Genomic DNA, 115,343 nt, shown 5'->3' on the forward strand with positions numbered 1-115,343 from the left:
CATCGAACACTGGCTCGGCCACGAGTCGTGCCGGGTGATCACCTGCTCCGGCTACATGCGCGACGAGGTGCTGAGCCTGTTCGGGGTGCGCCCGGACCGGGTCGACGTGGTGGCCAACGGGGTGGACGCCCGCCGCTGGCAGGTGCCGACGGACGCGGTCACCGCCGCCCGGGCACGGTTCGCCAGCGACGGGCCGCTGGTGTCGTTCGTCGGCCGGCTGGTCTACGAGAAGGGCGTCCAGCACCTGATCGCCGCGCTGCCCCGGCTACGCCGCCAGCACCCGAACGTCCGGCTGGTGATCGCTGGCGACGGTCCGTACCGCGCCGAGCTGGAGGCCGACATCGACCGGCTCGGGCTACGCGACGCGGTCACGCTGCCCGGCTTCCTCGGCGGCACCGACCTGCCGGCATTGATGGCGGCGTCGGACTGCTTCGCGGTGCCCAGCGTCTACGAGCCGTTCGGCATGGTGGCGTTGGAGGCGGCGGCGGCCGGCGCGCCGGTGGCCGTGTCGGCCACCGGCGGACTCGCCGAGATCGTCGAACCCGGCGTGACCGGAATGACCTTCCGACCCAAGGATCCGGACGGACTGGCCGACGCGGTCGGTACCCTGCTGGCCGACACGACGCTGGCCCGGCGGGTGGCCCGGCAGGCCCGCCGGATGGTCCACGACCAGTACGGCTGGGCGGCGATCGCGCACCGCACCGCAGCGACCTACTCCGCCGCGATCGTCCAGTCCTCGGCGTTCGCCACCGAACGGGCGTCCGCCCGAATGGCGCACGGGAAGGCCACTATCGTCATCCCGGACGGGAACCTCCTCGCCGGCGCGGGGAGCAGATGACCGCTATCCGGGAGGCTGCCCTGACCGAGACGATCGGCGACATCGACCTGCACCTGTTCGCCGAAGGACGCCACGAACAACTGTGGCGGATGCTCGGTGCCCACCCGCTGCCCGGCGGTTGCCGGTTCGCGGTGTGGGCACCGAACGCCCGCCGGGTCCGGGTGATCGGCGACGGCCCCGGCTGGGGCCCGTACGAAGGCCAGGAGTTGGACCGGCTCGGATCCGGTGGTGTGTGGGCCGGCTTCGTGCCGGGCGTCGTCGCCGGGCAGCGGTACAAGTACCGTGTCCAGGGGGCCGACGGCTCCTGGGCGGACCGGGCCGACCCGATGGCGCAGGCCACCGAGGTGCCGCCCCGGACGGCCTCGGTGGTGTACCAGTCCGGGTATGTCTGGCAGGACGCGGACTGGTTGCGCAACCGGCGCGGTGACCAGCACGCCCGGCCGATGTCCGTCTACGAGGTGCACCTCGGCTCGTGGCGACCCGGGCTCAGCTACCGGGAGCTGGCCGACCAACTGGTCTCCTACGTGTCGGATCTGGGCTTCACCCACGTGGAGTTCATGCCGGTGATGGAGCATCCGTTCGGCGGCTCCTGGGGGTACCAGGTGACCGGCTACTACGCGCCGACCGCCCGGTTCGGCACTCCGGACGACTTCCGGCATCTGGTCGACCGACTACACGGCGCCAAGATCGGGGTGCTGCTGGACTGGGTCCCGGCGCACTTCCCCCGCGACGCCTGGGCCCTGGCCCGGTTCGACGGCACCGCGCTGTACGAACACCCGGATCCGCGCCGTGGCGAGCACCCCGACTGGGGCAGCCTGATCTTCGACTACGGCCGACGGGAGGTACGCAACTTCCTCGTCGCCAACGCCCTGTACTGGCTGGAGGAGTTCCACATCGACGGGCTACGGGTCGACGCGGTCGCCTCGATGCTCTACCTGGACTACTCGCGAGGGCCCGGTCAGTGGCTGCCCAACGACTCCGGCGGCAACGCCCACACCGAGGCGATCGAGTTGCTCAAGGAACTCAACGCGACCGCGTACCGGCTCAATCCGGGCGTCGTGATGATCGCTGAGGAGTCCACCTCCTGGCCGGGGGTCACCAAACCCACCGACTGGGGCGGGCTCGGCTTCGGGCTCAAGTGGAACATGGGCTGGATGCACGACACGCTGAGCTACCTGGCCCGCGACCCGGTGCACCGCAGCCACCACCACGACGAGATGACCTGGCCGACGGCGTACGCGCACACTGAGCAGTTCCTGCTGCCGATCAGCCACGACGAGGTGGTGCACGGCAAGGGCTCGCTGACCGCCAAGCTGCCCGGCGACCGGTGGCAGCGGCTGGCCGGACTGCGCGGGCTGCTGGCCTACATGTGGGCGTTCCCCGGCAAGCAGCTGCTGTTCATGGGCAGTGAACTCGCCGACGAGCAGGAATGGAGCGAACAGCGCGGGCTCGACTGGTCGCTGGCCGCCGACCCGGCGGTCGGCGGGGTACGCAACCTGCTCCGGGACCTGAACGCGGTCTACCGGCAGTGCCCGGCGTTGTGGGAGCTGGACGTGACACCGGACGGGTTCGGGTGGATCGACCACACCGACCGGGCGGCCAACGTCGTCTCGTTCCTCCGGCACGCCCGCGACGGTAGCGTCCTGGCCTGCGTGGTCAACTTTTCCGGGGCGCCCCGGCACGGATACCGGATCGGACTGCCGCAGCCCGGCCGCTGGCAGGAGACAATCAACACCGACGCCGAGTGGTACGGCGGGTCGAACGTCGGTAACCTCGGGGCCGTCACGGCGGACGGTGCGCCACTGCACGGTCAGCCGGCGTCCGCCGTCGTGCAGGTCGGGCCCTTCGCCGCGGTCTGGCTGCGCCCGGACCCGGTGAGGCGGACCGGCCACGCTGGTGGCCGACCGGAGCCCGACCACCCGTCCGACCCGCGCACCGACTGACCCGTCAGCCCACTTCGGCGGGGTCGCCTGCGGCCGCAGGCGACCCCGCCGATGTGGTTCAGCGCTGGTCGACCGGGACGAACTGACGCTCCTGCGGACCGACGTAGAGCTGCCGGGGCCGGCCGATCTTGTTGGTCGGGTCGGCGATCATCTCCCGCCACTGCGCGATCCAACCGGGCAGTCGGCCCAGGGCGAACAGCACGGTGAACATTTTCGGCGGGAAGCCCATCGCCTTGTAGATCAGCCCGGTGTAGAAGTCCACGTTCGGGTAGAGCTTGCGGGAGACGAAGAAGTCGTCGGCGAGCGCGATCTCCTCCAGCTGCATTGCGATGTCCAGCAACGGGTCGGGCTTGTCCAGCCGGCCCAACACGTCCTGCGCCGCCTGCTTGACGATGGCCGCCCGCGGGTCGTAGTTCTTGTAGACCCGATGGCCGAAGCCCATCAGCTTGACCCCGGCCTCCTTGTTCTTCACCCGCCGGACGAAGTTCTGGACGTCGCCGCCGGAAGCGTGAATCTCCTGCAGCATCTCCAGCACCGCCTGGTTGGCACCGCCGTGCAGCGGCCCGAACAACGCGTTGACCCCGGCCGAGACCGAGGCGAACAGGTTGGCGTTGCTGGAGCCGACCAGCCGCACCGTCGACGTGGAGCAGTTCTGCTCGTGATCGGCGTGCAGCACGAACAGCATGTCCAGCACCTGCGCGACGACCGGGTCGGCCTGGTACTCGGTGGCCGGCACACCGAACGTCATCCGCAGGAAGTTCTCCACGTAGCCGAGCGCGTTGTCCGGGTAGAGCAGCGGCTGGCCGATCGACTTCTTGTACGCGTACGAGGCGATGGTCGGCACCTTGGCCATCAGCCGCACGGTGGAGATTTCGACGTGGTCGGTGTCGAACGGATCCAGGCTGTCCTGGTAGAAGGTCGACAGCGCGCTCACTGCGGAGGAGAGCACCGCCATCGGGTGCGCGTCCCGGGGAAAGCCGTCGAAGAACCGGCGCATCTCCTCGTGCAGCAGCGTGTGCAGCCGAATCCGCTCACTGAAAGCAGCCAATTCGTCACTGGTCGGCAGTTCGCCGTAGATGAGCAGGTAGCTGACCTCAAGGAAGGACGCCTTGCCGGCCAGTTGGTCGATGGGGTAGCCCCGATAGCGCAGGATCCCGGCATCGCCGTCGATGTAGGTGATCGCCGACGCGCAGGAGGCGGTGTTGACGTAGCCCGGGTCGAACGTGACGTGACCGGTCTCCTTCAGCAGCGCCCCGACCTCGATCCCGGGCGGACCTTCGATAGCCGGCTGCACCGGCATCGACAGTTGGCCACCGGGATGGTCCAGCTTCACATCCGTCATATGGTCCCTCACTTCGCCGGCAGATCTTCGTCGAGTGCCTCATTTCTTACCGTAATCCTGCGGTGGTGCGCTGCCGCAGCGAGCAGGTGAGGGTGAGGGATGCGTCACCCGATCCGGTGGCCGGTCGCCAACCAAACACCCCAGAAACGGATGAAAGCACTAGTCAGTCGGTACGCCGCCGCAGCTCGGTACCGTCACCGACCACCTCGAAGATTTCCACCCGGTTGTCACCGGGGCGCCACAACGACTCGTCGGTGATCAGTGCGGCGAATCGCCGCCCCTCGGCGTCCGGGGCCATCGCTGGCACCACGGTGGCGATCCGCCCGTTCACCGCCACCGCGAGCGGAGCACCGGTCGTCACCCGGTCGGGCAGTTCGCCGTACGCCAGCGCGGGCAGGTTACCGCTTGCCGGGTCGACGTCGGTGTAGCTGTCGGCGTTGCTGATGGTGGCGCGATCACCGTCGTCAGTGACCGGCAGCTCGGCGACCGCGCGACCGACCAGCTCCGGCACCAGCGGCGCGGGTAACGGCGGACCGGCCTGGCCGGTGGTCAGGGCGGTGAACGTCGCCGGGCCCGGCACCGTCACCGGCTGACCCGGAACGTCCCGGAACTGCTTGTCCGCCCGTTCCCGGGGTGGGCAGCTGCCACATCGGCCGTCGACCTCGAACGGCAGGTCAATGCCCGCGTGCGCCGCGATGGTCGGCAGCAGGTCGACATGCTCCCAGTTACGGTCGTCGACCCGACCGGCCTGCTGGCCCGGCTCCTTGACGAAGGTCGGCACCCACAGCACCTCGGCCGGCGCGGCCCGCACCGCACCCATGCCCCGCCCCTGCTCCCCGAGGGTGAAGCTCACCCCGTGGTCGGCGGTGACGACGAGCAGCGCGTCGTCGTAGCGGCCGCTGGACCGCAGCGCCGCCAGGGTCTGTCCGATCAGTCCGTCGGTGTAGCCGAGCTGGGCCAGGTGCCGCTGGCGGGCCAGCTCCACCCAGCCGGCACCTTCGTTAGGAAAGTCCTCGGGAGCCTCGTAGCGGACACCGGACGGCAGGTAGCTCCACGGCGCGTGCGGCATCAGCAGGTGGAGAAAATGCAGCGTTGGCCCCTCGTCCGGGGTTGCCAGCCCGTCGATGAACGTGGTGAACCGGGCTGGCTGGTTGTCGTCGAGTGCGTCGAAGCGGAACCTGGGGTCGGTCGGGGCGTCGCCACCGGCGAGGCCGGCGTCACGACGGGTCGGCTCGCGGAAACCCGCCGCCGGGTCGTCGTGACTTTCCACCGGCGACAGGATCTGGCCGAGCAGGGCGGCCGTTTCCTGGAACAGCACCGGCAGGGCCGCCGTGGCGGACTCCGTCTCGCAGCGACTCGGCGTGCAGAGCTCGGTGATGCTCTCCTGCGCCCGGATCTGGTAGGTGCCGCCGAGCGCGCTGAACAGGTTGTCCGGGTGCTGGGAGTAGTGGGGTGCCACCTCGCGTTCGGGATACCGGCCGGACAGCATCGCCGGCAACGCGTACGGGGTCCAGCCGCTGACCGCGGTGGCGTTGCGGTACCAGGTCGAGCCGGCGGCCAGCTCGGCGAAGTTGGGGTAGCGTTCGGCGTCGATCTGCCCGTCCGGGCCGAGCAGCGACAACAGCGGCAGCTCGTCGAGGATCAGCACCACCACCGGTGGATGCTCGCCGTCGCCGGTAGCCGTGCCGGGCCCGGCGCTGGTCCGCTCGCTGCCGAGCACCACCGCCGAGGCCGGCGAGGTGAACACGAACAGCATCACGAAGACCGCCGGTCCGACGGCGGCCAGCCGCAACAGCTGCCCCAGCCCACCCCAGCGCCGGTAGGCCCACGTGGCAGCGGCACCGGCCAGCAGCGCGGCGGCCAGCAGCGACACACCTCGGATCGGCAGCAGATGCTTGCCGACCTGTACCGCCAGGGCGACCAGCAGCAGCCCGACCGTCACCAGGTGGGCGGTTCGGCGGGCCGGCGGACCGGCCAGTCCGATCAATGCGCCGGGCAGCCAGCAGACCAGGGGCGGTACGACCACGTAGAACGCCACCAGCAGCAGGATCTCGGCCGTCCCGGCACCGTGGAAGAGGAAGAAGTCCGGGCTGCGCCCGACGACGTCCAGCAACGGCTGCGCAACGACCAGGCCGCACAGTGCAACGATCTCCAGCAGCCGACGCAGCTCCGTCGCCCCGCCGGTACGCCGGGCCGGGTCGGCTGCGGGCGGACCCGGGGCGGCCGACAGCCGATGGGAATCGGCGGACGAAGGACCGTGATCGGCGGACGGCGGACCGGCCGGGGCCGGTACCGCCGCAGCGGTACCGGGTTCCGCGTCAGCCACGCGGGACCCCGGCATACAACGTCCGGGTGCCGGACGGGAGTTCCTCCCGCCGGGTGATCTCGTACCGTTCGGCGAGCAGCCGCTCGAACTCCGCCCGGTGGTAGTCGGGGAAGAGCCCGGCGGGCTTGTTGGCGAGCAGTTGCCGGGCCATCGGATCGTCCGGGTGGACGAACTCGATGATCATCTGGCCGGTGCCGCCGCCGGCCGGGAGCAGGCCGGTCAGCCAGTCCAGAACCCGTGGCAGCGGCACGTTGCGACCGATCGCCAAGTGGTGGATGACCGCCAGAGCCAGCACCGTGTCCGCCTGGGCCCGGGCGGTGAACGACGTACGCTCGTCACCGGCCCAGCCACCGCCGGGCGACGGGTCGGCGAGGTCCATCAGGATCGGCAGGATCCGCCGTTGCCCGTCAGCGCGCAGCCGCCGGTACAGGTGGTCGACGACCGCCGGGTCGCTCTCCACGGCCACCACCTGCTCGGCGTGGGCGGCGGCGATCCGGGAGTACGTGCCGTCGTTGGCACCAAGGTCGAACACTGTCCCCGGGCGGTGTGCGGCGAGTTCGGCGTCGACGAAGGCGGTCTTCGCCGTCCGGTCAGCATCGGAGTACGTACAGGTCTGCTGGTAGTCGACCCAGTGGCTGCCCGGCGGAGCCCAGTCCAGGCGGTCCACCAGCTTGGCGACGGCCCGAACCGTGGCCCGGACGAGTTCGGTGGAGAAGCCGGCGTCGCGGATCTCCGCCCGTACCGATCCGGTACTGGCCGAGGCATGCCGGGACTGCATCGCGTCGTGCAGGTGGATGTGCTTGAAGACACCGGCCCGCCACCGCCGGGCACCGCGGAACAGCCGCCGCATCTGACCCGATTCGATGCCGTCGATGCGCGCCCGCAGCAACGGCTGGAAGTCCAGGCCCAGATGCGCCTGCAGCATCAACGGATAGAGCATGGTCTGGCAGAACTGCCGGTAGCCGGCCCATGGTTCACCGGCAGCGGCCGGCTGGAACGAGCCCACGTCGATGAAGACCGGGTCGACCCCACGCCACTGCAGGTTGTACGCCGAGCCGTCGGTCATGGTGACCCCGTCGGCGAGCGCCGCCTCCAGCACCTCCAGGTGCAGGCGGGCGGCGTCGCGCAGTTGGGCGAAGGACCACTCGTAGGGGTAGGACACGAACGGCACCCGCTCGTGTCGCAGCACCGTCGTCCACCGGTCGGCGACCACAGCGGGCAGGTCCCCCGGCTCGACGGTCTCGGTGGCGACGACCTTACCGGCGGCCATCAGCGGCGCCAGGAAGGCGCTGTCCCGAACCGCCGTCCAGTCGCTCGCGGCCTGGGGTCCCAGGCCGCGGAGCACCGCGCCGTCGGCGTAGAAAATCTGGTTGTCCGGGTCCCGGAACGAGCCGGGCTCGTCACGGGGGGTCGAGGTGGTCGGTTGGGAGATCATCGGTGCCGGGCCGCTCAGTCCTTCTTGGTGGGCTGCTTACGGAACCGGCTGACCAGCCGGCGCCAGTAGAGCTTGGTCGCGACGACCATGCCAGCGGCGCCAGCCACCACCGCTTGGACGATCAGGCTGCCAGATCCGGCATCCAGGTAGGCCAGGTTCTCCACGCCGGCCACCTCCCAACTGTGTCGAGTTCGTGCGGTACGTCCGTCAACTGCGGCCCGGGAGGGCCGACGCCACCGAGGGTTGTCCGGCCCGCCATCTTACGGACAGCTGCCGTACACCACCCTACGCGGCTGGCCCTCTGGACACTGCCAGCCCCACCGGCACCGCCGTATCCCGACGATCGGAAACGGACCCGAGCTTGCACGGTTTTAGCAGCGTTTGTCACCTTTTCCGCCAGCGGTGCACCCGGTTCGTCCACAGCTGGTGGACGAGCCGGGTGCACCGACCGGTCAAATAACGGTTCGGCAACGGCACGAGGGCTCCCCCCGCTGCGCCGCACGGAGCCGGACCGCCACTCCACCCGACCTGCTAGCCGACCCGCCGACCAGCGTCGTCGGAGCCGGCCGAGCCGAGAATCGACGGGAGGTCCCCGGGGTACAGCACCGCCAGCCGCGCGGTGGCCCGGGTCAGCGCCACGTACAGATCGTTCCGGCCCCGTGGCGAGTCCGCGAGGATCGCGGCGGGGTCCACCACCACGACCGAGTCGAACTCCAACCCCTTGACCTGCGCGACCGTCAGCACCACCACCGGCGACTCGAGATCGGGCTGCTCGCCTGACGCGACCCGGTCGACCGCCGACCGTACCGGCGCCACCAACCCGTCGTACCGGTCAACCGGAACGATCACCCCGAGCCGGCCGTCGCCGACCGCGGACAGTTCCGCCCGGATCAGCTCGACCAGCCGGTCGACGAGCTGGTCGGCCCGGGGTACCCGCTCCCACCGAACCGGCACGCCCGACTCACGGACCGCCCGGGGTACCGAGGCGGCGGGATCGATGGCGCCGAGCACCTGACCAGCCACCGCCAGGATCTCGGCCGGAGTGCGGTAGCTCACCGTCAGCTCGGCCAGCCTCCAGCGGTCCGCCACATACGGCCGCAGCAGTTGCGCCCAGGAGGCCGCGCCGGCCAACGCCCCGGTCTGTGCCACATCCCCGACGATCGTCATCGACCGGTTCGGGCAGCGGCGCATCAGCAGGCGCCACGCCATCGCGGACAGTTCCTGGGCCTCGTCGACGACGATGTGACCGAAGGTCCAGGTACGGTCCGCCGCCGCCCGTTCGGCAGCCGTCCGATGGTCACCGGCCACCTGCCGGGTCGCCAGCGCCTCGGCGTCGAGCAGGTCGGTCGCGCCGAGAATCTCCGGCTCCGCCTCGTCCTCCACGTCGATGGACTCCGACCCGCGCAGCACGTCCAAGGCTCCCTCGGCGTACTCGAGCCGCTGGCGACGCTGAGCCTCGGCGAGTGCCTGCTGCGCGCTGTCGTCGACACCGAGCAACTCGGCCGCCTCGTCGAGCAACGGTACGTCCGCCGAGGACCAGCCACCGCCCGGGGCACGGCGCAGCGCATCGCGTTCGGCGGGATCGAGGTCAGGGGCGGCGGCCGTAAGCCGCTCGGGCGAGGCGAAGAGTTCGGTGAGCAGCCGCTGCGGCGTCAGCACCGGCCAGAACCGGTCCAGGACCGACCGCAGCGCCGCATCGGCGCGCAGCTCCCGTCGGATCTCCGCGAGGTCGGCCTCGGCCAGCACCTGTGGGTCACCGGGAGCGTCGTCCCCACCGAGCGGATCGTCCGCGTACGGATCAATGCCGATTTCGTCGGCGATCTGATCGGCCAACGCGTGCACGATCTCAGTGTCGAACAATGGGCGGGCCAGGTTGTGCAGCCGTCCCGACCGGCGGGTACGTTCGCGGGCCTCGGCGCAGATCTGCGCGGTGATCCGCAGCTGGTGGCCGTCCACCTCGACCAGCACCGGCTCGTCCGGCACCTCCTGCCGGTCCCGGATCGCGGCTGCCACCACCTCGGCCATCGCCACCCGGCCCTTGATCTCCGCGACCCGGTCCGGTTCGGTCCGGGTCGCGCGCACCCCGGGATACAGCTCACCGGGGGTGCGCAGCAGCACCCCGGTCTCAGCCAATGACGGCAGCACCTGAGCGATGTACCGCAGGAAGGTCGCGTTCGGCCCGACCACCAGCACGCCGCGGCTGGACAGCTCCCGGCGGTGGGTATAGAGAAGGTAGGCGGCACGGTGCAACGCGACGGCGGTCTTACCGGTGCCCGGGCCGCCCTGGACCACCAGCGCCCCGTCCACCGGTGCCCGGATGATCTCATCCTGTTCAGCCTGGATGGTCTGGACGATGTCCTTCATCCGTCCGGTACGACCGGCGGTGATCGCGGCGAACAGCGCCGCCTCACCGGTCAGCGTGCTCGTCCGATGGTCCCGGGCGAGTTCCAGATCGAGCAGCTCGTCGTCGATCGCGATGACGGTCCGCAGCCGGCTACGGATGTGCCGGCGACGGCGGACGCCGTCCGGCGCCGCAGCGGTCGCCAGGTAGAAGGGACGGGCGGCCGGGGCCCGCCAGTCGATCAGCAGCGGCTCGTAGTCGCCCTGTTCGTCGAAGAGTCCGATCCGGCCGATGTAGCGGTGTCCCTCGTCGGTCAGATCGAGCCGACCGAAGCACAGTCCGTTCTCCACCGCGCTGTACTGCGCTATCCGTTCGGTGTGTAGCGCCACCGTGGCCTCGCGCTCGGAGCGCGCCTGCGGCGTGCCACCGGTCTGCCGCAGCGCGGCCACGAGCCGCTGCTGCGCCATCCCCCGCAGGGCGTCCAGTTGTTCGTGCAGCATGGTGACGTACTGCTGCTCCGCGGCGAGGTCGGCGGCCCGGTCCAGGCCCTCGGGCCGGTCGGTGTCCGTGACGGTCTGGTCCACACCGTTGATGTTGTCACGCCCAGCTGCCTGCACCGCACTTGACAAGTGTGCCCCCTTGCTGTTGACTGTCAGAGTCAGACGCCGCAAAGGCGTCTTCTTTCTTGTGGTGATCCGTCGACGAAAACCTCGGTGACGAGAACATCTCCGTTGACGAAACGTCAACGATAGCCGCTGGTGGTCGCCACCGCCTTCCTCGCTTGCCCGGCCCCGCCTCGCCACCGGTCCGATCTCGGTGTCGCCGACCGACCAGCCAGGTCACCCCGCGTTTCGCCGGGTCGCCCACGGGTACGCAGCCGCCGGGCAGGACGCGGAGGAGGCGTGATGGGTGCTTCGGAACCCTGGGTCCACCAGGCTTCGGCAACCGCCGAAGCGGGTCGGGTCCGTACCGACGACGGTGAGTTCTCCAGCCGGCTCGCCTCCCCGTTGGCTCCGCACGGCGGCGGTCTCACCCCGGAGCAGTTGCTGGCCGCGGCGTTCGCGTCCTGCCTGCACCACGCGGCGGTCGAGGCGGCCTCCGAGATCACCGACGAGTCGCACACCGTCGAGGTGCACGCCGAAACCAGGCTACGACGCGACCCCGACGGCCGGTACCGCGCCGACGTGCGGGCCAGTGTCGCCTCCTGCGGGCTGACCGTCGAGCAGCTCTCCGCGTTGGCCCGTCGGGCCGACCTGCTCTGGCCGTTCTCCGGACAGGACAATGCACGGCACACCGTCGACGTCGTCGCCGCCAGAGCGGACGACGACCGCACCGCGACGGAGCACCGCCATCCGGTCGGTAGCGACGGTGCCCCGGTCCGGATGCCGCCGCGATGACCCGGTCTGGCCCGCTGTCACCCTGATCCGGCCCGACGCAGCCGCGGCATCCGGACGATGTTCGCCCCCGGATGCAAGCTCGGGGCGAACGCGCCGACGACCCCGTCGCGGCCGCGACGCAGCATCGAGACCAACTCGTCAACGTCGGCGGCGGCCGGACCGAACAAACTGCCCTGACCGGCGGCGCAGCCCAGCTCCCACAGCGTTCGTCGCTGCCCGGTGGTGGACACGCCGCTGGCGACCACGGTGTGTGCGAGGTCGCGCCCCAGGCCGACCAGCGACCGCAGCGCCGCCGGCGAGTTCTCCGGCACCGCGAGCAGCCGATGGTCGACCTTCACCAGGTGCACCGGAATGCGTAGCAGCGCGGACAGCGGCGCGTCGGAGGTGCCGAATCCGGCGAACGCGATCCGCACCCCGTCGTCGTGCAGCTGGTGCAGGGCGCTCAGCGCCATGTCCGGGCAGCTGATCCCGGTCGTCTCGGTGAGTTCGACGATCAACTGGTCGGCTGGCACGCGGTGCATGTCCAGCCGGTTTCGCACGTCGGCGGGGAATCCGGGATCCAGCAGGCTCCGCGCGGAAATGCCGATGGACACGGGAAGCACGAAGCCGGCGTCCCGCAGCAGCCGGGTGGCGGCGAGCGTCCGGTCAAACATCCCCCGGGTGAACTCGGCGAGCCAGCCGGAGCGCTCGACCAGCGCAAGCATCCCGGCCGCCGGCTGGTCACCGAGGTCGGTGTTGCCCCATCGCACCACCGCCTCGGCGGCGACCGCCGATCCGCTGCCGAGATCGACGATCGGGTCGAAGCCGACCGCGTAGTGGTGACTGGCTAGCGCCGCGGGAAGCTCACCGCGCAGGGCCAGCCGGTCCGGGTCAGCGGTGTCCCGGCTACGGTCGTACCTGGCCAGCCCGCGGCCGCTCTCCTTGGCCTGGTACATCGCCACGTCCGCCCGCCGCAGCAGCTCCTCGGTGCTGGCGTTGCCGTTCGCCGTGGCCAGTCCGGCACTGGCCCGCAGGCTAATCCGGATCCCGTCGAGGTCCATCGGGTCACGCAGCACCTGCAGGATCCGCGCCGCCTGGTGCTCGGCGCGGGCCGGTGCCGCGTGTCCGGTGAGCACAATGGCGAACTCGTCGCCACCCAGTCGGGCGACGAGGTCACCGGCGGCGGCCCGGTCCAGTCGCCGGGCGACCTCCACCAGAACCTGGTCACCGGCGGAGTGCCCGAGCGTGTCGTTGACCTCTTTGAAGTGATCGAGATCGATCAAAACCAGGGCGGTACGCGGCAGGCTGCGCCGGTCGGCCAACGCTGCGGTGAGGCGTTCCCGCAGGTATCGACGGTTTGCCAGCCCGGTCAGCGGATCGTGGGTGGCGTCGTGCTCGTGCCGGGATGCAAGGTCGATCACCTGCGCGTAGGCGATGGCGTTGCGGATCGCGGTGGTCAGCGCCGCACCGAAGGTACGCAACGTGTAACGCTCGCGGTCGGACAGACCCGCGCCGGCGAGGGCGAGCCGCAGCGCACCGGCGGCCTGCTCGGCGTCACCGGTGGCGCCGAGCGGTACCGTCACTAGGTCGCCGTCGACACCGGGCCCTGCCTGATCCACCGGACCGTCGTACCGTAGGCCGTGCTCATCGCCCTGCACCAGGCGTCGCTGCGGGCCGTGCTGGAACTCAATCTCGACGATTCGGGCCGAGAAGAGCCGCGCGGCTCCGGACGACGCGGTGCGCAGTACCGCATCGAGGTCCACGTTGTTGAGGGCGTCGGTGGTCTCGGCCAGCTGCCGCCAGGCCGACCGTTCCTCGGCCAAATGCAGGCGCCGTCGAAAGTTGGAGTGCAGCAGCAGGACCGCCAACGGGGTGGCCACCAGAAGGCGTGCGTCGACTGCCACCACGACCACCGTGGCCAGGGCGAGCAGCAACGTGGCGACCTTCACACCGGCCCGCATCCGAGCACCCCGGCGCACGACCCGCTGCCAGGACGTCCGATCCGCCAGCGCGACCACCGGCACCGGCAACGTCTCGTCGACCGCCGCGTAGGCCAGCGCCGCCACGCAGAGCGACACGACGGTGACGGTCCAGGACCGGGTCAGGTGGCTGGTGCCGCCCAGCACCGGCGCGAGACCGGCCCACGTCGCTGCCGCCGCCGCAGCCAGCGCGCCGATCGATTCCTTGGCCGTGGCAAACGCCACCTTGACCGGCGCCGACCGGGCGACGGAACGCCCGACGGCCACGCCTACGGCCGTGCACACGACGACCCAGTGCACCGGCAGCACCGCGACCGACACCAGCACCGCAGCACTGGTCGGCGAGATGCCCTGCGGGGTTCGGATCCGGATCGGTACGGTGCAGCCGCTCGCCACGGCGACGAGGCTGGTGAGCACCAGGGGGTAGTGGAGGGCGGGGAGGCTGAGCGGTGCGCCGATCCCGGACACCGCCCATGCCATCGCCACCAGGCCACAGCAGACAATGAGCCCGACGAGCGGCGTCAGTCGCCGATTCACCCCGTCGCCACGCACCGTCGTCGTCGCCTCACTTCTCGTCTGGACAGTTTCATCCACATGAGCCTCGCGTTAGCGTCTCATAACTCACCGTCCATCGAACAGGTCCGGGATCACAGCCAATCGTTGTCACGCATGTCGCCACCTCCTCAATCCCTGGGATACACCCGAAGGATAGGGAAGATAAGTTGCGCTTGGTATAGCTAAATGTCTTTTGCGCCAGTACGCGATTATTATTGCGTTAATTACTTTGCGCCCGTTTTTGGGAACAGTCGGTGAACATGCTCGCGACTAGTGCCACACAAGGGACAGATCGATCAACCGCCAGCCATCGAATCCGTCGGCCCCGCCCGTGAAATCACCTTCGATCACAGGAGTCAAGGGCTCGCCGGCCGTCGAGCAGAAACCGACAGGCCCGAGAAGAGTCACTCAATGTGCTTGCAAATGCACTCAGAGTACGTTGCATGCCCGTCATCGGGACGCCGCGGGACCCGAGTACCTCCGTCGTCCAGTCGACGGCCTCGACGAACAACGTGGAGTCGTCCACGTAGACCGCAGCGGAAAGGAAGTCCACCAGGTGACCGAGATCGGCGACCGTCGCGTCCCACTGCCTGGTGGTGTAGCCGGCCGTCGACGGTTCCCGGTGCCGCAGATCATCCAGCGCGACGTCGATAATCTCCGCACGCCGGCTTACCAGCGCGGCGTACTCCTCGCCGCCGAGCCGGCTGGTCGCCCCGACCGTCCGGACCAGGTCACCGTCGGTGTCGGCGAGCAGGTCCGCCGCGGCCCGAGCGTCCGGAGCCCACGCCACCCCCATTGCCCGGGCCCACCGGCCGTCGGGTCCGAAGCCCCGGCCGCCGACCAGGACCGGCACGTCGGCCCGCTGGCAGGCCTGAATGGTGCGATGCGCCTGCGGCAGACGCATCGGCAATGCGCAGGCCAGTGCCACCGCCACCGGGTCGTGCCGGTGCAAATAGGTCATCAGGTGCACGGCCGGCACACTTGCGCCCAGAAAGGTGACCTGCCAGCCACGCAGCCGCAGGACCTCGGCGACCAGTCGGGGAGGCAGCGCGTGCCACTCCCCGTCCAGGCAAGCCACGATCACCCTGCCACGGTGTGGCCGGGGTGCGGCCCGGGTAGTGACCGCAGCGACCATCAACTCACTGATGTGCGTCGCCGCGTGTTCCTGGGCCACCGACCACTCGTTGCGCTGCCACCATCGGCCGACCTGGACCTGGGCCGGCGCGATCAGATCCAGCAGTACCGACTCGGCCGGGACCCCGGCCTCCAGTAACTCGTCAGCCAACGCCAGCGCCGCGACCTCGTCTGCGGCCGCCAGGCAGGCCAGCAGGGCCGGGTACGCGCCACCTACCTCGACCGCTGACGGGGCGACCACTACCGTCGGTTCTCCGGCCCTGGGCCGGGCCCGGCGGGCAGACGCCGGTCCCGCTGCCGCTGGCCGGCCGGCTCAGCACGAATCGCGAGCACGGCGATGTCGTCGTGCTCGCGGCCGGCCAGCCAGTCCCCCGCCAACTGCTCCACCCGTTCGGCGAGTGCCGGCGCCGGCATCTGATGACACCCCTGCAGCGCCTGGGTGAGCCGGTCCAGACCGTACTGCTCGATGCCGTACCGCCCGCCACGGGCCTCGGTGACCCCGTCGCTGTAGAGCAGGCACGTCTCACCGGGCGCGAGGTCGACGGTCAACTGACCGATCCGCGGTTGCGGGACCACGCCGATCAGCATGCCGCTGAGCGGCACCGTCTGCACCGTCGCGTCGCCGCGCAGCAGCAACGGCGGAAGGTGACCACCACCGGCCAGGGTGAGCGTCAGACCACCCTCGCGGCCCGGACGGGCCGACCCGAGCACCATCGTCGCGAACCGGCCCTGCCCCTGGGCCTGAGTCGTCTCCAGGACCGACTCGTTGAGCAGCCGGAGCAGTCGTCTCGGATCGGTCTCGACACTACGCAGCGCCTGCAGCGCCTGGCGTACCTGACCGGTGAACACCGCCGCTTCAACGCCCTTACCGGAGACATCACCGAAAAAGAACAGTACCTCGCGGTCGGGCAGGTCGAATGCGCCGTAGAAGTCGCCGCCGATACGCAGCGACGACGGGGCCGGCCGGTACGCGGTGCCCCACTGCACACCCGGCACCGGTCGGGGCACCGCCGGCAACAGGCTAGCCTGCAGGGTCTCCGCGATTTCCGCCTGGTGGCGGTACAGCACCGCGGCGTCGAGCGCCGAGCCGGCGCGGGCGGCAAACCCCCGCAACAGGTGTAGATCGGCGTCGTCGTACCCGACCGGACCGGGTCGGGCGACCAGCAGCACACCAGTCGGATGCGTGCTGCCTGGCAGAGCGGCGACCCGTACGGCGAAGTCCCGGCCTGGCGGCGGGAACAGCCAACCCAGGTCGACGAGTTGCTCGGCAAGCCAGTCCAGGGACGTCGCCTCGACGCCACGCAACGCCTCGGTGAACGCCGGCGGCAACTCGTCCACCGCGATCGTGCCACCGTCGACCGGTGGCTTCCCACCGGCGCCCGGGTCGCTGGCCCGCCACCAGTGGGCGCGACCACGGCGGGGTGCGACCACCAGCACCGCGAACTGTCCCAACGTCGGCACCGCGAGCCGCACGGCGGCCCGAGCCGCCCGGTCCTCATGCAGTGGGTTGCCGAGTTGCTGGCTGGCGTTGGCCAGGAACATCCAACGGGCCCGCTCGGCGAGCAGGGCGTCGGCGCGCGCGGTGGGCTCGGTCGTATCGTCGACGTACCAGGCAATCCGGTCGTGCGTCAGGGGAACCCGGCGCAACCGCAGCCGATGCCCATGGTGGGTCAGCTCCGCGGCAGCGAAGCTGTTGAAGGTAACGAGGTCCAGCCCGGCGATGCCGCTGGCGGCGGCCACCTGCCCGAGAACCAGTTCCGGCAGCAGCCGTCGGGCGGTGGCGTCCAGCTGCCGGACCACCCCGGCACCGTCGCAGATCAGCAGCCCTTCGCGGAAGTTGTCAACGGTAGTCTGCCCGGCCGGTCCGTTGGGAGCTGCGGTGGGCGGTGTGGTCGGCTCCCCGTGCCGCGGTCGGGGATCAGCCGTGGCACCGAACGGGACAGCTCCGGAAGCCGCCGTCGCCGTCGGCTCGGGTGTGCAGACCCGCCCGTCGCCCGGTTCCCAGTCCGCAACTTCGGCGGTGCTCACCAGCCAGGCCTCACTCCCTTGTCCCAGTCGACGGGCCCGGACAGGCGCACCGGGACCGTTGCTCGTGCTCCACCCTACGCGGCTGGTCACGAACTGCCACCTGGGCGGTCGCGCAGTCGCAGGCAGTGGACCGCCCGCCGTCGGGGTTGGTGCGGGCGGCTACCCAGCCGCCCGCACCCGCCAGATCAGCAGTCGACCGCCAGCGGCAGCAGGTCGTGCTCCAGTCGCTGCGCCGGCTCCGGTTCGCCGTCAGTCGGCACCGCGAGCGACATCGCGTACTTCCACCGGTGGTAGATCCGCTCGTACCGGGACGCCATCAGGTCCGGCGAGAACGACAACCGTACGTGCTCAGCGCACACCTGCGGGTCCAGTTGCCCAACCCGCTCGATGGCCTCCGGCAGCTCGGCCGGGTCGGTGCAGACCATCCCCGTCTCGCCGTGGCGCACCACCTCCGGCACCGCACCGCGGTTCAGGGCGACGACCGGGGTGCCGCAGGCCATCGCCTCCAGCATCACCATCCCGAACGGTTCCTCCCAGCGGATCGGCATGAGCAGACACCGGGCCTCGGCGAGCAGTTGCCAGCACCGCTGCCGGTCGGGGTTGACCAGCAGCTCGACGTCGGGGCCGAGCATCGGCTGGACGACGTCCTCGAGATAGCGTCGCTCGGACGGCTCAGTCGCCTTGCCGGCAAGAACAAGCGGCACACCGGCTGTACGGCAGGCCTCGATCGCCAGGTCCGGGCCTTTGTCCGCCGCGAACCGCCCGAGCCACAACACCGGGCCGTCGGCCGGCACCGGTTTGGGCCGAACGTCGGCGGCCAGCCCGTTGTGCACGGTCGCCGCCCACGGCAGGCCGCTGCCCACTCGGCGCTGCGCGTACGAGATCGCCACCAACGCGACGGCCCGGTCGATACCGCGCAGATACTCGCCCAGCTCGCCGTCCGGCGAGTTGTGCACGGTGACCACCGTCGGTACCCGCCGACGGGCGGCGGCGAGCGGACCGACGGTGGTGTGGTCGTGCACCACGTCGAAGGTGTCGTCCTCGATGAGCCGGTCCACCCGGGCCAGGTGCACGAGTTCCGGCAGTGAGTGACCGAGCCGGTCGGCCTGCAACTCGCGGACGGTACTGACGAAGTTCGCGGCGGTCCCGGTCCGACTGCCGGCTCCGAACAGCGTCACCTCGTTGCCCCGGGCGACCAACGCGTCGACCAGAGCGGCGCAGACCTGTTCGACGCCGCCATAGCCGGGCGGAGGTAGCTCGTAGTAGGGCGGCACGATCATGGCAATCCGCAGCGGCTTGTGCTGCTCGGTGTGCGTGGACGGAACGTCGTTCACGGCGCACCCCCTGCGCTGAGCCGACACTACGGCCGGATGTGCACCGGGTACCCGGTAGGGAGGGACAAAAACTGATATGTCAGCGCGGAGCGGGCCTGCCGGCCGGAGTCCGCCAACGGGGAAAGTCCCCACCGACAAAATCGGACAACCGAGCACCTTTCTCCCCCGGTCCGTGGCCCGATGCCGGTGCCGACCCGGATGAGCCAAGGTCACTCGACCGGGATGGTCCGCTGCGACGATGGCGCGTTAGAACCGGACAGGTTGGGGAACGCCACCCGCGAAACACAGTCAGGGCCGGCGGGGCGCACAGGCAAGCTCCGCCGGCACAGCGACGGGAGTGGCGGATGCGCACAGCCGGGCAGGAAACCGTAGCGGGACAGCATCGCGCGCTCCGGCTGACCGCTCCGACGAACCTCGATTCGGCGCCACTGCTCGGGTCGAAGACCGCCCCGCCGGATCCACCGGCTGGTCTGCTGGATCGGCCACGACTGACCGCCCGGTTGGAGGTCGGTACGCGTGGCCCGTTGACGCTGCTGGTCGCACCGGCCGGGTGGGGCAAGACCGCGCTGCTGGCCGGCTGGTTCGTCGGTCGACGGGCCAGGGGCAGTGCGATCTGGCTGACCCTGGAGTCCACCGACCGCGGCGACCGGTTCTGGTCGTACCTACACGCGGCGCTCGCCGCCGAGACGGCCCGCCGGGACCCGGACCGGCCCGCACCGCCCGCTCCCGGCCGTGCCGATCCCGAACTCTTCCTGCCCCGGTTCGCGTCGGTGATCTCCGCTCAGCCGGAGCCGGTCCTACTGGTGCTGGACGACGCGCACACCGTCACGGATCCCGAGGTGGTCCGGGGAATCGAATTCCTGCTGCGGCACTGCCGTGGGCGACTGCGTCTGGTGGTGGCCGGCCGCACCGAACCTGCGCTCGCGCTGCACCGGTACCGGTTGACCGGTGAGCTGACCGAGATCCGGGCCGCCGAGCTTGCGCTGACCTTGACCGAGAGTGCCCGTCTAGTCGACGCGCAGGGTCTCGGCCCGGCCACCGAGCAGATCCGCGAACTGCACCACCGGGCCGAGGGGTGGCCGGCCGGGGTCCGGTTGGCCAGTCTGGTGTTGCAGGCCGGCGAAGGCCCCACGACGGTACGGGAGTACGTCGGCGCCGATCCCGATCCGGCCGCCGACTACCTGTCCGCCGAGGTGCTCGCCGGGCAGGCCGCGCTGACGCATCAGACGCTGGTCCGTACCTCGGTGCTGGACCGGGTCTGCGGGTCCCTGGCCGACGAACTGACCGGGCGTGACGACGGCGAGGAGCAGCTGGCCGCAGCCGCCCGCGACGCCGCCGGCTTCATCGTCGCCGCAGGCGGCGACCCGACCTGGTACCGCTGTCACCGGATGCTCAGCGACGTGCTGTACGCCGAGTTGAGCAGCCGGTTCCCTGACGAAATCCCGCGGCTGCACGAGCGGGCGTACCGGTGGCATCGCGCTCACGGCCGGCCGCTGGCGGCGGTCCGGCACGGGCTGGCCTGCGGTGACCTGTCCGGTGCCGGCCGACTGGTGGACGAGCACTGGCCAGAACTACTGCTCTGCGGTCACGAGGACGCCCGGCACACCCCGTTGCCCACCGGCCTGGACCCCGGCCATTCGGGCCTGGCGTTGGCTGCCGCCGTCGACCGGTTGGAGACCGCTGGCCGGCCGGCGGCCGGACCGCCGCCCGACATCTGCCCACAGGAACCGACCAGCATCGCCGCCCGGATCGTGGTCGCGATCGACGGGAGCCGGTACGACGAGGCGCTGAGCCACGCCGACGAGTTGCTGGCCACCACCGGTCTGGCCGCGACGACCGCAGGTGCACCGGCCGGGGACACGCAGACCCGGGGTGAGCGGGCAGACACGGTGGCGAAGGCGATGCTCGGAACGGTCCGGTTCGGTCGCGGCGACCTGGCAGGCGCCGAGGCGGTGCTGACCGGTCTGGTCACCGCCCCGGCGACCGACGGGTACGGCTGCCCGACCCGGTACGCCGCCGGTCAACTGGCGCTGCTGCATGCCCGGCGGGGTGAGCTGACGGCCGCCTACCACGCCGCCCAGCAGACCCTGGTCACCACGGCCTGCCCGGGACGTCGGTGTGCCGGCCACGCCGCAGCCGCCCATCTTGCGCTCGCCCTGGTCGCCCTGTACCGCGACGAACTGCCGGACGCGACCCGGCAGCTGGATCTGGCCGCAGCGCTGATCGTGCCCGGGACACCGGGAACGGTCACCGGGCTGCTCCCGGTGGTCCAGGCCGCGCTTCGACAGGCGGAGGGGGACTTCGCCGCGGTCACTGGTCTGCTGACGACGGCGCCGATGGACCGGGAGCCGCCCGACGGCCAGCACAGCCGGCTGCGCTGGCTGGCCCTAGCCGAGGCCCGGATGGCCTGTGGTGACCTCGACGGCGCCCGGGAACTGCTGCTGGCCGGGAGCCACGACGAGCGAGCACCGGCGGTGGCGATCGCACTGGCCCGGCTACATCTGCTCACCGACGAACCGGCCGATGCGCTGGCAGTGCTGCCCCAGTGGTCGGCGCCGGACGGCGGATCACCGGCGGACCCGCTGGTGACGCGGCCGGAACGCCAGCCGGTGACCCTGCTGGAACGGTTGACCGCCGGGCTGGTCGCGGCCGTCGCCACCCATCGGATGGGTGACCAACGTCGAGCCCGCGAGCTGCTCGAACAGGTGCTCGACCTGGCCGCGCCGGACAATCACCGGCTGGTGTTCAACCACGCCGGCTCCCCCGCGCGGGATCTGCTGGTCGAGCACCTCGACTCACCGACCCGGCACCGGAACCTTGTCAACGATCTCGTCGACGGTGCCGGTCGGCGACACGCCGATCGGCACCGTCCGGCACCGGCGCTGGCCGAACCGCTCACCGACCGGGAACTGACCGTACTGCGGTACCTGCAGGGGACGCTGTCCAACGGTGAGATCGCCGCCGAGCTGTTCCTGTCGGTGAACACGGTCAAGACCCACGTCCGCAACATCTACCAAAAGCTCGGTGCCCCCCGCCGCCGGGAGGCCGTACGCCGGGCACGTGAACTACGTCTGCTCTGAGTCCACCGGCAGCCCGGCACGACGACATTCGTTGGAGGAAAATTGACCGCCGCGACGGTGCGTACGGACGAGGAGATCCAGCGTGACGTCCTCGAGGAACTCAAATGGGACGCCCGGGTCCAGCCCAACGAGATCGGCGTGACCGTACTGGAGGGCGTGGTGACACTGCTGGGCTGGGTCGACAACTACGGCAAGAAGTGGGCGGCGGAGCGCACCACTCACCGGGTGCGTGGGGTGACCGCGGTCGCGAACGACATCGAGGTACGACTGCCCAGCTCAGCGGAGCGGACCGACGCCGATGTCGCTGGCGCCGCCACCCGGGCGCTGGAGTGGGACGCGTTCGTTCCGATCGAACGGCTCGAGGTTACCGTCGCTCACGGGTGGGTCACGCTCAAGGGCGAGGTCGAATGGGAGTTCCAGCGCCGAGCGGCGGAGCGTGCGGTACGCCGGCTCTCCGGGGTACGCGGGGTGACGAATCTGATCGCCGTCCGTCCCCGGATCAACCCTTCCGCACCGCAACTGCGACGCAGCATCGAGGACGCGCTGGTGCGCAGCGCCGCCACCGACGCCCGGCAGGTCACCGTCGACACCGACGGTGGCCGGGTCATCGTCAAGGGGGTGGTCCGCTCCTGGCTGGAGCGTGAGGAGGCGGAGCGGATTGCCTGGTCGGCGCCGGGAGTCACCGCCGTGGAGAACCGGATCACCGTGGAACCCGGTAGCTGACCGGGGCGGCGGACGGAGGTCACCGGGCCGTGTGGGACGAGCAGTTGGGTCGGGCAGTGGCGACGGTGGTCGTCGCGGTTGGTGGCTCGCTGGCCCTGGCGTGGCTATCCGGCAGAGTGGTCCGGCACGCGGCGCGCGGCCGGGTCGCACCGTTCCTCAACACCCTGCACCGGGAATGTTACCGGCCATGGAGCGCCGCGCTGCTGGTCACCGGATTGCTGCTCGCGGTGCCGTTCAGCGGGATCACCGGCGAGGTCCGTGACGAAGCACTGCACATCCTGCTGCTCGCGCTGATCTACGCCGGCGCCTGGCTGGTAATCCGGATCCTGTTCGTCTTCGAGGACACCGCGTTCCGCCGGCTGCCGGTGGACATGGCGGACAACCGACGGCGGCGACGCGCCCGTACCCAGATCGGTCTGCTCCGCCGGCTCACCGCAGTGATCATCAGTATCGTCGCGCTGGCGGCGACGCTGATGACGTTCTCCCAGCTCCGGGCGTTGGGCGCATCTCTGCTCGCCTCGGCCGGCGTGGCCGGGGTGGTGGCCGGCCTGGCGGCCCAGTCGGTGCTCGGCCACGTGTTCGCCGGGCTGCAGCTCGCCTTCAGCGACGAACTGCGCCTCGACGACGTCGTGGTGGTCGACGAGGAGTGGGGCCGGGTTGAGGAGATCCGGCTCACCTATGTCGTGGTACGGGTCTGGGACCACCGCCGGCTGATCCTGCCGACATCCTACTTCACCACCACCCCGTTTCAGAACTGGACCCGCAACGAGGCGCAGGTGCTGGGCAGCGTGATCCTGCACCTGGACTTCACCGCCGACATCGACGTGCTGCGGGCGGAGGCGCACCGCATCGTTGACGCCTCCGCTCTGTGGGACCGACGGGAGTGGGTGATGCAGGTGGTTGACGCGACCGAGACGACCATCTGCATACGGCTGCTCGCCTCGGCCGCCGACGCGCCCAGCTCGTGGGACCTGCGGTGCGAGCTACGCGAGGGCCTCTTCACGTTCCTCCGCCGGCACCATCCCGACTGGCTGCCCAGGGCCCGCAGTGAGCTGGCTACTCCGGTCGAAGAGGAGGAAGTACTGCCGCCGGCCCGGCACGCAGCCACCGGCCCGTCGACCGGCCGGGCGGGCACGACCCGATTGGGACGACCCGGTGCCGGCCGGCCGGACCCGGGAAGCAGCCGTGGCACCGGACCGCGCGGCCGGGCGGCCCGCGCCGCCGGCACCCAACAATTTGGCAGTGCTGCGGCGAACCGCCGACAACGGACGATCGACTCGGCGGCGGCTGATGCACTGCGCCCCGGTGACTGAACGCACGGCTCGACAACGGAACACGCGGCCGGCCGGTTGATCAGTTAGTCACGTTCGGTGCGACCAACGGAATCAGTAATTGCCGGAACGAGTACGACGGCGACCTGTCGCAGCTCCGCCGCGAGCGTCCGCAGCCGCTCCACCGGGGCGTGCTCACGCAACGCGCCCCCGGCGTCGTCGAGAAGCATCCGGGCCCGGGTGCGCTCGTGGGCGGGCACTCCGGTGGCCGGTCCGGTCAGTTCCTGCTCGACCAACTCGATCAGTGACTCCAGATCCCCGGCGGGGTCGGTGGCGGCGGCCACCGGCCCGGCGTCGCCCGCCGGCGACCGTGGCTCGACGATCTCGGTCACCACGATCGATTGACGGCTACCGCCGTCGGCGTCGCGCGCTGAGATCGTCACCAGTCCGTCGGCGTCCGTGTCGATGGTGACCTCGATCCGGGGAACCCCACGCGGCGCCGGCCGGATTCCGGACAACCGGAACCGCCCGAGAATCCGGTTGTCCGCCGCCCGTCGGCGCTGGCCCTGCCGGACGACGACGTCGACACTGGTCTGGCCGTCCTCCGCGGTGGAGAAGACCTGGGTCCGGCGGACCGGGATGGCGGTGTTGCGCTCGATGATCGTCGCCATCGTCCCGTCATGTGCCTGCAGTCCGAGGGCGAGCGACGTGACGTCACGCAACCGGGCAGGTCCGCCCGTGCCGATGAGCAGCCCGGCCTGCACTGCGGCGCCGAGTGCCACCACCTCGTCGGCGTTGATCAGCAGCTGCGGCTCCTGACCGGCGGTCAGCCGACGCAGCAGGTCGCGCACTGCGGGGATCCGGGTCGCGCCACCGACCATCAGCACCTGATCAAGGTCCGCCGGGGCGACCCGCGCGTCCCGCATCGCCTGCTCCACCGGATTGCGGCAGCGTTCCACCAGGTCACCGGTAAGTTCGTCGAACGACGGCCGGTCAATCAGGGTCCGCAGGTGTTTGGGACCCGCGGCATCGGACGCGACGAACGGCAGGTTGACCTCCGCCTCGGTGACCGCTGACAGTTCCTCCTTGGCCCGCCGAGCCGCTTCGACCACCCGCCGCCGGGTCTGTGGATCCGCTGCCAGGTCGATGCCGTGGTCCCGGTGGAACTCGGCGATCAGGTGCTCCACCAGACGGTGATCGAAGTCGTCACCGCCCAGGTGGGTGTCGCCGGCTGCGGCGCGGACCTCGACCGTGCCGTCACCGGCGGTCAGCACGCTGACATCGAAGGTCCCGCCACCGAGATCGACCACCAGGATCGTCTGCCGCTGGCGCAGGTGCTGCCCGTAGGCCAGCGCGGCAGCTGTCGGTTCGTTGAGCAGCCGCAGGATCTCCAGGCCGGCGAGTCGGCCTGCCTCGCGGGTCGCGGTGCGCTGGGCGTCGTCGAAATGCGCTGGTACGGTGACCACCGCCCGGTCGATCCGTTCACCGAGCGTTCTGGCAGCCTCGTCGGCAAGGGTGCGCAGCACCAGCGCGCTGATCTCTTCCGGAGCGTACCGGCGGCCCTTGACGTCGAACCGGGCCAGGCCGCCGTCACCGACCACGTCGAAGACCACCTCGGCGGCCTCTCGGCCGACCTCGTCGTAGCGCCGCCCGGCGAAACGTTTGGCGGAGTGGACGGTACCGTACGGGTTGAGCACCGCCTGCCGGCAGGCGGCGTCACCGACCAGCAGGGCTCCGGCCTCGGTGAACGCCACCACCGACGGCGTGGTCCGCGACCCGGTCGCGTTCGGTACGACCGTGGGCCGGCCCCCCGAGACCGCAGCGATGACCGAGTTGGTGGTGCCCAGGTCGATTCCCACTGCGCGCGGCATGACCGTCCCCCCTCGTACCGGCGTCCGGCGCGGGCCGGTTGAGCTGTTGGTGATCGTGGCAGCCACCCGGATGACGCCGCGTCACCCGGGTGGAGTGAGCTCGGACCGGTGACAGCCGGTCGCGCGACCGGGCTCCGGTCACCTGATGTCCGGCGGGCAGGCGTGGACCGGCCCGGGGCCGGGTACCGCTGCCACCATGACCGACGCACCGCGGCTCCCCGACTACGTCGACGGCCTGGACTTCCCGCTCTCCCGCGAGGACCTGCTCCGGCGGGCCCAGGAACTCGGCGCGGACACCGCGTTGCTGCAGGCGCTACGGGCGCTGCCCGCCGAGCGGTTCGTCAACGCCGAGCAGTTGCTGGCCGAGCTCGGCCGACCTGGTTGAACCTCCGACGCACGACGGGCGGTGCGGACGTAGCGTGTTTCGTCCGGTCGACGCCGGGTACCGGCGTCGGGTGTTCTACGCGGAGTTCTCCAGCGCCCGGCACCGGTTGCACGACGGCTACCTGACCGCCACCGCCCTCGATCTGCTGGCCGCCGATCCCCGGCTGCGTGACCTCGACGTCGAGGTCCGGTTCGATGGTGGCGTCGCGCATCTGACCGGCGACGTCGCCGACGAGGCGGCGCTGCGTCGGGTCCGCGAGGCGATCGGACGGTTGGCGGGGGTACACGGGGTCTGGGACCGCGTCCGGGTCGCCGGCACCGAGCCGGTGATCCTGGACATTGGCTGCGGCGACGGCCCGCAGTACCCCGGCAACATCGGCCTGGACCAGCGACCGGGCAAGGCGGTGGCGATCGTCGCCGATCTACGTGACGGCCTGCCGGTGCGCGACAACGCGGCGGATCAGATCTTCGCGGTGCACGTGCTGGAGCACCTGACCGACTACCTGCGCCTGATCGACGAGTGCCACCGGGTACTGCGTCCCGGCGGTGTGCTACATGTGCTCTCGCCGTGGTGGCGACACGTCAACGCGGTCGCGGATCCGACCCACCTGCGGTTCTTCGACCTGCAGACGATCAAGGGCATCTGCCAGCAGCCGGGGACTGCTGGACGCTGGTATCCCCAGCACGCCTCCTGCGACGGGGCCACGGTATTCGCCGATCTGGTCGCCACCCGCGCGGATGAACCCGACCCGGCACCCGGTCATCTCGCCCGGTTCTTCGACTAGTCGCCGACGGGGCACGGTCGACCCCGGCTGGAACAGGCTGTGCCCGCTCCAGCCGGGAAGGTCGACGCGTCGAAATGGAAGGGCCGCCGCGTCGGACGGACCGGTGGGAGACGCCGTCGGCGGCCGGGTCGGACCGTGGCGAGCAGCGTTGCGAGCGCGACGACCCCGGACCGGCGCAGGTGTGGTGCGGACATGCGGTGGGCCTTTCGTCGGTGGGTGCGTCTGAATCGATGCGATACCCACCCAGCATGTAACACATACGAGACAAAATCAGCACCGGAAAGCGTCCATCGACTACCCGGAGTCAGTCCTGCAGCTGATGAACACCCGGCTGGATAGCTATGCAGAGGCAGAATCACAACTGACACTGGACGTGGTTGCCGATGACCCGCGTACGTGACGCTCATTCACTCAGCCCGGTGGCGGCACCAGCCCGCCGGCCGCCAGGACCAGCCAGGTGAGTTCGGGATGGACGATGTCACTGTGCGCGCCGGACGGTGGCCCACCGCGACGCACGACGGCGGTGGCGTCCACGTTGTGGACCCGCCGGTGCTCAAGTCGGTTGCCCCCGTGGCCTGCCGCCGCCAGCGACAACGACCGGGCACCGACACCGGTGGCGCCGTGGAAGCCGAGTGCCCCCCACCGCTCGGTGAGCGCCGGGGCCGCGGCGGCGTCATCCCCGGCGGCCAGCGAGGCGAGCGGATAGAACACGCCCAGGGCCAAGTCGTTGGTCGAGAAGCAGACCGAAACCGGCCCGTCGATCCGGGCCGGCAGGCCGGCCAGGGCACCGGACCGGACCGGGTCGAACGGCAGCGCTGGGGCGAAGGCGAACCGGGAGAACGCCCCTTGCAGCAGGGTCAACGACCGCACCGGGCGAACCGCGCCGCCGACCGCCGGCTGTGCCGCGTCGGCGGCGAAGCTGACCAGCCGGGCCCCGAAGCTGTGCCCGACCAGGTGGATCCGCACGGACGGTGCCACCGTGGCGAGCCGGGTCAGCAGCGGCCCCAGGCCGACCCGCCCGACCCGACCGGCCCGGCCCTTCATCTGCCAGTAGGTCAGTTGCCGCAACGCCTCCTTGGCCCCGTACCAGATTCCGCGCAGCGGGTCCGCCAGCCCGGCCGCGCCGCCGACCGCCGCCGCGTCCAGCGGGGTGTGGCAGCGCCGCAACTCGTCGAGGAAGCGGGCATACAACATGACCGGGTCAACGTCGAGCATCGCGGGCAGCGCCGGTGCGGGCCCGGCCGGAGTCGGATCGTCCACAGGTCCCTCGGCCTCCGTCAGCTCCGGGCGGGTCGGTGCTGAGTCGCCCTCGTCGCCGCAACCGTCGGCGGTCATCATCGCGAACTGGCGGAGCTCGTTGGCGAAGGCCCACACCCGGGGCCGGGTGGGCGAGGTGCGGAGCAGGTGCGCCATCCGGTCCAGGGCCGGAGCGCCAGCGGGGAAGGTGGCCCGCAGCACGTTCAGCGTCTCGTCGTCCAGACCCGCCAATCGGGGACGGCCCGTGCCGCGACGCCGGCCGACCGGACCTGCCCCGGCAGCTGCGCCGCCGAGCCCGGCCGGACCGGGACCGGGCGATGCCGCGCCGGCCGGCTCGAAGTCCGGTGCCGGCTCGTCGGGCCACCGGCGTGCCGGCCAGTGCACGCCGACCAGCCCGATACTCTCCGCCCATGGTCCCGCCCGCCGCACCTGGCCGGCGAGCACATTGAAGAAGGCGGCGTAAAGCGCGTCAGCGACATCCCGATCGTTGTTCCAGCCGTGCGCGAGCACCACCAGATCGGTGACGCCACGGGCACGGGCACCGGACAGCAGCCCGGTCACCGACACCGGGTCCGGATCCCCTGCGGCGTCGAAGCGCAGCTCCCACCACGGGAGACCGCCGATCCGTCGGTCCGTCATCGGGCCCCTTTCCGCCGCCACCGGTGGTCACACCGACTGCAGTGCCCGCATCAGGTCCACCAGCCCGTGGCCCTGGAAGTGCCGGTCGCGGCCGAGCGGCACGGCAGTGTCGAGCAGGATCTGCTTGACCCGCTCCGGCTGGCCGATGAACTCCCGACGCACCGACAGGAACGCAGCGACCGCACCGGAGACATGTGGCGCCGCCACGCTCGTACCGGACTCCTCCAGGTAGACCGCCGTGTGCGGGTCCGGGCCGCCGTCCTCGGTCGTGGTCAGCCGGGCGCCCGCCGCGCAGGAGACGATCCGTTCGCCGGGAGCGACCAGGTCCGGCTTACGGCGGCCGTCGCCGGTCGGCCCCTTCGAGGAGAAGTAGGACACCCCGTAGGTGTGCGGCATGTCGCGGTGTGTCGACCCGACCGTGATCGCGCGTTCGGCGTTGCCCGGATCGTTGATCGTCGCACCCAGCGCGAACCGCGACGGTACGCCGAACGGCGCGCCCACCGCGCCGTACCCCGAGTTCCCTGCGGCGGTCACCACGACCACCCCGGACCGAACCAGTTTGTCCACCTCCCGGCAGAGCGGGGACTGGCCGCATGCGAACCACTCCGGATCGAACTCGTACCCGACGCTGAGGTTGACCCCGTGGATGCGCATCACCCGGTCGCTGCGCGCGTTGACCTCGCGTACGTAGGCCAGCGCGGCGATCACCCGGGACACCCGTTCGGTGAGATCACCCCCACCGTGCAGCACCTTCAGGCTGACCAACCTGGTCAGCGGCGCGACACCGACCATCGAGGCCGGGTCGACCACCGGACGGGACACCGGGACCGGAACGGCCGGATCGTCGATGTCGTAGCGGTGCTCGATCACTCGTACCGTGCGCTGCGGATGCCGGCGCACCCAGTCGTCCACGCCGCCGGCGATGATCCCCGCGACGTGGGTACCGTGGCCGCTGTCGTCGGTCAGCGCGTCGCCCACCCGGGGTCGCGCCCCGGGCGGGAAGTTGCGGTGCAGGTCGCGGACCTCGGGTGCGCTGAGCGTCGCGTAGCTGGCAAAGTGCGGGTGCCGGGCGTCGATGCCCGAGTCAACGACCGCCCAGACGATCCGTTCGCCGGTGGCGTTGAAGGTCCGCCGGGCCGCGTCCGCCTTGATGGTGGCCGCCGAGACGTCGATTTGCGGTCGGACGGGAAAGTCCGGCCAGATTCTGTGCACGCTGCGCTGATGCGGATCGCCGACCACGGTGTCCGCCGCTACCAGCCGCTTCATCTGGTTGACGCTGAGTTCCCCGACGACGTACTCGCCGGCCAGTGGCCGGGGGTGCCGACCCGCGGTGACCCGGAACCAGAGTCCGGCCAACTGCTCGGTGGCGCGCTGCGGCCCACCGGCGAAGTGCAGGTTGACCGCGACCAGCACCGGCACCGGCTCGTCCGGACCGAGTGGGAAGCCGAGGCGCTGCCGCCCGGTGACCGCCCGCAACGGATCGGTGATCACCCCGGGCGCGGCGAGCGGCGCTGGACGGTCCGGACCGGGCGCACCGTTGGTGTCGTTGCCGCCGGTGGCGGCCGACCCGTCGGAGGCCGGCACGGACGACGGCCCGGACGACGGCCCGTGGCCGGCCAGCAGCGTAGCCCGTGCCCGACCGGCGTCGGTCAACGACCAGGTCCGGCCACCGGTGACCAGATTGGCGACGCGCAGCCGGTCCAACGCCTGCCGGACCCGGCGGTGCCACTGCGGTTCGCCGTCGTGGTCGGCACGCTCGGCGTCGCCGAGCCGGTCACCGTACCGGAAGGCCACCTCGCGCAGCACCGTGACGAGACCGGGGGCGGCCCGGGGGCGGCCGGCGAGCGCGATCAGCGTACGGCTGTCCCAGTCATCCGGCTGCGTCACGGCGGTCCCCTCCCACCAGCACCGCTGACGGCCGATCGACGACCACAGCAGCACCTCAAGCATAGAGCGACGGCATAGCTACTCAAAGTGACAGATCGGCCCCCTTCCGGACCGGCCACCAGCCCCGAAAACAGGAAACCCACTCAGCTACGCATCGCCCGGCCCTACGGTGAGAAGACGAGAGCCAGCGCTGACCGTCATCCCCCCGGGGCGGACCGACGCCAGGGAGGTGACGCCCGTGCTGGAGCGTCCGGCAGCCACCATCAGCTCGGTACGGCACCGCCGGATGGCCCACGCCCGGCATGCCTGGGCCTACGACGGCCACGCCCATCTCGAGGTCAGCACGGACGACCATGGTCGGGTGATCGCCGACGTGCAGCGGCTGGAACAGGCCCTGCACGAGGTCGACGGAGTGCACTGGGCGGCCTGGAACGGCGCGCTGGGCCGGATGGTGGTCCGGTTCGACCCCGAGGTGATCGGCAACTCCCGGCTCGTCGCCGCGCTGGCCGACGCGGAGCGGTGCGTCGCCCCGCAAGTGACCGGCACCACGCATGTTGATGCCGGCCTCGGCAACGCCGTGTCACTGGCCGGTGATCTGATCGGCGCCGGCGTCGGAACCGTCGGCAAGGTACTCCGGCTGCCCGCACTACCCAACGAACTCGCCGCGCTGCCCGCCGCCTTCGAGCACGTGCCGCAGCTGCGTGCCTGGTTGCGCCGTACCCTCGGCCCGGTCGGCGCCGACCTGGGCCAGGCGCTGTTCAGCACCGCCGTGGCAGCGGCCTCGCAACGCCCGCTGACCAGCCTCACCGATGCCGTACTGCGGGTCGCGCTGATCGCCGAGGATTCCGCCTACCACAAGGTCTGGGCCGCCCGGGCCCACGAACTGCATCCCGACCCGGACAGCAGTCGCGCACCGGCGCTGCCGGCGCCGGCCCGCCCTCGACCGCTGCCGGACGGCCCGATCGAGCGGTACGCCCAACGGATGAGCACGCTGACCCTGGTCACCGCCGGAATGCTCACCATGCTGCCGGGCGGCCGGCAGCGTGCCGCCCGGGTCACCGCCGTCGCGTCCCCGCGCAGCGCCCGGACCGGCCGCGACGCCTACTGCGGTGAGCTCGGCCGGATCCTCGCCCGGCGGGGTGTGGTGGTGCGGGAAGCCGCCGCGCTGCGCCGGCTGGACCGGGTCGACACCGTGATCGTCGATGCCTCGATGCTGCTCACCGGCCGCACCCTGGTCACCGCGGTGGTTCCGATCAGAGGTAACGAGGAGCAGGCCCGCCGGATCGCTGCCCGGCTGCTCGATCCCGTCACCGACCCGGGGGACGGCTGTGACCAGCCCCGACCGACCACCGGCGGAGCGGGCGGCGGCGAGGCCACCGACGGCTGGGCGTTGACCGCCGCGCACCGGCTCACCCATGTGTTGCCAGCCGACCTGCTGGACCGGCTCGGCAGCAGCGACCCGCCGGACGGCGACCGGGCCGGGACTCCCGGCGGCAACCTGCTGGTGCTGACGCGGCACGGGGAGCCGAGGGCCCTGGTACGCGCCGAGGCCGAGCTGGATCCGCTGGCGGAGGCGCTCACCACGGCAGCCCGCCAGGTCGGCCAGTTGCTCATCGCGGGCCGCAGCCGGGCCGGCCGCAGTCCGGCGACCGGCCCGACCGGCAGCCTGCTCGCCAGCCGCTGCCAGGCGGCGGGGACGGTGGCCGGGGGATCGAAACTGGCCGCCTCGGTAAGGACGTTGCAGCAGGCCGGCCACGGCGTCGCCCTGATCGCCGCCCGCAACGACGTCGCCCTGGCCGCCGCAGACTGCGGAATCGGGGTGGTCCAGGCCGCCGCCCGCCGCCCGCCGTGGGGCGCCCACCTGATCTGCGCGCCCGGGTTGGAGACCGCCTGGCTGGTGCTGGAGGCGACAGCGCTGGCCCGTTCGGTGAGCGCCGACAGCGCCCGGCGGGCCATGCTCGGCTCCGTCGCCGCCGCCGCGCTCGGCGTGCTCGACGGTAGCCCCCGTGGCGGCTCGCGGTCGCTACTGATCGACAACGTGGCTGGGCTGGTCAACCTGGCGATCGGGCACCGGGCGGCCCGCGGGCTGCGCGGGCGGGCGGCACCCGCGCCGCGCAGCCGGGCACCCTGGCACGCCATGCCGGTCGATGAGGTGCTCACCCGGCTCGGCTCCTCGACCGAAGGTCTCAGCGGCGTGCAGGCCCGGCAGCGGCAGGCCGAACAGTCAGGTGGCCAACCCGACGACGGGCCAGGACGAGGCCTGTGGCGGGCCACCGCAGCCGAGCTGGACACGCCACTGACCGGTCCGTTGGCCGCCGGCGCCGGGGTGTCGGCGATGACCGGATCGACCGTGGACGCCGTCATGGTCCTCTCGGTGATCATGGCCAACGCGCTGCTCGCCGGGGCCCAGGAGATGGCGGCCGGGCGGGCGCTGCGCCGGCTGCTCAGCGCCGGGGCCCTGCGGGTGCGGTTGCAGCGCGACGGCGAACAGCATGTCCGCCCGGCGGAGGACCTGGTAGCCGGTGACCTCATCTGTCTGGAAGCGGGCGACTCGGTGCCCGCCGACTGCCGACTGGTCACCGCCAACGGTCTGGAGATGGACGAGTCGAGCCTCACCGGTGAATCGGTCCCCGTGGCGAAGACCGTCGACGGCACCGGAGCCGACGTGGTCGCCGACCGGACCAGCATGGTATACGCGGGCAGCACCGTGGCCGCCGGCACGGCAACCGCCGTCGTGGTGGCGACCGGCCGGTCGACCGAGGCGGGCAGCTCCATCGACCAGGTGCAGGGCGAGTCTCCACGCGGCGGGGTGCAGGCCCGGCTGCGGCAGATCACCTCGGCGTCGGTACCGACCGCGCTCGCCGCCGCTGCGGCGACCCTCGGCAGCGGGCTGCTGCGGGGCCGGCTGGCCGAATCGGTCGGGTCCTCGGTGGCCCTCGCCGTCGCCGCCATCCCCGAAGGACTGCCGTTCGTCGCCACCGCCGCCCAGCTCAGTGCGAGCCGGCGGTTGTCCCGGCACAACGTGCTGATCCGGGATCCCCGGGCGATGGAGGCGCTCGGCCGGGTCGACGTGATCTGCTTCGACAAGACCGGCACCCTCACTCAGGGATCGATCCGGCTGCAGAGTGTCTGCGACGGCCGCCGGACCGAGCCGGGCGACGCGCTGGGCTCCGACCTGCGCCGGATTCTGGCCGCGGCGCTGCGGGCCACCCCGGTCCCGGATGGCGGTCAGAAACTGCCCCACCCGACCGACCGAGCTGTGGTCGACGGTGCCCACTCGGCCGGGGTGGGCATCCGGGAAGGCGCCGAAGGCTGGGAACCCCTCGCAGAGCTGCCGTTCGAGCCGGGCCGGGGCTTCCACGCGGTGCTCGGCACCTGCCCGGGTGGTGCCGTCATCAGCGTCAAGGGCGCCCCGGAGACGGTGCTGCCGCGGTGCGCGACCTGGCGCCGCGCCGACGGAGTGGTGCCGCTGGACGACGCCGGCCGCCGCGAGATCGACCTGGCCATTGACGGGCTGGCCCGCGGCGGTTTGCGGGTACTCGCCGTCGCCGGTCGGGTCGCGTCCGGTCGCCGGGACCTCGACGACGACCGGATCGACCGGTTGGAGCTGCACGGGTTGCTCGGCCTGGCCGACCCGCCACGCGACACCGCCGCCGACGCCATCCGGCGGTTGCGCCGTGCCGGGATCACCGTGGTGATGCTGACCGGTGACCACCCGAGCACCGCCGAGTCGATCGGCTCGCAACTCGGCCTGCTCGACGGCAGCGCGGTGGTCACCGGGGCGGACCTCGACGCCGCCGGACTGGACCAGTTGCCCGGGCTGGTGTCCCGGACAGCGGTCTTCGCCCGGGTCAGTCCGGCCCACAAGGTCGCCGTGGTCCGGGCGCTGCGCCAGGCCGGCCGGGTCGTCGCGGTGACCGGCGACGGTGCCAACGACGCACCGGCGATCCAACTCGCCGACGTCGGAATCGCCCTCGGCGATCACGGCACCAGCGCCGCCCGCCAGGCGGCGGACATGATCGTGGTCGACGGCCGGATCGAGAGCATCGCCGAGGGCGTGGCCGAGGGGCGGGCGATGTGGGTGTCGGTGCGCGAGGCCCTCGCCCTGCTGCTCGGCGGCAACCTCGGGGAGATCCTTTTCTCGGTCGGCAGCTCGCTCATCTCCGGCCGGCAGGCACTCAACCCCCGGCAGATCCTGTTCGTCAATCTGATGACCGACCTGCTGCCGGCGATCGCCGTGGCGTCGCGCCCACCACGGAGGATCAGCGCCGACGAACTCGCCCGCGAGGGACCGGAATCGTCGCTCGGCGCCAGCCTCAACCGACAGGTCGCCCGGCGAGCGGCGGCGACCGCGCTGGCCACCACCGGAGGTTGGCTGACCGCCCGGTACACCGGCACCCCCGCCCGCGCCGGCAGCGTGGCGCTCGCCGCGTTGGTGGCCGCCCAGTTGGCGCAGACCGCGGTGGCCGCGAAGGGTGATCCGACCGTGCTGGCGGCGGCCGGGGTGTCGCTCGGGGCACTGTTCGGGGTGGTGCAGACGCCGGTGGTCAGTCAGTTCTTCGGCTGCCGTCCGCTGGGACCGGTCGGCTGGTCGATCGTCGGCGGTTCGGCGGTCGCCGCGGCCGGGCTCGGGCTGCTGCCGCTGGAACGGATCGAACGGCTCCGCCGGACCCGAATGGGCCGGTTGACAACGGATGTCGCCCACCGGGGGGCCGGCCACCGGGTACGCCGGGCCGTCCGCCCGGTGCGCCGGTTGCGGCCGACCGGAACCGACGCACCGGCCCGGTCTGACACCCGGATTCGTCGACCTACGCCGCCGCGCTGATCTGGCGTTCGAAGCGCTGCCGCAGCCCGTCCGCCCGTTGCGGGTCGGCGAAACCCTTGAACGCCTGGTCGACGAACTCCGCCGGGATCATCGCCTCGACCTGGGTCCGAAAGTCCTGGTCGAGCTGGGTGACGGTCAGCTCAGGCGGATCGGTGAGCCGGGCCACGATCGGCCCGGCGTTCATCCGGGACAGCAGATACGGCGTGCCCGGCGTACCTGTCGCGCACAGGTAGTAGCCGTAGGCCGTGCCCACCTCGTCGGATCGGGCGGTAGCCGGGTCCAGCCGCCAGACCTCTGCGGTGCACAGCATCCGTTCGTCCGGGTTGACCTCGTGACCGTGCGCGGCATGTTCGTCCGCAGTGGACTGCTCGATGGTGGTCGCGATCCGTAGCGCGGCGTCGTCGCGCAGTTGTGCCTCGGTCAACACCGGCGCCGCCGCCGCGGTCGAGTAGTGGAAGCCTCCCGCGAGCAGCATCAGCACCAGCAGTTCCGGCACCAGCGACCACGCCGCGACGCGTCGCCGCGACACCCGAGGCGAATCGACATCTTTCAACACCACAGCAGTGTCTCAGCAGCCGGCCGGGAAGGGAAGCCACCGGCTGCGCCGGTGGCGGCGCGGCGCTGCCGGTGGCTGCGGTCAGTGGCCGCCCTTGCCCTCGCCGAGCCGCAACGCCAGCGCCGGACACATGTTGACCGCCTTGCGGGCACCCGGTTCCAACCACACCGGCACCGGGGACGGTGGGAAGGCCGGATAGCCGTTCGCGTCGAGCCGGATGAACTCCGGAACCACGTGTGCGCACAGGCCGTGCCCGTCGCACCGGGTCCAGTCCACACTCAGCCGCTTGGTGCCGCCGGACGGCGCGTCAGCCGGCAGCGGGAGTACACCCTTGACCGGCTTGCCGCAGCCGTCGCCCTGGGCATGCGCGGCCAGATCCTCGGTGAACACCTCCAGGGCCGAGATGGCGAACCGGGACGTGCCGTCCGGATGGCTGCAGGCGCCTCGGCCCTTCACCACACTCGCCGCCGCCCGGACCATGTCGACCGCCGCGCTGCCGATGACCAGGGAATCGACGGTGCGGGCCAGGTCCGGCAGGCCGAGCCGGCAGGGCCCGCACTGCCCGGCCGACTCACCGGCGAGATAGTGCACCACCCGGGCGACCTCGCCCATCGGACAGGTGCTGTCGCCGAGCGGGATGGTGATGCCGGCGCCGATCGTGCCACCGACCTTGGTGAAACCTTGCCGGGACACGTCGACCACGGACACCGCCTCGGGGGTGATCCACTTGCCGTGGAACCCACCGATCAGCAGCCCCGGGCCGACCGGTGCCTCGCACAGTTCCAGGATGTCCCGCAGCGGGGTCCCGGTGGGGCACTCCACCACGGCCGGACGGGCGGCGGACCCCCCGATGGTCAGCAGCACCGTCCCCGGTTCGTCGGCCAGACCGACCGCGCCGTACTCGTAGGGGCCGAGCCGGGCGGCGATGGCGATCTGGGAGTACGTCTCCGCGTTGGACAGCAGCGTCGGCAGACCGGACACCCCGGAGTCGCTGGCCCGGACCTTGACGCCGGGCGGGATGTGCGGCAAACCGTTGATGCCCCGGACCAGCGCCCCGCCCTCGCCGGAGATGAATCGGTGCGGGACGGTGACGATGCTGGCCGGCGCCGGCATTCGGCGTTCGGCCAGCGCCGCCGACAGCGACGCGCCGCCGACGCCGTCGTCCGCGACACCGATGACGATCTCGTCGGCCTCCAGCGCGTACGCGGCCAGCGCAGCACCGTCCAGGATCAGATGCGGGGCCCGGGTGAGCAGCACCTTGTCCTTCCAGCTCGCCGGCTCCCCCTCGGTGGCGTTGACCACGACGACAACCGGCTTGTCCTGCTTGTCGGCTGACTCGAGCACCGCCTTGACCTTGCGGTGGAACGGGAAACCGGCACCGCCCCGTCCCCGCAGGTCGATCGCTTCGGCCAGCCGCATCAGGTCGTCGACCGACAGTGGTCCGACCCCGCCGTGCACCTGTTCGTGCGCCCGCAGATCGAGCCGACCGAACTCCTCGAACCCGGCGGTCAACCGGGGCGGGCCGACGGTGGCGACCGGCGGGACCGATGCCGTGCTCAATTCGCCTCTCCTCGAAGCTGCGTCCAGTACTCGTCGTCGGAGTCCTCCGCGTCCCGACGTCGCCGGGACCGCCGGCTGCCCGCGGACTCTGCCGCAGCCGCCCGTTGGGCCCGCCGGGAGGCCAGATCGACCAGCGTCGGGGTGTCGTCGGCCGGCAGGTAGTCATCCATTTCCCGGTCCACCGGAGCCGGATCGGGCTCGGCCCGGTAGCGCGCCGCCCGACCGCGGGTCGGCTCGGCGGAGACTGGGCGGTCGTCGAACCGGCCACGTGGACCGGCTCCGGAAACCGGCCGGTCGTCGGCGAACCGGCTGCGGGCACCGGCTCCGGAAACCGGCCGGTCGTCGGCGTAGCGGCCCCGGGAGCCAATGGTCTCCGCCACCGAACGCCGGGGCTCGTAGCCACCGTCGTCGGCGGCCTGGCGCCGCCGACCGCCGTCCGGCTCGGCGTAGCGCCGCTGGTCCGGCTCCTCCGCGTAGCGCCGGCGGGTGCCGGCGTTGTCCTCAGCGTAGCGGCCCCGGCCGGTCTCCTCCTCGGCGTAGCGGCCCCGGCCGGTCTCCTCCTCGGCGTAGCGGCCCCGGCCGGGGTCGGGGTCGGACCGGCGGTACTCCCGGGAGTCCTCGGCCGCGGCCGAGCGCGACCGCGGTGCGGGTCGTCCCACCTCGGGTACCCGGTACCGGTCGGCGGACCGGGGGGAGGCGCCGCGCCCGGCACCGGCCGGCGCCCACGAATCGATCATGTCCGCGCCACGGTCACCGAACGACGCGAAGCGGGCGGTCGCCGGTTCCGAGCTGATTCCGTCGTCCCGGCCGCCCCGACGGCGTGACGATCCGGACCCGGAGCGAGAATCGTCGGCCATCTTGCCGACCGGCTTCATCGAGGTGCCGGTGGCCTGCGACACGAACGGCTTCTTCTTGCCCACGCCGGTGGCGAACCGGACCAGCAGGGCGATGACCACCAGCACCAGGCAGATCACGTAGCTGAGCGTCACCCAGGTCGCCGGGGGTCGGCCGGTGCCGAGTCCGTGCGTGATCCCGATCGGCCAGGCGACATAGGCGCCGCTGTGCAGCGCCCGCCACAGCCACGGCGGGCCCACACCGACCCACCGGGCCCGCGCCAGGCCGGTCCACATGATGGCGAACATGAGGTACGCCGCGAGGGTGCCAATGCCCACATAGATCGCCTGACCGCCGCCCAGGAACGGGATGAACGCCCCGACGGCAGAGACCGCACCCGTGGTGATCTGCGTGATGACGTGCAGCACCAGGAAGGTGATCGCCATGATCCCGGTGGTGCGGTGCGCCGACTGCAGAAGCACCCGGTGCCGGGGCAACAGCACGATCCGGTCGGTCGCCAGCAGCCCGACCATCACCGTGATGCTGAGCGCCACCAGGGCGAAGACGCCACCGAAGAAATCCAGAAAGAAGAACGCGTAGACGTACGCGACCCGGCCTGGCGACGTGAGCATCGCCAGTGCCCAGAAGGCCGCCAGCACCGACGCCGAGAGAATCAGGACCGAAAGTCGGGACGGCTGTCGGCCGCCAGAGAGTTCGGTCCTGGGCCCGGCGGGTCGCTGGTTCTGGTTCGTCCGCGCCATCTGCTCCTCGATCTCCACTCGGTGCCATCCGCACACCCGCACCGGCCGGACTCATCCGCCCGGTCCACCCGCGAGTGCCCTGCCCTTGGCTTGGCGCCGGAGAAACCGTACCGCTTCCCGGTCGTTTCGCCCGCTCCGGTGCCGTCCCTCTGCATCTACGTAGTTGGGGCGTCGACGGATGAACGGCGCCGGGATTTGATTGTCAGGTCACTGGTCTGCCGGAATCATCCCACTACCTACCACTCAATCCACGTGCAAGAACGCACCCGAAGCCACACAAAGTCATCGCGCGGTCACAGCAGATTCTAAGCCGAAATTAAGATGCCCCTCCGGCAACCGCGAGGAGGGCGGCGCCGGAGGGGCTGGTTCCCGGGTGAGCGGCGGGAACCTGTCTTGTGTCGGCCGGGGTCAGTCCTCCCGCAGTTCGCAGGTGGCGAGCTGCTCGAGGCCAGCCGGACGATCCCCCTGCCGACCGATCGAGATCGCGATCCGCTCGATCGCCGCCGTCCGTTTGCTCGCCAACGGACCAAGAATCGCGTTGTCCACGAAGTTCCGACCACCCTGACCCTGGCTGCTCACCAACCGCGCGTTGGCCTGCGCAAGCTGCGTCTCCAACGCCCGCAGATCCCGGTCCACCTCGGCCCGCGCCGCCGCCGGCACCGCCGGCAACCGGTCCACCACGCTGGGACAGACGATCACTCCCACATCGTCTGCGACAGAGGTGTCGGCCGCCGCGAGACCGATGCCGGCCCCCATGATCACAGCCGCCAGGCCGACCGTGCCGGCCACCTTCCACCGCCGGGAGTTTAACGGCGAGGGACCGACCGGGTGGTCGACCCTCCGCCGGGGAGAACGCGAGTACATGGGACTGACAACCCAACCCTTCTGGGGACAGTTGCCGGTAGCCGCGCCGCTCGATCGACGGCGTCCCGGTGGGCCGTGCGGCCCGTGTCCGGCGGCGCCCCGAGCGCGAGGCCGCCAGACACTGTCGGAGGATGTTCGGTGAGGCGTCGACGGTTTCCGCCGCTGTCTCGACCATGCATACGGCGGTCCGACGGGGACGGTTCAACCCCGGTCGACAGAGCATCCGATCGACGGGCGCCGGGGCAACGGACCGGGTCAATGGACCCCGAGGCGACCGGACCGCGACCGGGGCGGACCACCGGGTCCGTCACCGACGGCCGGTTTCGAAGGTGGGGCGACGCAGCCGACTCTTGCGGGAGACCGACGTTAAGGCGCGCCGCCCCGCCCACACACACTACTCGCGCACCCTGCGAAAAGGATTACTGGACGCGCTGTAGCGGACTAGCAATTGCTTGGCTCGTCGGTCGGTACGGCACCCCGTTGCTGAGTCGCGACTCAGTGCAGCCGATCCGGCACCAACCGCACCGACACCGGACCTGCCAGCACCGGCGCGGGCGCGTCGGGACCGCCGCCAGGCGTCCACGGTGCCAGAATACGACGGGTGACGACATCTGCTGCCGGGCCGGAGATCAGCGACGCGCTGCGCGACTTCTGGCGCGAACGGCACCTGTGCACGCTGACCACGCTGCGCCCGGACGCAAGCCCGCATGTGGTTCCGGTCGGAGTGACCTTCGACCCGGACAGCGGCGTCGCCCGGGTGATCACCTCCGCCCGGTCCCGCAAGGCCGCACACGTGCGGGCCGCCGGCGTGACCGGGGCTCGGGTGGCCGTCTGCCAGGTCGACGGCAAGCGATGGTCGACGCTGGAAGGCCTGGCCCGGCTCCACGACGATCCGCCGACGGTCCGTGACGCGGAACAGCGCTACGCCCTGCGGTACCGGGTACCACGCCCCAACCCGGACCGGGTGGTGCTGGTCATCACGGTCACCCGCCGGCTCGGCAACGTCTGATCCGGGCGACGTCACACGGATCACCACCGACGGGGTGGCCATGTCGAGCAACGCGGCGAACCGATACCGTCGGACGATGCCCCCCAGATCCGGACCGGCTGTGGTCACCGTCGTCGGTATCGGCGCCGACGGATGGGACGGGTTGTCCGGCGCCGCCCGGTCCGCGCTGCGCGCGGCGACCGCGCTGCTGGGCAGCCGCCGGCAGATCGAGCTGATCCCACCGCCCGAACGGCCGGCGGCCACCGGCACCTGGCCCACCCCGTTGCTCGCCCACCTGCCCCGGCTGCTCGACGAGCACCGCGGGCAGCACCTCGCGGTGCTGGCCAGTGGCGACCCGATGCACTACGGCATCGGCGGCACCCTGGTCCGGCTACTCGGCCCCGACCGGGTACGGGCGGTGCCCCACCCGTCGGTGGTCTCGTTGGCCTGCGCCCGGCTCGGCTGGCCGGTCGAGGAGGTCGACGTGGTCAGCGCCGTCGGCCGCCCGGTACAGCTGCTGCACCCCCTGATCCGCCCCGGGAGTCGGCTGCTGGTACTCAGCGCCGGCACGGCCACCCCGGGTGAGGTGGCCGGCCTGCTCAGTGCCCGGGGCTACGGACCCAGCCCGCTGACCGTACTGGAACAACTCGGCGGCGCCCGGGAACAGCTGCGGACGGCCACCGCCCAGGACTGGGGCGGCTTCGATGTCGACCCGCTCAACGTCGTCGCGGTGGACTGCCGGGCCGAGCCGGGCACCCCGCCGCTGCCCCGGGTGCCAGGGCTGCCCGACGACGTCTACCAGCACGACGGCCAGCTGACCAAACGGGAAATTCGGGCGGTCACGCTGGCCCGGCTGGGTCCTCTGCCCGGGCAGCTGCTCTGGGACATCGGGGCCGGATCGGGCAGCATCGCCATCGAGTGGTCCCGTGTCCATCCGCAGTGCCGGGCCGTCGCCGTGGAGCACGACCCACGGCGGGCTGAGCGGATCGCGGCGAACGCGGCGACACTCGGCGTACCGGGTATCACGGTGGTCGCCGCGGCCGCCCCGCAGGCACTGGTCGGTCTCGACCCTCCGGACGCGGTCTTCGTCGGCGGCGGGGTCACCACCACCGGGCTGCTGGACGCCGCCTGGTCGGCACTGCGGCCCGGCGGCCGCCTGGTGGTCAACGCGGTGACCGTCGAATCCGAGGCGCTGCTCGCCGGTTGGCACTCCCGCATCGGCGGCGACCTGACCCGGATCGCCGTCAACCGGGCCGCCCCGGTCGGTGGGTTCACCGGGTGGCGACCGATGATGCCGGTGACCCAGTGGGCGGTGGAACGCCAGTGACCGTACGATTCGTCGGCGCCGGCCCCGGTGCCGCCGACCTGATCACCGTCCGGGGCCGCGAGGTCGTCGCGACCAGCCCGGTCTGCCTGTACGCCGGCAGTCTGGTCCCGACCGAGCTGCTCGCCCACTGCCCACCCGGGGCCCGGCTGGTCGACACCGCCCGGCTGACCCTGGACGAGATCGTCGCCGAGATGCTGGCCGCGCACGCCGCCGGGCTCGACGTCGCCCGGCTGCACTCCGGCGACCCCTCGCTGTTCAGCGCCGTCGCCGAACAGATCCGTCGGTTGGACGCCGCCGGGGTGCCGTACCAGATCGTGCCCGGCGTGCCCGCCTTCGCCGCGGCCGCCGCCGCGCTCGGCCGGGAACTGACCGTACCGGAGGTCGGCCAGACGGTGATCCTGACCCGGGTGTCCGCCAGCTCCACCGCCATGCCGCCCGGCGAGGACCTGGCCACCCTCGGCGCCAGCCGGGCCACCCTGGTGCTGCACCTGGCCGTTCAGCGCATCGACGAGGTGGTGGCCGACCTGCTGCCGCACTACGGCGCGGACTGTCCGGTGGCGGTGGTGGCGCGGGCCAGCCGGCCCGACGAGGTGGCGCTGCGGGGCACGCTGGCTGACATCGCCGGCCAGGTGCACACCGCCGGCGTACGGCGTACCGCAGTGATCGTCGTCGGCGCGGTGCTCGGCGCGGCGGGTTTCCCCGACAGCCATCTGTACAGCGCCGACCGGTGCCGGCGATGACCGGTGACCGCACCGGCTCCAGCCCGGACGGCGGACCCCGGGTGCTCATTCTCGGCGGCACCGCCCAGGCCCGTCAGCTCGCCGCCGCGCTGTCGACCGATCCGCCGGCGCGGGTGGTGACCTCGCTGGCCGGCCGGGTGGCCCGGCCTCGGCTGCCGCACGGCGAGACCCGTATCGGTGGCTTCGGTGGACCGGATGGGCTGGCCCGCTGGCTACGGGACGAACGCATCGGCGCGGTGGTGGACGCTACCCACCCGTTCGCGAACCGGATCTCCACCTCGGCGGTCACCGCTTGTGCCCGGACCGGCACACCGCTGCTGGTGCTGCGCCGGCCGGGCTGGACGGCCGGGCCGGGCGACGTCTGGCACCGGGTGCCGGACCTGACCGCTGCCGCCGCCACGCTGCCCGCACTGGGTAGCCGGGCGATGCTGACCACCGGCCGGCAGAGCCTGGCCGCGTTCGCGCCGCTGAGCGGCGTCTTCTTCCTGATCCGGACGGTGGACCCGCCGCAGCCGCCGCTGCCCGCCGACCGGGTACTGCTGCTCGATCGTGGGCCGTACACCGTGGACGGCGAACGAACGCTGATGCGCACGCACGCCATCGACGTGCTGGTCACCAAGGACAGCGGCGGCGACGAGACGTACGCCAAGCTCGTCGCCGCCCGCGAGCTCGGACTGCCGGTGCTGATGGTCGACCGGGCCGCCGCGCCACCCGCACCGACGGTCAGCGACGTCAACGCCGCCGTGACCTGGCTGGCCAGGCTCAGCACGGCGGCAGGTGCTCAGCCCGGGTAGTGCCGTGGGGTGAAGACCACCGGCGCCGCGTCCCGGTTGTGGTTGACCTGAGTCGCTGACGAACCGATGATCAGCAGGGTCCGCATGTCCACCGTGGCCGGGTCCAGATCGGCCAGCGCCACCACGTCGACGCGTTCGCCGGGGCCACCGATGTCGCGACCCACCACCACCGGGGTCTGCGCCGACCGGTGCTCCAGCAGCAGATCCCGGGCCCGGGCCAGCTGCCAGGTTCGGCTGCGCGACGCGGGGTTGTAGATCGCGATCACCAGGTCGGCGCGGGCGGCGGCGAGCAGCCTCCGCTCGATCACCGGCCAGGGTTTGAGCCGGTCCGACAACGACAGCACGCAGTAGTCGTGCCCGAGCGGTGCCCCCACCCGGCTGGCCACCGCCTGGGCGGCGGTCACGCCGGGCAGCACCCGGACCGGCACGTCCTTCCAGCGGGGCTCGGCGGCGACCTCCAGCACCGCGGCGGCCATCGCGAACACCCCGGGGTCGCCGGAGGAGACCACCGCGACCCGGGCTCCGTCGGCCGCCAGCCGAAGCGCGTGCGCGGCCCGCTGCGCCTCGACCTGGTTGTCCGACGGGTGCCGGCGTTGCCGGGGGTTGGCCGGCACCCGGTCCAGGTACGGTCCGTACCCGACCAGGTCGTCGGCGGCCGCGAGAGCGGTCTGGGCCTGTGGGGTGATCCAGTCCCGACCGGCCGGTCCGAGGCCGACCACCACCACCTCTCCCCGGCCGGACCGGGCGGTGTCGGCGGCGCTCGCCGCGACGGTGCCACCGCGACGGCTGGCCAGCAACGCCAGAGAGAAGTACGGCACCGTCGCCGGGTCGACGTCGGCCAGCGGCTCGACGCGTTCCCCCCCGGTGCTGACCCGTTCGACGTACCACGCGTCGTCGAGCCGGCCGGCGGCGGTCAGCGCGTCGCGTACCGCCGGGAAGGTCCGGCCCAGCTTGAGCACAGCGGCGGCGTCGGTCTCGGCCAGCCGTCTAGTCAGTTCCGCCCCGGACAGGGTGCCGGGCAGGACGGTGAGCACCTCGTCGGCCTCGACCAACGGCCGGCCGAGTGCGGCGGCGGCACCGCTCATCGAGGTGACGCCGGGCACCACCTCGGTCGGGTACCGGTCGGCCAGCCGCTTGTGCAGGTGCATGTAGGAGCCGTAGAACAGCGGGTCGCCCTCGGCGAGCACGACCACGGTCCGACCGGCGTCGAGATGGGCGGCGAGCCGCCGCGCGCAGTCGGCGTAGAACTCGTCCATCGCCGCCCGGTAGCCGCCGGGGTGGGTGCTGCGCTCGGTGGTCACCGGGTAGACCAACGCCTCCTCGATCTGTCCCGCGCGCAGGTACGGCTCGGCGATGGACCGGGCTACGCTGCGACCGTGCCGGGCACTATGGTGCACGACCACGTCGGCCGCAGCAATCAGCCGGGCAGCCTTCACGGTAACCAGTTCCGGGTCACCCGGGCCGAGCCCGACGCCGTAGAGCTGACCCGGTCCGCCGCGACGCGCGTTCAACGCCCCACCTGTCCCTCGTCGTCGTTGGCGATCGCGTTCAGTGCGGCGGCGGCCATCGCGCTGCCACCGCGTCGTCCCCGGACCACCAGGTGTTCCAGTCCACCATGGTCGATCAAGGCCTGCTTGGACTCGGCGGCGCCGATGAATCCGACCGGTACGCCGAGCACCGCCGACGGCCGGCCGGCACCGGCGTCGACCAGCTCCAACAGCCGGAACAGCGCGGTCGGTGCGTTGCCGACGGCGACCACCGCGCCGTCAAGGCGGTCGACCCACAGCTCGACGGCCGCTGCGCTGCGAGTGGTGCCCAGCCGGTCGGCCAGCTCGGGCACCCGGGGGTCGGACAGGGCGCACAGCACCGGGTTGTCGGCCGGCAGCCGGCGCCGGGTGATGCCGGCGGCGACCATGGTGGCGTCGCAGAGGATCGGCGCGCCGGCCCGCAACGCGCCCTGGGCGGCAGCCACTACCTGCGGCGAGAAGACCAGGTCGTCAACCAGGTCGACCATCCCGCAGGAGTGAATCATCCGCACCGCGACCCGGGCCTGCTCGCCGGTGAGTCGGCTCAGGTCGGCCTCGGCGCGGATGGTGGCGAACGACTGCCGGTAGATCTCTGCCGCGTCGCGGACATGGTCCATCATGGCTCCTCACGTGCGATCTGGACGGCTGCGCCAAGGGCAGCCCCGGGCGGGAGGCGGATGCTGGTCCGGTCGGGGGCGTCGATCCGGTACCCGTCACCGGTGGCGGTCACCCGGACCATCGGCCCGGTCGGACTGCCGCAGCCACGCTCACAGCCGATCCAGTGCACCGGCAGGCGGTGACGGCGCCCCGGTGCTGGCAGCCGCCCGGTGTGCGTCGCTGTCGCGTCGGCGCGCACGTCGGCCCGGGACCGGGCACAGCCCGGCAGCCCGGCGCAGGCGGTCACTCCGAGCCACGGCGAGTCGGGGTCGGTGACCAGCCCGGCGCGGGCGAGCCGGTCCGCCCAACCGGCGGGGTCAGTGACCCGGGGCAGTACCACCCCCCGCCACGGCGTGATCCTCAACTGCGGCGAGGCGGCCGTGAGCAGGTCGACCTGGTCGACTGTCAAGCGTCCCAACGGGACCGCCACGACGAGAGCGAAGTCGCCGTCGGGACGGTGTCGCACCCCGACCGGCGCAACGGGACCGCCGGCCGGCGTCAGTGGTTGCCACCGCCGCGCGGTACGCCGTACCCCGGGTGCGGTGCCGGCCCGGATCACGACTCGGTCCAGCGCTGCCGGAGTCAGGTCATCGAGGCGCCACGCGCTGCCCGCCGCTGCGTCCGGATCGTCGAGGAAGGCACGGGCGGCGGCGACCGCGACCCGTACCGCGTCGGCGGGCCGGGCCCGCAGCCCGTGGTCGCCACCGGCGAGCAGCACGGTCACCTCGTCGTCCGGGCCGGGCAGCAGACCGACGTCGGCTCGGGCCGCTACGGTGTCGCCTCGGCCGTCGTCGATAGCGAAGAGGAACCGCCCGGAGAGCCGGGCCAGGTCCGGCTCCGCGCAGATCGCCGTATCGAGGGCGCGGACCTGCGCCCCGACGTCCCAGGCCGCCGGGGTGTCGATGTCGGCGAGGGCGGAGCCGAGGATATTGCGGACCCGTTCGTGCGCGGTCGACGGCAGCAGCCCGGCCGCACGCAGCCGGGCGGCGAGCGGTCCGGTGGCGGCGGCCGCGACCGCGCGCACCTGGACGTTCGCCCGGCTGGTCAGTTCGAGATGTCCATCACCGTGGTCACGGGCGACGGCGGCCAGCAGCCGCAACTGGACGGCGGTGAGCAGCCCTCCGGGGCAGCGGATCCGGGCCAGCAGGCCGTCGGCTGCCGGGTGCAGTTGCAGGGCGCCGGGGCAGGCATCGGGTGCGCCCCGGGCGGGCGGCGATGGCAAGGCGGGCACCCGGCGGATACTACGGGTCGTCCCCGGACGGCGGCCGCCGCACGGCGAATACATCACACCTTGACGAAACGTCCGCCGGTCGTGAAAGTGTTCGTAGCCAGACGCGGCGACAAGCGGAGGAAGTCCGGTGTGAATCCGGTGCGGTCCCGCCACTGTCACCGGGGAGCAGACCCCACCGACGGCCACGGTCCCTCACGGGCCGGAAGGCCGGGGCGAGCGTTGATCCGGGAGCCAGGAGACTCCGGTCGCCGCGACCGACGACCCGGGGCGCGGACCCCGAGGGAGGACCGGGCGTCCGATGATGCTACTTTTGTCCACTTCAGATACTGATCTGCTGAGTGGACGGGCCAGCGGTGCCGACTGGCGCCTGGCAAACCCGGCCCGACTGTCGGTCGACGACCTTCCGCCGCTGCTGGCCGGCGTCGACCTCGTGGTGGTCCGGCTACTCGGCGGCCGCCGGGCCTGGCCGGACGGGCTGGACGCGCTGCTGGCCGGACCCCGTCCGGTGGTGGTGCTCAGCGGCGAGCAGGCCCCGGACGCCGCCCTGATGGAGCTGTCCACCGTACCCGCCGGGGTGGCCGCCGAGGCGCACGCCTACCTGGCCCACGGCGGCCCACCGAACCTCGCCGAACTGCACCGCTTCCTGTCCGACACGGTGCTGCTCACCGGGCACGGTTTCGCCGCGCCGCGGCCGGCACCGGAGTGGGGTGTGCTGGAGCGCGCGGCGACGCCGGCCGGACCGGGCCGGCCGACCGTGGCGGTGCTCTACTACCGGGCCCACCACCTGGCCGGCAACACCGGCTTCGTGCACGCGCTGTGCGACGCGGTCGACGCCGCCGGCGGTCGGGCGCTGCCGGTCTACTGCTCGTCGCTGCGCTCGGCCGACCCGCAGCTGCTGGCCACCCTGGGTCAGGCCGATGCCCTGGTGGTGACCGTGCTGGCCGCCGGCGGGACCCGACCGGCGACCGTCGGCGCCGGAGGCGACGACGACGCCTGGGACGTCGGGGCTCTCGCCGAGCTGGACGTGCCGATCCTGCAGGGACTCTGCCTGACCAGCTCCCGGCAGACCTGGGCGGCCACCGACGACGGACTATCCCCTTTGGACGCAGCGACCCAGGTTGCCATCCCGGAGTTCGACGGCCGGCTGATCACCGTGCCGTTCTCGTTCAAGGAGATCGACGCCGACGGCCTGTCGGTGTACGTGGCCGACCCCGAGCGGGCCGCCCGGGTCGCCGGGATCGCGGTCCGCCACGCCATGCTGCGGCGCGTCGCTCCGGCCGACAAACGGATCGCGGTGCTGCTGTCGGCGTACCCGACGAAGCACGCCCGAATCGGCAACGCGGTCGGGCTGGACACCCCGGCGAGTGTCCTGGCGCTGCTGCGGACGCTGCGCGACGCTGGCTACGACGTCGGGCCGCCCGACGGCCCCGACGCGGTCCCCGGCCTAGCCGACGGCGACGGCGACGCGCTGATGCACGCGCTGATCGCCGCCGGCGGGCAGGACCCGGACTGGCTGACCGAGGAGCAGCTGGCCGGCAACCCGGTGCGGATTCCGGCCCGCGACTACCGCCGCTGGTACGCGAAGTTCCCGGCCGAGCTGCGCGAACAGGTCGAACGGCACTGGGGTCCGCCGCCGGGTGAGCTGTACGTGGAAACCTCCCGCGACCCCGACGGCGAGATCGTGCTCGCGGCACTGAACGCTGGCAACATCGTGCTGCTGGTGCAGCCGCCACGCGGCTTCGGAGCCAACCCGGTGGCCATCTATCACGACCCGGACCTGCCGCCGAGTCACCACTACCTGGCTGCTTACCGGTGGCTGGAGCACAGCTTCGGCGCGCACGCCGTGGTGCACGTCGGCAAGCACGGCAACCTGGAGTGGCTGCCGGGCAAGACGGTCGGGCTCAGCGCCGACTGCGGGCCGGACGCCGCCCTCGGTGACCTGCCGCTGATCTACCCGTTCCTGGTCAACGACCCCGGCGAGGGCACCCAGGCCAAACGACGGGCGCACGCCACCCTGATCGACCATCTGGTGCCGCCGATGGCCCGGGCGGAGAGCTACGGCGACATCGCCCGGTTGGAGCAGCTGCTCGACGAACACGCGAACATCGCCGCCCTGGACCCGGCGAAGCTGCCGGCGATCCGGGCGCAGATCTGGACCCTGATCCAGGCCGCCCGGCTCGACCACGACCTCGGTCTGGACGACCGGCCGCACGACGCCGAGTTCGACGACTTCCTGCTGCACGTCGACGGGTGGCTCTGCGAGGTCAAGGACGTGCAGATCCGCGACGGGCTGCACGTGCTCGGCGCGGCACCGGTCGGCGCGGCCCGGGTCGATCTCGTGCTGGCGATGCTGCGGGCCCGGCAGATGTGGGCCGGGCAGGTCGCGGCGCTACCCGGCCTGCGGGAGGCGCTGGGCCTGGACGAGTCCGGCACCGACCGCGACGGCACCGACGCCGCCGAGGCGACCGCCCGGGAGCTGGTCGCGGCGATGGAGGGGCACGGTTGGCGGTCGGACGCCGCCGTCGAGGTCGCCACGCGTGTGCTCGGCGACGATGACGAGCGGACCGCGCTGGTCACTCGGATCCTGGAGTTCGCGGCGACCGAGGTGGTCCCCCGGCTGGCCCGCACCGCCGACGAGCTGGCCCACGTCGCGCACGCACTGGCCGGCGGGTACGTGCCGGCCGGGCCGAGCGGGTCGCCGTTGCGCGGATTGATCAACGTGCTACCGACCGGACGCAACTTCTACTCGGTGGACCCGAAGGCGGTGCCGAGCCGGCTGGCCTGGGAGACCGGGCAGGCGATGGCAGAGTCGCTGCTGGCCCGCTACCGGGCCGACACCGGCGACTGGCCCCGCTCGGTGGGACTGTCGGTATGGGGCACGTCGGCGATGCGGACCGCCGGCGACGACATCGCCGAAGTGCTGGCGCTGCTCGGCGTACGGCCCGTGTGGGACGAGGCGTCGCGACGGGTGACCGGCGTCACGGTAGTCCCGGCCGAGGAGCTGGGCCGGCCCCGCATCGACGTGACGGTGCGGATCTCAGGCTTCTTCCGTGATGCGTTCCCGCATGTGGTGGCCATGTTGGACGACGCGGTCCGACTGGTCGCGGCCCTCGACGAGCCGGACGAGCTGAACTTCGTCGCCGCGCACGCCCGCGCCGACCTGGCCACCCACGGCGACACCCGGCGGGCCACCATGCGGATCTTCGGCTCCAAGCCGGGGACCTACGGTGCCGGGCTGCTGCAGCTGATCGACAGCCGTAACTGGCGCGACGACGCCGACCTGGCCGAGGTGTACGCGGTGTGGGGCGGCTACGCCTACGGCCGGGACCTCGACGGCGCGCCGGCGCGCGACCAGATGGAGTCGGCGTACCGACGAATCGCGGTCGCGGCGAAGAACATCGACACCCGCGAGCACGACATCGCCGACTCCGACGACTACTTCCAGTACCACGGCGGCATGATCGCCACGGTACGGGCGTTGACCGGGTCGGCCCCGGCGGCCTACGTCGGCGACAGCACCCGGCCGGAGGCGGTGCGCACCCGCGCCCTGCACGAGGAGACCGCCCGGATCTTCCGGGCCCGGGTGGTGAACCCGCGCTGGCTGGCGGCGATGCGCCGGCACGGTTACAAGGGGGCGTTCGAGCTGGCCGCCACGGTCGACTACCTGTTCGGCTACGACGCCACCGCCGGGGTGGTGGCCGACTGGATGTACGACAAGCTGGCCGAGACGTACGTGCTCGACGAGGTCAACCAGAGGTTCCTTACCGAGTCGAACCCGTGGGCGTTGCACGGGATCACCGAGCGGCTACTGGAGGCGGCCGACCGCAAACTGTGGGAGTATCCCGACCCGGCGGTGCTGGACGGGCTGCGGGAGGTGTTCCTGCGAACCGAGGGCGACCTGGAGGACCGCGCCGGTTGACCTGGACGGTGCGGTGCGGTCGGCCGGGCGCGCCGGCGGTGCCGCGCGTAAGGTCGAGGCATGAGTGCGGCGGCGTCGGGGAGCATCCGATACGACGGGACGACGGTCGCCGACGCGCAGCCGGAGAGCGTGCTGCTACCCGGCCACGACGTGCCGCTGGGCCGCTACACGACGGTTCGGCGGCTGCTGCCGCAGCGACCCAGGCGCATGGTCGGTGCCTGGTGTTTCGTCGACCGCTTCGGGCCCGACGACGTGGCCGGGCGGTCCGGCATGCAGATTCCGCCGCACCCACACACCGGGCTGCAGACGGTGACCTGGCTGGTCGACGGTGAGATTCTGCACCGGGACAGCCTGGGTAGCGTGCAGTCGATCGTGCCGGGACACCTCAACCTGATGACCGCCGGGCACGGCATCGCCCACTCGGAGCAGTCACCGCCGGTCCATCCGCCGGTGATGGACGGCCTGCAACTGTGGGTGGCGTTGCCCGAGTCGGCCAGGCACGGCGAGCCTCGGTTCGCGCATCATGCCGCGTTGCCACAGGTGGGTGCCGGTGACGCGCGGATTACCGTGGTGGTCGGCGAGTACGCCGGCGTCCGGTCCCCGGCCGAGATGGCGAGCCCGATCGTCGGAGCCCAGGTCGACATCGACGCCGATGCGACCGTCGCGCTGACGCTGCGCGACGATTTCGAGTATGCCCTCCTGACGATGTCCGGCACGGCCCGGGTCGACGGGGTGGAGCTGGCCCCGGGCGGGCTGCTCTACCTGTGCGAGGGCCGGTCGGCCACGACGGTGACCACCGACGGCCCGGCCCGGCTGTTCCTGCTCGGCGGGGAGCCGTTCGACGATCCGCTCGTGATGTGGTGGAACTTCGTCGCCCGCAGCCATGAGGAGCTGGTTGCCGCCCGCGATGACTGGGCGGCCGGTAGGCGGTTCGGCACGGTGACCGGCTGCGTCGACGCCCCGCTGCCGGCGCCGGAAATGCCGATCACCCGGGTCAAGGCCCGCGACCGGCACGGCCGTACGGTCGGCTGACCGTCGCACGACCGGTCGACTTCGTCGACGTATCGAAATTCTTCGTTCGCAATCTTTACTGTTAACTGTCCTTACGCTAACTTCGTCGGCAAAGGCCGGCCGCCCCACCGCCACCCACGACGTGCGGAGCGCCCCCATGCGACGACGAGTTCTCCTGCCTCTGCTCGCCACCGGCACCATGCTCGGCACCCTGCTGGTCGCCGCCCCGGCCAACGCGCACGGTTACATCTCCTATCCGCCCAGTCGACAGGCGATGTGCGCGCAGGGCCGAGTCGCCAACTGTGGCCCGATCGTGTGGGAGCCGCAGAGCGTCGAAGGCCCCAAAGGACAGCGCACCTGTCACGGCGGGGTGAGCCGCTTCGCCATCCTCAACGACGACAGCGCCAACTGGCCGGCCACCGCGGTCGGCGGCGGGTCGGTCACCTTCACCTGGACACTGACCGCCCGACACGCCACCAGCACCTGGGAGTACTACGTCGGCGACGACCGGATCGCCGTGTTCGACGACGGTGGCCGACAGCCCGCCGCCACCGTGTCGCACACCGTGGATCTCGGCAGCCACACCGGCCGGCAGAAAGTGCTGGCGATCTGGAACGTCGCGGACACCACGAACGCCTTCTACTCCTGCGTGGACATCCAGATCGGTGGAGATCCGGGCCCGTCGCCGACCCCGGCGCCACCACCGCCGACCACCCCACCACCGACGTCCACGCCCACCGTGTCGCCCGAACAGCCCGGCGGCACCTGGGCCGCCGGCACCACGTACCAGGTCGGTGCCGTCGTCAGCTACGCCGGCGTCAGCTACCGGTGCCGGCAGGCACACACCGCGCTCGCCGGCTGGGAACCGCCGAACGTACCGGCGCTGTGGCAACGGCTCTGACCGACCGGTGCATCATGTACGGATGTCGCCACCATGGGACACCGCCGGCCAGGTGGCGGTACCGAAACTGGTGCCGCCGGTCGGTGCCGCGCTGTTCGTCATCGGCGCGGCGCGGGTGCCGGCCGCCGGCAGCGACGTGTTAAGCGTGGCTGGTCGGCCGGACGCTACGGCGCCGACTACCAGTTCACCAGCCCGCAGCCGGTCAGCGACCCGGCCTGGTTCATCGTCACCGTGCCGACGGCCGGCAGCTACCGGGTCGAGGATCAACGTGGTGGTGGCCGAGTGGGTTATCCGGCGTCGCGCCGCCGGCCAGGACCGACGACCCGACGCGGTACGGGTCAGCTGATCCGCTCGACCACGACCCGCCGGATGACAAACTTGCCCGGCTCCCGGACCTGTTCGAACGCGGCGTCGTTAAGCAGAACGCAGCTGCCCGACGGGCTGGTCACCGTGACGGTGACGCTCCGGTCGTTGTCGAGGTTGGTCACCTTGAGCACGGTGCCGACAGGGAAGGTGCCGCTGGAGGCGGCCGGGCCGGCGTCCTCGTTGAACAGGGTCACCGTCGATCCCGCGCAGACGACGTCGCCGGGTGTCCCGGTGTCCGGCGCGGCGGCGTCGCCCGTACCATCGGGCTGCTCCGGCGCGGGCGTCGCGGCCGGCGCGCCGGCGCCGACGTCGGCCGTGCAGCCGGCGGCGGCCCGCCGCTGCTCGATCAGGTCGACCACTGCCTGCCGGTTGGCGATCCGGTCGTTGGACAGGGCGTCCGGGTTGGCCCGCTGCTCGGCGATGAAGGTCAGGTTGTTCCGCAGCGCGGTGTCCAGGCCGTCGCAGTTCTCCCCCGCGTTGCCGAGCCCGGTGCCGACCGCCAGTCCGCCGCCGAGCAGGGCTGCTGCCGCCGCCCCGACGAAGACCTTACGCGCCCGCCCACTCCTGGCATCCCACCCGTACATCCACCGCTCCTCTCGGTAGCCGCTGCCCGAAACGCAGCTACCGGGCCATACGTGGGTGGATGGTCGACGGATCTGTCCGGAACCTCAAGTTTCCATTAAGGATCTTCACAGAATTCACGGACAGTCACCTCGCGAGGCCGTCCGACGACACGGCGCCGCCGGCTCCGTCGCACACTTCTTCCGGCGGCGCCGTGGCCTACCGGGCCGCTGGGGCACGGACCACCAGACGATCCAGCAGTTCGCGGCTGGCGGCGGCGACGGCCGCCACGGCGGCGTCGAACGCCTCCGCGTTGTGGGCGGCTGGTTGCCGGAAACCAGAGATCTTCCGGACATACTGCAGCGCGGCGGCCTCAATGTCGGCGTCGGTCACCTCGGCGGTGTACGGCTCACGGAGCGTCTTGATGCTTCGGCACATGCGCTCCATACTGCCGCAGCCCACGATGGCAGGCGGCCCCGAGGCGGCCGGACGACCCAGGCCAGCTTGACGAACCAAGCTAACACAATTAGCTTAAGCGTTATGCCATGTAGCCAGCCTACGCGGTCCGGCCGCCGACATGCCTAGAGCAGGGCTCACCCGGGGCGGCCTGGTCGACGCCGCGATCGCCCTCATCGACGAGCAGGGACTCGACGCGCTGTCGCTCAACGCGGTGGCCGGCCGGGTCGGGGTCGCCACACCGTCGCTCTACAAGCACGTCACCGGCGGCCTCACCGAACTGCGGACGCTCATCGCTGCCCGGCTCATCGGTGAGTTCGCCGACGAACTCACCCGGCACACCCTCGGTCTCAGTCGGGACGCCGCCGTCGCCGCCCTGATGCACGCCAGCCGGGACTACGTCCGCCGACATCCCGCCCGGTGGGCGGCGATGCCCGCCGACCCGATCCGCGACCCGGTGACCGTCGCCGAAGGAACCCGGCTGCTGGAGGTGATCCTGGCCGTGCTGCGCGGCTACGGACTGCAGCGGTCGGCGGCGGTACACGCCACCCGCTGCCTACGGGCGATGATGCACGGCTTCGTCTGCCTGGAAATCGACGGCGGCTTCGGCCTGCCCGAGGACGTGACGGAGAGCTACGAACGGCTGATTGCCATGTTCACCGCCAGCTTGCCGCGGGACTGACACCGTCCGCCGCGCGGCCGTCACCAGCCGGGTGGCGATCTGCGGCCGCGCCGCCCAGTGCAGGTGCAGGTACGACGCGTGCACGCCACCGGCGACGAAACCCTCCGGCGCCGCGCCACGCCACCCCCAGGCCATTGCCGCGCCGGCCCGCGGCGTCACCTCGGTACGGTGGAACTCGTGGCCGGTCAGCCGGGCCCCCTCCGGCGCCAACACGCTGTCGGTCAACGCCACCGCATCGCGGTAGCCGAGCGTCAACCGGGAAGTCATCCGCGCGTCCGCCGGCAGCACCCCGCACATCGGCGCCTCGTCGAGGGTGCGGCACAGCCACAGCAGGCCGGCGCACTCGGCGACGATCGGCGCACCGGCGGCCGCCAACGCCGCCACCTGCCGCCGCAACCCGGCGTTCGCGGCCAGCTCGGCGGCGTACACCTCGGGAAAGCCGCCGCCGACGACCAACGCCGCAGTCGCCGCGGGCAGCCGCTGGTCACGGACCGGATCGACGGTACGCACCTCGGCACCGGCGGCCGTCAGCAGCTCGACGGTCTCCGGATAGCCGAAGCTGAACGCCGGTCCACCGGCGACGGCGACCACCGGCCGGTCACCGCTCGCCGCTGCTGGCGCGTCCTCGCCGGAGCCGGCGTCCGCGTGCCCGACAGCGCCCGCCGACGACCAGGGTTCGACCGCCAGCAGGGGTGCGGCGCCCGCCACCGCCGCCACCGCGGCCAGGTCCACCGACGCGGCGACCAACTCCGCCAGCGCACCGACCGCCGCACGCGCCTCGACGGCGCGTTCCACCGCCGGCACCAGACCCAGATGCCGCGACGGGGTGTCGACCGACGGATGCCGCCGCAGCACCCCGAGCACCGGCGTGCCGACCTCCTCGCAGGCGTCCCGCAGCACCTGCGCGTGCCGGTCGGAGCCGACCCGGTTGAGGATCACCCCGGCAATGTGGACCTGACCGAACGACCGGAACCCGTGCACCAGTGCGGCGATCGACCGGCTCTGCCCGGCCGCGTCGACGACCAGCAGCACCGGGGCGGCCAGCAGCGCCGCGACCTGGGCGGTGGAGCCGACGTCGGCGCCGCCGACCCGGCCGTCGTAGAGCCCCATGACGCCCTCGATGACCGCGAGGTCGGCACCGGCGGCGCCGTGGGCGAACAGTGGCGCGACGCGCTCCTCACCGACCAGCACCGGGTCCAGGTTGCGGCCGGGCCGGCCGGCGGCGAGCGTGTGGTAGCCGGGGTCGATGTAGTCCGGGCCGACTTTGAAGCCGGCGACCCGGACACCCTGGGCCGCGTAGGCGGCGAGCAGGCCGGTGGCCACCGTGGTCTTGCCGTGCCCGGATCCGGGTGCGGCGATCACCACCCGGGGAACGGCTACCACTCGATGCCCTGCTGGCCCTTGCGTCCAGCGTCCATCGGATGCTTGACCTTGGTCATCTCGGTCACCAGGTCGGCGAGGTCGATCAGCTCCGGCGCCGCGTCCCGGCCGGTGACCACCACGTGCTGGCCGCCCGGCCGGTCCCGCAGCACCGACACCACCTCGGCGACGTCGATCCAGCCCCACTTCAACGGGTAGGTGAACTCGTCCAGCACGTAGAACCGGTACGCCTCGGCGGCCAGATCACGGCGGATCTGCGCCCAGCCCTCGGCTGCCTCGGCGGCGTGGTCGCGCTCGGTGCCGGGGCGCTGGATCCAGGACCAGCCCTCCCCCATCTTGTGCCAGGTCACCGGCGCTCCCCGGCCCGACGCACCGAGGGTACGCAGGGCCGCTTCCTCGCCCACCTTCCACTTCGGGGACTTGACGAACTGGTAGACGACCACCGGCCAGCCGGCCGCCCAGGCCCGCAACGCCATACCGAAGGCCGCTGTCGACTTGCCCTTACCGGGCCCGGTATGGACGGCGAGCACCGGCTGACGCCGCCGGGCCCGGGTGGTCAGCCCGTCGTCGGGGACGTGTTCCGGTTTACCCTGTGGCATCAGGCAGCCCTCCCGCTGGCGAGGCCGACCCGAGGTTGCGGCACCACCGCCGACAGCGCCTCCAGCGGCAGCCATTCGGCGTCGAAACCGGTGGCGAGCCGCCGGGCCAGGCCCAGTCGCACCGGACCAGACTCGCAGTCGAGCACCACCATCGCGGTGCCGGCGAGCAACGGCGCCAGGTCTATCGGATTCGGTCCGCTGGTCGACCGCCCGTCGGTGACCAACAGGATCAGTGGCCGACGGCGTGGCTCGCGGCGGCGCTCGGCGGCGACGGTGGCGGCGGCGGCCCGCAGCCCGGCGGCGATTGGGGTACGGCCACCGGTGCGCAACTGCGCCAGCTTGGCGACGGCCACCTCGTGGCTGCTGGTCGGTGGCAGCACCACGTCGGCGGCGGCACCCCGGAAGGTGATCATCCCGATCCGGTCCCGCCGGTGATAGGCGTCGCGCAGCAGCGACAGCACGGCGGTCTTGACCACGGTCATTCGCTGCCGGGCTGCCATCGACCCGGAGGCGTCGACCACGAACAGAATCAGGTTCGCCTCCTGGCCGACGTAGCGGGCCTGGCGCAGGTCGGCGGGGGTGATCTGGCGGGCACCCCGGGATGCGGCGGCGCGCACCGTGGCTGGTAGATGCACCGTCGACGGCCGTCCAGTCAATGATCCGGCACCGACCACCCGGCCCCGGTCGGCGTGGGCCGCCGAACGTCGGCCGGGCGTCGCGCCCGCACCGAGCCCGGGTAGCCGCAGTGTCCGGGGCCGGTACGCGGGCCCGGCCGCCGCCGGAGCCGGACCGCCCGGCGGTACGCCGTCCGGCTGCTCGGCACCGCCCGCCGGCCCGCTGTCGTCCAGCGTCGCTGGCTCGGGCGACGGGCCGCCCTCCGGTGGTGGCGGACCCTGCGACGGGCCGCCCTCCGGTGGTGGCGGACCCTGCGGCGGCGGAGGATCGGGATCGTCGTCGCCGCACTCGTCACGCAACACCTCGTCGAGGCGCTGCTCGTCGGCACCGGGCGGGTCGAGCGGGTCACGGCGCCGCCGGTGCGGCAGCGCCAGCCGGGCTGTCTCGGCGACCTCGGCGGCGGTGACCGCCGGTTGGCCCCGCCAGGCGGCCAGCGCGACGGCGGCGCGGGCCATCACGATGTCGGCCCGCATACCGTCCACCTGGTACGCCAGGCAGATCCGGGCGATCCGGTCGATCTCGGCATCGGGCAGCGTGACCGCGGGCAGGGCCGCCCGCGCATCGCGTACCCGCAGTGCGAGCTGGTTGTCGGCGGACCGCCAGCGGTCCGCGAACGCCACCGGGTCGGTCTCGTACGCGAGCCGACGGCGCACCACCTCGGCCCGGTCGGCCACCTCGGAAGGTGCGGCCACCGACACCATCAGCCCGAAGCGGTCCAGCAACTGTGGACGCGGCTCGCCCTCCTCCGGGTTCATCGTGCCGACCAGCAGGAACCGGGCGGCGTGACTGACCGACACCCCGTCGCGTTCGACGTGGGCCCGGCCCATCGCCGCTGCGTCCAGCAGCAGGTCCACCAGATGGTCCGGCAACAGGTTGACCTCGTCGACGTAGAGCAGGCCCCGGTGCGCGGCGGCGAGCAGCCCCGGATCGTACGCCTTCACGCCGGCGCTGAGTACCCGCTGGATGTCGAGGGTGCCGACCACCCGGTCCTCAGTGGCGCCGACCGGCAATTCGACCAGAGCGGCCGGGCCGCGGCGTGCGGTCACCGGCGCGGTGTGCGGCCCGTCGGGGCAGGTCTGGTCCGGGGCTGCCGGATCGCAGCCGAACCGGCAGCCGAGCACCCGGTCGACCTCCGGTAGCAGCCCGGCCAGCGCGCGGACGATCGTCGACTTTGCGGTGCCCTTCTCACCCCGGATGAGCACGCCGCCGATGCCGGGGTGCACTGCGGCGAGCAGCAGGGCCTGCCGCAGGTCGGGCAGGCCGACGACGGCGGTGAACGGGTACGGCGTCATGGCAGGGGCCGACAGGTGTGCATGGTGAATCCCTCCCGCGGGTGTCCACGCCCGCGTACCGGTGGACCAGCGAGCGGCCGGAGTCTCCTGGCTGCCGGATCGACGTCGCGTCCCGAGCCTTCCCGCCGTTGGGGCAGTGGCTGTCTCAGGGGGACGCGACTCACCGGTCACAGTGGCGGGACCGCCCCGGATTCGCACCGGGTTCCTCCGCGCCGCTCGTGCCGGTCATGCTCCCCCACCGGCGGTCCACCGTCAATGTGGCGCCGGTCCCGGTGTCGGCCAGAGCCGCAGCCATTGCCCGAGCGGTCACCACGGCGGTACGCTGCGCAGGCCACGGTGTTCGGGAAGCCGGTGTGATTCCGGCGTGGTCCTCGCCACTGTGACCGGGAAGTGTCCGTTCCACCACGCCACTGGGCCGACGACGGTCCGGGAAGGCGGGACGGCCGCGACGATCCGGGAGCCAGGAGACCGGCCGTGGCATGCACCGCATCGCCACGAGGCATGGACGAGAGGATTTCCTGGCATGACTGCACCTTCTGTCGGCGGCGAGGTCACCACCACCGCCATCCGCGTACCGCTCGCCGGTTGGTTACTGGCCGCCGTCGCGGCGGTCGTCATCTACCTGGTCGCGCAGGACAACGGGCTGGTGCTGGCCGGTACCGCCGAGTTCGTGCACGAGTTCACCCACGACGGCCGGCACGCCCTCGGCGTACCGTGCCACTGAGCGGCGGCCGGCTCCGATGAGCACCTACCCGTTCGGCGCGGTGCTGGGCCGCGGCCTGCTCGCCGGTGCGGCCGCCGGCGTGGCAGGCGCGGTGGCGGCCCTGCTGATCGTCGAACCGCAGATCGAGTCGGCGCTGGTCGTCGAGGAGGCCCGCGCTGCGACCGGGACGGCCGGACACAGCCACGACGAGGAGTTGGTCGGTCGGGCCATGCAGGTCCTCGGCGGGCTGGTCGCCACCGTCGCGGTGGCGCTGTGCCTGGCGTTGATCGTCGCCGTGGTCTACGCGGCGACCCGGCACCTGCTGCCCGGCCACGACGACTTCCGCCGGGTGGGGCTGCTCGCCGGGCTCGGCTTCGTCGTGGTGGCGCTGCTACCGGCGATCCGCTTCCCGGCCAACCCGCCGGGCGTCGGCGATCCGGACACCGTCAACCAGCGCACCGGACAGTACCTGTCGTTCATCATCGCCGCAGCCGCCGTGACCTGGCTGGCGCTGCTGACCCACCGGCGGCTGACCGGCTGGGCGCGGCCGGCACCCTACCGGACGGTGGTCGCGGCGGCGCTGGCCATCGTCGGGTACGCCCTGCTGCTGGCGCTCTGGCCAGCCACCGGAGTCGACGTGCCCACCGACATCCCGGCGACGCTGCTGTGGGAATTCCGACTCGCCTCGCTGGCGCAGCTCGCCACCATGTGGACGGTCCTCGGGGTGGTGTTCGGACTGCTGCTCACCCCGGCCCGGACCGGTGGTCGGCGGTCCACGCTCGCCGACGTCGCGTGACGGCTGACGACGGCGCGGCAGGCCCGGAGCCCGGGCGCCTCGTCCGGGTGACCGTATGCCGAGGCTGCTGTTGCGGCACCCGCCGCAAACACCCGGACGTCGACCACGACCGGCAGCTCGACGAACTGCGTGCCGCCTCGCCGGTACGGGTGTCGGACTGCCTCAACGCCTGTGACCGGTCCAACGTGGTAATCGTGCAGCCGGCAGTGTTGGCCCACCGGCTGGGCGCTCGTCCGGTGTGGCTCGGCGGGGTGCTCGACGAGACGTCACTGTCAAGTGTCGTCAAGTGGATCGCGGCCGGCGGGCCGGGCCTAGCCGCACCGCCGGACCGGCTCGCCGGGCTGCGGTTCGCCGCCCCCCGCTGGGGAAAGTCCGTCCCGACGTCCTGACCGCCGTGATGCGCGGTGTTCCGCCCCGACGACACAGACCGGCCTTCGTCTACCGCTCCCAGCCGGTGCCGTACCACCCGGCCGACGCCTCGCCGATACGGATCGTGTTTCCGGGCGCTTCCGCCCGTAGCCGCCGCAGCCCAGCGTCAACGACGGCGCGATCGCGTTGTACATGTCACCGATCGCGCCCTGCGAGGCCGGCGCGTTCCAGATGATCCGTACCACCTTGACCCGCCGGCCGAACTCCTCGGCGAGCTTTGTCCTCGAACACGCCGCAGCCGGTCTCCTGGACCGCCAGCCGGGCCAAGTCGCTGCGTCGGCCGAGCGCGACGACCGACGCCTTGCCGACGATCGTGTCGATCCGTTCCTGGTCGAATTCGGCGTAGTCGTCGAGTGCCTTCGACGCCGCCGAGACGAGAGCGTCGATCGCGGCCTCTGTCTCGGCCGGCGCCGCCGGCTTCGGGTGCACCTGGACGACTGCGGTCGTGCCGATCACCTCGTTCGGTCGAGCACCGGCGGCACCCTGCCGCCGGTGCTCGACCTCATCGTCACCCGGCACGGCGATCGGTCGCTGCCGCCGTACGTCCCCGATCGCCGGGACCTAGGTCACCCGACAATCGGTCCACTGTGGCGGCTTGACCTTTCCGGTCAGCTTGCGGAGCGCGCCGCCGCCAACTCTCGGGCCTTGGCCGGCCAGGTCGGCAGGCTGGCAGTGGCCCGTACCCCGGCGGCGCGGACCGCCGCGCGCAGCGCCGCCTCGTCGGTCGCGCCCAACTGCTCGTACGTACGGATCCCGGCAGACTGCAGGGCGGCGGCCATCTTCGGCCCGATGCCCTCGATGCGCCGGAAGTCGTCCGCCGGCTCAGCCTCAGCCTCGGCGGCGGCGGGCGGCTCAGCGGTAGGCGGCTCAACGGTAGGCGGCTCAACGGCAGGCGGCTCAACGGCAGGCGGCTCAACGGCAGCGACCGGCTCGGCGGCGGGCGGGTCGACGACCGGCGCCTGCTCAGGGCTGGCCGCATCGGCGGTAGTGGCCGGCTCAGCACTGACCGGTTCGACACTGACCGGCTCGGCCGGGGCATCCGCAGCGGGCTCGGCGGTGGGCTCGGCGGGAGCCTCGGTGGTGGGCCCGGTCTTGACCGGGTCGGCCGCCGACGGCTCCGAGGTAGTGGTCGGTGGCTCGACTGCGGCAGCCGCCTCAGGCTTCACCGAGGCGTCCTTGCCGGCGGCGGACCGGCGGCTCATCACGAGCCACCCCGCGACTGCACCGAGCAACACCACGACCAGCAGAATCAGTATGTTTCCGAGGGACCAGTCCACGGCAAACCTCCAGCACCAAAAGTCAGAATCGCGAAAGGGTCTCGTTGTGGCCTTGTCGCTGTCAACCTACGGGCAGTCGCAAGGCGCTTCGAGGGCAGGTCGGTCCCGCTACTCTTCGCCAACCACAGTGGGACTGTGCGTGCCACCGAAAAACGGGGAGCGCACTCCTTGCGGGTGCAGTTCAGCCGGGTCCACGTCACCTGACTCGACTCGCCCGGTGACCGCGCGTACCAACGTCGGCCGGTCCCATCCACGCGCCGCCCGCAGCGGTGCCAGTGTGGTGCCCGCCGACAGCGCCACCACCAGATCCGCCGCCGGGGCGGTCAGCCACGGCGCTATGCCGAGGCCGTCGGCCAGGTCGACACCGTGGACGGCGAGCTCGACGACCCGGGTGGCCTGGAAGTCGGTCAACGTCATCAGGTCACCATGCCGGGTGACGACCATTCGGTCCGGCGGCTGCGTAGTGACCCGAGCGGCGGCGGTCGCTGCCCGCGCCGCCAGTTCGTCGACAGCGGCGGTGGCCGTCCGGGCCGCCGCCCACCGCTGTGCGTCGGCGATTCGCCCGCCGTCCGCGTCGGGACGGAACCGGGCGTCGGGCGCGTAGTAGCCGACTGCGTCCACCGAACCGTCCGGACCGGCGGCGGGTGCGCCGTCGTCGAGCATTTTGACGGTACGGGACAGTGCGATCACGGTGTGTGCAAGCAGTTCCTTGGCCGTCCACGGGCCGCATCTGGTCGGGCGGTCGAAGTCCGCCTCCGGTACGGCCCGTAACGCGTCGACCGCCGCCCGACTCTCGGCGGCGTAGGCGAGGGCCACCTCGTCGGACCGCCAGATCCGCTGCACGACACGGAACCGTTCGGCCACCACCATCGTCCGGTCGTCTACGGTGAACGTCTCGTCACCGAGGGCAGCCCGCATCGGCGTCGACTGCCAGAAGTCGACGTGGGCGCGGCGCCACCCGGCGACGTCAACGAACCCTTCGCCTTCGTCGACGGCGTGGGCGAGGTCCACCTCCGCCAGGGAAACCACCCGTACCCCGGTGGTCTCCAGTACCGCGCAGGGCCGGTCCGCCGAATCCACCAGCACCGACCGGTCCCCCGCGACCGGCAGCGGCTCGTTGTCGTGCTCGTACTCGCGCAGCAGCCCGGACGTGGCCGTCTTCTCGCCGGTGAGGATCGCCGCGACCAGCCGGTCGCGCAGCGGACCGGGAAAAGCGAACTCGGGCTTCGGTACATGATCGAGGCGGTGCGGCACGTCCTGCCCGGCATCACGGTCCGCCTCGGTCGCCACAGCCGCAGTGTACTGGCGCGGTGCCGCCTGGTCCCGTCCACGATCGTGTGCTGCCCGCCAACGACCGTCGCGCAATTGACGTGACTGGCCACGACCAGGTAGGCCACGATAGGCCGGTGACGACGTCAGATCAGCGCGCCGTGGCGCTGCACCCGATGACCCAGGCCGAGTACGACGTACGCATTCCCGCGCTGGTGGCGGGCTATGCCGGCAGCCTGCTGCGGTCCGGGCGCGCCACCACCGCGACGGCGCTGACCGAGTCCCGCCGCCAGCACGCCGAGTTACTGCCCGACGGGCTGGCCACCGAGCGGATGCTGTTCCTGGTGGCGCGGCCGGCGGATGCCGACGACGCGCGTCCGGTCGGCTGGATCTGGGTCGGGCTACCGGACTCTGCCGAACCGGAGCGGCCGGCCTGGATTTACAACATCGAGGTGGACGCCGCCCACCGCGGCAACGGGTACGGACGGGCCATCCTGGCGGCTGTCGAGCCGGTGCTGGCCACGCGCGGAGTCACCCGGCTCGGGTTGAACGTCTTCGGGGACAACCTGGTGGCCCGTCGGCTGTACGAGTCGACCGCATTCACCGTCACCGCCCAGCAGATGGTCAAACCGATCGGTTCCGTGCCACAGGAGTCGGTGTAGCGAATCTGGCGTACCGCTGCGGGCGCGACCCGACGAAGCTTGCATCTCAAGCCGCTTGAGATCGCATAGTGGGCGCCGTGGACATGAACGAGCTGTACCCCATCGGGGATGTCGCCCGACGCACCGGTCTGAGCGTCAGCGCCGTCCGGTACTACGCGGACGCCGGTGTCGTCACGCCGGCCGCCAGTACGCTGGCCGGCCACCGGCTGTACGACGTGTCGGCGATCGCCCGGCTGGAACTGGTCCGGACGCTACGGGAACTCGACGCCGGGCTGGACGAGATCCGGCGGGTGCTGGCCGGCGAGGCGACGCTGCGCGAGCTGGCCGCCACCCACCTGGCTCTGCTGACCCGGCAGGAGGCACGGCTGCGCAGCCGCCGCGCGGTGCTGTCGACCATCCTTCGACAGGACTCCACCGCCGAACAGGTGACGCTGATGCACAAACTCGCCGGAATGTCGGACGACGAACGTGACCGGCTGATCGACGAGTTCTGGACTGAGATCTCCACCGGTTGGGAGCCGCCGGCGCAGATGCTCAAGTGGTGGCGGGCGGCCCACCCGAAACTGCCCGACCACCCCACCACAGCCCAGCTGGAGGCGTGGATCGAGCTGGCGGAGCTGGTCCGCGACCCCGGGATCCGCCAGGCGGTGCGCCGCGAGCTGCACGAGGTGTGCACCACCGGAGCCGGACCGCTGATGACCTCGTCACCGATGCTGGGCAGCATGGAAGCGGCTACGCCGATCGGCCAGGCGGCGATGGATGCGGCACGGGACCAGGTGCCACCGGACTCGCCGCAGGGGCGGGAGATCGCCGACCGGTGGATGGGCTGGCTGACCGGCGTCTTCGCGACACCGGACAGCCCAGGGATGCCGGACACCCTCGAGTTCCGGCTCCAGACGGCCGACCACATGATGGAAGGTGCGGAGTGGGACCGCACACCGCCGGACCCGCCCGGTCTGTTGGACCGGTACCTGGCGCTGGTCACCACCGTTAACGGCGGGGAGCCGGAACGGTTCCCGTTCGAGTGGCTGGCCGAGGCGCTGCGCGCGTCCGCCCTACCGGCCCGCTGATCGGAGACTGGCATCATGCTTCTGAACGGGCAGCCCGTCGATCTGGATCATCTGAAGATCCTGGGTCTCACCAACTACGGTCACTTCACGTCGATGCGAGTGGACGCCGGCCGGGTGCGCGGACTCGCGCTTCACCTCGATCGGCTGACAAGGGACTGCCGTGCACTCTTCGGCACGGAACTCGATCAGCACGAGGTTCGCTGCTATGTCCGTCACGTGGTGGGTTCCGCCGAGTCGACCGTCGCCAGGGTAACGGTGTTCGACCCAGATCTCGACCTGGGGCATCCCGCCGGCGCATCAAGCCCGCAGGTGCTCGTCACGACGCGAGCGGTGTCGTCGGTCCCACCACAACCGCTGGTGCTCACCACTCGCTGCTACGAGCGGGACTTACCAGGAGTCAAGCACCTCGGCCTGTTCGCGACGGTGTTCCATCGCCGACAGGCCCAACTCGCTGGCTTCGATGACGTGCTGTTCGTGGACAGGGAGGGTTTCATCTCCGAAGGGGCGACCTGGAACATCGGCCTGATCGAAGGGGACGACATCGTGTGGCCGCAGGCACCGGTGTTGCCGGGAGTCACGATGGCGTTGATCCGTCAGGAGCGCCCAGGGCATGAGCGCCGCGTCAACGTGGCGGAGCTGGACCGCTACACCGCAGCGTTCGCCACCAACGCCACGGTTGGAGTCCGGGCTGTCACCGCGATCGACGCCATCCGATGGTCTGACATGACGCCGGTGGTCGAGCAGATCCGCAAGGACTACAGCGCCATCCCCGGCGAACCACTCTGATGCGCTGCACGTCGGTACGTACACCTGGCCTCGGGGCAGTTCAGCACACCCGCTACTGGAAGGGATGCTTCCCGTTGCCGGAACCATCCCCTGCCTTCCCTCTTGACATTTCCTCGTTGACGTAATCCCCGACAGGGTCAGGAATTGTTCGACGCAGATGGTTGAAGGCGGCATTCACCGGGTGGATACTGTCCAAAATCGATCACCGCCACAGGCAGTTCGCGCCACCACGCATCGATCGTGCGCCACACTTCGGGGGTGTCATGCAGAACCATCCGCTCACCGCAGCACGCGAACGCCTGGGCCTGACCCGCCGGCAACTCGCCGACGCCGTCAACAAGATCCTCTACCCCGACCCCGGCCAGGCGGCGCACAGCGCCTTCACCGCCAACTACCTGGGCAAACTCGAAAACGGCAAGATCCGCTTCCCCGCCGAGGACTACCGCACGGCCCTGCGCATCGTCCTCAATGTCGACACCAACGACGAACTCGGATTCCGCAACCCTCGCACAACGGTACGGCAGGATGCTGCTGTTGTCGGATCGGAGATCAGTGCCGTCTCCGGCAACCGGAGGGTTGTGCCCGCTTTCCCGAGCGTAGGTAGCGCCAAAGGGCTGGTCGAGCAGCCCTCGGTCATCCTGGCCCGGATTCGCGAGAACAACGACGCGAGCGTCAACCACGCGCTGCTGGACACTCTGGATCTCTACGTTTCGGATGTCGTCGCCCGCTACGAGGAGGAAGGGCCACTCACGCTGGCCGCCGACGTGGTGCGGCAACGACGCTGGGTGCAGAGCCTCATCCCGCTGCGGATGCAGCCCAGCTACAGCGCCCGGCTGCTCACCATCGCCGGGCAGCTCTCCGGGCTGCTCAGCTACATGTCGGTCAATCTCGGCCGGTTCAGCTCCGCGCGGGCCTACGGGATCGAGGCGTTCCAGCTCGCCGACTACGCGGAGGACCGGGAACTCAAGGCATGGGTACGGGGCACACAGAGCTTCGCCGAGTTCTACGACGGGCAGTACCGCAAGGCGCTCGCCTACGCCGTGGACGGCCGCCGGTTCGCCAGCCGCGGAGCACAGGCGGTCCGCCTCGCCGTCAACGGCGAGGCACGCGCGCACGCGAAGCTCGGCCAGGCGCAGGAGGCAGAACAGGCGATCGGCACGGCTTACGAGGTGCTCTCGGACCTGTCGCCCGACCGCTGGCCACCCCCGGCTGGCCATCGACCAGCTCCGCTCGGCCCGGTCCCGTAGGGAACGCTACGTCGGCGAGTGGCTGCCCGAGCCACTGGTCACCGACCCCACACCGGCCGAGCAGGCGGAGATCGCCGATTCGCTGTCGCTGGCCTTTCTCGTCCTGCTGGAAAGCCTGTCAGCGCAGCAGCGCGCCGCGTTCCTGCTGCGCGAGGTGTTCGACTACCCGTACCCGCAGGTCGCCGAGATCGTCGGTGCCGACGTGGACGGCACCCGGCATCTGGTCGCCCGGGCGCGCGAGAAGATTCGCGCGCGCCGACCGCGCTATCACGCCAGCCGGCGGCAACGCGACGAGCTTGCCCGACGGTTCTTCGCTGCCGCTCAGCAGGGCGACCTGCCGGCGTTGGAGCAGTTGCTGGCGCACGACGTGGCGCACTGGCTGAGGTGATCCGGCTCCGCCGTGCCGGGCGGCCCGGTCGGCCCGGCGGAGCCGGGAAGGCTCAACCTGCCGGTACGGTGATCCGTAGACTCAGCGCGCCGTGCAGGTCGAGCCAGACGTCGACCGGGCCGCGTACCAGCCGCAGCAGCACCCCGGTGCAGTGCGGGCAGCGGGCGACCAGGCCGGGCGCGTCGGAGTAGACCATCAGAGCGGCAAGCGGCCCGGCCCGCCCGCAGTTGGCGCAGCGGCCGATCGCGGTGGTGACGTCCACCGCGAATATCTCGCCCAGCGGACCGGCCAGCGCGTTACCGTCCAGGTGGTGCTCATCGGGTAGGTGGTGCTCGTCGATCAGGTGACGTCCGTCGGGCAGCACCGACGTCACGGGCTGGTCGGTCATGTCAACCTCCGGTGGGTCCGAATCGTTCGGTGCGGACGCGGCGGGGGTCGTGCCCGAGGGCGATCAGGATGTCGGCGACCGTCTCCACGAAGCCGGTCGGCCCGCAGACATAGCAGGCCGGTTCGAGCATGGCCGGCCAACCGTCGGTGTTGACCCGGGAGATTCCGATCCGGCCGACCTGGCCGGGCCGGCCCTCGGGCGCCTGCCGGGTGTAGACGTAGCTGACGTCGAGACCGGCGTCGTCGCGGGCGCGGCGGCGCAGCTCGTCGGCGTAGTAGACGTCGGCCGGGGTACGCACCGAGTAGATGAGCCGGAACGGTACCCGGCTGCTGGCGGCCCGTCGGGCGCGGATCATCGCCATCAGCGGCACGATGCCGGAGCCGCCGGCGATCAACAGCACCGGATCGGTCGTGTCCGGTCGCCACACGAACCAGCCGCCGACCGGTCCGCGAATCTCCACCGGGTCACCGACGGCGTACGGGCCGGCCAGGTAGCCGGAGACCTCGCCGTCGGACACCCGCTGCACGGTCAGCTCGACCCGGTCGCCGTCGGCCGCGTTGGCGATCGAGTAGCTGCGCTGTGCCTGGTAACCGTCGGCGGCGGTGAGCCGCACGTCGACGTGCTGGCCGGGCAGGTGTCCGGGCCAGTCCGGCACGTCGAGCAGCAGGGTACGGGCGGTCGTCGTCTCGTCGCGGACGGCGGCGAGGCGGGCCACCCGCCAGCTCAGTCGCCCTGGTACCGCTGCTCGCGCCATGGGTCACCGTAATCGTGGTAGCCGGCGGTCTCCCAGAAGCCGGGTTCATCGTCGGTCAGCAGCCGGATGCCGTGCACCCATTTGGCCGACTTCCACAGATAGAGGTGCGGCACCAGCAGCCGGGCCGGGCCGCCGTGCTCCGGGCTCAGGTCGGCGCCGTCGTAGCGGTAGGCGATCCATGCCTGCCCGTGAAGCAGGCCGGCCAGTGGCAGGTTGGTGGTGTATCCGCCGTACGAGTGAACGAGGGCGTAGTCGGCGCTGGTGTCGATGTCGGCCAGCAGGGTGTCGAGGGAGACGCCGTGCCAGCGGGTGCCGAGCTTGGACCACTTGGTCACGCAGTGCAGGTCGACGGTGACGTCCTCACTGGGCAGGTCGAGCAGCTCCGGCCAGCTCCACCGCTGCTCGGTGCCGTCCTCGGTGGTGACCACGAACTGCCAGCCGGCGACGTCGATGCGCGGGGTCGGGCCGGCGGACAGCACCGGGAAGTCGTCGGTCAGATACTGTCCCGGCGGCAGGGTGGCAGCGCCGGGAGGACGTGGACGGCCCTGGAACCCGGGCGACACGATACCCATCGGACCGTCGTACCACCTGGCCGGGCGCTTCCGCCAGCGTCGGCGGGGATTGCACTCGTCCGAGGTGCCGGGCCGCGCGCACCTGTCAGAGGTCGAACAGGTCCCGCATCGCCTCTTCCAGTCGGGCCATGCTGGCACCGGTCACCATGCCGACCCGTTCCGCCCCGGAGCGGCCGGAGATGCGGCGCATCCGGTTGACCACGACGACTCCGGACAGCGGGTCGGTCTCGGCCAGCGGCACCACGAACGGCGGCAGGCTGGTGGCGCCGCGCTGGCGGACGATTGGCGCGCAGTACGGGGCGGCCCTGGGTCGCTCGTTGTGCGTGTCGCCGGACAGCACCACCACCCGGTAGCGCAGATCGGAGCGCTCGCCGACGGTCCAGATCTCGCCGCGGTTCACGCCGCGTCAGACAGGTCGGACCAGCCGGACTCCAGCGTGTCGGCGAGTTCGTCAAAGCCGTCCAGTTCGTCGCGGACCTCCGGGTTGGCGGCCAGCCACTCCTCGTGTGCCCGGGCGGCGTCGCGGCGTGCTTCCCGGCGGGCGGCCCGGTCGATCCAGTCGGAGAGCGTCATCCCGTCCCGTTCGGCAGCGGCCCGCGCCCTGGCCAGGGTCTGCGGGCTCAGCCGCAGGGTGACCATCTCTGCCATGTCGCGATGGTACGACCAGGGCGGCCGGTGTGCTGCCCCGGCCCGGCTCGGGTCGGCGGGCATGCCGCGGAGTTGTAACGTTCAAGTCAGCCATTGACGCACATGTAACTGACTCCTAACCTACGTTCACAAGCGCTTCCTCTGGCCCCCAAACACATCGTTACGCACCTGGTGGTCGGCTCAGATCCGGAGGTTTCTGATGGCAAGATTGAAACGATTCACCAAGTCGCTGGCCATCGCTGCTGCCCTCTCGCTGGTCGCCACCGGCACCGTCGCCTGCGGTGCCGACACCGAGTCGGGCGAGGTCGCGCTGCGCTACTCCTGGTGGGGCAACGCCGAGCGGGCCGACCTGATGCAGCAGGCGATCGACCTGTTCGAGGAGCAGAACCCGGGCATCACCGTGACGCCGAGCTTCCAGGAATACGAGGCGTACTGGCAGAAGCTGACCACCGAGACCGCCGGCGGCAACATGCCGGACGTCCTGCAGATGGACTTCTCCTACCTGCGCGAGTACGCCGACCGGGGAGTGCTTGGCGGTCTCGACGAGCACGTCGGCACCGACCTCGTCCTCGACGACCTGCTGGCCGGATTCGACGGCGCCGGCGCGGTCGACGACACGCTGTACGCGGTCCCGGTCGGCGGCAACACCTGGAGCATGTTCTACAACCCGGCGCTGTTCGAGCAGGCCGGGGTGCCCGCGCCGGTGATCGGCTGGACCTGGGAGGACTACCACTCCGCGATGGCCACCATCAAGGCCGAGACCGGCACCTACGGCGGCGGCAACTACACCGGGGTAATCTACAACCTTGAGGCGCAGCTGCGTCAGGAGGGCGGGGCGTTGTTCACCGAGGACGGCCGCCTCGGCTTCAGCAAGGAACGGCTGGCGCGGTTCTGGCAGCAGGGCATGGACCTGATCGAGCAGGACGTGGTCCTGCCGGTGGAGACCGCCGTCCAGATCAAACCGGCCTCCCTGTGGGTCGACGACCTGGCCGCCTCCGACCTCAGCTGGGACAACTTCCTCACCCGGTACGCTGGCGAGACCGACACCGAGATCAGGCTGGGCCCGGTGCCCAGCAACAACCCGGGACAGCTCGGGCAGTACCTCAAACCGGCGATGCTGCTGAGCACGTCGGCCGGCACCGAGCACCCGGCAGCGGCTGCCAGACTGATCTCCTTCATGATCAACGACCCGGAGGTGGGTCGGATCTTCGGCGGCAACCGTGGCCTGCCAGCCACCAACGCCCAGCGGGACGCGGCCGAACTCGACGGGCCGCTGGCTGCTGTGGCCGCCTACGAGGAGACCATCGCCGATCAGCTCACCCAGGCACCACCGGCGCCTCCGCGCGGTGCCGGCAGCATCGAGGCAGCGTTCATCCGGATCAGCGAGGAACTGCACTACGGGCGGATCGGCGTGGCAGAGGCGGCCGACCAGCTCTTCGCCGAAGCCGAGGAAATCCTCGAGCCCTGATCCGTACGCGGTGACCAGCCCGAGGGTTCCGATGACAAGCTCCACCGTCGGCTCCGCCCGGCCCGCGGCAGCCGGCCGCCGTAGACCGGCGACGCCGCCATCGGGTCGCCGCAACGGCGACCCGGTGGCCGGTTACCTGTTCCTGTCCCCCTGGATCGTCGGCATGCTGCTGCTGACGGTCGGCCCGATGGCGGCCTCGCTGTACCTGTCGTTCACCGACTACAACCTGTTCACCACGCCGGGATGGGTCGGGCTGGACAACTACCGCCGGCTCTTCGACGACGACCGGTGGCTGCAGTCGGTCCGGGTCACCGCTGGGTACGTGCTGCTCGCCGTACCGTTGAAGCTCGCCGCGGCGCTGGCGGTGGCGATGCTGCTCAACCAGCGCCGCCGCGGCCAGGGCTTCTACCGGGCGGCGTTCTACGGGCCGTCGTTGATCGGCGCCAGCGTCAGCGTCGCCATCGTCTGGAAGGCGCTGTTCAGCGACGACGCGGTGGTCGACCGACTGCTGAGCTCGGTCGGTCTGGGCAGCGGCGGGTGGGTCGGCAATCCCGACTTCTCGCTGCTCATGCTGGTGCTGCTGGCGGCCTGGCAGTTCGGCGCGCCTATGGTGATCTTCCTCGCCGGGCTCAAGCAGGTGCCGGCCGAGCTGTACGAGGCGGCCGAGGTGGACGGCGCCGGCCGGGCGCGTCGATTCTGGTCGGTGACCCTGCCGATGATCTCACCGGTGCTGTTCTTCAACCTGCTGCTGGAGACAATCAACTCGTTCCAGATCTTCACCTCGGCGTACGTCATCGGCGGCCGCAACGGCAGCCCTGCCGGCTCGACCCTGTTCTACACGGTCTACCTCTATGACCGGGGCTTCACCGACTTCCGGATGGGCTACGCCTCGGCGATGGCTTGGATGCTACTGCTCGGCGTGGGGCTGGTGACCGCGATGCTGTTCCGAACCGCCCGTGGCTGGGTCCACTATTCGGGAGACGACCGATGACCCCCGCGTCTCGGGCGGCGGGTGCCGCCACCCGGCGGCGTCGCCTCGGCAGCGTCGGCTGGCATCTGGCGGCGGTGGCGCTGCTGGCGGTGATCCTCTACCCGGTAGTCTGGGTCGTCTCCGCCTCGTTCAAACCGTCCGGGTCGATCGTCGGCAGCCTGGAACTGTTTCCCCAGGAGCCGACGCTGGGCAACTACCAGCGGGCGGCCGAGGGCATGGCCGGTATCAGCGTGCTGCGGTTCTTCTGGAACTCGGCGGTGCTGGCGGTGCTCGCCGTGGTCGGGACGGTGGCGTCGTCGGCCCTGGCCGGCTACGCCTTCGCCCGGCTACGGTTCCATGGCCGTACCGTCCTGTTCGTACTGATGATCTCGACCCTGCTGCTGCCGTTCCACGTGCTGATCGTCCCGCAGTACGCGGTCTTCCAGAAACTCGCTCTGGTCGACACCTACGTGCCGCTGCTGGCCGGCAAGTTCCTCGCCGCCGAGGCGTTCTTCGTCTTCTTGATGGTCCAGTTCATGCGCGGCATCCCGCATGAACTGGACGAGTCGGCCCGGATCGACGGCGCTGGGCCGTGGGGCATCTTCTGGCACGTGGTGCTGCCGTTGTCCCGGCCGGCAATGGTCACCACGGCCATCTTCACCTTCATCTGGACCTGGAACGACTTCCTCGCCCCGCTCATCTACCTCAGCACCCCCGACAAGTACCCGTTGCCGTTGGCGCTGCAGCTCTACATCGATCAGACCACGCTGTCCGACTACGGTGCGTTGATGGCCATGTCGATGCTCGCGCTGCTGCCGGTCATCGGGTTCTTCCTGTTCTTCCAGCGTCTGCTGGTCGACGGGGTCGCCACCTCGGGGTTGAAGGGGTGAGCGCCACCGGCCGCGACGACCTCGCCACCGCCGCCGGAGCCGGTGTGCGTAACGCCCGCTTCGCGTTGTTCGGTGAGACCCTGCTGGTCGGAGTGCTGGTGCTGGTCAGCTTGCTGCCGCTGGTCACGCTGCTGGCCGCGCTGGCCGCCGGGTGCGCGCAGCTGCGGGCGTACATCGACGACACCGGCAGCACCCGGCTCGGTGCCTTCGGCGTACGGTTGAGGGCCGCGCTGCCCGGCAGCTGGCCATGGTCGCTCGCGGCGGTCGGGGCCGGGCTGCTGCTGTACTTCGACGCGGCGGTGGTACGCACCGGCCAGTTGCCCGTCGGTGAGCTGGTCGCGGCGGCCTGCCTGCTCACCGCGGTCGGCCTGGGCGCCCTACTGTTGCGGGCCGCCGCTGGCTGGCACCCGGGCGCAGCCTGGCCGGCGCTGCTGCGCGCCGCGGCGCGCACGCTGCGGACCGACCCGGGCGGTACGGTGCTGCTGACGCTCGCCCTCACCGGTCTGGTCCTGGTCACCTGGCAGCTGGTCCCGCTGGTGGTGCCGATGACCGGCTGTGTACTGCTCGCCGCGGTCGCGGTGCACCGCCGTCAGGCGGCACCGGCTGGACCCGACTGACCCTCCGGTCCCGTCGGATGGACAGCTGACGGTCAGTCGTGCAGCTGGGCGAGGTGCCGCATCTTGTTCATCGCGTCCAGCGCGGCGACCTTGTACGCCTCGGCAAGGGTCGGATAGTTGAACACGGCGTCGACGAAGTAGTCGACGGTACCGTTGCAGCCCATCACCGCCTGCCCGATGTGCACCAGTTCGGTGGCCCCGGTGCCGAAGATGTGCACGCCGAGCAGTTGCCGGCTGTCCGGGGCGACCAGTAGCTTGAGCATCCCGTACGAGTCGCCGACGATCTGCCCGCGGGCGAGCTCCCGGTAGCGGGCGACCCCCACCTCGAAGGGCACCCGGTTGTCGGTGAGCTGGTCCTCGGTGCTGCCGATGAAGCTGATCTCCGGGATCGTGTAGATGCCGATCGGTTGTAGCTGTGGCATGCCACGGGCTGGTTCACCGCAGGCGTGGTGGGCGGCGAGCCGGCCCTGCTCCATCGAGGTGGAGGCCAGGGCGGGAAAACCGATGATGTCTCCGACCGCGTAGATGTGCCCGGCCGTGGTCTGGAAGTTCTCGTTGACCTGAATCCGGCCCCGGGCGTCGGCGGTCAGGCCGGCCCGCTCCAGATCAAGGTCACCCGCAACGCCCTGGCGCCCGGCGGAGTACATCACGGTGTCGGCGGCGATCCGCTTGCCGCTCTCCAGCACCGCGACCGCCCCGCGCTGGTGGCGCTGCACCGACGCCACCTCCTCGCCGAAACGGAAGGTGACAGCGAGGTCACGCAGGTGATACTTGAGCGCTTCGACGATTTCCAGGTCGCAGAATTCGAGCATCCGGTCCCGCCGCTCCACCACGGTGACCTCGGTGCCGAGCGCGGCGAACATCGAGGCGTACTCGATGCCGATCACCCCGGCTCCGATCACCAGCATCGACTGCGGCACCTGTTCGAGGTTGATGATGCCGTCCGAGTCGATGATGGTCCGCTCGTCGAAGTCGACGCTGGCCGGGCGGGCCGGGCGGGTACCGGCCGCGATCACGATCTTCTCGGCGGTGACCTTGTTTCCGTGGCCGGTCGCATCGGTCACCACCACGGTGTGCGCGTCATCGAACCGTGCCGTGCCGGTCATGATCCGTACCCGGTTGCGGGTCAACTGGCTGCGGGTCACGTCGATTTCGCGCCCGATCACGTGCTGGGTCCGGGCAGTTAGGTCACTGACCGTGATGTGATCCTTGACCCGGTAGCTCTGACCGTAGACCTCGCGCTGGTTGAGGCCGGTCAGGTAGAGGACGGCCTCGCGCAGGGTCTTGGAGGGGATGGTGCCGGTGTTGATGCACACGCCGCCGAGCATGTGCGCGCGCTCGACGACCATGATGCTCCGGTCGAGCTTCGCCGCGGCGATCGCCGCCTTCTGTCCACTGGGGCCGGATCCGATCACGAGCACGTCGACGTCATACACCGACCCAGTGTGACAGGCCCGGGTTTCCGGATGCTTACGACCACCCCTGTCCGTCCGGACGACCTGGGGCGATAGACGGGTTGCCTTCCGCAGCGAAAAGCTTACTATGGGGCAGCACATGAAGGCAACGTGTATGAATATATGATGGCACAGGCGTTGATGTCCGCTATGCCGTAAGCCACCGCTTCCCTCTCCAGTCGGAGCTCCGCCCGCCCAGTCGGACCTGAGAGGCACTACCGTGAGCCACCCCTACCGCACCTCTGCTGACCACTCCGGATTCTCCCCCTCCCGCCGCTCCCGCCGCCGGCCCGTCTGGCTGTGGATCACCGCGCCGGTCCTGCTGGCCGTCCTGGTCATCGGGATCGGCGCGCTGACCAGGGGCGAGCAGTCGCAGGCGACGCCGACGCCGACAATCGACGAGAGCACGTCGCAGACCCCACCGGCCGACACCGAAGGCTGGCAGGCGTGCCAGGACCTACGTGAGATCAGCGCGGCCGAGCTCGACCACGACGTCAATCGGGAGATCGGCCGGCAGGCACAGGCGTCGACCGACGCCACGCTGGCCGCCCGTGGAAAGGACCTGGTGGACGCCGCCCGGGCCGCCGCCGACCAGGAGCCGATCGAGGGGAACCTGACGATCTCGGCCGCGCAGGTCGACCTGCGCGAGGCCTGCGACCGGGTGTTCGGCCCGGCCTGACCCGACGGACAGGTGCCGGCCAGCCGGGGGCTAGCCGGCCGGGGCCGGCCGTCGCCACGTGTCGAAGGCGATTCGCACCGCCTGTTCCACCGCCGCGATGCCGGCATCCAGCGAGTCGTGGTGGTCGGACAGCACCGCCACCAGCCAGTCGTGGTCGTCCTCGACGATCCGCCCGATGCTGTTGACCAGCCAGCGTCCGTCATGATCGTCGACGGTGTCCCAGCCGTTCTTCACCCAGGTACGGGAGCCGGTCGTACCGGCACCGACCGGCACCCCCCACCGCTGTCCATCGACCACCCGACGCATCAGGTCCAGCACCAGGCCCCGCTCCGCCGGTCGCAGCGGGCTCTCCTCGTCGACCAGCACTCGAAGCAGCCGGACCTGGTCGGCTGAGGTGGTGACAGTCGTTCCCCAGGCCGACCTCGGTCGGGTCCGGGTCAGGCCCAGCTCGGTGTTGACCCGGTCCAGTCCGGAGACGCCGCCGATGGCGGCGAAGAGTTCACTGGCCGCCGCGTTGTCACTGGCTGTGATCATGGCCTCGGCCCGGTCGCGTTGCACGGCGGTCAACGGGATCCCGCCCCGGTCCAGCAGCAGGGCAGTGAGAATCTCCACCTTGACGATGCTCGCCGTCTGAAACTGGAGCTCGTCACCGGTACGGAACCCGGCCCCGGTGCCGCGCTCGACAGCCGCGAAGCTGAACTGGCCGGGCAGGCCGGCGGCGTACTCGCGTACCTGTCGGGCCGCCAGCGCCGCCCGGCGGCGCTGCTCCACCACGACGTCCGGGGTCGGCACCGCAGAGGTCGGCACGGCCACTACCGTACCCGGCCCGCCAGCGGCTACCCGACCGCCGGTCACCGGCAAACCGGCGGCAGCCCGCCACCCATAGCCGAGGCCACCTGCGGCGAGCAGGCCGGACAGGCCGAAGCCGAGCAGTGACCGACGAGATGTTCCGCCACGGGAGTCGGCGCGTCGGCCGGACGTCGCGGTTCGCCGGGCAGGGTGCCGGGAGTTCCCGGACCGGCCGGACCGATCCGCGAGGCGACCACTAACCGGGCCTTCTCCGATGATCACGTGGGCCCCCAGATCCGGTGCTGTCCGCTCTACCACCGGTGGTACGGGCATCGCACGGCGGACGTTCAAATCGACGGCTCAACGGAGGGCGTGTCCGGGTGCGACCGGGGGCAACGCATAAGGTGGCGGGCATCCTCCCTAAGACGGACAAGGCGGATCGACGATGGCGGACACGGCTGCGGTTGGCACGCTCGGCGCTGGCGACCATGCCTGTCTCACCTTCTCCGACCAGGAGGAGCGACTGGACCTGGTGGCGGCCTTCGTTCGTCGCGGGCTGCGGGCCGGGCAGAAGGTGGTCTGCTGGACCGACTCGGTGAGCCCGGACGAGCTCGCCGGTGAGCTGCACGACCGCGCGGTACGGCCTGGATCGGCCCTGCGCCGGGGCCAGCTGCGCATCGTCTCGGCCACCGAGTCGCTGCTCGGCGGGGCAACCGCCGACGCCGGGGCGATGGTGCGGACACTCGCGCGGGAGGCGCGCCAGGCCAGCGACGAGGGGTACGCCGGCCTCCGGGTGACCGCCGACATGTGCTGGGCGACCCGCCCGGCCGCCGCAGCCGATCAACTGGTCGAGTTCGAGACGCTGGTCGCCGACCTGTTCGCACACGGCCAGCTCTGTCTGATCTGCCAGTACGACCGGGAGCGGTTTGACGCCGTCACGCTGGCGTTCGCCGCCCGGGCCCATCCCCGGACCGTCGCCGCTCAGGTCTACCTGGAGCATCCGCTGCTGCGGGTCTGCCGGCAGTACAGCCCGGCCGGCCTGCGCATCGCCGGTGAGCTGGACTACCGGCACAAGGATGTGCTCGAGTTGGCGCTGGCCGAGTCGGTACGGATCGACCGCCACCTGCACATCAACCTGACCGGGCTGGAATACATCGACGGAGCCTGCGCCGGGATCATCCTGGCTGCCGCTCGGGCGTTGCCGGGATCGCGCCGAATGACGGTATCCTGCCGCCGGCTGGTCGGTACCGTGCTGTCCCTGGTCGGCGCGGATGACGTGGCTCAACTGCGGGTACAGAGACGCCATGAGCAGCCCTGATCCCACCTCGCTCGGCATCGGGGGACGGCCGACGGGCACTCCGTCCCCGGCCGGTGCCGTTGACCAGCCGTTCGACCGGGACGGTCTGTACGGCCTGCGGGCTACGCTCAGCGCACACGCTCCCGGGCTGGGCATCTCGGCCGAGCAGACCGAGCATCTGCTCATCGTTGCCGGGGAGCTCGCCACCAACGCGTTACGCCACGGCGGCGGCAGTGGCCGGCTCCGGTTTTGGCGCCGCGACGACATCCTGTACTGCCAGGTCAGCGACGGTGGACCGGGAATGCGTGACCCGCAGGTGGGAACCGTTCCGCCGGACCAGGCGCGGGCCGGTGGTCGGGGGATCTGGATCTGCCGGCAACTCTGCACGGAGTTGATCATCGATCGTGTCGAACCGGGGCCGGGGGCGGTGGTTACCGCAGTGATCAGCCTGGCCCGGCCGGCCGGTGACCGACGATCCGGGGCGCTGATGCTGGTGTCAGAGGGCCAGGACCGCGACCACGGCGAGGTAGCCGCCGAACAACAGGGTGCCTTCGAAGCCCAACCGACCCCAGCCGCGGACCTGCCGGGCCAGCAGCCCACCGAGCAGCACCGTGGTCATCAGTAGCGCGGCAGAGGTGAGGAACAGTTCGTCCGGACCGGCCGCGTGGTAGATCGACCCGGGGCGGTAGAAGACATCAGCGACCACCAGGTTGAGCGCGTCGAGGCAGTTGCCGCCGAGGACGGCCGCGACCGCGAGGGTCACCGCCCCGCGCCGTACCGCCGCGATCGCGGTGATCGTCTCCGGCAACGCGTTGACCAGGCCCATGAGCACCCCGCCGACGAATCCGGCCCGTAGCCCGGTCGCCTGCACCAGGCTCTCGGCGGCGAGTGCGGTCAGCCAGCCGCTGGCGGCGACGGCCAGCCCGACGAGAGCGAACCGCACCCACAGCCGACGCAGTGGACGGTCGTCGAGGGGACCGTGACTCTGCGGCAGATCCCGGCGGGTCTCGTTGGTGTCGACGGCTTGCCAGTAGGGCGTAACGTCGGTGGAGTGGACGATCATGACGCCGCCGAGGTAGCAGCCGATCATGATCATCGAGACCGGGTGGACGCCCGCCACCGCGCCGTCCGGGGTGTAGGTGGCCAGCAGCGCCAGGGCCAGCAGCGCCAGCAGCAGGCAGCCGAAGAGCAAATTGGACAGCGAAGCGGCGGCGTGTTCGAGGTTGACCCGCCGGTAGAACAGGTCGGCCACCGCGATTGCGGTGGTCTGCGCAGCGATGCCGCCGACGGCGTTGCTGTAGGCCAGTTGCGGAGCGTCACTAGCCGCGGTCACCGCAGTCATCACGATCCCGGACAGCGACGTCGCCAGACCAAAGAAGACCGCACCGAAGACCGCTTCTCCCCAGCCAGTCCGGTCGGCGAGCGCGTCACCCACGGCGACGAGCCGGATCCCAGCCGCCACCGTTACCACTCCGGCGATCGCGAACGCGGCTATCGACCAGGAGACAGGCCAGTCCGCCGTCACCAGGAAATCCGGCATAGACGCATTTTTTCACATGTCCCGCAGTCGCGTGCGATAACCGGACCACGCCGACAACCGCCCACGACAACCCGCCACGATAGATCAGGATAAACTGAACACCTGCCATTATATCCACACTGGATGCCCCGAATGCCGGTACCGGCAGGGCACGGTCCGTCAACCGAGAACCGAGAGGAATGTACGTGGTATTCAAGAAGATGCTGGGCGCTCTTGGAATCGGCGCTCCCAGCGTCGACACGGTGCTACAGAACCCCAACGCCCGGCCGGGCCTTGCCCTCACCGGGCAGGTGAACATCACTGGCGGCAGCCACGACGTGCAGCTGGACCAGATCACGGTCAGCTTGGTCACCCGGGTTGAGGTGGAGGCCGGCGGCGAGGACCACAACGCCCTGGCCGAGTTCCACCGGTTCCCTGTGTCCGGCGGCATCCACCTGCGCGAAGGCCAGCAGTTGTCGTTGCCCTTCCAGTTCCCGGTGCCGTGGGAGACCCCGGTGACCGACCTCTACGGGCAGCGCCTGCACGGCATGACCATGGGTCTGCGGACCGAGGTCGCCATCCCGGGGGCGATCGACCGAGGCGACCTCGATGCGGTGCACATCTACCCGCTGCCGTTGCAGGAGCGCATCCTGGAGGCGTTCGCCCGGCTTGGCTTCGCCTTCAAGGGCGCCGACCTGGAGTACGGGCGGCTACACGGCGTGCCCCAGACCCTGCCGTTCTACCAGGAAATCGAGTACTACGCCGCACCCCAGTACGCCGGCGGCATCAATGAGGTCGAGCTGACCTTCGTGGCCAGCGAGTACGGCATCGACGTCGTGCTGGAGTTCGACAAGCGCGGTGGTCTTTTCCGGCCGGGGCACGACTCGTACGGCCGCTACCGGGTCAGTCACACAGACGCCGACCAGGTGGACTGGACCGCCCAGGTCGACACCTGGGTCCGCCAGGCCCTCTCCCAGCGCCAGTCGCTGATCGGCGGGTACGGCGCGCCCGGTGGGCATTACGGCGGGCACCATGGCGGGTCGGGAATGGGTGGGGCCGTCGCCGGCGCGGTCGGTGGCGCCGCGCTCGGCTTCGCCGGCGGGATGATCGCCGGCGAGGTCTTCGACTCGTTCGGCGGGGACGACGACTCGGGTGAAGAGTTCGAGGAGGAGTGACCATCAGCCGGGCGTTGGTGCCCCGGTCGGGGCACCAACGCCCGGCGACGCGGCGTCGCTACCAGGTCACCGCGGTACCCGGCACACAATCGAGAGAGATCCGACCCGCGCCGACGTTATCCACTGCGGACACTCACCACCGATGGGTTCGGCAGTTCGACTGGGTCATTCGACAGCTGACGTTGCAATGCTGAGCGATATAGACGTAGGTTGAGGTCAGCCGACCGACGTACAAGGCCAACCCGTTCCGAGCGGCGGCATTCGGTACGACCGGCGAGGGTGACGACTTTGCGTATCCGGGTCCTCGGTCAGATCCCCGGGCGGTGAAACCGGCCGGGCAACGCCCGAACCGGCACCGGCCCAGCTGCCAGCCGACATCCCCGACTTCACCGGCCGGATCACCGAGTTGGCCGAGCTCGACCAACTGCTCGACGACGCCCACGGGTGGACCGACGACGTGGACCGGTCGCCGGTGGTGACCATCGCCGCAGTGTCCGGCACCGCCGGCGTCGGCAAGACCGCGCTCGCCGTCCGCTGGGCGCACCGGATCCGGCACCGGTTCCCCGACGGCCAGCTCTACGTCGATCTGCAGGGCTACGACGCCGAGCAGCCCGTCTCCCCGGGCCAGGCCCTCGCCGGCTTCCTGCGGGTAGCCGCGGAACTGGCGGCCACCCGCCCCACCGCGCCACTGGTCGAACTGGTCCGCGGACTCGCCGATCAGCACCGGCGCCTCGATCTGCTCGACGCGGGTGGCGACCGGCGCACCGGCGTACGCGCGGTGTTCTCCTGGTCCTACCTGCATCTGCCGGCCGACGCCGCCCGCGCGTTCCGGCTGCTGGGGCTGCATCCCGGGCCTGGGCCTGGCCACCGCTACGGGATGCACGACCTGCTCCGAGCGTACGCCGTGGACCTCGCCGGCCGGCAGGATTCACCGGTCGACCGGCACCAGGCGATGACCGTCCTGTTCGACCACTACCTGCACACCGCCGCAGCCGCCATGGATTACTCTTCCCCGCCGAGCGACACCGGCGGCCGGCGGCGACCGGCCCGAGCGTCGCGGCGCGGCCGCTGCCCGACGCCGTCGCGGCCCGGACCTGGCTGGAGCAGGAGCGGGCCAACCGCCGACCGACTCGAACTGGTTCTGGACCGGCGGGCTGCTGGACACCGACCGGGTCACCGGGGATCCCCGGACCGTCCTGAACCAGTCGTTGTCCGGCGCGGTGACCCGGGTGCTGGACGAACCGCGGCCTGGTCTGCCGTGGCTGGTGATCGCGGTGCTGGTCGGCGCGGCCGGGATGACCGTCGCGGTCCGCTGCGCGCGGGCCGGCGACGAACTGCTGGCGGTGCTCGCCTGCGCGGCCACCGGGCTGCTGGTCTCCCCTGTCTCCTGGCACCACCACTGGGTGTGGTGGGTGCCGGCGCTGCTGGTCCTCGGCGGTGACCAACGGTGGTGCGGCCGCAGGTCGACGATCCTCACTGCCGCCGCCGGCTGGCTGGTCCTGGCGGGCAGCACGAGCTGGGTACTGGCCAGTCCGGGCGGGTGGGACCTGCACTTCTCCGGGCTCGGGCTGATCTACAGCAACCTGTACGTGCTGCTGGCGCTCGGTGGGCTCGGGCTGCTCGGTAGGCGGGTACGGCCGGGCCGGACCGGGCCCCGGCGGCGGGCGGCGGCAGCGGTGTGGCCGGTCGAGGCGGCTGCGCCGGTTATCTGCCCGATGGCACCGAGACCTGGTCGGCCAGCGAGATCGAGGCGTCGGTAGCGCACAGCGCCCGCCGGGTCGCCCAGCTCACCAGCAGCGTTGCCGGTGCCGCCGACGGCCCACTGCCGGCGGACGCTGCCGCCGCGATCCGGGCCTGGTACGACCGCCGGCTGGCCGCCACCCAGCTGGGCTGATAACCGGTCGGGTCGGTGATTGGCCGACGGCACCGGATCGGCCGCCGGTGGTCAGCCGCGTTCTAGCAGGTGACCGATGACCTGCGGGGCCAGCATCACCGGGGTGCCCGAACTGTCCCGGCGCGGATCGAGCTGCGGCAACGCCACCGACTCCCCGGACGGGGTGGCACCGACCGGTCGGGAACCCACCCAGGCCAGCTCCAGCCCCGACTCGCCCTTGAGGAACCGCTGCACCCGGACCCCACCGGTGGCCCGGCCCTTCGCGGGATACTCGGCGAACGGCGTGACCTTGACGTGATGCCCGGTGGAGGTGACCACCATCGGCTCTCCGTGCACCGGGTCGTCGGTCCGTACGGCGGCGAAGAACAGCACCCGGGCATCGGCCGCGAGGTTGATCCCGGCCATGCCGCCGCCCTTGAGCCCTTGCGGACGGACCAGCTTCGCGGCGAACCGCAGCAGCGAGGCGTCAGTGGTGACGAACACCAGGCTCTCGGTGCCGTCGGTCAGCCAACTGGCTCCGACGACCTCGTCGCCGTCGCGCAGACCGATCACCTCGAACTCGTCCGCGCGTACCGGCCAGTCCGGCGCGCAGACCTTCACCACGCCGTGGCGGGTGCCCAGCGCGAGTCCCGGCGCGTCCCGTTGGGTGGCCGGGGCCAGGCCGACAACCTGCTCACCCGTGCCCAACGGCAGCAGTTCGGCGACCGGCATGCCGCCGGACAGCGACACCGTTCCGGAACGCTGCGGCAGCACCGGCAACGGCAGAACATCGGTACGGACCGCCCGGCCGGTGCTGGTGATCAGCAGCACCTGGCCACGGGCAGTGGCCGGCACCACGGCCTGCACCGCGTCGTGCCGGGCCCGGCTGTTGCGCCGGGCATCCTCGACCGACTCCTCGCTCTCGGCGACGGTGCGGGCGACCAGCCCGGTGGCGGACAGGATGACCTGGCAGGGGTCGTCGGCGACCTCCAGCGGACCGGCCGGGACCGAGGCGGCCAGCACTTCCTTGAGGTCGCCGTCGACGAGAGTGGTCCGCCGGGGGGTGGCGAACTGCTTGGCCACCTTGGCCAGCTCGTCGGAGACCAGCTTCCGCAGCGCCGCGGGGTCGTCGAGGATCCGCGACAGCTCGGCGATCTCGCTACGCAGCCGGTCCTGCTCGGCCTCGAGCTCGATCCGGTCGAACCGGGTCAGCCGGCGCAGCGGGGTGTCCAGGATGTAGCCGGCCTGCACGGCGGTCAGCCCGAACTCGGCCATCAGCGCGTCCCGCGCCGCCTGCGCGTCGTCGCTGCCCCGGATCAGCCGCACCACCCGGTCGATGTCGAGCAGGGCGATCAGCAGACCGTCGACCAGATGCAGTCGATCCTGGCGGCGGCTCCGTCGGTAGAGGCTGCGTCGGGTGACGACGTCGTACCGGTGAGCAAGGAAGGCTTCCAGTAGCTCCTTCAGCCCGAGCGTACGTGGCTGCCCGTCGACCAGCACCAGGTTGTTGACGCCGAACGACTGCTCCATCGGGGTCAGCCGGTAGAGATCGGCGAGCAGAGCCTGCGGGTTGACCCCGATCTTGCATTCGATGACCAGGCGGGTGCCGTTCTCCCGGTCGGTCAGGTCCTTGACGTCGGCGATGCCCTGCAACCGTTTGGTCTTGTTGACCTCTTCGGTGATCTTCTCGATGATCCGCTCGGTACCGACCCCGTAAGGCAGCTCGGTCACCGTGATCGCCTGCCGCCCACGGCTGCCCTCGAGCAGGCCGATCTGCACCTTGGCGCGCATCCGCACCACCCCTCGCCCGGTGGCGAACGCACGGCGCACCTCGTCGAGTCCGAGCAGCAAGCCACCGGTCGGCAGATCCGGGCCGGGAACGAACTCCATCAGCTTGTCGAGGCTCGCGTCGGGATGGCGGATCAGCCAGCGGGTGGCCGCGACGACCTCACTGAGATTGTGCGGGATCATGTTGGTCGCCATCCCGACGGCGATTCCGGACGCGCCGTTGACCAGCAGGTTCGGGAAGGCTGCCGGCAACACCTTCGGCTCGGTCAACGAGCCGTCATAGTTGGGCTTGAAGTCGACGGTCTCCTCGTCGAGTTCGCCGACGAGCAGCATCGCCGGGCGGGACATCCGCGCCTCGGTGTAGCGGCTGGCCGCCGGACCGTCGTCGGGGGAGCCGAAGTTGCCGTGCCCGTCGACCAGCGGCACGTTGAGCGAGAAGTGCTGCGCCATCCGGACCATCGCGTCGTAGATCGCAGTGTCGCCGTGCGGGTGGAACTTGCCCATCACGTCGCCCACCACCCGAGCCGACTTGACGTAGCCCCGGTCCGGACGGTGCCCCTGCTCGCTCATCGAGTAGAGGATCCGTCGGTGCACCGGTTTGAGCCCGTCCCTGGCGTCGGGCAGGGCTCGGGCATAGATGACCGAGTAGGCGTACTCCAGGTAGGAGTCCTGGATCTCGGTCTCCAGCGGGTTGTCCAGGATCCGGGCGCCGGCCTGGTCGAACGCGGACAGGTCGACCCCGGACTGCTTGCTCTTGCTGCGTGCCATCTCTACGTTCCCAGCGCTTCCTCGATCGAGCGGGTCATGCTCAGGCGTCGATACTCTCCTGGTCGACCCGGCCGGCCGAGTCGATCAGCCAGTTGCGGCGCGGCTCGACCTTCTCCCCCATCAGCAACTCCAGGGTGCGGTCGGCGACCTCCACGTCGGCCAGGGTGATCCGGCGTACCGAGCGAGTCGCCGGGTTCATGGTGGTCTCCCACAATTCGTCGGCGTCCATCTCGCCGAGGCCCTTGAACCGGGGCACCGGGGTGACGACCTGTCGCCCGGCCCGCTCGATGCGCCGTACGGTCTGCTCCATCTCGGCCTCGGTGAAGGTGAAGATGGTCTCCGCGTTGCGGCCCTTGGTGGTGATCTTGTGGAGCGGAGGCATCGCCGCGTACAGCCGGCCGGCCTCGATCACCGGGCGCAGATACTTGGCGAACAGGGTGATCAGCAGGGTCCGGATGTGCGAGCCGTCCACGTCCGCGTCGGCCATCAGGATCACCCGGCCGTACCGCATGGCGGCCAGGTCGAAGGTACGCCCGGTGCCGGCCCCGAGGACCTGGACGATCGCCGCAACCTCGGCGTTGCGCAACGTGTCGGCCAGGTTGGCCTTCTGCACGTTGAGGATCTTGCCCCGGATCGGCAGCAGTGCCTGGTACTCGGCGACGCGGGCCATCCGGGCCGAACCAAGCGCGCTGTCGCCCTCCACGATGAACAACTCGCTGCGTTGCAGGCCGGTCGACCGGCAGTCGACCAGCTTCGGCGGCATGGACGCCCCTTCCAGGGCGGTCTTGCGCCGAGCGGCGTCCTTCTGCTGCTTCTGAGTGAGCCGGACCCGGGCCGCGTCGACAACCTTCTGCAGCACGGTCCGGGCCTCGGTACGGGTTCGACGATCCTCCACCCAGGACTTGATGTGCCGCTCCACCACCGTCTGGACCACCCGGGTGATGCCCGCGGTGGAAAGCTCGTCCTTGGTCTGCGAGGTGAACTGGGGCTCCGGTATCCGCACGTGCACCACGGCCGTCATGCCTTCGAGGACGTCGTCGACGGTCGGCGGATCCTCCTTGGGTTTTAGCAGGCCACGGCTGTTGCGCACCGCGTCCACGACGGCCCGGGTCACCCCGCGTTCGAAACCCCGCCGGTGGGTGCCGCCGTGCAGGTTACGGATGGTGTTCGTGAAGCATTCCACGGTCCGCTCGTAACCGGTGCCCCAGCCGAGGGCGACCTCCACCTCGGCCCGGCGCTCCACGTCCGACTGCATCACCCCGTTGGCGTCGGCGGCGTTCTCCTTGTAGGTGCCGGTGCCGGTGATGAACAGCGTACCGCTGACCGGTCGGTCCCCGGTCGGGGTGAGGAACTCCACCATCTCAACCAGGCCCCGGGGATGGTGGTACACCTCCTCGGCCAGCTCGCCAGAGGTGGCGTCGCGCAGCACGTAGGTGACCCCGGGTACCAGGAAGGCGGTGTTACGCAGCCTGGTCCGCACGGCCGCCACGTCGAGTGCGGCGCCGGCGTCGAAGTAGCGGGCGTCGTACCAGTAGCGGATGGAGGTGCCGGTGGCCTCGCCGCGCTTCATCCGACCGACCGCCCGCAGCCCCGACTGCCTGGTGAAGCCGGCGACCGGGCCGGGGCCGTCGAAGACCCCCGGGACGCCCCGCTGGAACGACATCTCCGACACCCGGCCGGCCCGCTTGACCCGTACGTCGAACCGTAGCGAGAGCGCGTTCACCGCCGACGCGCCGACCCCGTGCAGGCCGCCGGACGCCTTGTAACCGGAGCCGCCGAACTTGCCGCCGGCGTGCAGCCGGGTCAGCACCAGTTCGACCCCGGACAGCCCGGACCGGGTGTGTACGTCGGTCGGGATGCCCCGGCCGTCGTCGTCGACCTGGACCGAACCGTCGGCGTGCAGAGTCACCTCGACCCGGCTGGCGTGGCCGGCGACGCCCTCGTCGGTGGAGTTGTCGAGGATCTCGTTGAGCAGGTGGCCGACGCCCCGGCTGTCGGTGGAGCCGATGTACATGCCGGGCCGTTTACGGACAGCCTCCAGCCCTTCCAGGTGGGTGAGGTCGTCTGCTCCGTACAGCGTCTCAGATTGTGCAGTCAACGCGTCGAACTCCCGGTGCCGGCCCACGGTGCCCCGCCTCGCCGGTGCACAGGACCGGCCGGCAGGGCAACGACGGTGGCCTGCGAGCCACCGTCCGACGAGCGTAACCGCAGCCACCGACAGCGCCGCGCCGGGCCGGTACCGGGTGTCGCCGGGCCCAGCCGGTCGCACCCCCGCGCTCCCGGTCGCCGCACGCGGGCGGGGCCGGTACGCGGGACGTCCCGCGTACCGGCCCCGCCCTGGGGTGGTTGCCGTCAGCCGGCGCTGCAGGTCGGGGTCATCCCGCTGCCGGTGCCAGTGCCCTGGAAGCCGAACTGAGTCGACTGCCCGGCACCGATCTGGCCGTTCCACGGTGCGTTGCTGAAGCGCACCGTGCCGGTGCTACCGCTGGCCTGAGAGTTCCACGCGTTGGTGACCGCCGCCCCGGACGGCAGGGTCATGGTGACCGTCCAACTGCTCGTCGAGGCGGACCCGGCGGTCACCCGCACGTTCGCCACGAAGCCACCTGACCACTGGTCGAGCGAGATCACCGCGGCTGAGCAGTTGCCATCACCTGGCGGCTGCGAGGGCGGCGGAGCCGTCGTGGGCGGCGGGGCCGTGGTCGGCGGCGGAGCCGTGGTCGGCGGCGGAGCCGTCGTGGGCGGCGGAGCCGTCGTGGGCGGCGGGGTGCCGCCGGCGTTGAGCGCGGAGAGGGTCGAGTGGTACGCCTGCTTCTTGTTGCCGTTGCACTCGAACAGCAGCGGGGTGCCGCCGCTGCGCCACGAGTCGCAGTCCCGGATGCCCCAGGTGGTGATGCCGGTGCAGCGGGACACCGCCAGGCAGTCCTGCACCACGTTGCGGTAGGTGTTGGCCTGGCTGCTGCCGGAGCCTTCGATGTCGAGCTCGGTGATCTGCACGTCGACGCCGAGGGCGGCAAAACTGGACAGCGTGGTGCGGTAGTTCGACGGGTACGGCGAGCCGCTGTTGAAGTGCGACTGCAGGCCGACGCAGTCGATGGGTACGCCGCGCTGCTTGAAGTCGCGGACCAAGTTGTACGCGGCCTGGGTCTTGGCCCAGGACCAGTTGTCGATGTTGTAGTCGTTGTAGCAGAGCTTGGCGCCGGGGTCGGCGGCGCGGGCGGCCCGGAACGCCGCCTCGATCCAGTCGTTGCCGGTGCGCTGCAGGTTGGAGTCGCGCCGGGCACCGCTACCGCCGTCGGCGAAGGCCTCGTTCACCACGTCCCAGGAGTGGATCTTGCCCCGGTAGTAGGAGGCGACCTGGGTGACGTGGTTGAGCATGGCCTGGCGCAGTGGAGCGCCTTCCATCTGCCGCATCCAGCCGGGTTGCTGGGAGTGCCAGGCGAGGGTGTGGCCACGGACGGCCATGCCGCGGGAGATGGCGTGGTTGACGATCCGGTCGCCGTTGCTGAAGTTGAACTGGCCCTGCTGCGGCTCGGTAGCGTCGAGTTTCATCTCGTTCTCGGCGGTGACGCTGTTGAACTCCCGGTTGAGGATGTTCACGTACGTCGAATCGCTGAGCTTGTTGGCCGCGACGGCGGCACCGAAATACCGGCCGGACTGCTCCGCGGCCGCGCCGAGCGTGGACTCGGCGGCGCTGGCGGAGGTTGCGTACAGCAGCGAGGTACCGGCGGCAAGGGCAACCACCGCGGCGGAGGCCAACGCGGCCCGCGGTCCCCTTCTCCTCGGTCTGCTGGCTGATTGATGGGTCATGGCGATGGTTGCCTCTCGGTGCGGAGTGTGGTCGGCGGGTGAACCTCGGCCATACATCGACTTTCATCGAAGTGCTGTTGAGCGATGCTAACGGAAAATTTCCGGTAGCTCAATGACCAAGACCGATACCGGCGGACCCGCTGTTCAACCAGCGGTCCGGAGGACGGCAGCACGGCGTCGGCACCTGATGGCGAGACCAGAGGTACCAAAATTTTCGAAAAGATCCGAGCAGATCCGGACCGCGCGCAACACCATCAGCGGCACCGTCGCGCTACGGGTCGGCGGTGTCGGCCGCGCCCGGACAATGCGGCATGGACACCAGCCGGCCGGCTGCGACTCGCCCGGCCGCTGTATGGAACTCTGTCAGATGAGCGCCCCGGGAGGAAGCACCTTGACGGACTCGACACCGGTCACCCTGCACGACGTCCGCGACGCGGCCGCGCGGATAGCCGGCGCCGCGCACCGCACCCCTGTGCTGCGCTCGCGCACTCTGGACGCCATGGTCGGCGCCGAGGTCTTCGTCAAGTGCGAAAACCTGCAACGGGTCGGGGCGTTCAAGTTTCGTGGCGCCTACAACACAATCTCCCGGCTGTCACCGGCTCAGCTGGCCCGGGGCATCGCCGCGTACTCGTCCGGTAACCATGCCCAGGCCGTCGCGCTGGCCGCCCGGGAGTTGGGCAGCACCGCAGTGATCGTGATGCCGCAGGACACCCCGGCGGCCAAGATGGCGGCGGTCCGCGGTTACGGGGCCGAGATCGTCACCTACGACCGGTACACCGGTGACCGGGTCGCCATCGGTACGGCGTTGGCCGCCGACCGGGGACTGGCCCTGGTCCCGCCGTACGATCACCCGCACGTCATCGCCGGGCAGGGCACCGCAGCGCTCGAGCTGGTCGAGGAGGTCGGCCCGCTCGACGCGCTGCTGGTGCCGGTCGGTGGCGGCGGGCTGGCGGCGGGCACCGCAGTCGCCTCGAAAGGACTACTGCCCCGGATCCGGGTGATCGGCGTCGAACCGGCGGCCGGCGACGACACGTTGCGATCGCTGGCCGCCGGCCGACGGGTCACCATCCCGGTGCCACGCACGATCGCCGACGGGCAGGCCGCCGAGACGCCCGGTGAGCTGACCTTCGCGATCAACCGGCAACTGCTCGACGACATCGCGCTGGTCGATGACGACGAGATCCGGATGGCGATGCGGTTCGCCTTCGACCGGATGCGGGTCGTCGTCGAGCCCAGCGGCGCGACCGGGCTGGCCGCCCTACTGGCAGGTCGGTCGGTATCGACGCTACGGCGGGTCGGCGTGATCGTCTCCGGCGGCAACGTCGATACCCGGCGCTTCGTCGACCTGATGTCCACCGCCGAGTCGCCCCGGCCGGCTGATCCCAGGTAACTCACCCGACGCGGGTGATGCGGGTCGGTCTCGGCCCGACCTACGGTGCACCGAGGACGTCACACGGCGCGAGGAGGTGGGGTCGGATGGTCGACACGGTCGAGGACGCGCTGGATCGGCTGGTTCGCGACGCAAGCTCGGTCCTGACCCGGCTGCCACCCCGGCTGAGCGGCACCGTTCGCTTCGACGTGCACGACGAGAGCAGGACGACGCACTGGTTTGTCACCCTGGGAACCGGGAAGGTCCAGGTGTCGTCGACGGGGCCCGAGCCGGATTCGATCATCCGCAGTGAACGGGTCCGCTTCGACCGGTTGGCCCGGGGCGAGGACCGGTTCATCCCCCTGCTGTTCCGCAACACGGTCGTCGTCGAGGGAGACCTGGGCCTTGCGGACCAGATCTGCCGGGTCCTGTTCGGCAGTGTGCCGGCCGGGCTGCATCCAAGGGACTTCACCCGGAGGGAGGCCGTCAAGAATGAACGAGAAGACCGTCAGCATCCTGGACGGGAACACCTTCGTGGTGACTGACGAACGCGGTGACGTGACCGCCTCACCGGACCTGCCAACCGGCCTGTTCTCGTTCGATACGCGCTTCCTCTCCACCTGGGTGCTCCGGATCGACGGCCATCGACTGAACGCGCTGTCCCAGGACGACCTGCACTTCTTCGAGACCCGCTTCTTCCTCGTGCCGGGCCGACCCACTCACTACGTCGACGCCAAGCTGTCCGTCATCCGGGAGCAGTCGATCGGCGCGGCGTTCGTCGAGCGGATCACCGTGCTCAACCATGACATCGCGCCGGCAACCCTGACCCTGCGAGTCGACATGGACACCGACTTCGCGGACCTGTTCGAAATCAAGGACGTTCAGCACAAGCGCGGAACGAAGTCGGTCCAGCACGACGACGGTCGGCTGCGGTACAGCTACCGGCGGGAGACCTTTCGGCGGGACACCGTCATCTCCAGCACGCTTCCGGCCCGGATCGACGACGACGGCATGACGTTCGACGTCACCCTGGAGCCGCGCGGTCAATGGCAGACCGAACTCCGGGTGGAACCGGTGATCAATGGCGGCGACCCCACGTCGCCGACCATCTGGGGCGCCTACCGGCGCCGGGCCCGACCGCAACTACGCCAAGAGCTGGAGCGCTGGATCGACCAGGCGCCGGAGTTGCTCGCCGACAACCCCAACCTCACCACGGCGTATGAGCGAAGCCTGATCGACCTCGCCGCCATGCGGTATGCCTCGCTGACCGCCACCGGCGCGATCCCGACCGCTGGGCTGCCCTGGTTCATGACGCTGTTCGGCCGGGACAGCATCTTCATCAGCCTGCAGACCATGCCGTTCCTACCCCAGCTGACTCCCCCGGTGCTGCGACTGCTCGGCTCATTGCAGGGCGGCAGCCTAGACGACCTGCGGGAGGAGGAGCCCGGCAAGATACTGCACGAATTCCGGTACGGCGAGTCTGCGGCGTTCGAGGAGCAGCCGCACACCCCGTACTACGGCTCGGCCGACGCGACTCCGCTGTTCGTGATCCTGCTCGACGAGTACGAACGGTGGAGCGGCGACGTCGAACTGGTCCGCGGGCTCGAACGCCAGGCCCGCGCCGCGTTGCACTGGATCGACGAATACGGGGACCTGGTCGGCAACGGCTACGTCTCCTACTGGCGACGCAACACCCGCAATGGTCTGGAGAACCAGTGTTGGAAGGACTCCTGGGACGCGATCTCCTACCGTGACGGACGGCTGTCCGCGCTGCCGAGGGCAACCTGCGAGCTGCAGGGTTACGCCTATGACGCCAAAATCCGTGGCGCCCGGCTGGCCCGCCAGTTCTGGAACGACCCAGCGTACGCCGACCGGCTGGAGCGGGAGGCCGCCGACCTGAAGCAGCGGTTCAACCGCGACTTCTGGGTGGCCGACGGCGAGTACTACGCGCTCGCTCTCGACCCGGACGGCACCCCGGTCGACGCGCTGGCGTCGAACATGGGGCACCTGCTGTGGAGCGGAATCGTCGAGCCGGATCGGGCCGGCAAGTTGGCCGAGTATCTGCTCGGGCCGGCGATGTTCTCCGGCTGGGGGGTACGGACGTTGGCCGAGACCGAGGCACGGTACAACCCGGTCGGCTACCACGTGGGGTCGGTCTGGCCGTTCGACAACTCGATCATCGCCTGGGGGCTGCGCCGGTACGGGTTCCGCGAGGAGGCCGCCCGGATCGCGGAAGGGATGATCGAGGCGTCCGGGTTCTTCGACGGACGGTTGCCGGAGGCCTTCGCCGGCTACCGACGCGAGTTGACCGAATATCCGGTCGAGTACCCGACGGCGTGCAGCCCACAGGGCTGGTCGGCGGGGGCGGTGCTGCTGCTGCTGCGTACCATGCTGGATCTCACCCCGTACCAGGACCATCTGGGCGTCGACCCGCATCTCCCGCCGTCGATACCCCGGATCGAGCTGCTCGACGTACCCGGCCGGTGGGGCCGGGCGGACGCGCTCGGCCGACGGGCCGAGCGTCACCAGCGGCAGCACACCGGGCTGCTCGCCCGGCTGGGACACAGCGACAACGGCTGACTCGGGGCGGCCACGCCCCGGGCCGGTCAGTGCGCGTCACGGGTACGTTCGACGAGCGCCGTGCCGCGCCGCGCGGCGGCGCCGGCGTCCACCGACAGGTCCGGGTCATCCGCCGGACGCGGCACGCACAGCAGCAACGCCGCCGGCTGGACCGTCACCCGCAGCGTGGCGCCGGGTTCGATCAGGTCGCCGTCGAGCTCGCGGGGTTGGTCGCGGTCACTGACCACCGACACCTCGCGCCCCCGGTACACCTGCATCCGCGGCACCCGTCGCCGACCCCGTACCAGTGCCCAGGCCAGCGCAAGCCAGTGCCGCAGCGTCCGTGGCGTCAGCACGGCGACGTCGAGCAGACCGTCGTCGGGTTCGGCGTCGGCCAGCAGGGTCATCCCGCCCTGCAGCCGGCCGACGTTGGCCACCAGCACGGTGCGGGCCCGGGACCGTACCGGCGGCTGGTCGTCGATCTGGACCTGCACCGGCACCGGCCGGTCCCGCAGGTGCCGCACGGCGCCGGCAACGTACGCCAGCCAGCCGATCCGTGCCTTGGCCTGCTCGGAGGTGGCGGCCAGCAGGCTCGCGTCGAACCCCATGCCAGCCATCACCACGAAGCAGCGCTCGTCGTCGAGCCGACCGACGTCGAGCCGGCGGGTCTGCCGTTCCACCGCGACCTCCAGCCCGGCCGCGAGGTCGGTCGACAGCCCCAGGTTGGCGGCGAGCAGGTTACCGGTGCCGGCCGGCAGGATGGCGAGCGCCACGTCGGTGCCGACCAGACCGGCGACACACGACATCACGGTGCCGTCGCCGCCGCAGGCGAACACGACGTCAACCCCGGCCGCGACCGCGTCCCGGGCCTGCGTCCGCCCCGGTTCGGCGACCGTCGTCTCCAGCCAGATCGGTGCCGCCCAGCCGGCTTCGGCCAGGCTCGCGTCGACCGCCGCTCGCAGGACGTCGAGGTCAGTAACCTTCGTAGGGTTGACCACTACGGCGGACCGTACCGGCGCTGTCTGCTTCTGCACCAGGTCAGTGTGGGCCACCGGGTCAGCCGGTGACGCGGAAGGTGGCGTCGGCGCGTGCCTGCGCGTCGGCGATCGGGTCGAGGCGCAGTTGGTAGCCGTAGTGCCGGATGTAGCGGTCCGGGAAGTTGTAGGACTGGAACGACGACCATCCGGCGTCGGCCAGGCCGACGACCCGGCGGAAGGTGGCGTCGGCGGCGAAGACCGCCGAGCCGTCGTCGGGTGCCAACTCGAAGTCGAACGCGTAGTGCCGCAGGTAGTGGCCCGGATAGTTGACCGATTCGATCGAGACGTACCCCGAGCCGCCGGACAGGCCGGGCACCAGCCGGAACTGCGCGTCCTGGGCCGGGCTGACGTTGGCGTCGATGCGCACGTCGAAGTTGGCGTGCCGCACGTAGCGGTCCGGGTAGTTGTACGACTGAATTCGGTTCACCGGGGTGGTCGTGCCCCAGCGGGCAAGCACCCTGGACTGCTCGGCCGCGGTCAGGTTGAGGATCGATCCGTGCCGCTTGCGGCTGCCGCCCATGCTGTAGTCCGACCGGGTCCGGAAGTTGCCCGTGCCGCCCAGGTTAGTCGAGGTGACCGGCAGGTAGCCGCGGCCGGTGGCGTACTGGTCAAGCCAGAGCACCCACTCGTCACGGCCGTTGAACTGGGCCCACATCGGGCCCTCGACGACGTTGCCGCCGCCGGTGCCGTTGGAGATGCCCAGGTGCGACAGGTTGCCGAGGGTCGTCCAGTTACCGAGGATCGAGTTGCTCGCCTCGATGGTGATGTGACCGTCGGCCGACGCCCGGTAGTAGCGGTAGCCGCCGACGCTGTTCGGGACCTCGATGATCTGGGTGTCGATGATGCCCTGGCCGCTACCCCGATCGATGTACAGCTGCGGAGCACCGATGGTACGGAAGTCGCTGGTCCGCGCGTACCAGATGCGGTGCTTGGTGACCCCGTTGCGGGCCGAGTTGGTCGCCCAGTAGACGACGTAGTCACCGGTCGCCGGGTTGTAGATCGCCTCCGGTGCCCAGGCGTTGCCGGCGCCCGCGATACCGTTGGCGACGTTGAGCAGCCACGGTGCCGACCAGTTGACCAGGTCGGTGGACTCCCAGACGACGATCGAGGTGCTGCCCCGGTTGGCGGCGTCGTTCCACGACGTTCCGCTGGCGATCCGCAGATCGGTGGCGATGATCCAGTACCGGTCGCCGGCCGGTGAGCGGACCAGGACCGGGTCCCGCACGCCACGGGTGCCCACTGTGGATATCAGGACCGGGCTGCCGTTGTTGAGGTCGGTCCAGTGCAGCCCGTCGGTACTGTGCGCCAGATAGATCTGCTCGCCGTTGGTCGACTCCCCGGTGAAGTGGGCCAACAGGTATCCGGTGAACGGGTCGAGGGCGGCAGCCGGTCTCGCCGCGGTCACCGACCATGAGGTGAACAGCAGGCAGGCGGCGGCGAGGACGGCGCTGAGCCGGGCAAGGGTCCTCGGCATCGGGTCTCCTTCAGTTGGAGTTGGTCGGGTCCGGCCAGCGCCGGCGGTCCGCCGCCTACGTGCTGGCGCACGACGTGGCACTGCCGGGCACCGGACGGCAGCGACGCCGCAGGCGACAGGTATCCAGATCATCCGATGTTATCGCTAACACGGCACCCGGTACGATTGCCGCGCGATTGCCGGATTGAATCGACAGTGTTAACTACCTGCAGTCTCGATGTCAATGGGTCGAGGGCCGGCAGCGGATACCCGTGTCCGCCGGGGAGTCGGCCAACGGCTCCCCGGCGCTGCTTAAGCTGGTGCATGCTCGATGAACTCGTCGCACGTGCCCACCGGCTTGTCCCCCGCGACGGCCGACTCCTGCTCGGCATCACCGGCTGCCCGGCGGCGGGCAAATCGACGCTGGCGGCGCTGCTGGTCGCCGGGCTGCGGCAGGTCGGGGTTCCGGCGGCGCTGGTGCCGATGGACGGCTTCCACCTGTCCGACGCGGCACTGGACCGGCTCGGCCGGCGCGACCGCAAGGGCGCCATCGACACCTTCGACGGTGACGGCTACCTCGCCCTGCTGCACCGGCTGCGGACCGAGCGGCATCGGACCGTCTGGGCGCCGGGTTTCGAACGTGACCTCGAACAACCGGTGGCCGGCACCATCGCGGTGGACCCACCGGTACGGCTGGTCGTCACCGAAGGAAACTACCTGCTCGCGGACGCAGAGCCCTGGCCGGCGGTACGTGCGCTGCTGGCCGAGGTGTGGTTCTGCCAACTCGACGACGACGTACGGCGGGACCGTCTCATCCGCCGGCACGTCGAGTTCGGCAAGTCACCCGCCGCCGCCCGCGCCTGGGTAGCCACGGTCGACGACCCGAACGCCCGGTTGATCGGGGCCGGTCGAGACCGAGCCGACCTCGTCGTCGACATGACCACGTTGGGACCGGCCGACGGCAACGCTCCGCGCCCGGTTGACCGGCCGCCCCGGCCCGGCGGACGCTAGCGGCACGGCTGGCCGGCGGCGCTAACAGCACGGCTGCCCGCCGTGCCGGTCCGGCGGGTCTTCGGCTCCGCCGGAGGACGGGGCGGCCGCCGGGCCATCCGCCCGGGCCAGCAGGAACAACGGGAGCAGCACCGCCGCACCGGCACTGACCGCCAACACCGGGTACCCGACGGTGCCGAGCACCATTCCGGCACCGACGCTGGCCACCGCCGAGGCTCCCCAGGCGACCGCGTCCACGCCCCCCTGGACGTGCTGGCGGTCGGCGAGTGTCAACGACTGGGTGAGCAGGCCGCTGCCGCCGACGAAGGTGAGGTTCCAGCCGGAACCGAGTAGGAACAGCGCGACGTACAGCTGCGCGCTTGCGGCCGCCGGCACCAATGCGACCATCGTGGACAGGGCGATCAACCCGATGCCGGCGAGGATCGCCGTCCGTGCCCCGAACCGGTCGACGATGTGCCCGGACAGCGGCGCCAGCAGGAACATGCCGAGCAGGTGCGAGCTGACCACCGCACCTACCGCGCCAAGGTCGTGACCGTGCATGTCCATGTGTAACGGCGCCATTGTCATCACGGCGACCATCGACACCTGGCCGGCGGTCATCGACACCACCGCGGTACGGACCACCGGACGTCGCCACACCCCGACCGACACGGCACCCGGCTTCGTGTCACCGGGCGTCAGGGCAGCGCGCCGCGTACCGGCCCGGGTCGTCGGCAGGGTCGCCGACGCCGCTGCCGCGGCACCCGCACCGACCAGCGCCAGGAGGTACGGCCCGGCGAGCGGCGGCAGACCCAGCCCGGCGGAGAACCGCGCGAGTGGCGCGATCAGGTTGGGCCCGGCCAACGCGCCGACGGTACCCGCCCAGACGACGACGCCGACCGCGAAACCCCTGCGGTCGGGCGGGTACAGGTCCGCCGCGCAGTACCGGGCCAGCTGCGCTGCGCCGTTGCCGACACCGAGCAGCAGCATGCCGACCATCAGCGGGCCCGCCGCGTCGGCCAGCACGGCGCCGCCCGCGACGACCGCACCGACGGCCGCGACCAGGTAGCCCAACACGAGCGCGGTACGGCTGCCACGTCTGGCCAGCACGGCGGCGAGCGTCAGGGTGCCGACGGCGGAGCCGACGATTCCGGCCGCGTTCGGTATGCCGCTCCACAGCGGGCTGAGCAACTGCGCCCCGACGAGAGTGCTCACCGTGCTCGCACCGACCATCGGCACGTGGGTCACCGCCGCGCCGGTGAACAGCGCGGCCATCGGCCGGTGTCGGGTCCGGCGGGCCTCGACCGCGGCGGGCACCATGGTCAGCCAGGTCTCTCGACGAGGATGCCCCTGGGCACTGGCACAGACATGTGCCGACCTCTTCTGCGAGACGTCGGCTGTGGCGGAACGTTGTCAAGATTCTTTACGGCTGGCGGCTGCGGTGCTTCTCCGGCGTTGCCCGGCCGACGTGTCGGGTGCAGACGACGGGCGGGCCATCGGTTTCGCCGATGGCCCGCCCTGTGCGGTGCCGGCCGGCTCACGGCGTACCGCGGCCGGAGGTGCCCGGGTCAGAGGTGTCAGTTCGGGGCGTGGACTCCGGTCGCCGCGTAGTCCTTGATGGATCCTCGGACGTACATCTCGCTTCCGGTGTTACCAGCCGGCGAACGGCGTGGTGGAGGCGTTGCGTCCGTACACGTCTGTGTAGACCGTGGATGGCCCGCTGTTGCGCACCGAGAAGGTGCCGGGCCGGTACTCGCGCAGGGTGCCCTTGAACGGCGATCGGGGATCGCCCCAGGCGACCTGTTGGCCGGTCTGCTGGGTCACCTGTCGAGCCTCGGCGCAGTAGTCGCCACCGACCAGGTCGGTGTAGCACAGGTCCACGATCCGGCCCATCCTGTTCGGCAGTGTCGGGTCGTAGTACCGGGAGGGATTGACGACGTAGAACAGCCGCGCGAGGTGAAAGTCCAGCCCGGAGCCCGTCACCCGCACGTCGGAGAACCAGAAGTCGTCCATGTCGGAAACCGTGAACGGCACCGGGTTGGGGTAGAGCGGGTCGAAATGCGTACGACCTTCCCGGATCGCGTCGATACAGCCGTTCTCGGCGATCAACCGGCTCAGCGATCGGGTGTCCGACGGCGAGTCCGCCGGCACCGGGGGTGCGACGTCGATGAGCGGACGACCGAAGCCGGGGCATTCGCTGGGGCTGAAGCCGCCGGGTCGGCCAAGCGGGATCATCGCGTTGTATCGAGCCTCGGTGACCGGGCCACCGTTGCTCCCGACGCAGCGCTGGTTGAACAGCAGCTCGTGGACGTTGTTGGTGAACGCGTCCGGCGAGTGGGTACCCTGGTGGAACTTCAGCAAGACGTCGCAGACGGCGATCGTGGGCCGCTCCGGTGGGAAGAAGCTGGTGCCGTTGTCCCCCTGGATGACGTTGCTGTTGTTCACCACCAGTACCTTGTGCCCGACGTGGTCCTCGTGGCGGTGACTGTGGTCGGGCATGTTGTCCAGCATGACCTCGCTGGTGTAGCCGAAGGCCGGCCAGCCTGCGGTGCCGTACAGGTCCGAGGTCCGCGGATCGTCACCGTGTTCGTGGCCGAAGTAGCAGCCGCTCGGGTGCCAGGTCGGGTAGACCTTGCCGTCTGGGCCGTAGGTCCAGTACCGGGCGTGGATCTCGACCGAGCACTCGCCGGCCCGCGGCAGGTAGCCCTTCTCGTTGGCGGTGGCGATCAGTTCGTACGCCCGGCTCCTGGGCGCGCTCGCCGGTGGCAGCGCAGTGCCCCAGGCCGGGTCGCCGGGCGGCATCGGCGGCGGCGCGGTGGTCGGCGGTGGACTGGACGGCGGCGCGGTCGTGGGTGGAGGGGTGGTGGGGTCGGTGGGCGACCCCGTACAGGTGGTGCCGTTGAGCGCGAAGCTGGTCGGGGCGGTGTTGCTGCCGTTCCACGACCCGTTGAAGCCGAACGACGTAGTCGCCCCGGTAGCGATGTTGCCGTTGTAGCTGGCGTTGCGGGCAGTGATCTGTCCACCGCTCTGCGACACCGTGGCGTTCCACGCCTGGGTGATCTGCTGACCGTTGCCGTAGCTCCAGGTCAACGTCCACGAGCTGACCGGGTCACCGAGGTTGGTGACGGCCACGCTGGCCGTGAAGCCACCCGGCCACTGCGAGGCGACGGAGTAGGTGACGCCGCATCCGACGGCAGCGTACGCGGCCGTGACGGCCACTCCGCTTCCGGCGATGACGGCCGTCACGGTCGCGGCTGACCACAGCCGGGACCGGTACCGGTGTTAACGCATGTGCTGGCTCTCCTCCACTGACGTGCGGACGGATCGACAGGGCGCGCTTTCACCTACGGTCGACCACCCCGGGTGGCCTGAAGCGCGAGGTGTCCCGGTGTGGCGCGGCACGGGTGGCACCGGGCAGCGCAGCGTGGTGGATCGTCCGAAGGGAAGACAGCGAACGCACCATCGATAGATGCTCATAAATGTTATGCCGGCGCACTCACTGTCAACTGGATACGCTGACGTCCACCGATGTAAGGTTGATCATCTTTGGAGCAGCCGAACCTCGCCTACCCGTTCTCGACCCCGGGCAGGTCGAACGTGTGCGCGAGCTGCGCGCGACCGTCGACGCCGACGCGCTCCGACACGAGCTCCGGACACTCCCGGCACCCCGGGTCCGGGTGCTCACCCCGGACGCCTGCGCCGAGCTGGACGGTGACCTACGGGACCGTTTCGCGGCAGCGGGCTGGACGGCCCGACTCGACCGGTTTCACGCGCGGGGTGTCCCCCAGTGGGGGCCGAGCGGGCGGTACGAGGACGTCCTGACCGACGTGGACATCGACGGCGTCAACATCGTCGCCGCCAAGGAGGGCGAGCTCTCCGAGGTGGTCCTGGTCCTCGCCCACCACGACACGGTTCCAGGCACCGGCGGCGCCGACGACAACGGCACCGGCGTGGTCGGACTACTGGAACTGGCACGACTGCTGGGTGGGACACGGTTCCGCCGTACGGTGCTGCTCGTCGCGGTCGACCACGAGGAACTCGGCTTTCACGGTGCCCGTCACCTGGTGCGGCAGATGTCGGTTGCCAGGCGGAAGGTGGTCGGCGCCTATGTGTTCGAGATGCTCGGATTCGCTAGCACGGAGCCCGGCAGCCAACATCTGCCGACCGGGCTCGGCCTGCTCTACCCTGGGCAGATCAAGCGAATTCGGCGCGACGGGCAGCGAGCGGACTTCGCTGCCGTGCTCTACCAGCGGTCCAGTCGTACGATGGCGACGCTGTTCGCGGCCGCCCTGACCCAGCTGGCCGGCCCGACCGGCACTATTCTGCTCCGCGCACCCACCGACCTCCCTGTGCTGGGGCCGCTGCTTGGCCGTTTCGTGCCGTTCACCCAGCACTTCGCGCGCAGCGACCACCTGCCGTTCTGGGACGCCGATCTGCCCGCGGTCCAAATCACCGACACGGCCAACTTCCGCAACCCGCACTACCACCGGGCCGGCGATGTCCCCGAAACGGTCAGCATGCAGCAGGTGGCGGACGTGGTCGCAGCCACCGCCCTGGCCGTGGAGATCCTGGCGGAGCGGCTCGACTAGCCGGCACTGGCGCCCGCGAAGCCTGGACGGCATCCTGACACCCATGACATCGATCACCGCAGGTGCCTGGATTCGCCGTTACCACTCGGCGGCGGTGGACGCGCCGCGCCTGATCTGCCTCCCGCACGCCGGTGGCAGCGCCAGCTTCTACTTCCGGCACTCGGTCGCCCTGGCCCCCGCCGTCGCGGTTCTCGCCGTGCAGTACCCCGGTCGCATGGAGCGCCACGACGAGCCCTTCGCCAATTCCGTCGCCGACCTCGCAGACGGAGCCTTCGACGCGCTCGCCGCCCTGCCCGACCTCGGCGGCGACGTCTCCCTCTTCGGACACAGCATGGGCGCGACCGTCGCCTTCGAGGTGGCACGACGGCTGGAGAACCGGCTGGGGCTCACTCCTCGCCGGCTCTTCGTCTCCGGCCGCCGCGCTCCGTCCCGGCACCGCGATGAACGCGTACACACTCTCAACGACGACGGCCTCATCGCCGAACTGACGGCCCTCGACGGTTCCGACAGCCGGGTCTTCGCCGACCCGGAGATGCGGGCGCTGCTGCTGCCGGCGATCCGCAACGACTACCGTGCGATCGAGACCTACCGGTGCGCCCCAGACGTGACGATCTCCGCCCCGGTGACGGTACTGACCGGCACCGCCGACCCGACGACCACCCCGGACGAGGCCGACGCGTGGCGCCGGCACACCACCGCGGGCGTCACCATCCACACGATGACCGGCGGGCACTTCTTCCTCAACGAGCACCGCCCAGCCGTCCTCGAAATCGTCACCCGGTCGCTGTCGGCACGCGACGGTATGCCCGACCGGTGAGGCGCCCGGACCCGCAACGCAAGTCACTCAACCGCATGTGCGAACGACGGGTCTAGATCAGCAATCTCCTACCGAGGCACAGTGCATTAGAAGCTGCTGACCAGAGATTACTCCTAGTCAGCGGCTTCTTTAACAACTGTCGGGACGGCCGGATTCGAACCGACGACCCCTTGACCCCCAGTCAAGTGCGCTACCAAGCTGCGCCACGTCCCGCCTCCGCCGACACAACGCCAGCGGCAGCCGGTACAGCGTAGCGCACCGGTCGGCCAGGACTCCGTGGCCCCACCCGACGGCCACGACAGCCACAGCGGCAACAGGCGTCAGCCGTGGGCCTTGCCCCGCCCGCCGGGACCCACCTGCTTGCGCGGGCGCACCGTGACCTCGATCGGGGTTCCCTCGAAGCCGAACTCCTCCCGCAGCTTGCGCTCGACGAACCGCTGGTAGCCGGCGTCGAGCGGGCCGGTGGTGAACAGCACGAACCGGGGCGGCGCCACGCCGGCCTGGGTGGCGAAGAGGATGCGCGGTGCGCGGCCGCCGCGTACCGGGTGCGGGGTGGCCTGCACCAGGGCGGTGATCCACTGGTTGAGCTGGCCGGTCGGGATCCGGGTCTCCCAGCTGGCCAGGGCGGTCCGCAGCGCCGGGGCGAGCCGCTCCACCGACCGGCCGGTCCGGGCGGAGATGTTCACCCGGATCGCCCACGGGATGCGCCGGAGATCCCACTCGATCTCCTTCTCCAGGTAGTACCGCCGGTCGGCGTCGACCAGGTCCCACTTGTTGAACGCGATCACCAGCGCCCGGCCGGCCTCGACGACCATCGACAACACCCGCTGGTCCTGCTCGCTCAGGACTTCGCTGGCGTCGAGCAGGACGACCGCCACCTCGGCCGCTTCGATCGCACCGGCGGTGCGCAGGCTGGCGTAGTACTCGGTGCCGCTGGCCCGGTTTGCGCGCTTGCGCAGCCCAGCGGTGTCGACGAACTGCCAGGGCTCACCGCCGATCTCGACGATGCTGTCCACCGGGTCGACGGTGGTGCCCGCGACGGAGTCGACGACGGCCCGATCCTCCCGGGCGAGCCGGTTGAGCAGACTCGACTTGCCGACGTTCGGCCGGCCGACCAGGGCGACCCGGCGAGGGCCACGCGGCCCACCCGGCTCGGTGACCGGCGGCGGATCAGGTAACGCGTCGAGGACCGCGTCGAGCAGATCACCGGACCCGCGGCCGTGCAGCGCGGAGACCGGGTACGGCTCCCCCAGGCCGAGCGACCACAGGGCGGCCGACTCCAACTCGACGGACATGTTGTCGGCCTTGTTGGCGACCAGCAGGACCGGTTTGGCGCTGCGTCGCAGCATCTTGACCGCGGCCTCGTCGACGTCGGTCGAGCCGACCGTGGCGTCGACGACGAACAGGACGACGTCCGCGGTGGCCACCGCAGCTTCGGCCTGGGCGGCGATCGCGGCGGCGCGGTCGCGGGCATCCGGCTCCCAGCCGCCGGTGTCGACGACGACGAACTGCCGGCCGGACCAGTTGGCGTCGTACGGTACCCGGTCCCGGGTCACGCCCGGGGTGTCCTCCACCACCGCCTGCCGGCGGCCGATGATCCGGTTGACCAGTGTGGACTTGCCGACGTTGGGACGCCCGACGACGGCGACCACCGGGACCGGGGCAGCCGGCCCGGTCCGCTCGTCCGGAACCGCCTCGGCGCTCACCGGGTCGTCCGGGCTGCGAGCAGCTCACGGAGCCGGTCGACGACCTCGTCGATGCCCATCCCGGTGGTGTCCAGCTCGACCGCGTCGGCGGACTGCTGCAACGGGTCGGCGGCCCGGGTCGAGTCGAGCCGGTCGCGGCGGGCCAGCGCCGCCGCTGTCGCCGCCACGTCGGCGGCGGTCTCGGCGCTGCGCCGCATCGCCCGGGCCTCGGCCGAAGCGGTGAGGTAGACCTTGAGGTCGGCGTCGGGTGCGACGACGGAGCCGATGTCACGGCCCTCGACGACGATCGGGGCCGGCTGGTCGATCAACGCGCGCTGCTCGGCGACCAGCCGTTCGCGTACCGCAGGCACGGCGGCCACCGCGGACACTGCGGAGGTGACCTCCTGGCTGCGGATCTCGACGTCCACCGCGACGCCGTCCGCACTGATATGCGGTGCCGCCGGATCGGTGCCGACGGTCAAGGCGACGTCCGACGCGACCTTGACGACCCCGGGCGTGTCGTGCGGATTGACGCCAGACCGGAGCACCGCCCAGGTGATCGCCCGGTACATCGCCCCGGTGTCCAGATAGCGGGCGCCCGTCGCGGTGGCCAGTCGCCGGGAAACGGTGGATTTGCCGGATCCGGACGGACCATCCACCGCCACCACAAAGTGCCCGGTCCGTACCTGCTCAGCCACCGTCGGTTTCCTCTCTTCCGCACCACCGGCCCCGGTAGTCCCGGGAGCATCCACGAGAGCACCTGCCGAGTGCCCGCTTTCCGGGTCCATCATGCCTGGTTAGTCACTGACGGCCGCGAACAGGGCGGCGACCTCCGCGTTGTTCAGCCGCCGGGTCCGCCCCGGCCGCAGGTCACCGAGCCGGATCGGCCCGATGGCGGTCCGCACCAGTCGCGAGACCGGGTGCCCCACCTCGTCGAACAGCCGACGCACGATGTGGTTGCGCCCCTCGTGCAGCACCACCTCAACCTGCGCGGTGCGACCCAGGGTGTCCAGCAGCGCGTACTTGTCCACTTTGGCCGGCCCGTCGTCGAGGTCGACACCGGCGAGCAGCCGGCGGCCGACCGCCCGGGGCACCGGGCCGGCGATCTCACACAGGTACGTCTTCGGCACCCCGTACGACGGATGCATCAGGCGATGCGCCAGCGTGCCGTCGTTGGTCAGCAGCAACAGTCCCTCACTGTCCGCGTCCAGCCGGCCGACGTGGTAGACCCGCTGGTCGACCCGGTCGAGCAGGTCCGACAACGCGGTACGCCCCTTTTCGTCTGCCATGGTGGAAACGACACCGCGGGGCTTGTTCATCGCCAGATAGGCGAGCCGGTGGTCGGCGACGACCCGTTCGCCGTCGACGTGGATGACCGCCGTACGCGGGTCGACCTTGTCACCGAGTTGAGCGATGCGTCCGTCGACCGTCACCCGGCGTCGGAAGATCAGATCCTCGCAGGCCCGCCGCGAGCCGACCCCGGCGGTGGCGAGCACCTTCTGCAGACGCTGGACACCGCTGTCGTCATCGCTGGGCATCGGCAATCTCTTCCACGTCGTCGGGCAGGAACGGCGCGAGCGAGGGTAGCTCCTCGACGCTGTCCAACCCCAGTTTCTCCAGGAACAGCGTCGAGGTGCGGTAGAGGTAGGCGCCGGACTCCGGCTCGCTGCCGCACTCCTCGATCAGGCCACGGGACAACAGGGTACGGATCACCCCGTCGCAGTTGACACCCCGGATCGCGGAGACCCGACCGCGCGTCACCGGCTGCTTGTAGGCGACCACAGCGAGGGTCTCCAGCGCGGCCTGGGTCAGCCGCGCCGACTGCCCGTCGAGCACGAACCGCTCCACGTACGGTGCGTACTCCGGACGGGTGTAGAGCCGCCAGCCGCCAGCCGCCCGGCGCAGGTCGAAGCCGTGACCGGCCGCGGTGTAGCCGGCGGAAAGGTCGGCGAGGACCGCGGCGATCCGGTCGGTGGGCTGCTCCAGCACCTGGGCCAGAACCACCTCGGCGACGGGTTCGTCGATCACGAGCATGATTGCTTCGAGCGCGGCGCGCAGCTCGCCGTCGTCGAGCAACGCCAGCGCCTCCGGTCGGACCGGCGACGGCTCAACCACCGGGGTCGGCTCAGTAGCTGGTGCCGGCTCAGCGACCGACACCGGTTCAGGCTCGGGGTCCGGCTCCGCCGCCGGGACCGGTTCAGGCTCGGGGTCCGGCGGCGGCTCCGGTTCGGGCGCGGGGGCACGCTCCGCTGGTACGGGGGCCCGAGCCCACGGTGGAACCCAGGCGGCCGCCTGCTCGGCGAGCGAGTCAGGCTGCTCGTCGGTGCTCACGAGGTCTCCTCCTGGACGGTGTCCGGCTGGGCGGGCGGTGCCGCCGCGGCGTCCCGTTCCTCCGGGTGGCCGGCGTACTCGTCGATGGTGAGCTCCCCGCCGCCGTCGGCGCCCCCGGTCCAGCGTACGGTCAGATCTCCCAGGGCCTGCTCCTGGCTGAAGCCGACCAGACCCTCCCGGTAGAGCTCCAGCAGCGCGAGGAAGCGTGCGACGACCTCCAGGGTGGACTCGCAGTCCAGGCACAGCGTCTGGAACGTCGCGGTGCCCATCCGGCGCAGCCGGTCACGCAACAGAGTGGCGTGCTCCCGCACGCTCACCCGGATCTGGTGCACGTGGTCGATGGAGACGACCGGTGCGACGCGTGGCGTCATCGCCCTGATCGCGAGCTTCGCGAGCCGCTCCGGACCGACACCGAGCACCAGTTCAGGCAGCGCCTGCGCGTACCGCTCCTCCATGGTGACCGAGCGGGGATAGCGGCGGGCCCCGGCGGTCTCCAGCTCGGCGATGTGCCCCGCGGCCTCCTTGAACGCCTTGTACTGCAACAGCCGGGCGAACAGCAGGTCCCGGGCTTCCAGCAGAGCCAGATCCTCTTCGTCCTCGACCTGGGCGGCGGGCAGCAGCCGGGCCGCCTTGAGGTCGAGCAGGGTCGCCGCGACGACCAGGAACTCACTGGCCTCGTCCAGGTCCCAGTCGTCGCCCATCGCCCGGATGTAGCCGATGAACTCGTCGGTGACCTGGTGCAACGCCACCTCGGTTACGTCCAGCTTGTGTTTCCCGATGAGCTGCAGCAACAGGTCGAACGGGCCGGTGAAGTTGTCCAGCCGGACGGTGAATCCGGTGCTCTCGCCGGGCCGGGCCACCCCGGCGGCGTCGCCGGAGCCGGGTGCCGTATCGGCCACCTGCCCAGCTGTCGCGTCGACCGTCGGAGCGCTCACCCGTCGACCGTAGTCCACCTGCTCGACGAGCTGCACCGCAGGTTAGCGCTCCGCCTGGTGCGCGATGACCTCACGGGCCAGCTGCCGGTAGTTGCGGGCCCCAGACGAGGCCGGGTCAAGGCTGGTGATCGGCGCGCCGGCCACCGTCGACTCGGGGAACTTCACCGTCTTGGTGATGACCGTCTGGTAGACCTTGTCGCCGAACGCCTCGACCACCCGCTGCAGCACCTGCCGGCAGTGGGTGGTGCGGCTGTCGTACATCGTGGCGAGGATGCCTTCCAGCTCCAGGTCGAAGTTGAGCCGCTCGCGGACCTTGTCGATGGTGTCCAGCAGCAGCGCCACCCCGCGCAGGCTGAAGAACTCACACTCCAGGGGGATCAGCACACCGTGCGCCACGGTGAGCGCGTTGATCGCCAGCAGACCGAGCGAGGGCTGGCAGTCGATCAGAACGAAGTCGTACTCCTTGCGGATCGACTTGAGCACCCGGGCCAGGGCCATCTCCCGGGCGACCTCGTTGACCAGCTGGATCTCCGCGGCCGACAAATCGATGTTGGCCGGCAGCAGGTGCAGACCGGCGACGTCGGTCTTGATCAGCACGTCCTCGGCGGTGACGTCGTCCTGCATCAGCAGGTTGTAGACCGACAGATCAAGGTTGTGCGGGTTGACCCCGAGCCCGACCGACAACGCGCCCTGCGGGTCGAAGTCGACCAGCAGCACCCGGCGTCCGTACTCGGCCAACGCGGCACCGAGGTTGATCGTCGTGGTGGTCTTGCCGACGCCGCCCTTCTGGTTGGCCATCGCGATGATCCGCGCCGGGCCGTGCCGGTCGGTCGGCATCGGCTCGGGGATCGGCTTGCGCATGGTGTAGGCGGTCGGATCGGCGGGACCGAGCTCCGCGCTCAGATCGAGCCCCGCCTGTTGTTCGCGGAGCGTCGAGGTCCACGCCTCGGCACGGTCACCGTTGCCCGCCATGTCCTGTGCGCCCCCTCCCGACGACTGCTCGGCGCCGGAGCCGACCGGCGTCTGCAGCGGCGTCGCCGCTGCGGGGCCTTCGCCTGCCGCCGTACGAAAGCCGCGCCGTTGCCCGACTGTACGCCACCCGGCTGGGGTGCGGCGGACACCGGTCCGGCGTGTCGACCCGGCTTGCCCGGGTACGCCCGGCGGCCTCACCCGCACCCGCCCACGGATCAACCGTAGGCACGCGGAGCGGGTCAATGACGGGCCCGCGGATGGGAGGTGGCGTAGATTTCGCGGAGCCGGTCGACGGTCACCAGAGTGTAGACCTGGGTGGTGGTCACCGACGCGTGCCCGAGCAGTTCCTGGACCACCCGTACGTCCGCGCCGCCGTCGAGCAGATGGGTGGCGTACGAGTGCCGCAGGGTGTGCGGGGAAACAGGATGCGCCCCGCTCACCGGCAGCCCGGCGCGTGCTGCGGCGCGCCGCAGCACCGTCCACGCGCTCTGCCGGGACAGCTGCCCGCCCCGCGCGTTGAGGAAGACGGCCGGGCTGCCCCGGCCCGCCGCCGCGAGGGCCGGCCGCACCCGGGTCAGGTACGCCCGCAGCGCGTCGGCCGCGTACCCACCGACCGGGACCACCCGCTGCCGGCCGCCCTTGCCGCGGAGCAGGACCGCCCCGGTGGCCAGGTCGAGGTCGTCGACGGCGGCACCGACCGCCTCGGAGATCCGCGCCCCGGTGCCGTAGAGGAACTCCAGCAGTGCCCGGTCGCGTACGGCCAACGGCGGCACCGGACCGTCCACGGCCCCGGCGGCGGCCAGCAGCCGTTCGATCTGGTCGAGGTCGAGCGCCCGGGGCAGCCGACGCGGCGGGACGGCGGGACGGACATCGCGGCCGGCGTCGGAGTCGGCGTGTCCCTCCCGGACGGCGAACCGGTGCAGCCCGCGGATGGCGCTGGCGGCCCGGGCGGTGGACGCGGCCGACAGCGGCGGCTGCCCATCTGCGCCGGACCGCATCGCGGCGAGGTGCCCGGTGATCTGCGCCGACCCCACCTTGGCCAGCTCGTCGATCCCCAGGTTCGCCAGGGTGCCGAGGTATCGGTCCAGGTCGCGCCGGTACGACCGGAGGGTGTGCTGGGACAGCCCGCGTTCGACGGTCAGGTGATCCAGGTAGCTGCGGACCGCGTGCCGCAGCGCGGGGGCCGGCGGCACCGTCGGTGGCGGCGCGTCGCCGGTCAGCCCAGCACCTCGGCCAACGACCGGCTGCTCAGGCCGTGTGCCTCGGCCACCGGGCCGGAGGTGATCTCGCCGTCGTGGGTGTTCAGACCGGCGGCGAGAGCCCGATCGTGGCGCAGCGCGTCGCGCCAGCCCCGGTTGGCGAGTTCGAGGGCGTACGGCAGGGTGACGTTGGTCAACGCGTAGGTGCTGGTGTGCGGGACGGCGCCCGGCATGTTCGCCACGCAGTAGAAGACCGAGTCGTGGACCGGGTAGACGGGTTCGGCGTGGGTGGTGGGCCGGGAGTCCTCGAAACAGCCACCCTGGTCGATCGAGATGTCGACGAGCACACTGCCGGGCTTCATCCGGGACACCAGTTCGTTGGTGACGATCCTGGGTGCCTTCGCCCCGGGCACCAGGACCGCGCCGATCACCAGGTCCGCGTCGATCACCGCCCGTTCGACCTCGTAGGTGTTCGACGCGACCGTCTTCATCCGCCCCTGGTGGATCGCGTCCGCCTGACGCAGCTTGCTGATCTCCCGGTCGAGCAGCAGGACGTCGGCATGCATCCCGGCCGCGATCGCCGCCGCGTTCATCCCGGACACCCCGGCCCCGATGACCACCACCTTCGCCGGGTAGACGCCGGGGACCCCGCCCATCAGCACGCCGCGCCCGCCGCCGGGACGCATCAGGTGGTACGCGCCGACCTGCGCGGCCAGCCGACCGGCGACCTCGGACATCGGTGCGAGCAGCGGGAGGGACCGGTCGGCGTTTTCCACCGTCTCGTACGCGATTCCGGTGACCCGCTGCCGCAGCAGGGCGTCGGTGCACTCCCGCGACGCCGCAAGGTGCAGGTAGGTGAAGAGCACCTGGCCGGAACGCATCCGGTGGTGTTCCTCGGCGACCGGCTCCTTCACCTTGAGTACCAGGTCGGCGCTTGCCCAGACATCGTCGGCGCTCGGGGCGATACTCGCCCCGGCGGCGGCGAACTCGTCGTCGGTGATGGAGGACCCGACGCCGGCGCCAGTCTCCACCGTCACCTGGTGACCGGCCCGGGTGAACTCGTGCACCCCGGCCGGGGTGATCGCCACCCGGTACTCGTGGTTCTTGACCTCGCGGGGAATGCCAACCTTCACGTCGCCGTCACCTTTCCGCGGGCCACGCTGCCCGAACTTGTCTCCCGGCGAAGTCTAGATCCGGTCGACGGGTCCGACAGTCCGCACGTTGACAGTCGATGGCGGCGCGGCTTGACGGTGTGTCATCCCACGCAGCCACCGGCCAGCTGGCTACACAGAGCGAAGGTCCGAGACCACCAGGTAGCACCCGTTCACGGGTTTTCCCAGCATCCGGACTTTCGCTGCGACGACCTGGACCAAGGTCACTACATTGCCGCTTCATGACCTTTCCTCAGCATCCTGGCGCCGGTGGCGTCTCCGACAAAAGCAAGATCATCGCCGGGGTCCTCGGCATCCTGCTGGGCGGCTTCGGCGTCGGCCGGTTCTACACAGGCCATACCAAGATCGCCGTACTCCAGCTGGTCGTCAGCGTCGTCACCTGTGGCCTCGGTTCGCTCTGGGGCCTGATCGACGGGATTCTCGTCCTGGTCAACGGCGGCACCGACGCCCAGGGGCGGCCGCTGCGCGACTGACCACCCGATTGCTCGGCGACCCCGGCGGATCCGGCCGGTCGCCGAGCGGAGATTGCGACAAGCCGAACGGCGGTCGGGCGACATCCGCCCCGGCCGCCGTTCGGCGTACACCGGGTCAGCGCGCCGCGCCGCCGGGCGGGCGCGAGGCAGGTTCGGTGGCGGCGCGCAGCGCCGCCCACCCTGTCTGCCGGGCGCAGGCGGCAGCCAGCAGACCGGCCACCGCCGGACCGTTGGTGATCTCGCCGGCCAGCACCATCCGGACCGCCTCGTCGAGGTCGACGAGGCGGATCTGCAGCTCGGCCTCCTCGTCGTGGCGGTGGTGCCGGTCCTGCTCCGGCACCGGGGTAAGGTCCCGGGCGAGGAAGATCCGGACCGTCTCGTCCGAGAATCCCGGCGACGGGTGCACATCGACGAGCAGGTCGAGTCGACCGGCGGTCAGGTCGGCCTCCTCGACGAGCTCCCGGTGGGCGGTGGCGGGCAGTTCCTCCCCGGCGACGTCGATCAGGCCGGCGGGTAGCTCCCACAGTTGCCGGCCCACCGGGTGGCGGTACTGACGGATCAGCACCACTCGTCCGGCCTCGTCGAGCGCGACCACTGCGACCGCGCCGACGTGCCGTACGTAGTCGCGCCTGGCCACACCGCCGCCTGGCATCGTCACCTCGTCACTGACCACCGAGAAGACCGGGCCGGAGAACCGGTCGATCCGCGACAACACCTGGTAGACGTGACCACCCGAGCCGTCTTCGGCGTCCGGCTCATGCTCCCGCATCAGGCCCGGCCTCCGGGGGCCGGCACCAGATCCACCGGCAACTGGTCGGCCTCCGAATAGGTGATCACGGCACCGACGAAGGCGTGGAACAACGGATGCGGCCGGGTCGGGCGGCTCTTCAGCTCCGGATGGGCCTGGGTGGCCACGAAGAACGGGTGCTCAGCCCGGTCCAGCTCGACGAACTCAACCAGCCGGCCGTCCGGCGAGGTGCCCGAGATCCGCAACCCGGCTTTCTCCAACACCTCCCGGTACGCGTTGTTCACCTCGTAGCGGTGCCGGTGCCGCTCATTGACCTCGGTCGCCCCGTACGCCTGCGCGACGATCGAGCCCTCGGCCAGCAACGCCCGGTACCCACCCAGCCGCATCGTGCCGCCCATGTCCCCCTTGCCGGCGACGATCTGCTCTTGGTCGGCCATGGTCGCGATGATCGGGTGTTCGACCTCCTCGCCGAACTCGGCGGAGTTGGCACCGGCCAGACCGGCGCCGTTGCGGGCCACCTCGATCGTCATGCACTGCAAACCGAGGCAGAGCCCGAGCACCGGGACACCGTTCTCTCGCCCGTACCGAGCCGCGCCGATCTTGCCCTCGATGCCCCGCACCCCGAACCCGCCCGGAATCACGATCCCGTCGACCCCGCTGAGCGCGGCGGCGGCACCGTTCGGGCTGACACACTCGTCGCTGGGCACCCACCGGATCTGCACCCGCGCACGGTGCCCGAAACCCGCCGCCCGGATCGCCTCGGTCACCGAGAGGTACGCGTCCGGCAGGTCGACGTACTTGCCGACCAGCGCCACGGTCACGGTGTGTCGCGGATGGTGCACCCGCTCCAGCAGGTCGTCCCAACTGGTCCAGTCCACGTCCCGGAAGGACAGGCTCAGCCGGCGCACCACGTAGGCGTCGAGGCCCTCCCGGTGCAGCACCTTCGGGATGTCGTAGATGCTCGGCGCGTCGGGGGCGGCGATGACCGCCTCCCGGTCCACGTCACAGTAGAGCGACAGCTTGTGCTTCAACTTGTCCGGGATCTCCCGGTCGGAGCGGCACACAATCGCGTCCGGCTGGATACCGATGCTGCGCAGCGCGGCGACCGAGTGCTGCGTCGGCTTGGTCTTGAGCTCGCCGGACGGCACCAGATAGGGAACCAGCGACACGTGCAGGTAGAAGCAGCGGTCCCGGCCGACATCGTGGCGGACCTGGCGGATCGCCTCCAGGAACGGCAACGACTCGATGTCTCCGACGGTGCCGCCCACCTCGGTGATCACCACGTCCGGGATCAGCCCGTGCTCGTCGGGCTCCCCCATCGCCCGGATCCTGGCCTTGATCTCGTTGGTGATGTGCGGAATCACCTGCACCGTGTCGCCGAGGTACTCGCCCCGGCGTTCCTTGGCGATGACCTCGGAGTAGATCTGACCGGTGGTCACGTTGGCCTTGCAGGACAGGTCACGGTCGAGGAACCGCTCGTAGTGCCCCACGTCGAGATCGGTCTCGGCGCCGTCGTCGGTGACGAACACCTCACCGTGCTGGAAGGGGTTCATCGTGCCGGGGTCGACGTTGAGGTACGGGTCGAGCTTCTGCATCACCACCCGGAGTCCGCGGGCGTTGAGCAGGTTGCCCAGGCTGGATGCGGTCAACCCCTTGCCGAGTGAGGACGCGACGCCCCCGGTGACGAAAATGTGCCGTACCGTCTGTGTCGAAGGGGCCAAGGCGTGCTCCCGTGGGTCGTCTGACTGGTCGTGCAGACCGGCGCGTCACTGATGAAGCTGCTGGCGCGATCCACGGGACTCCACGGTAACACCTGCCGAAACAGCGGACTCGCTGACCTCGTCGGGTGCCTTCGCCGGGGTCTGCTCGGCCGAGCCCGGCGGGCCGGTCGACGGTCTGGTCCGGTCCGCCGAGTGCCCGAGCACCCGCAACGCCACCAGCGCGGCCAGCGGCACGGTCACCGCCGCCGCCGCACCAGCCACGTCCAGCGCCGAACCCGCGAGTCCGCCGCCGATCACCGACGACACAGCGATGCCGGCCATCGCCGCCCGCACCGCCGGGTAGATGCCGAACAGCCGTTTCAGCCCGCCCCACGGCTGCAGCAGGGCGAACCACACGAGTACTGCGGCGACCAGCGCCAGTACCGTCAACGGGCTGCTCAACAGGGCCGACATGTTGGCCGCCGAGGAACGGTGCAGGGTCAGACCGCCGGTGCCGTCGGCCAGTGCGGTGAAGAACCGTCCCAGGCTGCCCCGTTCGGTCTCCGGCCGCTGCAGATCGAGTAGTGCGAAGCCGGCGGTCACCAGCAGACCCGCGATCGTCGCCCACGCCACTTTGGGCACGCTCAGCCACCCACCGGTGCTGATCGCCGCCGTGATCGCCACCCCGGCGGTCAACGCGATCGCTCCTACCGGGTCGGCACCCAGGTAGGGGCTGCCGACCAGGATCACCGCTGCACCACCGATGGTGACCACCACCGTCACCCGCCAGCTACGCCGGACCCGCTGGGCCAGGCAACCGGCGGCCAGCAGGGTGCCGGCGATCAGCACTCCCAGCCCCACTGTGCCGAGCCCGGCGTAGCGACCGCCTTCAGAGGCGGAGTACCCGGTGACGCCGTTGAGCTGCAGCCGGGCCCCGGTCAGCACGTCGGCGGCGACGACCGCCGCCGCGATCATGGCGACCAGCGTCATCGGGGCGAGCGTGTGCCGGTAGGAACGGCTGAACCGGACCGCCGCCGTCGCGGCGGCGACCGCCAGCAGCGTGGTCACGGCCAACGCAGGGCCGGGCTGGCCACTGCGCCACCAGGGCACCACCTCGGCCAGCAACGCCGCCGGGATGACGAGCGCGGCCGCGATCAGCAGCACCTCCATGACGGCGTCGACCCGTCGGGTGACCGGGTCCGGGCCGGGCCGCCCAGCGGTGCGTCGCACCCGGCGCAGCAACGGTACGACGGCCACGGCGAGGACCGTATGGAACCCGGCGAGCAGGCCGAAGAACCAGACCGCGGCGCGTCGCTGGGCGCGGGCCTCCCGGTCGGCGTCGGCCGGGTACGCGATCGCCGTCGCGAGGTCCTCCGGCCGGCCGGGTACCGAACTCGCCGGCTGGCCGATGAACAGCCCGTCGGGTTGGTCCCGGTCGAGCACGTGCAGCGCGGTCGGCGCCAGGTCCACCAGCTGCAGGTAGCCGTCCCGGCCGGTGGTCGGCGACGTCATCCAGCCGGCGTCCCAGCCGGGGCCGTCGGCGATCGCGACGTGCAGCCGGGCCGGTGCGCTGGTGTCGGCCAGCCCGGCGACCAGCACGAGTGAACGCTGCGGGCGGGCCGCCAGGACCCGCGCCAGCGTCGCGTCGGCCTGCCGGGCGGCGGCGGCCCGTTCGATCGGGTCGGAACCGGCGACCACTCCGGCGGCGACCACGCTCAGCACGCAGGAGGCGAGCAGGTCCGCCGGGTCCTGCGGGAGTTCCGGCTCGTAGCGGTCGACCCGGCCGAACGGCCGGGCGGCGGTCAGCGCGGCACCCGGTCCGACAGCCACCGTGCACCGCACCGACTCGGCCAACGCGCCGGGCACCGCGCCCCAGGCGAGACGTTCCTGGTTGAGGCGTACGGTCGCGGGCTGCGAGGTCAGGTAGCCGCCGATGCCGTCGGGTTGCTCGACGGCGATCTGCGCCGGCGGGCAGGTGCCGTCGCCGGTGGTGCCGTCGTACGCCGCGTAGTTGCCGGCGCCGAGGGTGACCCAGCCGTCGGCCGGACAGGTCGGGCGCTGCGCGGATCGCACCGAAAGTGAGGCGATCGAGCCCTGCTCCGCCAGCCGCCACAGCGTCGGCGTCGTCCGCCGGTCGATGTCGTCCCAGCGCAGGCCCGGAACTCCGACGATCACCACGTAGTCGGCGCTGCGGCCGG

General features: G+C 71.2%; 92 protein-coding genes, 1 tRNA gene, 5 pseudogenes and 3 riboswitches (1 of these 101 running past the window's edge). Of the genes and pseudogenes, 42 read left to right on the forward strand and 56 right to left on the reverse strand.

Annotated elements, in window-relative coordinates:
* Both ACFHW1_RS18685 and glgB read left to right on the forward strand, forming a co-directional pair.
* Positions 1-838: glycosyltransferase family 4 protein (locus ACFHW1_RS18685; protein ID WP_416555207.1), on the forward strand; the 838-nt coding region annotated here is incomplete at its 5' end.
* Positions 835-2,781, forward strand: coding sequence for a 1,4-alpha-glucan branching protein GlgB (gene glgB, locus ACFHW1_RS18690; protein ID WP_416555205.1), 1,947 nt, complete (start codon positions 835-837; stop codon positions 2,779-2,781). The genes ACFHW1_RS18685 and glgB, both read left to right, overlap by 4 nt.
* Before the next feature lie 58 nt (positions 2,782-2,839).
* On the opposite strand, the gene ACFHW1_RS18695 is transcribed toward glgB, so the two are convergent.
* The 5 genes from ACFHW1_RS18695 to ACFHW1_RS18715 form a co-directional block, all read right to left on the reverse strand.
* A complete protein-coding gene (locus ACFHW1_RS18695; protein WP_416555203.1) occupies positions 2,840-4,123 on the reverse strand; it encodes a citrate synthase in 1,284 nt (427 codons plus the stop codon).
* Positions 4,124-4,286: 163 nt separating this feature from the next.
* Positions 4,287-6,449, reverse strand: a complete 2,163-nt coding sequence (locus tag ACFHW1_RS18700; protein ID WP_416555201.1) for a sulfatase-like hydrolase/transferase — start codon at positions 6,447-6,449, stop codon at positions 4,287-4,289.
* Positions 6,442-7,884 carry a methyltransferase gene (locus tag ACFHW1_RS18705; protein WP_416555199.1) on the reverse strand — a complete coding sequence of 481 codons (1,443 nt, stop codon included), beginning with the start codon at positions 7,882-7,884 and terminating at the stop codon, positions 6,442-6,444. Before ACFHW1_RS18705 ends, ACFHW1_RS18700 begins: the two co-directional genes overlap by 8 nt.
* Positions 7,885-7,898: 14 nt before the next feature.
* On the reverse strand, positions 7,899-8,057 hold the full coding sequence (locus ACFHW1_RS18710) for a hypothetical protein (protein WP_158632100.1): 159 nt from the start codon (positions 8,055-8,057) through the stop codon (positions 7,899-7,901).
* 358 nt (positions 8,058-8,415) lie between these two features.
* Positions 8,416-10,725: a HelD family protein gene (locus tag ACFHW1_RS18715; RefSeq protein WP_416555222.1), complete on the reverse strand. Its 2,310-nt coding sequence runs from the start codon at positions 10,723-10,725 to the stop codon at positions 8,416-8,418.
* Positions 10,726-11,130: 405 nt separating this feature from the next.
* On the opposite strand from ACFHW1_RS18715, the pseudogene ACFHW1_RS18720 reads away from it, so the two are divergent.
* A pseudogene (locus ACFHW1_RS18720) lies at positions 11,131-11,529 on the forward strand (OsmC family protein); the annotation flags it as partial.
* 110 nt (positions 11,530-11,639) lie between these two features.
* Here ACFHW1_RS18720 and ACFHW1_RS18725 read toward each other — a convergent pair.
* The 4 genes from ACFHW1_RS18725 to ACFHW1_RS18740 all read right to left on the reverse strand — a co-directional run bounded on the left by ACFHW1_RS18725 (position 11,640) and on the right by ACFHW1_RS18740 (position 18,577).
* Entirely contained in the window at positions 11,640-14,060 is a 2,421-nt protein-coding gene (locus ACFHW1_RS18725) for a putative bifunctional diguanylate cyclase/phosphodiesterase (RefSeq protein ID WP_416555197.1), read from the reverse strand.
* Between the two features lie 412 nt (positions 14,061-14,472).
* A complete protein-coding gene (locus ACFHW1_RS18730; RefSeq protein ID WP_416555195.1) occupies positions 14,473-15,510 on the reverse strand; it encodes a cobalamin B12-binding domain-containing protein in 1,038 nt (345 codons plus the stop codon).
* The gene (locus ACFHW1_RS18735) at positions 15,510-17,297 is read right to left on the reverse strand and encodes a PP2C family protein-serine/threonine phosphatase (RefSeq protein ID WP_416555193.1); all 1,788 of its coding nucleotides are present in this window, start codon (positions 17,295-17,297) and stop codon (positions 15,510-15,512) included. The genes ACFHW1_RS18730 and ACFHW1_RS18735 overlap by 1 nt, the downstream gene beginning before the upstream one ends.
* A gap of 185 nt (positions 17,298-17,482) precedes the next feature.
* A complete protein-coding gene (locus ACFHW1_RS18740; protein WP_416555220.1) occupies positions 17,483-18,577 on the reverse strand; it encodes a glycosyltransferase family 4 protein in 1,095 nt (364 codons plus the stop codon).
* A gap of 398 nt (positions 18,578-18,975) precedes the next feature.
* Between ACFHW1_RS18740 and ACFHW1_RS18745 the strand changes: the two genes are divergently transcribed.
* From ACFHW1_RS18745 to ACFHW1_RS18755, 3 genes are read left to right on the forward strand one after another with little or no spacing between them, the layout of a single operon-like run.
* Positions 18,976-21,711, forward strand: a complete 2,736-nt coding sequence (locus tag ACFHW1_RS18745; protein ID WP_416615853.1) for a LuxR C-terminal-related transcriptional regulator — start codon at positions 18,976-18,978, stop codon at positions 21,709-21,711.
* Between the two features lie 42 nt (positions 21,712-21,753).
* Entirely contained in the window at positions 21,754-22,434 is a 681-nt protein-coding gene (locus ACFHW1_RS18750) for a BON domain-containing protein (RefSeq protein WP_282230629.1), read from the forward strand.
* Positions 22,435-22,463: 29 nt separating this feature from the next.
* Positions 22,464-23,747 carry a mechanosensitive ion channel family protein gene (locus ACFHW1_RS18755; protein WP_416555189.1) on the forward strand — a complete coding sequence of 428 codons (1,284 nt, stop codon included), beginning with the start codon at positions 22,464-22,466 and terminating at the stop codon, positions 23,745-23,747.
* 44 nt (positions 23,748-23,791) lie between these two features.
* Here the strand turns inward: ACFHW1_RS18755 and dnaK are convergent, their stop codons facing one another.
* The gene (gene dnaK, locus ACFHW1_RS18760; protein WP_416555187.1) at positions 23,792-25,576 is read right to left on the reverse strand and encodes a molecular chaperone DnaK; all 1,785 of its coding nucleotides are present in this window, start codon (positions 25,574-25,576) and stop codon (positions 23,792-23,794) included.
* 196 nt (positions 25,577-25,772) lie between these two features.
* Between dnaK and ACFHW1_RS18765 the strand changes: the two genes are divergently transcribed.
* Positions 25,773-25,961 carry a DUF2795 domain-containing protein gene (locus tag ACFHW1_RS18765; RefSeq protein WP_416555185.1) on the forward strand — a complete coding sequence of 63 codons (189 nt, stop codon included), beginning with the start codon at positions 25,773-25,775 and terminating at the stop codon, positions 25,959-25,961.
* A 34-nt stretch (positions 25,962-25,995) separates the two neighbouring features.
* Entirely contained in the window at positions 25,996-26,745 is a 750-nt protein-coding gene (locus ACFHW1_RS18770) for a methyltransferase domain-containing protein (RefSeq protein ID WP_416555183.1), read from the forward strand.
* Between the two features lie 411 nt (positions 26,746-27,156).
* On the opposite strand, the gene ACFHW1_RS18775 is transcribed toward ACFHW1_RS18770, so the two are convergent.
* A complete protein-coding gene (locus ACFHW1_RS18775) occupies positions 27,157-28,641 on the reverse strand; it encodes a hypothetical protein (RefSeq protein ID WP_416615855.1) in 1,485 nt (494 codons plus the stop codon).
* Between the two features lie 27 nt (positions 28,642-28,668).
* Positions 28,669-30,528, reverse strand: a complete 1,860-nt coding sequence (locus tag ACFHW1_RS18780; RefSeq protein WP_416555179.1) for a S8 family peptidase — start codon at positions 30,526-30,528, stop codon at positions 28,669-28,671.
* 238 nt (positions 30,529-30,766) lie between these two features.
* Here ACFHW1_RS18780 and ACFHW1_RS18785 point away from each other — a divergent pair, with 238 nt between their 5' ends.
* A complete protein-coding gene (locus tag ACFHW1_RS18785) occupies positions 30,767-35,353 on the forward strand; it encodes an HAD-IC family P-type ATPase (protein WP_416568296.1) in 4,587 nt (1,528 codons plus the stop codon).
* Here ACFHW1_RS18785 and ACFHW1_RS18790 read toward each other — a convergent pair.
* The 4 genes from ACFHW1_RS18790 to ACFHW1_RS18805 form a co-directional block, all read right to left on the reverse strand.
* The gene (locus tag ACFHW1_RS18790; protein ID WP_416555175.1) at positions 35,337-35,909 is read right to left on the reverse strand and encodes a hypothetical protein; all 573 of its coding nucleotides are present in this window, start codon (positions 35,907-35,909) and stop codon (positions 35,337-35,339) included. The genes ACFHW1_RS18785 and ACFHW1_RS18790 overlap by 17 nt on opposite strands.
* 81 nt (positions 35,910-35,990) lie before the next feature.
* Positions 35,991-37,469 carry an NADH-ubiquinone oxidoreductase-F iron-sulfur binding region domain-containing protein gene (locus ACFHW1_RS18795; RefSeq protein WP_416555173.1) on the reverse strand — a complete coding sequence of 493 codons (1,479 nt, stop codon included), beginning with the start codon at positions 37,467-37,469 and terminating at the stop codon, positions 35,991-35,993.
* The gene (locus ACFHW1_RS18800) at positions 37,466-39,082 is read right to left on the reverse strand and encodes a hypothetical protein (protein ID WP_416615857.1); all 1,617 of its coding nucleotides are present in this window, start codon (positions 39,080-39,082) and stop codon (positions 37,466-37,468) included. The genes ACFHW1_RS18795 and ACFHW1_RS18800 overlap by 4 nt, the downstream gene beginning before the upstream one ends.
* Positions 39,083-39,472: 390 nt before the next feature.
* Complete coding sequence (locus ACFHW1_RS18805; RefSeq protein WP_416555169.1) at positions 39,473-39,763, reverse strand: hypothetical protein; 291 nt, start codon at positions 39,761-39,763, stop codon at positions 39,473-39,475.
* A 766-nt stretch (positions 39,764-40,529) separates the two neighbouring features.
* Between ACFHW1_RS18805 and ACFHW1_RS18810 the strand changes: the two genes are divergently transcribed.
* The 4 genes from ACFHW1_RS18810 to ACFHW1_RS18825 all read left to right on the forward strand — a co-directional run bounded on the left by ACFHW1_RS18810 (position 40,530) and on the right by ACFHW1_RS18825 (position 43,777).
* Positions 40,530-40,937, forward strand: a complete 408-nt coding sequence (locus tag ACFHW1_RS18810) for a pyridoxamine 5'-phosphate oxidase family protein (RefSeq protein WP_282230618.1) — start codon at positions 40,530-40,532, stop codon at positions 40,935-40,937.
* Between the two features lie 76 nt (positions 40,938-41,013).
* Positions 41,014-42,243, forward strand: coding sequence for a precorrin-6y C5,15-methyltransferase (decarboxylating) subunit CbiE (gene cbiE / locus ACFHW1_RS18815; protein ID WP_416555167.1), 1,230 nt, complete (start codon positions 41,014-41,016; stop codon positions 42,241-42,243).
* Positions 42,240-42,983, forward strand: a complete 744-nt coding sequence (cobM, locus tag ACFHW1_RS18820; protein ID WP_416555165.1) for a precorrin-4 C(11)-methyltransferase — start codon at positions 42,240-42,242, stop codon at positions 42,981-42,983. The genes cbiE and cobM overlap by 4 nt, the downstream gene beginning before the upstream one ends.
* Positions 42,980-43,777, forward strand: a complete 798-nt coding sequence (locus ACFHW1_RS18825) for a cobalt-precorrin-6A reductase (RefSeq protein WP_416555163.1) — start codon at positions 42,980-42,982, stop codon at positions 43,775-43,777. Before cobM ends, ACFHW1_RS18825 begins: the two co-directional genes overlap by 4 nt.
* On the opposite strand, the gene ACFHW1_RS18830 is transcribed toward ACFHW1_RS18825, so the two are convergent.
* Genes ACFHW1_RS18830 through ACFHW1_RS18840 form a run of 3 tightly spaced genes read right to left on the reverse strand, consistent with a single transcriptional unit; the run spans position 43,765 to position 47,191 of the window.
* Complete coding sequence (locus ACFHW1_RS18830; protein ID WP_416555161.1) at positions 43,765-45,288, reverse strand: precorrin-2 C(20)-methyltransferase; 1,524 nt, start codon at positions 45,286-45,288, stop codon at positions 43,765-43,767. The two genes, ACFHW1_RS18825 and ACFHW1_RS18830, sit on opposite strands and share 13 nt — an antisense overlap.
* The gene (locus tag ACFHW1_RS18835; RefSeq protein ID WP_416555159.1) at positions 45,285-45,923 is read right to left on the reverse strand and encodes a precorrin-8X methylmutase; all 639 of its coding nucleotides are present in this window, start codon (positions 45,921-45,923) and stop codon (positions 45,285-45,287) included. The genes ACFHW1_RS18830 and ACFHW1_RS18835 overlap by 4 nt, the downstream gene beginning before the upstream one ends.
* Positions 45,920-47,191, reverse strand: coding sequence for a precorrin-3B synthase (locus ACFHW1_RS18840; RefSeq protein WP_416555157.1), 1,272 nt, complete (start codon positions 47,189-47,191; stop codon positions 45,920-45,922). The genes ACFHW1_RS18835 and ACFHW1_RS18840 overlap by 4 nt, the downstream gene beginning before the upstream one ends.
* Positions 47,192-47,307: 116 nt before the next feature.
* A riboswitch (cobalamin riboswitch) is annotated at positions 47,308-47,433 on the forward strand.
* A gap of 56 nt (positions 47,434-47,489) precedes the next feature.
* Between ACFHW1_RS18840 and cobN the strand changes: the two genes are divergently transcribed.
* From cobN to ACFHW1_RS18860, 4 genes are all read left to right on the forward strand, one after another.
* Positions 47,490-51,110, forward strand: coding sequence for a cobaltochelatase subunit CobN (gene cobN, locus ACFHW1_RS18845; protein ID WP_416555155.1), 3,621 nt, complete (start codon positions 47,490-47,492; stop codon positions 51,108-51,110).
* Positions 51,111-51,170: 60 nt separating this feature from the next.
* Entirely contained in the window at positions 51,171-52,142 is a 972-nt protein-coding gene (locus tag ACFHW1_RS18850) for a pirin family protein (RefSeq protein ID WP_416555153.1), read from the forward strand.
* Positions 52,143-52,278: 136 nt separating this feature from the next.
* Positions 52,279-53,022, forward strand: a complete 744-nt coding sequence (locus ACFHW1_RS18855; RefSeq protein WP_416555151.1) for a lytic polysaccharide monooxygenase — start codon at positions 52,279-52,281, stop codon at positions 53,020-53,022.
* Positions 53,023-53,044: 22 nt separating this feature from the next.
* The gene (locus ACFHW1_RS18860; RefSeq protein WP_416555149.1) at positions 53,045-53,368 is read left to right on the forward strand and encodes a hypothetical protein; all 324 of its coding nucleotides are present in this window, start codon (positions 53,045-53,047) and stop codon (positions 53,366-53,368) included.
* Here ACFHW1_RS18860 and ACFHW1_RS18865 read toward each other — a convergent pair.
* Positions 53,361-53,972 carry a hypothetical protein gene (locus tag ACFHW1_RS18865; RefSeq protein WP_416555147.1) on the reverse strand — a complete coding sequence of 204 codons (612 nt, stop codon included), beginning with the start codon at positions 53,970-53,972 and terminating at the stop codon, positions 53,361-53,363. The two genes, ACFHW1_RS18860 and ACFHW1_RS18865, sit on opposite strands and share 8 nt — an antisense overlap.
* Positions 53,973-54,168: 196 nt before the next feature.
* Positions 54,169-54,387 carry a DUF2277 family protein gene (locus ACFHW1_RS18870; protein ID WP_416555145.1) on the reverse strand — a complete coding sequence of 73 codons (219 nt, stop codon included), beginning with the start codon at positions 54,385-54,387 and terminating at the stop codon, positions 54,169-54,171.
* Positions 54,388-54,526: 139 nt separating this feature from the next.
* On the opposite strand from ACFHW1_RS18870, the pseudogene ACFHW1_RS18875 reads away from it, so the two are divergent.
* Positions 54,527-55,003 (forward strand): annotated as a pseudogene (locus tag ACFHW1_RS18875) (TetR/AcrR family transcriptional regulator); the annotation flags it as partial.
* Here the strand turns inward: ACFHW1_RS18875 and ACFHW1_RS18880 are convergent.
* From ACFHW1_RS18880 to ACFHW1_RS18890, 3 genes are read right to left on the reverse strand one after another with little or no spacing between them, the layout of a single operon-like run.
* Positions 54,962-56,470, reverse strand: coding sequence for a cobyrinate a,c-diamide synthase (locus ACFHW1_RS18880; RefSeq protein ID WP_416555143.1), 1,509 nt, complete (start codon positions 56,468-56,470; stop codon positions 54,962-54,964). The pseudogene ACFHW1_RS18875 and the gene ACFHW1_RS18880 sit on opposite strands and share 42 nt — an antisense overlap.
* On the reverse strand, positions 56,464-57,066 hold the full coding sequence (cobO, locus tag ACFHW1_RS18885) for a cob(I)yrinic acid a,c-diamide adenosyltransferase (protein ID WP_416555141.1): 603 nt from the start codon (positions 57,064-57,066) through the stop codon (positions 56,464-56,466). Before cobO ends, ACFHW1_RS18880 begins: the two co-directional genes overlap by 7 nt.
* Complete coding sequence (locus tag ACFHW1_RS18890) at positions 57,066-59,033, reverse strand: VWA domain-containing protein (protein ID WP_416568291.1); 1,968 nt, start codon at positions 59,031-59,033, stop codon at positions 57,066-57,068. The genes cobO and ACFHW1_RS18890 overlap by 1 nt, the downstream gene beginning before the upstream one ends.
* A gap of 80 nt (positions 59,034-59,113) precedes the next feature.
* A riboswitch (cobalamin riboswitch) is annotated at positions 59,114-59,241 on the reverse strand.
* A gap of 109 nt (positions 59,242-59,350) precedes the next feature.
* A riboswitch (cobalamin riboswitch) is annotated at positions 59,351-59,525 on the forward strand.
* 31 nt (positions 59,526-59,556) lie between these two features.
* On the opposite strand from ACFHW1_RS18890, the gene ACFHW1_RS18895 reads away from it, so the two are divergent.
* The 3 genes from ACFHW1_RS18895 to ACFHW1_RS18905 are packed head-to-tail and all read left to right on the forward strand — an operon-like array spanning position 59,557 to position 60,921.
* The gene (locus tag ACFHW1_RS18895) at positions 59,557-59,757 is read left to right on the forward strand and encodes a CbtB domain-containing protein (protein ID WP_416555137.1); all 201 of its coding nucleotides are present in this window, start codon (positions 59,557-59,559) and stop codon (positions 59,755-59,757) included.
* Positions 59,758-59,773: 16 nt separating this feature from the next.
* Positions 59,774-60,532: a CbtA family protein gene (locus ACFHW1_RS18900; RefSeq protein ID WP_416555135.1), complete on the forward strand. Its 759-nt coding sequence runs from the start codon at positions 59,774-59,776 to the stop codon at positions 60,530-60,532.
* Between the two features lie 47 nt (positions 60,533-60,579).
* A complete protein-coding gene (locus ACFHW1_RS18905; protein ID WP_416555133.1) occupies positions 60,580-60,921 on the forward strand; it encodes a hypothetical protein in 342 nt (113 codons plus the stop codon).
* 175 nt (positions 60,922-61,096) lie between these two features.
* Here ACFHW1_RS18905 and ACFHW1_RS18910 read toward each other — a convergent pair whose 3' ends face one another.
* The 4 genes and pseudogenes from ACFHW1_RS18910 to ACFHW1_RS18925 all read right to left on the reverse strand — a co-directional run.
* Positions 61,097-61,480 (reverse strand): hypothetical protein, encoded by a 384-nt coding sequence (locus tag ACFHW1_RS18910; RefSeq protein WP_416555131.1) that lies wholly within the window; start codon positions 61,478-61,480, stop codon positions 61,097-61,099.
* Positions 61,481-61,569: 89 nt separating this feature from the next.
* On the reverse strand, positions 61,570-62,163 hold the full coding sequence (locus ACFHW1_RS18915; RefSeq protein ID WP_416615859.1) for a hypothetical protein: 594 nt from the start codon (positions 62,161-62,163) through the stop codon (positions 61,570-61,572).
* 183 nt (positions 62,164-62,346) lie between these two features.
* The gene (locus ACFHW1_RS18920) at positions 62,347-63,105 is read right to left on the reverse strand and encodes a maleylpyruvate isomerase N-terminal domain-containing protein (protein ID WP_416590725.1); all 759 of its coding nucleotides are present in this window, start codon (positions 63,103-63,105) and stop codon (positions 62,347-62,349) included.
* A pseudogene (locus ACFHW1_RS18925) lies at positions 63,079-63,492 on the reverse strand (ASCH domain-containing protein); the annotation flags it as partial. The gene ACFHW1_RS18920 and the pseudogene ACFHW1_RS18925, both read right to left, overlap by 27 nt.
* A 152-nt stretch (positions 63,493-63,644) precedes the next feature.
* Between ACFHW1_RS18925 and ACFHW1_RS18930 the strand changes: the two are divergent.
* From ACFHW1_RS18930 to ACFHW1_RS18950, 5 genes are all read left to right on the forward strand, one after another.
* The gene (locus ACFHW1_RS18930; protein WP_416568289.1) at positions 63,645-64,169 is read left to right on the forward strand and encodes a GNAT family N-acetyltransferase; all 525 of its coding nucleotides are present in this window, start codon (positions 63,645-63,647) and stop codon (positions 64,167-64,169) included.
* A 77-nt stretch (positions 64,170-64,246) separates the two neighbouring features.
* Positions 64,247-65,239: a MerR family transcriptional regulator gene (locus tag ACFHW1_RS18935; RefSeq protein ID WP_416568288.1), complete on the forward strand. Its 993-nt coding sequence runs from the start codon at positions 64,247-64,249 to the stop codon at positions 65,237-65,239.
* A gap of 15 nt (positions 65,240-65,254) precedes the next feature.
* Positions 65,255-66,025, forward strand: coding sequence for an aminotransferase class IV family protein (locus tag ACFHW1_RS18940; protein ID WP_416555123.1), 771 nt, complete (start codon positions 65,255-65,257; stop codon positions 66,023-66,025).
* Positions 66,026-66,288: 263 nt separating this feature from the next.
* The gene (locus ACFHW1_RS18945) at positions 66,289-67,272 is read left to right on the forward strand and encodes a helix-turn-helix domain-containing protein (RefSeq protein ID WP_416555121.1); all 984 of its coding nucleotides are present in this window, start codon (positions 66,289-66,291) and stop codon (positions 67,270-67,272) included.
* A gap of 103 nt (positions 67,273-67,375) precedes the next feature.
* Positions 67,376-67,660 (forward strand): sigma factor-like helix-turn-helix DNA-binding protein, encoded by a 285-nt coding sequence (locus tag ACFHW1_RS18950; RefSeq protein ID WP_416615873.1) that lies wholly within the window; start codon positions 67,376-67,378, stop codon positions 67,658-67,660.
* Positions 67,661-67,712: 52 nt separating this feature from the next.
* On the opposite strand, the gene ACFHW1_RS18955 is transcribed toward ACFHW1_RS18950, so the two are convergent.
* The 5 genes from ACFHW1_RS18955 to ACFHW1_RS18975 all read right to left on the reverse strand — a co-directional run bounded on the left by ACFHW1_RS18955 (position 67,713) and on the right by ACFHW1_RS18975 (position 70,022).
* Entirely contained in the window at positions 67,713-68,048 is a 336-nt protein-coding gene (locus ACFHW1_RS18955; RefSeq protein WP_416555119.1) for a DUF6510 family protein, read from the reverse strand.
* 1 nt (position 68,049) lies between these two features.
* Positions 68,050-68,802: a ferredoxin reductase gene (locus ACFHW1_RS18960; protein WP_416555117.1), complete on the reverse strand. Its 753-nt coding sequence runs from the start codon at positions 68,800-68,802 to the stop codon at positions 68,050-68,052.
* Positions 68,772-69,374, reverse strand: coding sequence for a sulfite oxidase-like oxidoreductase (locus ACFHW1_RS18965; protein ID WP_416555115.1), 603 nt, complete (start codon positions 69,372-69,374; stop codon positions 68,772-68,774). The genes ACFHW1_RS18960 and ACFHW1_RS18965 overlap by 31 nt, the downstream gene beginning before the upstream one ends.
* 85 nt (positions 69,375-69,459) lie before the next feature.
* Positions 69,460-69,774: a type II toxin-antitoxin system PemK/MazF family toxin gene (locus ACFHW1_RS18970; protein ID WP_278168906.1), complete on the reverse strand. Its 315-nt coding sequence runs from the start codon at positions 69,772-69,774 to the stop codon at positions 69,460-69,462.
* On the reverse strand, positions 69,771-70,022 hold the full coding sequence (locus ACFHW1_RS18975; RefSeq protein WP_278168905.1) for a hypothetical protein: 252 nt from the start codon (positions 70,020-70,022) through the stop codon (positions 69,771-69,773). Before ACFHW1_RS18975 ends, ACFHW1_RS18970 begins: the two co-directional genes overlap by 4 nt.
* A 199-nt stretch (positions 70,023-70,221) precedes the next feature.
* Between ACFHW1_RS18975 and ACFHW1_RS18980 the strand changes: the two genes are divergently transcribed.
* Genes ACFHW1_RS18980 through ACFHW1_RS18995 form a run of 4 tightly spaced genes read left to right on the forward strand, consistent with a single transcriptional unit; the run spans position 70,222 to position 73,967 of the window.
* Positions 70,222-71,490: an ABC transporter substrate-binding protein gene (locus ACFHW1_RS18980; RefSeq protein ID WP_416615861.1), complete on the forward strand. Its 1,269-nt coding sequence runs from the start codon at positions 70,222-70,224 to the stop codon at positions 71,488-71,490.
* 31 nt (positions 71,491-71,521) lie between these two features.
* Positions 71,522-72,481: a carbohydrate ABC transporter permease gene (locus ACFHW1_RS18985; RefSeq protein WP_416555111.1), complete on the forward strand. Its 960-nt coding sequence runs from the start codon at positions 71,522-71,524 to the stop codon at positions 72,479-72,481.
* A complete protein-coding gene (locus ACFHW1_RS18990) occupies positions 72,478-73,350 on the forward strand; it encodes a carbohydrate ABC transporter permease (RefSeq protein WP_416555109.1) in 873 nt (290 codons plus the stop codon). Before ACFHW1_RS18985 ends, ACFHW1_RS18990 begins: the two co-directional genes overlap by 4 nt.
* A complete protein-coding gene (locus tag ACFHW1_RS18995) occupies positions 73,347-73,967 on the forward strand; it encodes a hypothetical protein (RefSeq protein WP_416555107.1) in 621 nt (206 codons plus the stop codon). Before ACFHW1_RS18990 ends, ACFHW1_RS18995 begins: the two co-directional genes overlap by 4 nt.
* A gap of 32 nt (positions 73,968-73,999) precedes the next feature.
* Here the strand turns inward: ACFHW1_RS18995 and sthA are convergent, their stop codons facing one another.
* The gene (gene sthA, locus ACFHW1_RS19000) at positions 74,000-75,403 is read right to left on the reverse strand and encodes a Si-specific NAD(P)(+) transhydrogenase (RefSeq protein ID WP_416555105.1); all 1,404 of its coding nucleotides are present in this window, start codon (positions 75,401-75,403) and stop codon (positions 74,000-74,002) included.
* Between the two features lie 238 nt (positions 75,404-75,641).
* On the opposite strand from sthA, the gene ACFHW1_RS19005 reads away from it, so the two are divergent.
* The gene (locus ACFHW1_RS19005; protein WP_416555103.1) at positions 75,642-76,100 is read left to right on the forward strand and encodes a hypothetical protein; all 459 of its coding nucleotides are present in this window, start codon (positions 75,642-75,644) and stop codon (positions 76,098-76,100) included.
* Between the two features lie 30 nt (positions 76,101-76,130).
* Here the strand turns inward: ACFHW1_RS19005 and ACFHW1_RS19010 are convergent, their stop codons facing one another.
* A complete protein-coding gene (locus ACFHW1_RS19010; protein ID WP_416555101.1) occupies positions 76,131-76,907 on the reverse strand; it encodes a serine hydrolase in 777 nt (258 codons plus the stop codon).
* A gap of 427 nt (positions 76,908-77,334) precedes the next feature.
* Here ACFHW1_RS19010 and ACFHW1_RS19015 point away from each other — a divergent pair, with 427 nt between their 5' ends.
* Positions 77,335-78,207: an MEDS domain-containing protein gene (locus tag ACFHW1_RS19015; RefSeq protein ID WP_416615863.1), complete on the forward strand. Its 873-nt coding sequence runs from the start codon at positions 77,335-77,337 to the stop codon at positions 78,205-78,207.
* A pseudogene (locus tag ACFHW1_RS19020) lies at positions 78,194-78,622 on the forward strand (ATP-binding protein); the annotation flags it as partial. The gene ACFHW1_RS19015 and the pseudogene ACFHW1_RS19020, both read left to right, overlap by 14 nt.
* A 60-nt stretch (positions 78,623-78,682) precedes the next feature.
* Here the strand turns inward: ACFHW1_RS19020 and ACFHW1_RS19025 are convergent.
* Positions 78,683-79,726 (reverse strand): sodium:calcium antiporter, encoded by a 1,044-nt coding sequence (locus ACFHW1_RS19025; protein WP_416568286.1) that lies wholly within the window; start codon positions 79,724-79,726, stop codon positions 78,683-78,685.
* A 185-nt stretch (positions 79,727-79,911) separates the two neighbouring features.
* On the opposite strand from ACFHW1_RS19025, the gene ACFHW1_RS19030 reads away from it, so the two are divergent.
* On the forward strand, positions 79,912-80,880 hold the full coding sequence (locus tag ACFHW1_RS19030; protein WP_278168894.1) for a sporulation protein: 969 nt from the start codon (positions 79,912-79,914) through the stop codon (positions 80,878-80,880).
* Between the two features lie 133 nt (positions 80,881-81,013).
* On the opposite strand, the gene ACFHW1_RS19035 is transcribed toward ACFHW1_RS19030, so the two are convergent.
* Positions 81,014-81,727, reverse strand: coding sequence for a hypothetical protein (locus tag ACFHW1_RS19035; protein ID WP_416568285.1), 714 nt, complete (start codon positions 81,725-81,727; stop codon positions 81,014-81,016).
* Positions 81,728-82,037: 310 nt separating this feature from the next.
* Here ACFHW1_RS19035 and ACFHW1_RS19040 point away from each other — a divergent pair, with 310 nt between their 5' ends.
* On the forward strand, positions 82,038-82,640 hold the full coding sequence (locus tag ACFHW1_RS19040; protein WP_416615875.1) for a glycosyltransferase 87 family protein: 603 nt from the start codon (positions 82,038-82,040) through the stop codon (positions 82,638-82,640).
* A gap of 185 nt (positions 82,641-82,825) precedes the next feature.
* Here the strand turns inward: ACFHW1_RS19040 and ACFHW1_RS19045 are convergent, their stop codons facing one another.
* From ACFHW1_RS19045 to ACFHW1_RS19055, 3 genes are all read right to left on the reverse strand, one after another.
* Positions 82,826-85,309 (reverse strand): DNA gyrase/topoisomerase IV subunit A, encoded by a 2,484-nt coding sequence (locus ACFHW1_RS19045; protein WP_416555093.1) that lies wholly within the window; start codon positions 85,307-85,309, stop codon positions 82,826-82,828.
* A gap of 40 nt (positions 85,310-85,349) precedes the next feature.
* On the reverse strand, positions 85,350-87,407 hold the full coding sequence (locus tag ACFHW1_RS19050; protein WP_416555091.1) for a DNA gyrase/topoisomerase IV subunit B: 2,058 nt from the start codon (positions 87,405-87,407) through the stop codon (positions 85,350-85,352).
* Positions 87,408-87,661: 254 nt separating this feature from the next.
* Positions 87,662-89,116: an endo-1,4-beta-xylanase gene (locus tag ACFHW1_RS19055; protein WP_416615865.1), complete on the reverse strand. Its 1,455-nt coding sequence runs from the start codon at positions 89,114-89,116 to the stop codon at positions 87,662-87,664.
* 391 nt (positions 89,117-89,507) lie between these two features.
* Here ACFHW1_RS19055 and ACFHW1_RS19060 point away from each other — a divergent pair, with 391 nt between their 5' ends.
* The 3 genes from ACFHW1_RS19060 (at position 89,508) to ACFHW1_RS19070 (ending at position 93,065) form a co-directional block, all read left to right on the forward strand.
* Complete coding sequence (locus ACFHW1_RS19060; RefSeq protein ID WP_416555087.1) at positions 89,508-90,506, forward strand: threo-3-hydroxy-L-aspartate ammonia-lyase; 999 nt, start codon at positions 89,508-89,510, stop codon at positions 90,504-90,506.
* Between the two features lie 86 nt (positions 90,507-90,592).
* Positions 90,593-91,030: an SCP2 sterol-binding domain-containing protein gene (locus ACFHW1_RS19065; RefSeq protein ID WP_416555085.1), complete on the forward strand. Its 438-nt coding sequence runs from the start codon at positions 90,593-90,595 to the stop codon at positions 91,028-91,030.
* Complete coding sequence (locus ACFHW1_RS19070) at positions 90,978-93,065, forward strand: glycogen debranching N-terminal domain-containing protein (protein ID WP_416568281.1); 2,088 nt, start codon at positions 90,978-90,980, stop codon at positions 93,063-93,065. The genes ACFHW1_RS19065 and ACFHW1_RS19070 overlap by 53 nt, the downstream gene beginning before the upstream one ends.
* Before the next feature lie 26 nt (positions 93,066-93,091).
* Here the strand turns inward: ACFHW1_RS19070 and ACFHW1_RS19075 are convergent, their stop codons facing one another.
* Entirely contained in the window at positions 93,092-94,078 is a 987-nt protein-coding gene (locus tag ACFHW1_RS19075; RefSeq protein WP_416555081.1) for a diacylglycerol/lipid kinase family protein, read from the reverse strand.
* A gap of 22 nt (positions 94,079-94,100) precedes the next feature.
* Positions 94,101-95,555: a glycoside hydrolase family 43 protein gene (locus tag ACFHW1_RS19080; RefSeq protein ID WP_416555079.1), complete on the reverse strand. Its 1,455-nt coding sequence runs from the start codon at positions 95,553-95,555 to the stop codon at positions 94,101-94,103.
* A gap of 303 nt (positions 95,556-95,858) precedes the next feature.
* On the opposite strand from ACFHW1_RS19080, the gene ACFHW1_RS19085 reads away from it, so the two are divergent.
* Positions 95,859-96,545 carry a nucleoside/nucleotide kinase family protein gene (locus tag ACFHW1_RS19085; protein WP_416555077.1) on the forward strand — a complete coding sequence of 229 codons (687 nt, stop codon included), beginning with the start codon at positions 95,859-95,861 and terminating at the stop codon, positions 96,543-96,545.
* A gap of 21 nt (positions 96,546-96,566) precedes the next feature.
* Here ACFHW1_RS19085 and ACFHW1_RS19090 read toward each other — a convergent pair whose 3' ends face one another.
* Together ACFHW1_RS19090 and ACFHW1_RS19095 are read right to left on the reverse strand one after the other, a co-directional pair.
* Positions 96,567-97,841 carry an MFS transporter gene (locus ACFHW1_RS19090; RefSeq protein WP_416615867.1) on the reverse strand — a complete coding sequence of 425 codons (1,275 nt, stop codon included), beginning with the start codon at positions 97,839-97,841 and terminating at the stop codon, positions 96,567-96,569.
* A gap of 333 nt (positions 97,842-98,174) precedes the next feature.
* Entirely contained in the window at positions 98,175-99,743 is a 1,569-nt protein-coding gene (locus ACFHW1_RS19095; protein ID WP_416555071.1) for a cellulose-binding domain-containing protein, read from the reverse strand.
* Between the two features lie 380 nt (positions 99,744-100,123).
* On the opposite strand from ACFHW1_RS19095, the gene ACFHW1_RS19100 reads away from it, so the two are divergent.
* Both ACFHW1_RS19100 and ACFHW1_RS19105 read left to right on the forward strand, forming a co-directional pair.
* Positions 100,124-101,113, forward strand: a complete 990-nt coding sequence (locus tag ACFHW1_RS19100; protein WP_416555069.1) for a M20/M25/M40 family metallo-hydrolase — start codon at positions 100,124-100,126, stop codon at positions 101,111-101,113.
* A gap of 43 nt (positions 101,114-101,156) precedes the next feature.
* Positions 101,157-101,930 carry a thioesterase II family protein gene (locus ACFHW1_RS19105; RefSeq protein ID WP_416568278.1) on the forward strand — a complete coding sequence of 258 codons (774 nt, stop codon included), beginning with the start codon at positions 101,157-101,159 and terminating at the stop codon, positions 101,928-101,930.
* Positions 101,931-102,069: 139 nt separating this feature from the next.
* Here the strand turns inward: ACFHW1_RS19105 and ACFHW1_RS19110 are convergent.
* From ACFHW1_RS19110 to ald, 9 genes are all read right to left on the reverse strand, one after another.
* Positions 102,070-102,143, reverse strand: a tRNA-Pro gene (locus ACFHW1_RS19110).
* Between the two features lie 107 nt (positions 102,144-102,250).
* The gene (gene der / locus ACFHW1_RS19115) at positions 102,251-103,636 is read right to left on the reverse strand and encodes a ribosome biogenesis GTPase Der (protein ID WP_416615869.1); all 1,386 of its coding nucleotides are present in this window, start codon (positions 103,634-103,636) and stop codon (positions 102,251-102,253) included.
* Positions 103,633-104,313 carry a (d)CMP kinase gene (gene cmk / locus ACFHW1_RS19120; RefSeq protein ID WP_416555063.1) on the reverse strand — a complete coding sequence of 227 codons (681 nt, stop codon included), beginning with the start codon at positions 104,311-104,313 and terminating at the stop codon, positions 103,633-103,635. The genes der and cmk overlap by 4 nt, the downstream gene beginning before the upstream one ends.
* A 99-nt stretch (positions 104,314-104,412) precedes the next feature.
* Entirely contained in the window at positions 104,413-105,153 is a 741-nt protein-coding gene (locus ACFHW1_RS19125; protein WP_123601318.1) for a pseudouridine synthase, read from the reverse strand.
* Positions 105,140-105,946 carry an SMC-Scp complex subunit ScpB gene (gene scpB / locus ACFHW1_RS19130; protein ID WP_416568276.1) on the reverse strand — a complete coding sequence of 269 codons (807 nt, stop codon included), beginning with the start codon at positions 105,944-105,946 and terminating at the stop codon, positions 105,140-105,142. Before scpB ends, ACFHW1_RS19125 begins: the two co-directional genes overlap by 14 nt.
* Positions 105,943-106,881, reverse strand: a complete 939-nt coding sequence (locus ACFHW1_RS19135) for a segregation and condensation protein A (RefSeq protein ID WP_416555059.1) — start codon at positions 106,879-106,881, stop codon at positions 105,943-105,945. The genes scpB and ACFHW1_RS19135 overlap by 4 nt, the downstream gene beginning before the upstream one ends.
* 42 nt (positions 106,882-106,923) lie before the next feature.
* Positions 106,924-107,853, reverse strand: coding sequence for a ParA family protein (locus tag ACFHW1_RS19140; RefSeq protein WP_416555057.1), 930 nt, complete (start codon positions 107,851-107,853; stop codon positions 106,924-106,926).
* Between the two features lie 239 nt (positions 107,854-108,092).
* Positions 108,093-109,073 (reverse strand): site-specific tyrosine recombinase XerD, encoded by a 981-nt coding sequence (locus ACFHW1_RS19145; RefSeq protein WP_416568301.1) that lies wholly within the window; start codon positions 109,071-109,073, stop codon positions 108,093-108,095.
* Positions 109,070-110,185 (reverse strand): alanine dehydrogenase, encoded by a 1,116-nt coding sequence (gene ald, locus ACFHW1_RS19150; protein WP_416555055.1) that lies wholly within the window; start codon positions 110,183-110,185, stop codon positions 109,070-109,072. Before ald ends, ACFHW1_RS19145 begins: the two co-directional genes overlap by 4 nt.
* A gap of 221 nt (positions 110,186-110,406) precedes the next feature.
* Between ald and ACFHW1_RS19155 the strand changes: the two genes are divergently transcribed.
* On the forward strand, positions 110,407-110,697 hold the full coding sequence (locus ACFHW1_RS19155) for a TM2 domain-containing protein (protein WP_416555212.1): 291 nt from the start codon (positions 110,407-110,409) through the stop codon (positions 110,695-110,697).
* A 115-nt stretch (positions 110,698-110,812) separates the two neighbouring features.
* Here ACFHW1_RS19155 and ACFHW1_RS19160 read toward each other — a convergent pair whose 3' ends face one another.
* The 3 genes and pseudogenes from ACFHW1_RS19160 to ACFHW1_RS19170 form a co-directional block, all read right to left on the reverse strand.
* Positions 110,813-111,466 (reverse strand): NUDIX domain-containing protein, encoded by a 654-nt coding sequence (locus ACFHW1_RS19160; RefSeq protein ID WP_416555053.1) that lies wholly within the window; start codon positions 111,464-111,466, stop codon positions 110,813-110,815.
* Positions 111,466-113,166: a CTP synthase gene (locus tag ACFHW1_RS19165; protein WP_416555051.1), complete on the reverse strand. Its 1,701-nt coding sequence runs from the start codon at positions 113,164-113,166 to the stop codon at positions 111,466-111,468. The genes ACFHW1_RS19160 and ACFHW1_RS19165 overlap by 1 nt, the downstream gene beginning before the upstream one ends.
* A 150-nt stretch (positions 113,167-113,316) precedes the next feature.
* A pseudogene (locus tag ACFHW1_RS19170) lies at positions 113,317-115,343 on the reverse strand (hypothetical protein); its annotated part runs 91 nt beyond the window's last position; the annotation flags it as partial.

The organism is Micromonospora sp. LOL_014 (genome assembly GCF_048060245.1).
GTDB lineage: Bacteria > Actinomycetota > Actinomycetes > Mycobacteriales > Micromonosporaceae > Micromonospora_E.

Excerpts from the sequence above, each read along its gene's own strand:
- ACFHW1_RS19035 (WP_416568285.1), bottom strand. The coding sequence starts at position 81,727 with ATGCAGCCCCAGCAGCCGGAACGCGCGGGCGGCGTCGGCCGGCAGATG.
- ACFHW1_RS18985 (WP_416555111.1), top strand. The coding sequence starts at position 71,522 with ATGACAAGCTCCACCGTCGGCTCCGCCCGGCCCGCGGCAGCCGGCCGC.
- ACFHW1_RS19055 (WP_416615865.1), bottom strand. The coding sequence starts at position 89,116 with ATGACCCATCAATCAGCCAGCAGACCGAGGAGAAGGGGACCGCGGGCC.
- ACFHW1_RS19045 (WP_416555093.1), bottom strand. The coding sequence starts at position 85,309 with ATGGCACGCAGCAAGAGCAAGCAGTCCGGGGTCGACCTGTCCGCGTTC.
- ACFHW1_RS18745 (WP_416615853.1), top strand. The coding sequence starts at position 18,976 with ATGCGCACAGCCGGGCAGGAAACCGTAGCGGGACAGCATCGCGCGCTC.
- ACFHW1_RS19070 (WP_416568281.1), top strand. The coding sequence starts at position 90,978 with ATGAACGAGAAGACCGTCAGCATCCTGGACGGGAACACCTTCGTGGTG.
- ACFHW1_RS18980 (WP_416615861.1), top strand. The coding sequence starts at position 70,222 with ATGGCAAGATTGAAACGATTCACCAAGTCGCTGGCCATCGCTGCTGCC.
- ACFHW1_RS18965 (WP_416555115.1), bottom strand. The coding sequence starts at position 69,374 with ATGGGTATCGTGTCGCCCGGGTTCCAGGGCCGTCCACGTCCTCCCGGC.
- ACFHW1_RS18865 (WP_416555147.1), bottom strand. The coding sequence starts at position 53,972 with ATGTACGGGTGGGATGCCAGGAGTGGGCGGGCGCGTAAGGTCTTCGTC.
- cobO (WP_416555141.1), bottom strand. The coding sequence starts at position 57,066 with ATGCCACAGGGTAAACCGGAACACGTCCCCGACGACGGGCTGACCACC.
- ACFHW1_RS18890 (WP_416568291.1), bottom strand. The coding sequence starts at position 59,033 with ATGACGCCGTACCCGTTCACCGCCGTCGTCGGCCTGCCCGACCTGCGG.
- ACFHW1_RS18915 (WP_416615859.1), bottom strand. The coding sequence starts at position 62,163 with ATGAGCCGCCGGTCCGCCGCCGGCAAGGACGCCTCGGTGAAGCCTGAG.
- ACFHW1_RS18870 (WP_416555145.1), bottom strand. The coding sequence starts at position 54,387 with ATGTGCCGAAGCATCAAGACGCTCCGTGAGCCGTACACCGCCGAGGTG.
- ACFHW1_RS18975 (WP_278168905.1), bottom strand. The coding sequence starts at position 70,022 with ATGGCAGAGATGGTCACCCTGCGGCTGAGCCCGCAGACCCTGGCCAGG.
- ACFHW1_RS18900 (WP_416555135.1), top strand. The coding sequence starts at position 59,774 with ATGAGCACCTACCCGTTCGGCGCGGTGCTGGGCCGCGGCCTGCTCGCC.
- glgB (WP_416555205.1), top strand. The coding sequence starts at position 835 with ATGACCGCTATCCGGGAGGCTGCCCTGACCGAGACGATCGGCGACATC.
- ACFHW1_RS18715 (WP_416555222.1), bottom strand. The coding sequence starts at position 10,725 with ATGCTGCACGAACAACTGGACGCCCTGCGGGGGATGGCGCAGCAGCGG.
- ACFHW1_RS19160 (WP_416555053.1), bottom strand. The coding sequence starts at position 111,466 with ATGCGGGAGCATGAGCCGGACGCCGAAGACGGCTCGGGTGGTCACGTC.
- ACFHW1_RS19125 (WP_123601318.1), bottom strand. The coding sequence starts at position 105,153 with ATGCCCAGCGATGACGACAGCGGTGTCCAGCGTCTGCAGAAGGTGCTC.
- ACFHW1_RS18725 (WP_416555197.1), bottom strand. The coding sequence starts at position 14,060 with ATGGCATGGGCGGTGTCCGGGATCGGCGCACCGCTCAGCCTCCCCGCC.
- ACFHW1_RS18855 (WP_416555151.1), top strand. The coding sequence starts at position 52,279 with ATGCGACGACGAGTTCTCCTGCCTCTGCTCGCCACCGGCACCATGCTC.
- ACFHW1_RS19015 (WP_416615863.1), top strand. The coding sequence starts at position 77,335 with ATGGCGGACACGGCTGCGGTTGGCACGCTCGGCGCTGGCGACCATGCC.
- ACFHW1_RS18825 (WP_416555163.1), top strand. The coding sequence starts at position 42,980 with ATGACCGGTGACCGCACCGGCTCCAGCCCGGACGGCGGACCCCGGGTG.
- ACFHW1_RS18990 (WP_416555109.1), top strand. The coding sequence starts at position 72,478 with ATGACCCCCGCGTCTCGGGCGGCGGGTGCCGCCACCCGGCGGCGTCGC.
- ACFHW1_RS18835 (WP_416555159.1), bottom strand. The coding sequence starts at position 45,923 with ATGATGGACCATGTCCGCGACGCGGCAGAGATCTACCGGCAGTCGTTC.
- ACFHW1_RS19105 (WP_416568278.1), top strand. The coding sequence starts at position 101,157 with ATGACATCGATCACCGCAGGTGCCTGGATTCGCCGTTACCACTCGGCG.
- ACFHW1_RS18850 (WP_416555153.1), top strand. The coding sequence starts at position 51,171 with ATGAGTGCGGCGGCGTCGGGGAGCATCCGATACGACGGGACGACGGTC.
- ACFHW1_RS18940 (WP_416555123.1), top strand. The coding sequence starts at position 65,255 with ATGCTTCTGAACGGGCAGCCCGTCGATCTGGATCATCTGAAGATCCTG.
- ACFHW1_RS18895 (WP_416555137.1), top strand. The coding sequence starts at position 59,557 with ATGACTGCACCTTCTGTCGGCGGCGAGGTCACCACCACCGCCATCCGC.
- ACFHW1_RS19140 (WP_416555057.1), bottom strand. The coding sequence starts at position 107,853 with ATGGCGGGCAACGGTGACCGTGCCGAGGCGTGGACCTCGACGCTCCGC.
- dnaK (WP_416555187.1), bottom strand. The coding sequence starts at position 25,576 with ATGCCGCGCGCAGTGGGAATCGACCTGGGCACCACCAACTCGGTCATC.
- ACFHW1_RS18955 (WP_416555119.1), bottom strand. The coding sequence starts at position 68,048 with ATGACCGACCAGCCCGTGACGTCGGTGCTGCCCGACGGACGTCACCTG.
- ACFHW1_RS18860 (WP_416555149.1), top strand. The coding sequence starts at position 53,045 with ATGTCGCCACCATGGGACACCGCCGGCCAGGTGGCGGTACCGAAACTG.
- ACFHW1_RS18695 (WP_416555203.1), bottom strand. The coding sequence starts at position 4,123 with ATGACGGATGTGAAGCTGGACCATCCCGGTGGCCAACTGTCGATGCCG.
- ACFHW1_RS18740 (WP_416555220.1), bottom strand. The coding sequence starts at position 18,577 with ATGATCGTGCCGCCCTACTACGAGCTACCTCCGCCCGGCTATGGCGGC.
- ACFHW1_RS19085 (WP_416555077.1), top strand. The coding sequence starts at position 95,859 with ATGCTCGATGAACTCGTCGCACGTGCCCACCGGCTTGTCCCCCGCGAC.
- ACFHW1_RS18945 (WP_416555121.1), top strand. The coding sequence starts at position 66,289 with ATGCAGAACCATCCGCTCACCGCAGCACGCGAACGCCTGGGCCTGACC.
- ACFHW1_RS18705 (WP_416555199.1), bottom strand. The coding sequence starts at position 7,884 with ATGATCTCCCAACCGACCACCTCGACCCCCCGTGACGAGCCCGGCTCG.
- ACFHW1_RS19025 (WP_416568286.1), bottom strand. The coding sequence starts at position 79,726 with ATGCCGGATTTCCTGGTGACGGCGGACTGGCCTGTCTCCTGGTCGATA.
- cobN (WP_416555155.1), top strand. The coding sequence starts at position 47,490 with ATGATGCTACTTTTGTCCACTTCAGATACTGATCTGCTGAGTGGACGG.
- ACFHW1_RS18775 (WP_416615855.1), bottom strand. The coding sequence starts at position 28,641 with ATGACGGACCGACGGATCGGCGGTCTCCCGTGGTGGGAGCTGCGCTTC.
- cbiE (WP_416555167.1), top strand. The coding sequence starts at position 41,014 with ATGCCCCCCAGATCCGGACCGGCTGTGGTCACCGTCGTCGGTATCGGC.
- ACFHW1_RS18765 (WP_416555185.1), top strand. The coding sequence starts at position 25,773 with ATGACCGACGCACCGCGGCTCCCCGACTACGTCGACGGCCTGGACTTC.
- ACFHW1_RS19080 (WP_416555079.1), bottom strand. The coding sequence starts at position 95,555 with ATGCCGAGGACCCTTGCCCGGCTCAGCGCCGTCCTCGCCGCCGCCTGC.
- ACFHW1_RS18960 (WP_416555117.1), bottom strand. The coding sequence starts at position 68,802 with ATGGCGCGAGCAGCGGTACCAGGGCGACTGAGCTGGCGGGTGGCCCGC.
- ACFHW1_RS19065 (WP_416555085.1), top strand. The coding sequence starts at position 90,593 with ATGGTCGACACGGTCGAGGACGCGCTGGATCGGCTGGTTCGCGACGCA.